We start from the raw sequence: 115,343 nt of genomic DNA on the forward strand, positions 1-115,343 counted from the left end.
GGAAATTCAATAAACGTAAAAAGGGCGAGGAGTTATTTCCTCTCCCTTTTTTAACATTTAAAGAGAAGTTGCATGTTCCATATATGAAATGGAAATGCTTAATTTATATAGAAACCAGGGGTGACATACTATTTATGACAAAGTGGTTTAACGTAGGGAAAATTGTAAATACTCATGGCGTAAGAGGAGAAATTCGTGTTATTTCTCGTACTGATTTCCCAGAAGAGCGATATAAAGTAGGAAACACATTATACATAAGTAATGAGAAAAGTACAGACTACCTTCCGGTGAAAGTAACTTCTCATCGTCAACATAAGACATTTGATTTATTAACATTTGAAGGATACAACAATGTAGATGAAGCAGAGAAGTTTAAAGGTTCTTTAATAAAAGTACCAGAAGAGCAGTTAGGCGAGCTAGCTGAAGGCGAATACTACTACCATGAAATTATTGGTTGCAGTGTTGTAACGGAAGAAGGAGAATCGTTAGGAACAATAAAAGAAATTTTATCTCCTGGTGCAAATGATGTTTGGGTAATTAAACGTCCAAAAGGTCAAGATCTATTAATTCCTTATATTGATGATGTTGTACTTCAAGTTAACATTGAGAATAAATTAGTAACCATTCATGTAATGGAAGGATTGCTATAATGAAAATTGACATTTTAACATTGTTTCCAGATATGTTTACGGGTGTGTTTGGATCTTCAATTTTAAAGAAAGCACAAGAAAAAGAAGCGGTAGAGCTTCGTGTTGTCAATTTCCGCGATTATACAACGAGTAAGCATAATAGCGTAGATGATTATCCGTATGGTGGTGGAGCTGGGATGGTATTGACCCCTCAGCCTATCTTTGATGCAGTGGAAGAGTTAACGAAGGAAACAGAACGTAAACCGAGAGTTGTTTTAATGTGTCCACAAGGAGAGCGTTTTACGCAGAAGAAGGCAGAAGAGCTTGCTGAAGAAGAGCATGTTATTTTTGTGTGTGGTCATTATGAAGGGTACGATGAACGAATTCGTGAGCATCTCGTAACAGATGAGATTTCTATTGGTGACTACGTATTAACCGGCGGAGAGTTAGCCTCTATGGTTATTACTGATAGTGTCGTGCGTCTTCTGCCAGGAGTGTTAGGAAATCATGCTTCACAAGTTGAGGATTCGTTTAGTACAGGTTTATTAGAGCATCCTCATTATACACGTCCAGCTGATTTTCGTGGTATGAAGGTACCGAATGTATTAATGTCAGGAAATCATAAAAATATTGATGAATGGCGACACAAAGAATCACTACGTCGTACGTACACGCGTAGACCGGATTTACTAGAAGAACGAGAATTATCTAAGCAAGAAGTGAAATGGCTAGAACAGATTAAAGAAGACAAGTAAGGGCTAGATATATTTTCTATTGCAACAGTCCTAGCAATATGCTATTATAACACTTGTGCTACTGAAATCAGTGGCCGTATTAACGATGTTCCGCTGTAATTTATTAAGACTTTATAAGAGCATCTGTTTAAAGGAGAGAATTTAATATGCAACAATTAATCGCAGAAATTACTCAAGGCCAATTAAAAACTGACCTTCCTTCATTCCGTCCTGGAGACACTTTACGTGTACACGTAAAAGTAGTTGAGGGAACTCGTGAAAGAATTCAGCTTTTCGAAGGTGTTGTAATTAAACGTCGTGGTGGCGGAATCAGTGAAACATTCACAGTTCGTAAGATTTCTTACGGTGTAGGTGTTGAGCGTACATTCCCAGTTCACACGCCAAGAATCGCGAAACTTGAAGTACTTCGTCGTGGTAAAGTACGTCGTGCTAAGTTATACTACTTACGTAACCTTCGCGGTAAAAAAGCACGTATTAAAGAAATTCGATAAGACATGTATGGGAGCTTGTAAATGCACAAGCTCCCTTTTTCCAATCTATATAAAATTTTGATATAATACGAGCAGCTTACATAATCGTGGAGGGGAAATGCATGAAGAAAGAAAAGAGTTCACTTTGGGAATGGATCAAGGCAATTTTGATTGCTGTTGTATTAGCGGGTGTTATTAGACAGTTTTTCTTTGCGCCAATTCTCGTAGATGGAGTGTCGATGGCGTCTACTTTACATGATCGCGATCGAATGATTGTCAATAAAATTGGTTATCACATAGGAGATCCGAAACGATTTGATATTATCGTATTCCGAGCAACGGAAGATAAGGATTATATTAAGCGTATTATCGGCCTGCCAGGCGATGAAATAGAGTATCGTAATGATAAACTATATGTTAACGGAAAGGCTTATGAGGAGCCGTATTTAGACAAGCAGAAAAAACAAATTGCTGACGGACCGCTTACATATGATTTTACTCTTGAAGAAATGACAGGGAAGAAAACTGTTCCAGAAGGTCAATTATTTGTTTTAGGCGATAATCGTCGTTTTAGTAAAGATAGTCGCTCGATTGGTACAATTTCAATGGACCAAGTGATTGGAAAAGCAAATATACTATATTGGCCGTTAAAAGATGCTCGTATTGTGAAATAAAAGAAAAAGAAGGTGGCAACATGGTAATTCAATGGTTCCCGGGACATATGGCAAAGGCTAGACGCCAAGTAACAGAAAAATTAAAGTTAATTGATGTTGTAATTGAGCTTGTAGATGCTCGATTACCTTTATCTTCTCGAAATCCAATGATCGATGAGATCATTACACATAAACCGAGGCTTGTTGTTTTAAATAAAGCAGATATGGCAGATGATCGTTTAACAAAGCAATGGATCGCATATTTTAAAGAAAAAGACCAAATGGCAATTTCAATTAACGCACAAGCTGGACAAGGTATGAAGGAAATTGCAGCGGCTTGTAAAGTGTTGGTGAAAGAAAAATTTGATAAAATGGCTGCAAAAGGTATTAGACCGAGAGCAATTCGTGCATTAATTGTAGGTATACCGAATGTTGGTAAATCTACGTTAATTAATAAGTTAGCGAAGAAAAATATTGCTAAAACAGGAGATCGCCCTGGTGTGACAACAGCTCAACAATGGATTAAAGTTGGGAAGGAAATGGAACTGTTAGATACACCTGGTATTTTATGGCCTAAATTTGAAGATCAACTAGTGGGTCTTCGTTTAGCGACAACAGGCGCAATTAAAGATTCAATTTTAAATTTACAAGATGTTGCTGTTTACGCACTACGTTTTATGGAGAAACATTATCCAGAACGTTTGAAAGAGCGATATAATTTAAATGAAATTCCAGAAGATATTGTAGAGTTATTCGATGCAATTGGAAAAAATAGAGGCTGTTTAATGGGCGGCGGAATGATTGATTATGATAAGACATCTGAGCTTGTACTTCGTGAGCTTCGTGGTGGAAAACTTGGAAAAATGACGTTTGAAACACCGGAAGAGTTTGCAGAGCAGACAGAAGATGTAGAAAAAATAGAAGAAGTATAAGACGTGCGTTAGTACGTCTTTTCTTTTTTGTATATAAAGGGAGTGGCATGAATGCAAAAAGTGACTATTCAAGAAGCGGAACGTTTACTGCATGAAATAATGAGTGAAGAAGATGATCGCTTTCAACTATTAATGAAAGACGAGCGAAAAGGGATACAAAAGCTCATTTTGAAGTGGCATAAACAAAAAGAATTAGCGCAGAAAGAAAAAGAAAAGTTTTTCGAAATGTCTAGGTACGAGATTGCATTACGTGAAAAAGGGCTTACACTTATCGCGGGTATAGATGAAGTAGGGCGTGGGCCACTAGCTGGGCCTGTCGTGACGGCAGCTGTTGTCCTTCCGGAAGGTTTTTATATTCCAGGATTAAATGACTCGAAAAAGCTGAGTGAGGCGAAGCGAGAGCGTTTTTATGATGAAATCAAAGCACAAGCAATTGCAATTGGAGTTGGAATTGTATCACCACAAATTATTGATGAAATAAATATTTATCAAGCGACGAAACAAGCGATGTTAGATGCTGTTGCGAATTTATCTTGTGCACCAGAGTATTTATTAATTGATGCGATGAAACTTCCTACACCAATTCCGCAAACATCCATTATTAAAGGTGATGCGAAAAGTATTTCTATTTCAGCTGCATCCATTATTGCGAAAGTAACGAGAGATCGTATGATGAAAGAACTTGGAGAAAAGTATCCTGCATATGGATTTGAACAACATATGGGATATGGTACAAAACAACATTTAGAAGCGATTGAAGCGCATGGAGTATTAGAAGAACATCGGAAATCGTTTGCACCAATTAAAGATATGATTCAAAAATAAGCTGCGAATATGCAGCTTATTTTTTTATTTTGGTATATGAACATTACTATTTTCAAAAAAGAATAAAGCGATTTCAGTTTTCTGACACTTTATTGTAGACAGCGTGCCAATCATCTTATACAATGGCAATGTAATGTTTTTTAAACATTAAAAAACTTTTCGAGTAAAACAGGAAAACAGGGGAGGATGGGACCATGAATATCCATGAGTACCAAGGTAAGGCAGTCCTTAGAAGCTATGGGGTTAGCGTTCCGAACGGGAAGGTTGCATTTACAGTAGAAGAAGCTGTAGAAGCAGCGAAAGAATTAGGAACGGATGTATGTGTAGTAAAAGCACAAATTCACGCTGGTGGACGCGGCAAAGCTGGCGGAGTAAAAGTTGCAAAAAATTTAGATGAAGTTCGTACATATGCAGAGAGCATTTTAGGAACTACACTTGTGACACATCAAACAGGTCCTGAAGGTAAGGAAGTAAAACGCTTACTTATCGAAGAAGGTTGCGATATTAAAAAAGAATATTATGTTGGTCTAGTTTTAGATCGTGCAACTTCTCAAGTTGTTTTAATGGCATCTGAAGAAGGTGGAACAGAAATTGAAGAAGTAGCAGAACAAACACCTGAAAAAATCTTTAAAGAATATATTGATCCAGCAGTAGGCTTACAAGGCTTCCAAGCGCGCCGAATCGCATTTAACATCAATATTCCAAAAGAGCTTGTAGGACAAGCTGTGAAGTTTATGATGGGCTTATACCGTGCGTTTATCGAAAAAGATTGCTCTATCGCGGAGATTAATCCACTTGTTACAACAGGTGACGGTAAAGTTATGGCATTAGATGCAAAATTAAACTTTGACTCTAATGCTTTATATCGCAATAAAGACATTTTAGAACTTCGTGATCTTGATGAAGAAGATTCGAAAGAAATTGAAGCTTCTAAATATGACTTAAACTACATTCCTTTAGATGGAAATATCGGTTGTATGGTTAATGGTGCAGGTTTAGCGATGGCTACAATGGATATCATTAAACATTACCATGGCGATCCAGCTAACTTCTTAGATGTTGGTGGCGGTGCAACAGCTGAAAAAGTTACAGAAGCATTCAAAATTATCCTTTCTGACAAAAATGTAAAAGGTATCTTCGTTAACATTTTTGGTGGCATTATGAAGTGTGATGTTATCGCAGAAGGTGTTATTGAAGCGACGAAACAAGTAGGTCTTGAATTGCCTTTAGTTGTACGTCTTGAAGGTACAAACGTAGAGTTAGGTAAGAAGATTTTAAATGAGTCTGGCTTAAATATTGTTGCAGCAGAATCTATGGCAGACGGTGCACAAAAAATTGTTTCACTAGTGGGCTAATAGAAAGCGGGGGAGAAAAATGAGCGTATTAGTTAATAAAGATACAAAAGTTATTGTTCAAGGTATTACAGGTTCTCAAGGATTATTCCACACAAAACAAATGATTGAATACGGTACGAAAATTGTCGGTGGTGTAACGCCAGGTAAAGGTGGCACTGATATTGAAGGTGTACCAGTATTTGATACTGTAGAAGATGCAGTGAAAGCAACAGGCGCAAATGCTTCAGTTGTATACGTTCCACCCGCTTTTGCGGCTGATGCAATTATGGAAGCAGTTGATGCAGAAATCGATTTAGTAGTATGTATTACTGAAGGAATTCCTGTATTAGATATGGTAAACGTAAAGAGATATATGGCAGGTAAACATACACGTTTACTTGGACCAAACTGTCCTGGTGTTATTACGCCTGATGAATGCAAAATTGGTATTATGCCAGGTTACATTCATAAAAAAGGTCATGTAGGTATCGTATCTCGCTCTGGTACATTAACGTATGAGGCTGTACATCAGTTAACACAAGAAGGTATTGGCCAATCTACTGCTGTAGGTATCGGTGGGGACCCAGTTAACGGTACGGACTTTATTGATGCGTTAAAAGCATTTAATGAGGATGAAGAAACGCATGCTGTAATTATGATTGGTGAAATCGGTGGTACAGCGGAAGAAGAGGCAGCTGAATGGGTGAAAGCTAATATGACAAAACCTGTTGTAGGCTTCATTGGTGGCCAAACAGCGCCTGCAGGCAAACGTATGGGCCATGCTGGTGCAATCATTTCTGGTGGTAAAGGAACTGCTGCTGAAAAGATTAAAACGATGGAAGCTTGTGGTATTAAAGTAGCAGAAACTCCAGCGGTTATGGGCGAAACGCTAATCTCTGTCTTAAAAGAAAAAGGTCTATTTGAGACTTGTAAAAACTACTAATCTGTTGAAAGACACCTTCTTGCTTGAAGGTGTCTTTTTACGTAATTCTTGTTTACATAATAAAAATTATGGGTAAGGAGGATTAAGATGAAGAGAGAACGATTATTACATCTTCATTATTTTTTAGCAGATCATTGGAAGGCGATGGAAAGACTACTATATGTCGATCCTGAATTGAAGGGAATATACACTTTTAATGCAACACAAATGGAATACTACACTGGAATATCCTCGAAAAAATCTTCAGAATTAGTACGTTTTCTTCAAAGTTCAAATCTCTTGCAATATATATCTTATTTAGAGAAAAATCGAATCTTTTATATGACTATCTGTGATGAAGATTATCCACAATTATTACGTGAAATACAAGATCCGCCCTTTGTGTTATATGGAAAAGGTGAGAAGGATTTTCTCAATAAGGCGAATAAATTAGCGGTTATTGGAACGAGAGAACCGACTTTATATGGACATGAGAGTTTACAATTTATTTTACACCCATTATTAGAAAGAGAATGGCTTATTGTCAGTGGGTTTGCAAGAGGGATAGATACAATGGCTCATGAAATTACAGTAAGACGGCATTGTCCGACTATTGCAATACTAGGACATGGATTATCGTATATGTATCCAAAAGAGAATAGACATTTATATGAAACATGGAATGAATATATATTGTTATTAACAGAGTATCCGCCGCACTATGCACCGAAAAAATGGTATTTTCCAAAAAGGAACCGAATCATTAGTGGTATAAGTAAGGGTGTTTTAGTTGTAGAAGCGAAATCAAGAAGTGGAACACTTATTACTGCGGACCTTGCTTTAGAGCAAAATAGAGAGGTATTTGCACTTCCTGGACCTATATTTATAGATAGTGCATCAGGAACGAATCATCTAATTCAACAAGGAGCAAAACTAGTAAGAAATGCAGAAGATATTTTGGAAGAGATTTTAAATTAACCTTATATTTTCATGTTTTTATTAAACAATTATTGACAAATGGTAGAAAGGCACTGTATGGTATATTCATTCTTGATTGACAAAAACAAGAGAAATCAATAAGATTGATGAAGACTTGAATCCACCTCTTAAGGAGGCACTAGCATGTCAGATTACCTCGTAATCGTGGAGTCGCCTTCTAAGGCGAAGACCATTGAGAAATATTTAGGGAAAAAATACAAAGTTGTCGCGTCTATGGGACACGTTCGCGATTTACCTAAAAGTCAAATGGGGATAGAAGTAAAGAACAACTTCACCCCGAAGTATATTACCATTCGTGGTAAAGGTCCCGTCTTAAAAGATTTAAAATCAGCGGCCAAAAAAGCAAAGAAAGTCTATCTCGCGGCCGATCCAGACCGCGAAGGGGAAGCGATTGCTTGGCATTTAGCCAATACGTTAAATGTGGACGTTGAATCAGATTGCCGAGTTGTGTTTAATGAGATTACAAAAGACGCAATAAAAGAATCATTTAAACATCCTCGTGCGATTAATATGGATTTAGTAGATGCACAACAAGCAAGACGTATACTAGATCGTCTTGTAGGTTACAATATTAGTCCTTTATTATGGAAGAAAGTAAAAAAAGGATTAAGTGCAGGACGCGTACAATCTGTAGCAGTTCGTTTAATTATCGAACGTGAAAAAGAAATTCAAATCTTTGAGCCTGAAGAATTCTGGACAATTAAGACAGAATTTGTGAAGGGGAAAGACACATTTGAAGCAAGCTTTTACGGTGTAGATGGTGAAAAAGTTCAATTAACGAATGAAACGCAAGTGAATGAAATAATTGAACAGATGAAAGATAATGCGTTTTCAGTTGAAAATGTAACGCGAAAAGAGCGAAAACGTAATCCTGCATTACCGTTTACAACATCTTCCTTACAACAAGAGGCAGCGCGTAAGTTAAACATGCGAGCAAAGAAAACAATGATGCTCGCGCAGCAATTGTATGAAGGGATAGATCTTGGAAAGCAAGGGACTGTAGGTCTTATTACGTATATGAGAACTGACTCAACACGTATCTCAGAAACAGCTCAAACAGAGGCACGTACTTACATTACTGAGGCGTTTGGTGCGGAATACATAGGAACAGAAAAGAAGAAAGAAACGAAAAAGTCGAACGCACAAGATGCGCATGAGGCAATTCGTCCTACTTCGGTAATGAGAAGGCCAGAGGAACTTAAGAGTTTCTTGAGTCGTGATCAACTTCGGTTGTATAAACTGATTTGGGAGCGATTTGTTGCAAGTCAAATGGCGTCTGCTATAATGGATACTGTGACAGCTAGACTCATTAATAACAATGTTCAGTTCCGTGCAAGTGGATCGGTTGTAAAGTTTCCAGGATTTATGAAAGTGTATGTAGAGTCGAAAGATGACGGGGCTGAAGAAAAGGATAAAATGTTGCCACCTTTAGAAGTAGGGGAAACGGTATTTTCGAAGGATTTAGAACCGAAGCAACACTTTACACAACCTCCGCCGCGATATACAGAGGCTCGTCTAGTAAGAACACTTGAAGAGCTTGGAATTGGAAGACCGTCGACTTACGTACCGACACTTGAAACGATTCAAAAACGTGGATACGTAGGTTTGGATAATAAACGCTTCGTTCCAACTGAACTTGGTGAAATAGTAATTGAACTTATTTTAGAGTTTTTCCCAGAAATTATTAACATTGAATTTACTGCTAATATGGAGCAAAGTCTTGATGAAGTAGAAGAAGGAAATGCGAATTGGGTAAAAATTGTTGATGATTTCTACGTAGGCTTTGAACCGCGTTTAGAAAAAGCGGAGAAAGAAATGCGTGAAGTGGAAATTAAAGATGAACCAGCTGGGGAAGACTGTGAATTGTGTGATCACCCAATGGTCTTTAAAATGGGTAAATACGGGAAATTTATGGCTTGTTCGAATTTCCCAGATTGTCGTAATACAAAACCGATTGTGAAAGAAATCGGTGTTACTTGTCCGAAGTGTGATAAAGGTCAAATTATTGAACGCCGTAGTAATAAAAAGAAACGTCTTTTCTATGGATGCGGTACGTATCCAGAGTGTGACTTTGTATCTTGGGATAAACCAATTGGTCGTAAATGTCCGAAGTGCGAAGGTATGCTTGTAGAGAAGAAGTTGAAAAAAGGCGTGCAAGTACAATGTATTTCGTGTGATTATGAAGAAGAACAACAAATGTGAGCGTAACTGCTCACATTTTTTTCGGGAAGAAAAGGAAAGGTGATTAATATGACAACACAAGTAGTAAACGTCATTGGCGCAGGTCTTGCAGGAAGTGAAGCAGCTTACCAAATTGCAAAACGTGGTGTCCAAGTAAAATTATATGAAATGAGACCAGTAAGGCAAACGCCAGCTCATCACACAGATAAATTTGCAGAGTTAGTATGCAGTAACTCGCTTCGCGCAAACACATTAACAAACGCTGTTGGTGTTATTAAAGAAGAAATGCGTCTAATGGACTCTGTTATTATTCGTGCAGCTGATGAGTGCTCTGTACCAGCAGGAGGGGCTTTAGCTGTAGATCGTCATGAATTTGCAGCAAAGGTAACGGAGTATGTGAAAAACCATCCGAACGTAACTGTGATGAATGAAGAAATTACTGAAATTCCAGAAGGGCCTACTGTTATCGCGACAGGTCCACTTACGTCTCCTGATCTTGCTGCACAATTAAAGGAATTAACAGGTGAAGATTATTTTTATTTCTATGATGCTGCAGCGCCGATTGTTGAGAAAGACAGCATTGATATGAATAAAGTATATTTAAAGTCTCGTTACGATAAAGGCGAAGCTGCATATTTAAACTGCCCAATGACGGAAGAGGAATTTGACCGTTTTTACGAGGCTTTAATTGCTGCTGAAACAGTACCTTTAAAAGAATTTGAAAAAGAAATTTTCTTTGAGGGTTGTATGCCAGTAGAAGTTATGGCAAGTAGAGGAAGACAGACGCTAGTATTTGGACCGATGAAACCTGTTGGATTAGAAGATCCGAAAACAGGGAAAACGCCTTATGCTGTTGTTCAATTACGTCAAGATGATGCAGCAGGAACGTTATACAATATCGTAGGTTTCCAAACGCATTTAAAGTGGGGACCACAAAAAGAAGTGTTACAGTTGATTCCAGGACTGGAAAACGCAGAGATTGTACGTTATGGTGTAATGCATCGTAATACGTTTATTAATTCACCTAACTTACTTCGTCCAACATATCAATATAAACAACGTGATGATTTATTCTTCGCTGGTCAAATGACTGGAGTAGAGGGATATGTTGAATCGGCAGCATCAGGATTACTAGCAGGTATTAACGCTGCTCGACTTGTGAAAGGTGAAGAGCCAGTTGTATTACCATCTGTAACTGCAATGGGAAGTATGGCGAATTATATTACTGCGACAAATGCAAAAAACTTCCAACCAATGAATGCAAACTTCGGTCTGTTTGCACCGTTAGAGAAGAAAATTAAGAAAAAAGCAGAACGAAATGAAGCCTATGCAACACGCGCTTTAGAAACAATTCAAAATTTTGTAAATATTTAGTTAAATTTCTTGCAAAGGCTACTAAGTTGTGATACGATTTAGTAGCCTTTATTGAGGTGAATTGTGTGAATGTGAAGAAATTGTTACAATTATTCGTTGGATATTTACAAATTGAAAGAAATTATTCAAAATATACAATTGCAAGTTATCAAAATGATTTAGAACATTTTGTGCAATTTATGGAGCGAGAAGGCATATCCTCTTTTTTAGATGTTACATACGCGGATGTTCGTTTGTACTTAACGACGTTGCACGATGAAAAGTTAGCCCGTAAATCTGTCGCAAGAAAAGTATCAAGTTTACGAAGTTTATATCGTTTTTTGATGCGTGAAGGTTATCGGAAAGATAATCCGTTTGCACTTGCGTCACTCCCCAAAAAAGAATTGTCAATCCCAAAGTTTTTATATGCTGAAGAATTAGAGGAATTATTTGAAGTTTCTGATACGGAAACACCGCTAGGTCAAAGGAATCAAGCTTTATTAGAATTGATGTATGCGACTGGAATCCGTGTGAGTGAATGTGTCAATTTACAACTTACCGATATTGACTTCGCGGTGGGAACAATTTTAGTAATGGGAAAAGGAAAAAAACAAAGGTATATTCCGTTCGGAAGCTATGCGCAAGATGCTTTAATTACTTATATAGAGAACGGGAGAAAACAGTTAGCTCACAAAACTGAAGAACACTCTCATATGGTATTTTTAAATGCGAAAGGCACGCCGCTAACAAGTCGAGGGGTACGCTATGTATTAAACGAACTCATTAAGAAAGCTTCGCTGACAATGCGGATAAGTCCCCATATGTTAAGGCATACATTTGCTACACACATGTTAGATGAAGGGGCAGATTTACGTACTGTACAGGAGCTACTCGGTCATGAGAATTTGTCGACGACACAAATTTATACGCATGTCTCTAAAGAAAGATTGCGTTCGGTCTACATGAAGCATCACCCACGGGCATAAATTGCTTTTAAAGCTATAAAAACATATAAAGGAGTTTTTTCTATGGGAAATTTCCACGCTACAACGATATTTGCAGTTCATCATAATGGAGAATGTGCAATGGCTGGAGATGGCCAGGTGACGATGGGAAATGCAGTTGTAATGAAACATACAGCTCGTAAAGTCCGTAAACTTTTCCAAGGGAAAGTTTTAGCTGGTTTTGCAGGTTCCGTTGCTGACGCATTTACTCTTTTTGAAATGTTTGAAGGGAAATTAGAAGAGTACAATGGGAACTTGCAGCGTGCTGCAGTTGAGATGGCAAAACAATGGCGTGGCGACAAAATGTTACGTCAACTAGAAGCGATGCTCATTGTCATGGATAAAACAACTATGCTTCTTGTTTCAGGTACAGGAGAAGTAATCGAACCGGATGATGGTATTTTAGCGATTGGATCTGGCGGGAATTATGCGCTTTCTGCAGGTCGTGCTTTAAAGCAATATGCAAGTGAACATTTAACAGCGAAGCAAATTGCGAAAGCGAGTTTAGACATTGCTGGCGATATTTGTGTTTATACAAACCACAATATAATTGTGGAAGAATTGTAGAATCGTAAGGGAGGCATTTTATATGCATTTACATTTTACTCCGCGTCAAATTGTGGAAAAATTAGATCAATACATTATCGGTCAAAAAGATGCGAAGAAAGCGGTTGCTGTAGCTTTAAGAAATCGATATCGTCGAAGTAAATTAGCTGAAAATCTACGTGATGAAATTGCGCCTAAAAATATTTTAATGATTGGACCAACGGGTGTTGGTAAAACAGAGGTAGCACGACGAATGGCGAAACTCGTTGGAGCACCTTTTATTAAGGTTGAAGCTACCAAATTTACAGAAGTTGGATATGTAGGTAGAGATGTAGAATCGATGGTACGTGACCTTGTGGAAACGTCAGTTCGTATCGTGAAAGAAGAAATGGTAATTAAAGTACAAGACAAAGCGGAAGAACAAGCGAACCAACGTCTTGTTGAAATTTTAGTGCCGAGTCCGGAGAAACAATCTGGATTTAAAAACCCATTAGAAATGCTATTTGGTGGTGCTCAAAATTCGAATCAAACATCTGATGCACAGGAAGATGTTGAAATCGAAAAGAAACGTCAAGATGTGGAAAGAAAGCTTGCTGCAGGACTTCTTGAAGATGAAATTGTATCGATTGAAGTGACTGAGCAACAGTCTTCCATGTTCGATATGTTACAAGGAACTGGCATGGAACAAATGGGGATGAATTTCCAAGATGCATTAGGAAGTTTTATGCCGAAAAAAACAAAAAAACGTAAACTTTCTGTAAAAGAAGCAAGAAAACTCTTGACAAATGAGGAAGCACAGCGCTTAATTGATATGGATGAAGTTACACAAGAGGCTGTTTATCGTGCTGAACAGCTCGGGATTATTTTTATCGATGAAATTGACAAAATTGCTGGTAAGCAGTCGAATAGCGTAGATGTATCACGTGAAGGTGTGCAACGTGACATTCTGCCGATTGTAGAAGGGTCGAATGTTGCGACAAAATACGGATCAGTAAAAACGGATTATATTTTATTCGTTGCAGCTGGAGCGTTTCATATGTCTAAACCGTCGGATTTAATTCCGGAACTGCAAGGGAGATTTCCGATTCGAGTAGAATTAACAAAATTATCGACAGATGATTTTGTTAAAATATTAATCGAGCCTGACAATGCGTTAATTAAACAATATATGGCTTTATTAGCGACTGAAGGTATAGAAATTGAATTTTCAGACGAAGCTATTCGTAAGATTGCTGAGATTGCTTATCAAGTTAATCAGGATACAGATAATATTGGAGCAAGAAGACTTCATACGATTATGGAGAAGCTCCTTGAAGATTTATCGTTTGAAGCATCTGAAATTACGTTAGAGAAAATAACGATAACACCTCAATACGTTGAGGAGAAATTAGCAACGATTGCTAAAAATAAAGATGTGAGCCAGTTTATTTTGTAATAGTGTCATCAGGTGACTCGCCCTAGTTTCCAAGTGATGAAAAAATATGTGAGTAACATGTAGGAGGAACTTTTGAAATGGAATTATTAGCAAAAACAAGAAAATTAAATGCGTTATTACAGAGCGCAGCAGGAAAGCCTGTAAACTTTAGAGAAATGTCTGATACAATGTGTGAAGTAATCGAAGCGAACGTATTCGTAGTAAGCCGTCGTGGTAAATTACTAGGTTATGCAATTCACCAACAAATTGAGAACGAGCGTATGAAACAAATGCTTGCTGAGCGTCAATTCCCGGAAGAATACACACAAAGCTTATTCAACATTACAGAAACATCTTCTAACTTAGATGTAAACAGTGCTTACACAGCATTCCCGGTAGAAAATAGAGAATTATTCGGTCAAGGTTTAACTACAATCGTACCAATCGTTGGTGGCGGTGAGCGTCTAGGTACATTAGTATTAGCTCGTCTTGGTCAAGAGTTCTTAGACGATGATTTAATCCTTGCTGAATACAGTTCAACTGTAGTAGGTATGGAAATCTTACGTGAAAAAGCAGAAGAAATCGAAGAGGAAGCACGTAGTAAAGCTGTTGTTCAAATGGCGATTAGCTCATTATCTTACAGTGAGTTAGAAGCAATCGAGCATATCTTCGAAGAATTAAATGGAACAGAAGGTTTACTTGTTGCAAGTAAAATTGCTGATCGCGTAGGAATTACTCGTTCTGTAATCGTAAATGCACTTCGTAAATTAGAGAGTGCTGGTGTTATTGAGTCTCGCTCTTTAGGTATGAAAGGAACATACATTAAAGTGCTAAACGACAAGTTTCTACAGGAACTTGCTAAATTAAAAACAAACTAATTTATAAAACTCTCCTCATTTTTTGAGGAGAGTTTTTTGTGTATAAAAGATTAATGTTGTTTGCAAATAGCGTCATAATCATATTTTTCGGAAAAGCTATGAATTGAATTTCATTTTTTTGCTTAAAAGAAATACAGGTTGGTAATACTAGAATTCGAGTGTGAACAAAGAAAGTTTTACATTGTTCGCATTTTCGACTTGATTGTAATATTTCAGTATGATATAGTAGGCAGTGGTGTCAGTACAAAGTACACACGTTTACTGATTTAAGTGTTGGTGCTACGTTTGTAGTTTCGCTTAGAGATGAAGTAAACGGAGGATATCAAAAACCATTTAGGAGGAACTATATTATGTCAGTAATTTCTATGAAGCAATTGCTTGAAGCTGGTGTTCATTTCGGACATCAAACTCGTCGTTGGAACCCAAAAATGAAGCGTTACATTTTCACAGAGCGTAACGGTATCTACATCATCGACTTACAAAAAACTGTGAAAAAAGTTGAGGAAGCTTACAGAACGATGCGCGACATCGCTGCTGAAGGTGGAGACATCTTATTCGTAGGTACTAAAAAACAAGCACAAGAAGCTATTAAAGAAGAAGCAACTCGTGCTGGTATGTACTTCGTTAACCAACGCTGGTTAGGTGGAACTTTAACAAACTTCCAAACAATCCAAAAACGTATCAAGCGTCTTAAAGACATCGAAAGAATGCAAGAAGATGGTACTTTCGAAGTACTTCCTAAGAAAGAAGTTGTTCAACTTAAAAAAGAGTTAGAGCGTCTTGAGAAATTCTTAGGCGGTATTAAAGATATGAAAGGTCTTCCAAGTGCATTATTCGTAGTAGACCCTCGTAAAGAGCGTATTGCAGTTGCTGAAGCACGCAAATTACACATTCCAATCATCGGTATCGTTGATACAAACTGTGATCCAGACGAAATCGATCACGTTATCCCAGCAAACGATGATGCAATTCGTGCTGTAAAACTTCTTACATCTAAAATGGCAGACGCGATCCTTGAAGCAAAACAAGGTGAAGAAACTGTTACTGCGTAACAAAGTTGGAAAGGTGATAAGGGGTTCGGCCTTTTATCACCTTTTTTAAGGTATAAACACCTTTATAAAAAGTATAAATACATATTTTAGGAGGATGAATAGTATGGCAATCACTGCACAAATGGTAAAAGAATTACGTGAAAAAACTGGCGCAGGTATGATGGACTGCAAAAAAGCTTTAACTGAAACTAATGGCGACATGGAGAAGGCAATTGACTTCTTACGTGAAAAAGGTATTGCGAAAGCTGCTAAAAAAGCAGACCGCATCGCTGCTGAAGGTTTAACTTTCATCGAAACAAACGGTAACGAAGGTTTAATCTTAGAATTAAACTCTGAAACTGATTTCGTTGCGAAAAACGAAGGTTTCCAAGCATTAATTAAAGAATTAGCTGCTCACTTATTAGCTAACAAACCAGCTAACATTGAAGAAGCTATGGCTCAAACAATCGAAGGCGGCAAAACAGTAGAAGAGCACATCAACGAAGCAATTGCTAAAATTGGTGAAAAACTTACACTTCGTCGTTTCGAAATCGTAACAAAAACTGATGCTGATGCATTCGGCGCTTACCTACACATGGGTGGACGTATTGGTGTATTAACAGTTCTTGAAGGTTCTACTGACGAAGCTGCTGCTAAAGATGTAGCAATGCACATCGCAGCAGTTAACCCTAAATACATCGACCGCGATGCTGTAACAGCTGAAGAAGTTGAGCATGAGCGTCAAGTATTAACACAACAAGCTTTAAACGAAGGCAAGCCTGAAAAAATCGTTGCAAAAATGGTTGAAGGCCGTCTTGGCAAATTCTTCGAAGAAATTTGCTTACTTGACCAAGCATTCGTTAAAAACCCTGATATGAAAGTTCGTCAGTTCGTTGAGTCTAAAGGCGGAACATTAAAAGGATTCGTTCGCTACGCTGTTGGTGAAGGTATCGAAAAACGCGAAGACAACTTTGCTGAAGAAGTAATGAACCAAGTAAAAGGTAGTAACTAATACAGATTAGGGAACACATTGTGTTCCCTTTTTTAAAATAAAGATGTAAGCAATTGGAGGTTCATTATGAGTAAACCGAAATATAATCGTGTCGTATTAAAGCTAAGCGGAGAAGCGTTAGCTGGCGAACAAGGATTTGGAATTAACCCATCTGTTATTAAATCAGTTGCGGAACAAGTAAAAGAAATTGCAGAACTTGATGTAGAAGTTGCTGTTGTTGTTGGTGGCGGAAACATTTGGCGTGGAAAAATCGGAAGTGAAATGGGAATGGATCGTGCTGGAGCGGATTACATGGGTATGTTAGCAACAGTTATGAACTCATTAGCTCTTCAAGATAGCCTGGAGAACATTGGAATTCAAACTCGTGTTCAAACTTCAATCGAAATGCGTCAAGTAGCAGAGCCTTACATTCGTCGTAAAGCAGTTCGTCATCTAGAGAAAAAACGTGTTGTGATCTTTGCAGCAGGTACAGGTAACCCATATTTCTCTACAGATACAACAGCAGCACTACGTGCAGCGGAAATCGAAGCAGACGTTATCTTAATGGCGAAAAACAATGTGGATGGCGTATATAATGCAGATCCATCTCTTGACCCAACAGCTACGAAATACGAAACACTTACTTACTTAGATGTATTAAAAGAAGGTTTAGGTGTAATGGATTCAACAGCTTCTTCTTTATGTATGGACAATGATATTCCATTAATTGTATTCTCTGTTATGGAAAAAGGTAACATTAAACGTGCCGTTTTAGGCGAAAATATCGGAACAGTTGTAAGGGGGAAATAAATATGGGACAACAAGTATTGAAGTCTTCAAATGAAAAAATGGAAAAAGCAGTTGCTGCTTACTCTCGTGAATTGGCAACAGTTCGCGCAGGTCGTGCAAGCTCGTCTGTATTAGATAAGGTACAAGTTGATTACTATGGTGCACCAACACCTGTTGTGCAATTAGCGAACATTACAGTTCCAGAAGCACGTTTACTTGTAATTCAACCTTATGATAAAACTTCTATCGGTGATATCGAAAAAGCAATTTTAAAAGCAGATTTAGGCTTAAACCCTTCTAATGATGGAACTGTAATTCGTATTGCATTCCCTGCATTAACAGAAGAGCGTCGTCGTGATCTTGTTAAAGTTGTGAAAAAATATGCTGAAGAAGCGAAAGTTGCTGTTCGTAACGTACGTCGTGACGGTAACGATGATCTTAAGAAGCTTGAAAAAGCTGGCGAGATTACAGAAGATGATTTAAGAGGATATACTGAAGATATCCAAAAAGAAACAGATAAATATATCGCAAAAGTTGATGAAATCGCAAAAAACAAAGAAAAAGAAATCATGGAAGTGTAATAGCGATATCTTCGCAAATATGACCCTCTTCTTAAGGGGGTCTTTTTACACTTTTAGGCATATGTCTGCTTGCTGGAGGGTATGAATGATGTTTAAAAATTTTCCTTTTTTTAAAAGTAAAAAGGACGCATCGTTTGATCATCTCGTTGAAGAAGTGAAAAAAGGATACATCCCAGAACATATTGCCATCATTATGGATGGTAATGGTAGATGGGCAAAGAGGAGAGCGATGCCTCGTATTGCGGGACATCATGAAGGCATGCAAGTTGTAAAGAAAATTACAAAATTTGCAAGCAAACTTAATGTTAAAGTATTAACTCTTTATGCTTTTTCGACTGAGAACTGGAAAAGACCGAAAAAGGAAGTTGACTATTTAATGAGGCTTCCAGAAGAATTTTTGGGTACATTTTTACCAGAATTGATTGAAGAGAACGTACAAGTCCGAGTAATAGGACAACAAGATCGTCTTCCTACGCATACACGCAGAGCGATGGAGAAGGCCATGGAAGATACGAAAGAGAATACGGGATTAATTCTTAATTTCGCGTTAAACTATGGAAGTCGAGATGAAATCGTTTCTGCTGTGCAACATATGGTGAAAGATAGTGAGGAAGGAAAAATTCGCGTTGAAGATGTAAGTGAAGAAATGCTTTCTTCCTATTTAATGACGAGTTCTTTACCTGACCCAGAGTTGTTAATCCGTACGAGCGGTGAGCTACGTATTAGTAATTTCATGTTATGGCAAATTGCATATTCGGAATTTTGGTTTACAGATGTGTATTGGCCAGATTTTACCGAGGAACATTTGCTAAATGCGATTACAGACTTTCAGCATAGAGGGCGCAGATTCGGAGGCGTGTAGAAAGAGAGGGTTTGGTAGTGAAACAGAGAATTATTACTGGAGTGGTTGCTGCCGCGCTATTCATTCCCATCGTAATTTACGGTGGCGTGCCTTTTACGGTTTTAGTGTATGCACTTGCTTCTATAGGTTTATATGAATTAATTCGTATGAATAAGCTTACGCTTATTTCAGTACCAACAGTTTTAGCGGCAGTATTATTATGGATTATTTTAATTCCAAGTAGTGCATCAGAACTGTTTACGCAGATTGGATTAGGTAAATTAGAAATCACATTTGTGATTGTTTTATTACTTTTATCATATACAGTCCTTTCTAAGAATACATTTACTTTTGACAATGCTTCATTTTTGCTAATGGCAACAGCATATGTTGGAATGGGATTCCTATATTTGAATGAAACGAGAATATTGGGAATTAAATATGTGTTTTGTGCATTATTTGTTATATGGGCTACTGATTCAGGCGCATATTTCGTAGGAAAAGCATTAGGAAAAAGAAAATTATGGCCAGAAATTAGTCCTAATAAAACGATTGAAGGTTCATTAGGTGGCATCGTTTGTGGAATTGTTGTGGCAGTTGTTTATAATATGTTCTTCCCAGTTGAGGCTAATGTAGGGATTTTAATTGTGTTGACAATTATCATTTCTATTTTTGGACAAATTGGCGATTTAGTACAATCTGCATTTAAACGTCATTATGGCGTAAAGGATTCAGGTACAATTTTACCTGGGCATGGCGGTATATTAGATCGAACAGATAGTTGGTTATTTGTTTTACCAATTCTCTACTTCTTATTACAATATAATTAATAAATGAACGAGGGGTTGGAGTCATGAAAAACATTAGTTTATTAGGTGCAAGCGGATCAATTGGTACACAAACTTTAGATGTATTACGCTCGCACCCAGACCAATTCCGTCTCGTTGCTTTTTCTGTAGGGAAAAATATTGACTACGCAGTAAAGGTAATTCAAGAATTTTCTCCGCAAATCGTCTCTGTGCAAAGAGAGGAAGATGTTTTAAAATTACAAGCTGTCTCTGGTAATACAAAAATTGTATATGGTAGTGAAGGGCTTTTAGAAGTAGCATTACATCCAGATGCGGAGATTGTAGTAAATGCTGTTGTAGGTAGCGTAGGGTTGTTACCAACACTTCGTGCAATTGAGGCGAAAAAAACAATTGGAATTGCAAATAAAGAAACATTAGTAACTGCAGGGCATCTTGTAATGGAAGCAGCGCGAAAACATAATGTTTCGTTACTTCCAGTAGATAGTGAACATTCAGCTATTTTTCAATGTTTGAATGGTGAAAATGAAAAAAGAATTTCTCGACTGGTTATTACTGCTTCTGGTGGAAGTTTCCGTGATAAAACGAGAGATGAATTGCATCATGTGACCGTAGAAGATGCGCTTCGACATCCAAACTGGTCAATGGGTTCGAAAATTACAATTGATTCTGCTACAATGATGAATAAGGGGCTAGAAGTAATTGAAGCACATTGGCTTTTTGGTATCCCTTATGAGCAAATCGATGTTGTTTTACATAAAGAAAGTATTATCCATTCTATGGTTGAATTTGAAGATCGTAGTGTAATGGCACAGCTTGGCTCACCTGATATGCGAGTACCAATTCAATACGCACTTACATATCCTGATCGATTGCCTCTTTCAGACACAAAACAGTTAAATTTATGGGAAATAGGAACGTTGCATTTTGAGGAAATGAACCAAGAACGATTCCGTTGCCTACGTTTTGCGTATGAAGCTGGAAAAGCAGGTGGAAGTATGCCAGCTGTAATGAATGCAGCGAATGAAGTAGCTGTTGAAGCTTTTTTACAAAAGAGAATTGGTTTCTTAACAGTGGAAGACCTCATTGAAAAAGCAATGAACCATCACAATGTCATTGCACGTCCGAGCTTAGAGGAAATTCTGGAAATTGATGCAGCCACAAGACGGTTTGTGATGGAACAAATTTAGCAAAGGTGGTTATGGAATTGAATACAGCGATTGCCTTTATATTAATTTTCGGTGCACTCGTATTTTTCCATGAGCTAGGGCATCTATATTTCGCAAAAAGAGCAGGTATTTTATGCCGTGAGTTTGCGATTGGTTTTGGTCCGAAAATATTCTCATTTGAAAAGAATGAAACGGTGTATACGATTCGATTACTGCCCCTTGGTGGCTATGTAAGAATGGCTGGCGAGGATGCAGACACAGTTGAGTTAAAGCCTGGGAAAAAGGTTGGCCTTGTATTAAATGAAAAAGACGAAGTTGCGAAATTAGTTTTTGATGGATATGAAAAGTACCCAAATGTTCGTGTCATTGAAGTCGAACAAGCTGATTTAGAGCATAATTTAACAATTTCGGGCTATGAAGAGTACGAGGAAGAGCTTCAAACATTCCGAGTGAATGAAAAGGCTCGTATCATTACTGCAGGTGAAGAAATTCAAATTGCTCCGTATAATAGGCAGTTCGGCTCTAAGAAATTGGGTCAACGTGCTTTAACAATCTTTGCAGGTCCTGCAATGAACTTCATTTTAGCATTTGTTATTTTTGTGATTCTTGGATTTGTACAAGGTGTTCCTGTTGACAAGCCAATGGTCGGAAAAGTGATGGAGAATAGTGCAGCACAGCAAGCTGGATTAAAAGAAAATGATACAATTCAAGCAATCGATGGGAAGAACACAAGTACATGGAAAGATGTTGTTTCTATTGTACGTGAAAACCCAAATAAAGAAATTACGTTACAAGTAAAGCGTGATAGTGAACAGTTTAATGTAAAAGTAACGCCAACGCTCGATAAAGAAGGTAAAGAAGAAGTTGGTAGAATTGGTGTTTACTCTCCAGTAGAGAAAACAGTAATGGGTTCTATTAAATCAGGTTTTGAACAAACTTACCAATGGACGAAACTAATTTTTGAGTCTCTTGTGAAATTAGTAACTGGTCAATTCTCTATTAATGAGTTGTCAGGTCCAGTAGGGATTTATAATCTAACAGATCAAGTTGTAGATTATGGATTTACACGTGTATTAAGTTTAGCAGCAGTTTTAAGTATTAACCTTGGTTTATTTAATTTACTACCAGTCCCTGCTTTAGACGGTGGACGTTTGTTCTTCTTCTTAATTGAAGGGTTACGAGGGAAACCAATTGACCGCCAAAAAGAAGGTATGGTTCACTTTATTGGTTTTGCATTATTAATGTTACTAATGTTAGTTGTAACTTGGAATGACATTCGTAAGTTTTTCTTGTAAAATAAAGTGAAACTTATAATGAAATAGAGATCGTAGAATAAAATCCCTCACCTAACTCGAGGTGAGGGGTTTTACTGCGTATAAGAGTAAAATGAAGAGGTGCGAATAAATGAAACAAAGTATGGTATTCAGTCCTACATTACGTGAAGTTCCAGCTGATGCGGAGATTAAGAGTCATCAGTTATTACTTCGTGCAGGTTTTATGCGTCAAAATGCTTCTGGTATTTATAGTTTTCTACCATTTGGTTTAAAAGTACTACACAAAGTAGAACGTATCGTTCGAGAAGAAATGGAGCGCGCAGGTGCTGTAGAATTATTAATGCCAGCAATGCAAGCTGCAGAATTATGGCAAGAATCAGGCCGTTGGTATTCTTACGGATCTGAATTAATGCGTATGAAGGATCGTAACGCTCGTGAATTCGCATTAGGAGCGACACACGAGGAAGTAATTACAGATCTTGTACGTGATGAAGTGAAGTCATATAAAAAATTACCGTTAACATTATACCAAATTCAAACAAAATTCCGTGATGAACAAAGACCTCGTTTCGGTTTATTACGTGGAAGAGAGTTCCTAATGAAAGATGCATACTCTTTCCATGCTACACAAGAGAGCTTAGATGAAGTGTATGATCGTTTATACAAAGCATACTCTAATATTTTTGCTCGTTGTGGCTTGAATTTCCGTGCGGTTATTGCTGACTCTGGGGCAATGGGCGGAAAAGATACACATGAATTTATGGTATTGTCTGATGTTGGTGAAGATACAATTGCATACTCTGATACATCGGATTATGCAGCGAACATCGAAATGGCTCCTGTTGTAGCTACGTATACGAAGAGTGACGAAGCAGAAAAGGCACTTGAAAAAGTAGCAACACCGGATCAAAAAGCAATTGAAGAAGTATCTGCATTCTTAAACATTGAAGCTGACAATTGTATTAAGTCTATGGTATTTAAAGTAGATGAGAAATTAGTAGTTGTACTTGTTCGTGGTGATCATGAAGTCAACGATGTAAAAGTGAAAAATGTATACGGTGCTTCAGTTGTTGAGCTTGCTTCTCATGAAGAAGTGAAAGAACTATTACATTGTGAAGTTGGTTCATTAGGACCGATTGGTGTAACAGGTGACATCGAAATTATCGCTGACCATGCTGTAGCATCAATTGTTAACGGATGTTCAGGAGCGAACGAAGAAGGATTCCATTATGTAAATGTAAATCCAGAACGTGACTTTAAAGTAAGTCAATATACAGATTTACGCTTCATTCAAGAAGGAGACCAATCTCCGGACGGAAACGGAACAATTCTTTTCGCACGCGGAATTGAAGTTGGTCATGTATTCAAATTAGGAACACGTTATAGTGAAGCAATGAACGCAACATTCCTAGATGAAAACGGAAAAACACAACCACTTATTATGGGTTGTTACGGTATCGGTGTATCTCGTACAGTGGCAGCAATCGCAGAGCAGTTTAATGATGAGAACGGTCTAGTTTGGCCAAAAGCTGTAGCACCATTCCATGTGCATGTAATTCCAGTAAATATGAAATCTGATGCACAACGTGAAATGGGTGAAAACATATACAACTCATTACAAGAACAAGGATATGAAGTGTTACTAGATGATCGTGCAGAACGTGCAGGTGTTAAATTTGCAGATGCAGATTTATTCGGCCTTCCAGTTCGCGTGACAGTTGGTAAAAAAGCAGACGAAGGTATTGTAGAAGTGAAAGTACGTGCTACAGGCGAGTCTGAAGAAGTGAAAGTAGAAGAACTTCAAACATATATTGCAAATATTTTAAAATAAGAAGGGGTACCTCGTAATGAGGTACCTTCTCTTTCTTTGTAAACGTATTTTGTAAAAGAAGAAGGGAGAAATCTTTCTTTGTAGTACGTTTCAATTTATAATAGCAAATGGAAGGAGAGTGCTTATGTCTTTAACAAATGAACAAAAAGAGCGATTTCAAATTTTGCTCCAGCAGTTGCAAATACCAGATGACCTTATAAATCAATATTTACAAGGCGGTGGTATTGAAAGGCTCGTTATTGATAAAGCGAATAAAAGTTGGCATTTTGATTTACAAGTGCCACGTATTTTGCCTACAGAATTATATGAATTGCTAGAAACAAAGCTTAAGCAATCATTTTCTCATATTGCAAGAACAACATTTGCATTAGAAACAGAGAATAAACAATTTACAGAAGAAGAAGTGAGGGCGTATTGGCCGCTTTGTACGGAACGAATTACATTTTCACCTATGTTTGCTTACTTAAAGAAGCAGCTTCCGCAGGTGAATGGAGTGAAGTTGCTAATAAATGTGAATAACGAGCTGGAATCTACTGCTTTAAAGAAAAACGTTGCGAAACCAGTAGGGGATCAATACGAAGCTTTTGGATTCCCGCGTTTTCAGTTAGACACACATATACAGCAAAATACAGAAGAAATGCAAAAGTTTCGTGAACAAACGCAGCAAGAAGACCGTGAACGTGTTATACAAGCTATGGAAGAAATGGCGAAGAAGCAAGCTGAAGAAAGTAGCGTTGTGCATGAAGGACCGGTTGTGCTTGGGTATCTTATTAAGCCAGACGAAGAGATTACACCGATGCGAGAAATTCAAGATGAAGAAAGAAGAAAAACAGTTCAAGGGTATGTCTTCCATGTAGAAACGAAAGAGCTTCGTAGTGGCCGTACGTTATTAACGCTAAAAATAACAGATTATACGGATTCAATTATGATCAAAATGTTCTCACGTGATAAAGAAGATATTCCTATGCTGCAATCCTTGAAAAAAGGAATGTGGGTGAAAGCGCGTGGTTCTGTTCAAAATGATACATTTGTTCGAGATTTAGTAATGATTGCAAATGATATTAATGAAATAACAGGACCGTCTCGTAAAGATAAAGCGCCAGAAGGTGAAAAACGTGTAGAGCTGCATCTTCACACACCGATGAGCCAAATGGACGCTGTTACGCCTGTTTCTCGACTTGTTGCCCAAGCAGGTAAATGGGGACATGAGGCAATTGCTGTTACAGACCATGCTGTTGCACAGTCTTTCCCAGAGGCATATTCTGCGGGTAAAAAGGCTGGGGTCAAAGTTATATATGGTGTAGAAGCGAATTTAGTTAATGATGGTGTACCGATTGCATATAACGAAGCGCATCGTTTACTTGCAGAGGAAACGTATGTTGTTTTCGACGTTGAGACGACAGGTTTATCAGCTGTATACGATACTGTTATCGAGTTAGCGGCTGTAAAAGTAAAAGGCGGCGAAATTATTGACCGCTTTGAATCTTTCGCAAATCCACATCAACCATTATCTGCGACGATTATTGAATTAACAGGTATTACAGATGATATGTTAACGGATGCACCAGAAGTGGACGAAGTGTTTAAAAAGTTTGAAGAATGGATGGGCGACCATACACTTGTTGCTCATAACGCAAGTTTTGATATGGGCTTTATTAACGTAGGTTTTAAAAAGGCTGGACTAGAAAAAACGAATAATCCTGTTATTGATACGTTAGAACTTGCAAGATTCTTATTCCCAGAAATGAAAAACCATCGATTAAATACGATGTGTAAAAAGCTTGATATTGAATTAACGCAACATCACCGTGCGATTTATGATACAGAAGCAACGGGATACTTACTTGTGAAAATGTTAAAAGATGTGATTGAAAAGGGATTTGAATATCACGATCAATTAAATGATAGCATGGGGCAAGGGGATGCGTATAAGCGTGGACGCCCAAGTCATATGACGTTACTTGCCACATCAGATGTAGGATTGAAAAATTTATATAAACTTGTTTCCTATTCTCACCTAAATTACTTTTACCGAGTACCACGAGTACCAAGGTCACTATTAAAAAAATATCGTGAAGGAATTTTAGTAGGAACGGCTTGTGATAAAGGTGAAGTGTTTGAGGCGATGATGCAAAAAGCTCCTGAAGAGGTAGAAGAAATTGCGCAGTTCTATGATTACATTGAAGTAATGCCTCCAGAGGTGTTACGTCATTTAGTAGAGCGTGAACTTGTTCGAGATGAGGGACAATTAAAAACAATCATTTCTAATTTAGTAAAACTTGGTGAGACGTTAGATAAACCAGTTGTTGCTACAGGAAACGTGCATTATTTAGATCCAGAGGATGGAATGTATCGCAAAATTTTAGTTAGTTCGCAGGGTGGAGCCAATCCGTTAAACCGACATTCATTACCGCCTGTACATTTCCGTACAACGGATGAAATGTTAGAGTGTTTTTCATTCTTAGGTGAAGACGTTGCGAAAGAAATTGTTGTAACGAATACACAAAAGGTTGCATCATTAATTGGTGATGTTCATCCAGTAAAAGATGATCTATATACACCGAAAATTGAGGGTGCAGATGATGAAACGCGTGATATGAGTTATAAAATGGCGCGTAGCATTTATGGTGAAGAGTTACCTGAAATTGTAGAAGCGCGTTTAGAAAAAGAATTAAAAAGTATTATTGGGCATGGATTCGCCGTAATTTATTTAATTTCACATAAGCTTGTGAAAAAATCGTTAGTAGACGGATATCTAGTAGGTTCGCGTGGATCGGTAGGTTCTTCATTCGTTGCAACGATGATGGAAATTACAGAAGTAAACCCATTACCACCACACTATGTATGTCCGAAGTGTAAGCAATCAGAATTCTTTAATGATGGTTCTGTAGGTTCTGGTTTTGACTTGCCGGATAAAGAATGTCCTGCATGTAATGTTCCATACGTGAAAGATGGACATGATATTCCGTTCGAAACGTTCCTTGGATTTAAAGGAGATAAGGTACCCGATATCGACTTGAACTTCTCCGGGGAATACCAACCACGTGCCCATAACTATACGAAAGTACTGTTCGGTGAAGATTATGTCTACCGTGCGGGTACAATAGGTACAGTTGCGGAAAAAACCGCTTATGGGTATGTAAAAGGTTATGCAAATGATCATAACTTAACGATTCGAAATGCAGAGATTGACCGCTTAGTATCAGGATGTACCGGTGTAAAACGTACGACTGGACAGCATCCAGGTGGTATTATCGTTGTGCCTGATTACATGGATATTTTTGATTTTTCACCAATCCAGTTCCCGGCAGATTCAATAGGTGCTGAGTGGAGAACGACACACTTTGATTTCCACTCGATTCATGATAATTTATTGAAACTTGATATACTAGGACACGATGATCCAACTGTTATTCGTATGTTACAAGATTTAAGTGGTATTGATCCGAAAACAATCCCAACAGACGATCCGGAAGTAATGAAAATTTTCTCAGGACCTGAATCGTTAGGTGTAACGGAAGAACAAATTAACTGTAAAACAGGTACACTTGGTATACCAGAGTTTGGTACGAAATTCGTAAGGCAGATGTTAGAAGAGACGAAGCCTACGACATTCTCTGAGTTAGTCCAAATTTCAGGACTATCGCATGGTACGGATGTATGGCTTGGTAATGCAAACGAGTTAATTTATAACGGTACATGTACGCTGAGTGAAGTTATCGGTTGTCGTGATGACATCATGGTATATTTAATCTATCAAGGTTTAGACCCATCATTAGCCTTCAAAATCATGGAGTCGGTTCGTAAAGGTAAAGGTGTACCAGAAGAATGGGAAGAGGACATGAAAAGTAATAATGTACCGGGTTGGTATATTGATTCATGTAAGAAGATCAAGTACATGTTCCCTAAAGCCCATGCGGCTGCTTACGTACTTATGGCTGTACGTATTGCATATTTTAAAGTGCATTTCGCGCTTCTATTCTATGCGGCATACTTTACAGTTCGTGCAGATGACTTTGACGTAGAGGCGATGGCGAAAGGCTCAGCATCTATACGTGTAAAAATTGATGAAATTGCACAAAAAGGTTTGGATGCAGCGCCGAAAGAGAAAAGTTTATTAACAGTACTAGAAATGACACTTGAAATGTGTGAGCGTGGATACTCATTCCAAAAGGTTGATTTATACCGTTCGCATGCAACAGAATTTATTATTGATGGGGATTCTTTAATTCCTCCATTTAATGCAGTGCCTGGACTGGGTACAAACGCCGCTTTAAGTATTGTAGAAGCACGTAAAAATGGAGATTTCTTATCAAAAGAAGATTTACAGCAGCGCAGTAAGGTTTCGAAAACAATTATTGAGTATTTAGATAGTCAAGGTTGCTTAGGCGATCTACCTGATCAAAACCAGTTATCACTGTTCTAGTAGGTAGGAAAAGTCTTTGCAAATCAACATTTGCTATGGTATACTATTAACCGAGATAACCATGTCATGTATATTGTGTAAAAAAAAGAGTGGGGAAACCCACTCTTTCGTGTTACTATCTACGTTTTATTGATGTGGAGAGGTAAGAAATTTCTGTCGTATATACATATTTTGTTACAAGTTTTACTTCTTAAATTTGGTAATACTAAGACAGATATTCCCTGCTTAACGGCAGGGGCTTTTGTTAGCTAACGAGAAAGAATAAGATAAACCGTTTTATGGACGGAGTCTTTTCTTGTAAATGGTACATGACGGCAGGAAGGAGGCTGTTTATGGATAAGAAAGTCACAGAAGTAGTAGAAGCATTTGCGCAGCCAATCGTTGAAGAGTTAAATCTTGAACTTGTAGATGTAGAGTATGTGCAAGAAGGACAAGACTGGTTCTTACGCGTATTCATCGATTCTGAAAAGGGAGTCGACATTGAAGAATGCGGTGCGGTAAGTGAACGTTTAAGCGAAGCTTTAGATAAAGAGGATCCAATTCCTCATCTTTACTTTTTGGATGTATCATCTCCTGGAGCGGAACGCCCATTAAAGAAAGAGAAAGACTTCCAGCAAGCGGTAGGAAAACAAGTGGCAATTAAAACATATGAGCCGATTGATGGTGAAAAAATGTTTGAAGGAAAACTACTTTCCTACGATGGTACTACAATTACACTATTATTAACAATTAAAACACGTAAAAAAGAAATCCAAATTTCAATGGACAAAGTTGCAAATGCGCGACTTGCTGTTACGTTTTAGTTAGAAGGGGGATCTTCATGAGCACTGAGTTGTTAGATGCCTTGCTCGTATTAGAGTCAGAAAAAGGAATTAGCAAAGATATTATTATTGATGCGATTGAAGCAGCGTTAATCTCTGCTTATAAACGCAATTTTAACCAAGCACAAAACGTTCGTGTGAGCTTTAACCCAGAAGTGGGCACAATTCAAGTATTAGCACGTAAAGACGTTGTTGATAATGTGTTTGATCCACGTCTTGAAATTTCTGTTGAAGAAGCAAGACAAATTAATCCAAACTATCAAGATGGTGACGTACTAGAAATTGAAGTAACACCAAAAGATTTCGGTCGTATTGCAGCACAAACTGCAAAACAGGTTGTAACACAACGAGTGCGTGAAGCAGAGCGTGGTGTTATTTACTCTGAGTTTAGTGACCGTGAAGAAGATATTATGGTGGGTATCGTACAACGTCAAGATGCTCGTTTCATCTATGTAAGCTTAGGGAAAGTAGAAGCTTTATTACCTGTAAGTGAGCAAATGCCAAACGAACAGTACAAACCACATGATCGTATTCGTGTATTCATTACGAAAGTAGAAAAAACAACAAAAGGACCACAAATTTACGTATCACGTACACATCCTGGTCTTTTAAAACGTTTATTCGAAATGGAAGTTCCTGAAATTTATGATGGAACTGTTGAAATTCGTTCTGTAGCACGTGAAGCAGGCGATCGTTCTAAAATTTCTGTACATGCAGAGAACATTGATGTTGATCCAGTAGGTTCTTGTGTAGGACCAAAAGGACAACGTGTACAACGCATTGTAGACGAACTAAAAGGCGAAAAGATTGACATCGTTCGCTGGTCAAATGATCCAGTAGAATATGTTGCAAATGCTTTAAGCCCATCACAAGTTGTTAAAGTACTTGTAGATGAAGAAGAAAAAGCAACAACTGTTGTTGTTCCAGACCACCAACTGTCATTAGCTATTGGTAAGCGTGGACAAAATGCACGTCTTGCAGCTAAATTAACAGGTTGGAAAATTGATATTAAGAGTGAGTCTGATGCGAAACAACTTGGTATTGTAACAGAAGAAGATAGCGTAATCGCATTCGGATTCGATTCAGTTGAAGACGAAATCGAATAGAGGTGATGAGTATGAGCAATCGAAAAGTTCCGTTACGAAAATGTGTTGCAACGCAAGAAATGAAATCAAAACGAGAGCTCGTTCGCATTGTTCGTTCCAAAGAGGGAGAAGTGTCCATTGATTTAACTGGAAAGAAATCAGGACGAGGTGCTTATTTATCAAAAGATAAAGATAGCATTCTTCAAGCCCAAAAGAAAAATATTTTGGAACATCATCTAAAAGCGAAAATCGACGGTTCTCTATACGAAGAGCTTCTTGAGCTTGTTGAGAAGGAGTCGAAATAAGTGTCCGATTGGAAATCGTTTTTAGGACTAGCAAACCGGGCTCGGAAAATTATTTCGGGTGAAGAACTTGTTTTAAAAGAAGTACGAAGTGGCAAAGCAAAGCTTGTATTGCTATCTGAAGATGCGTCAGCAAATACTACAAAACGCATCATGGATAAAACGACGTATTACAACGTACCAATGAGAAAGGTCGAAAATCGACAACAATTAGGGCATGCGATTGGGAGAGATGAGCGAGTCGTTGTAGCTGTGTTAGATGAAGGCTTTGCGAAAAAGCTGCGTAGCATGCTCGATACAAATTACCGGGGGTGAAGGTATGAGTAAAATTCGAGTGCATGAATATGCAAAACAACATAATATCTCAAGTAAAGATCTTATGACAAAACTAAAAGAAATGAATATCGAGGTTTCGAATCATATGACAATGTTAGAAGATGAAGTAGTAAATAAATTAGATAATGCGTATCAAACTGAAAAACCTTCTGTTGCAGATGAGTTTGAAGTAGAAGAAAAAGTTGTTCGTAGTAAAAAGAACAGCAATAAGAAAAAGAAAAAAGGCAAAGGAAATGAAGACAAACGTCAAGATAACTTTGCTGGAAGACAACAAACACAAACTGTAGAAACACCAGATAAAGTTACTTTCTCTGGAAGTCTTACAGTAGGTGAGCTTGCTAAAAAATTAAGCAAAGAGCCGTCTGAAATTATTAAGAAGCTCTTTATGCTTGGAATTATGGCAACAATTAACCAAGACTTAGATAAAGATACAATTGAGTTAATTGCTACTGATTATGGTATTGAAGTAGAAGAAGAAGTAGTTGTAAGTGAAACTGAATTTGAAACATTCATCGATGAGCAAGATGATGAAGAGAACTTAAAAGAGCGTCCAGCTGTAGTTACAATTATGGGGCACGTTGACCATGGTAAAACAACTTTACTTGACTCTATCCGTAATTCAAAAGTAACTGCAGGCGAAGCAGGTGGAATCACTCAGCATATTGGTGCATACCAAGTTGAAGTAAATGACAAGAAGATTACATTCTTAGATACGCCTGGTCACGCGGCATTTACAACGATGCGTGCTCGTGGTGCGCAAGTAACAGATATTACAATCCTTGTTGTTGCAGCTGATGACGGTGTTATGCCACAAACAGTTGAAGCGATTAGCCATGCGAAAGCAGCTGGAGTACCAATTATTGTAGCTGTGAATAAAATGGATAAACCAGCGGCAAATCCTGATCGTGTAATGCAAGAATTAACAGAATATGAATTAGTTCCAGAAGCTTGGGGCGGAGATACAATTTTCGTACCAATTTCTGCAATTCAAGGTGAAGGAATTGACAACTTACTAGAAATGATTCTTCTTGTAAGTGAAGTTGAAGAATATAAAGCAAATCCAAACCGCTATGCAACTGGTACTGTAATTGAAGCACAACTTGATAAAGGTAAAGGAACTATCGCGACATTACTTGTTCAAAACGGTACACTTCGAGTTGGAGATCCAATCGTTGTTGGTACTTCATTCGGACGTGTTCGTGCAATGGTAAGTGACATTGGTCGTCGTGTAAAAGTTGCTGGACCATCAACTCCTGTTGAAATTACAGGTTTAAACGAAGTACCACAAGCGGGAGATCGTTTCATGGCATTCGCTGATGAGAAGAAAGCTCGTCAAATCGGTGAATCACGTGCACAAGAAGCGTTACTTGCTCAACGTGGTGAGAAATCTAAATTAAGCCTTGAAGATTTATTCCAACAAATCCAAGAAGGCGATGTAAAAGAAATTAACTTAATTGTGAAAGCAGACGTACAAGGTTCTGTAGAAGCAATGGCAGCGTCACTTCGTAAAATTGATGTTGAAGGTGTTAAAGTTAAAATTATCCACACAGGCGTAGGTGCGATTACAGAATCTGATGTTATTTTAGCTTCTGCATCTAATGCAATTGTAATTGGATTTAACGTACGCCCTGATGTGAATGCGAAGCGTACAGCTGAATTAGAGAATGTTGATGTTCGTTTACACCGTATTATCTATAAAGTAATCGAAGAAATCGAATCAGCAATGCAAGGTATGTTGGATCCAGAATTCGAAGAAAAAGTAATCGGTCAAGCGGAAGTACGCCAAACATTCAAAGTAACAAAAGTTGGAACAATCGCAGGTTGTTACGTAATTGACGGTAAAATTACACGTGATAGTGGCGTGCGTATTATCCGTGATGGCGTAGTAATTTTCGAAGGACAACTTGATACGTTAAAACGTTTCAAAGACGACGTAAAAGAAGTTGCACAAAACTATGAGTGTGGTATTACAATTGAGAGATATAATGATCTTAAAGAAGGGGACATCATTGAAGCGTACATTATGGAAGAAGTGAAGCGATGATTATCGCTTCACTCTCATTCGAGTGTATGATTTACGATGTGCATTCTTTAAAAGAGAAACGAGCAATTTTGCAACGGGTGCTAACTCGTGTGAAGCAGCGTTATAATGTAGCTGTTTCAGAAGTAGGGCATCAAGATGTATGGCAACGTACAGAAATTGCAATTGTTTCTGTATCCTCTAATCGTGTTATTTGTGAAAAAGAAATGAATCGTGTACTCGAGTACATCGATTCATTTCCTGAAATTGAACGTACAATAACACAATTGGAATGGTATTGAATGAGGTGAAGAGTTATGAAATTACGTGCAAACCGTGTAGGCGAGCAAATGAAAAAAGAATTAGGCGACATCATCAGTCGTAAAATTAAAGATCCACGTGTTGGATTTGTTACAGTAACAGATGTACAAGTGAGTGGAGATTTACAAATTGCTACAGTATATATTTCTGTTTTAGGTGATGAAGAACAGAAAGAAAGTACATTAAAAGGTTTAGCGAAGGCAAAAGGCTTCATTCGTTCAGAAATTGGCCAACGTATTCGTCTTCGTAAAACACCGGAAATTTCCTTTGAGTTTGATGAGTCTATTGGATATGGTCATCGAATTGATACACTTTTACATCAAATTAATAAAGACGATAAACGTGAAGAATAATGGATAGACATTTGTCTATCCATTTTTTCAATGCAAAATAAATTTTGGATAATTACTATGAAAGAATTATGATGAGGTGAACATATATGGAAGGTGTAGTATTATTACATAAGCCAAAAGGCATGACATCACATGATTGTGTATTTAAATTAAGAAAGATATTGCGTGAGAAACGAATTGGTCATACAGGAACATTAGATCCAGATGTAACAGGAGTATTACCTATTTGTGTGGGACGAGCAACGAAGATTGCACAATTTTTAACAAGTGAGACGAAAACATATGAAGGTGAAGTAACACTTGGATTTTCAACCACAACTGAAGATGCTTCTGGTGAAGTTGTTGAAACGAAACATGTAAATCGCGTTATTACTCGTAAGGAAGTAGAAGGGGCTCTTGCTGCATTAACAGGTACGATTGAACAAATGCCTCCGATGTTTTCAGCTGTAAAAGTTAACGGAAAAAAATTATATGAATATGCAAGAGCAGGACAAGAAGTTGAACGTCCAGTTCGTACAATTACAATTCATGAATTTGTATTACTAGATGACCGTGAAGTGTTTGAGGGGGAAAATATTTCATTCCGTTTCCGTGTAACGTGTAGTAAAGGAACATATGTAAGAACGTTAGCAGTAATGATTGGTGAAAAACTTGGTTTTCCATCACATATGTCTCACCTTGTAAGAACAGCTTCTGGAGAATTTTTATTAGAAGATTGCATATCATTTGAAGAAATTGAAGAAAACGTGCAAAATGGAACAGTAGAGTCTATCTTCATTTCAATTGATGAAGCATTAAGTAAGTTCCCGAAAATTGTTGTAGATGAAAAGCAAGCAGAGAAAATAAAGAATGGTATGTTCTTAAAAAATGAATTGCAAATAACAGCACCATTTATAACAGTATTTGATAAAAATGATCGATGCCTTGCAATTTTTGAGCACCATCCCAAACACCCTGGTATGCTAAAGCCGATGAAAGTACTTGTGAATAATCAAGAACTAAAGCTATAATGAATTATTGGAAGGATTATTACAGAAAAAGGTGAATTCAAGCGTGAAACTTATTCATTTAACTCATCCACATGAACAAAATAAATTAGAATTACCACCGACTGTAATGGCATTAGGATTTTTTGATGGCATTCATTTAGGACATCAATGTGTAATTCGAACTGCGAAACAAATAGCGGATGAACGGGGATATAAAAGTGCAGTTATGACATTTTATCCGCACCCATCTGTTGTTTTAGGGAAAAAGGAAGCCCATGCGGAGTATATTACACCAATGTGTGATAAAGAAAAAATAGTCGAAAACTTAGGGATCGATATATTATATGTTATTAAATTTGATGAATCGTTTGCAGGCTTATTGCCACAACAATTTGTAGATGATTATATTATTGGTTTAAATGTAAAGCATGTAGTAGCAGGGTTTGATTATTCATATGGACGTTTAGGAAAAGGAAAGATGGAGACTTTACCATTTCATGCAAGAGGGGAGTTTACACAGACTGTGATTGAAAAAGTTGAATTTCAAGAAGAGAAAGTAAGTTCTACAGCATTACGAAAGTTAATTCGAAATGGCGAAATGGAACAAATTCCATCTATTTTAGGTAGAGCATATACAGTAGGGGGAACGGTTGTACACGGTGATAAACGTGGACGTCAAATTGGTTTTCCTACAGCAAATGTAGCTTTAAGTGATGAGTATCTATTACCACCTGTAGGTGTTTATGCAGTGAGATTAAAGGTTCACGATGAATGGTACGATGGTGTATGTAATATTGGATATAAACCAACTTTTAAAGAAGATGAGCGTCAATTATCTATTGAAGTGCACTTATTTGAATTTAACAAAGACATATATGATCAAAATGTTACAGTAGAGTGGCATATGCGTATAAGAGAAGAAAAGAAATTCAATGGCATCGATGAGTTAGTTGAACAAATCGCAAAAGATAAGAAAACAGCACAAGAATATTTTGCGAACGAAAAGAATATACTTGCTTTTTCAAATGAAAAGTAGTATTCTATGTTATGTACTTTATGACAACCATTGCTTGGCATTGCGACTCACCGACGCTTGCTAGGTAATTGGGGGTTTAATTAATAGGAGGTGAAATAGGATGGCTTTAACACAAGAGCGTAAAAATGAAATCATTGCACAATTTAGAACTCATGAGACTGATACTGGTTCTCCAGAGGTTCAAATTGCTGTCCTAACGGAGCAAATTAACACTCTAAACGAGCACTTACGTACTCACAAGAAAGATCATCATTCACGTCGTGGTCTATTAAAGATGGTTGGTAAACGTCGTAACTTACTAACTTACCTTCGTAATAGCGATATCACACGTTACCGTGAATTAATCACAAAGCTTGGCTTACGTCGATAGTCAAAGAAGCGGGAATATTCCCGCTTTTTTGTTAGGTAAAAATATATCTTCTACCCTTTATAGCTTACTTCATTTTCGGTAATACTAGAGGTAGAATATTGTGATATACTATCCATTTACATAGAAGAATTGAATACTTTAAATTGAGAGGGGTACTTAAATGAGTCAAGAAAAGCAAGTCTTCTCGATAGATTTAGCTGGTCGTCAGCTAACAGTTGAAACAAGTCAGCTTGCGAAGCAAGCGAACGGAGCAGTATTAGTAAGATATGGCGATACAGCGGTTCTATCTACAGCAACTGCATCAAAAGAACCAAAAAATGTAGATTTCTTCCCACTTACAGTAAACTATGAAGAGCGTTTATATGCAGTCGGAAAAATTCCTGGCGGTTTCATTAAACGTGAAGGTCGTCCAAGTGAAAAAGCAATTTTGGCAAGTCGTTTAATCGACCGTCCAATTCGTCCACTTTTCGCAGATGGTTTCCGTAACGAAGTACAAGTTGTCAGCATTGTAATGAGTGTTGATCAAGATTGTTCTTCTGAAATGGCAGCTATGCTTGGTTCTTCATTAGCGTTATCGATTTCAGATATTCCATTTGAAGGTCCAATCGCGGGTGCAACAGTTGGTCGTATTAATGGCGAATTCGTTATTAATCCAACAGTAGAACAGCAAGAGCAAAGTGATATTCACCTTGTTGTAGCTGGTACGAAAGATGCAATTAACATGGTTGAAGCAGGAGCAGATCAAGTGCCTGAAGAAACGATGTTAGAAGCAATTATGTTTGGACATGACGAAATTAAACGTCTAATTGCATTCCAAGAAGAGATTGTACAAGCTGTAGGTAAAGAGAAATCAGAAGTGAAACTTTATGAAGTTGACGCTGATCTTAATCAAGCTGTACGTGAAATGTCTGAGAAGGATATGCATTCTGCAATTCAAGTACATGAGAAACATGCACGTGAAGATGCAATTAACGAAGTGAAAAAGCGTGTAATTGAGCATTACGAAGCGCAGGAAGCTGACGCTGATACATTAGGACAAGTAAATGAGATTTTATATAAAATTGTAAAAGAAGAAGTACGTCGTCTTATTACAGTTGAAAAAATCCGCCCAGATGGCCGTAAAGGTGACGAAATCCGTCCATTAGCATCAGAAGTTGGCATTTTATCTCGTACACACGGTTCTGGTTTGTTCACACGTGGACAAACACAAGCATTAAGTATTTGTACATTAGGTGCATTAGGCGATGTGCAAATCTTAGATGGTCTTGGTGTAGAAGAATCAAAACGCTTTATGCACCATTACAATTTCCCATCATTTAGTGTTGGTGAAACAAGACCGATGCGTGGACCAGGTCGTCGTGAAATTGGTCACGGTGCACTAGGAGAACGTGCTCTTGAGCCTGTAATTCCATCTGAAAAAGACTTCCCATATACAGTACGTCTTGTATCTGAAGTTTTAGAATCAAATGGTTCTACTTCACAAGCAAGTATTTGTGGTAGTACTTTAGCAATGATGGATGCTGGTGTTCCACTTAAAGCTCCAGTTGCAGGTATTGCAATGGGTCTAGTTAAAACTGGTGAGCATTACACAATTTTATCTGATATTCAAGGTATGGAAGATCATTTAGGTGATATGGACTTTAAAGTAGCAGGTACAGCAAAAGGTGTTACTGCACTACAAATGGACATTAAAATTGATGGTCTATCTCGTGAAATTTTAGAAGAGGCATTACAACAAGCGAAAGTTGGTCGTGTGCACATTCTAAATCATATGTTATCTGTTATTGCAGAGCCACGTACTGAATTATCAGCTTACGCTCCAAAGATTATTACAATGACAATTAACCCAGATAAAATCCGTGACGTTATTGGGCCGAGCGGTAAACAAATCAATAAAATTATTGAAGAAACTGGCGTTAAAATTGACATCGAGCAAGATGGTACAGTATTCATTTCTTCAATAAATCAAGAAATGAATGACAAAGCTAAGAAAATTATCGAAGATATCGTTCGCGAAGTACAAGTAGGTGAAATCTACGAAGGAAAAGTGAAACGTGTTGAGAAATTCGGTGCTTTCGTTGAACTATTCAGCGGTAAAGATGGATTAGTTCACATTTCTGAACTTGCACTTGAGCGTGTAGGTAAAGTAGAAGACGTTGTGAAGATCGGTGATGTAATTACAGTTAAAGTTATCGAGATTGACAAGCAAGGTCGTGTGAATCTATCTAGAAAAGTATTGCTAAAAGAAGAGCAAGAAAAAGAAGCTGCTAAAGAAGAAAACAAACAAGAGCAGCAATAAGTAAAAGCCAGTTGAACTGGCTTTTTTTGTTATGTAAAAAATATGATTTATATATATTTTTATGTCAGTATAGGTATAGTTTTCATTATAACGCTCAAATTAACAAAGATAAGAAGAAAAAGGTATTTATATAGTTAATGGGAGGGTTTATATGAAAGCTCGTATATTGGCATACATATGTATATTCTTTTTATATGTCAGTGTAGGCTCTTATTCCGTTTTTGCACAGGATAACTTGTATGAAGAAATTCAAAAACATGCAAAACAATATGAGATTGCACCTCAAAATGCGATGATTGATAAAATATGGAAAGCAACACCGGGATATAATGGAAGACAAGTTGATATCGAAGCATCCTATAATAATATGAAGAAGCTGAAGAAATTTGATCAAAAAAATCTTGAATTCAAGGAAGTATCACCGAGTGTTCACTTAAAAGATTTATCACCAGCTCCAATTTATAGGGGACATCCCAATAAAAAGATGGTGGGATTAACAATAAATGTGGCATGGGGAAACGAGTATTTGCCGCGTATATTAGAGATATTGAAAAAACATGATGTGAAGGCAACTTTCTTTTTAGAAGGACGCTGGGTGAAAGAAAATTTGCGATTTGCAAAAATGATTGTCGATGCAAATCAAGAAGTTGGAAATCATTCTTACACACACCCTAATATGAAAACGCTATCGTCTGATGAAATACGAGATCAGTTACAAAAAACAAATCGAATGATTGAAGCTGCTACGAATCAAAAGGTGAGATGGTTTGCACCGCCGAGTGGAAGTTTTCGGGATGAAGTCGTTAAAATCGCTGATGATTTCCAAATGGGAACGATCATGTGGACTGTCGATACAATTGATTGGAAACGACCTGATCCAGATGTACTATTGCAGAGAGTAATGAGAAAAATACATCCAGGTGCTATCGTATTAATGCATCCAACTTCATCTACAGCAGAAGCATTAGATACAATGATTACAAAATTGAAGGAACAAGGATATAAAGTAGGGAATATAACAGAATTACTGGATGAAAAACGTGTGGATTAAATACATTTGCATGACATTCATCCTTAAACTTGTTATCATTAAATAATAGCAATTATTTAGAGAAACTGGCAGTAGGAGGAAAGTTTTTGATTAAAAAATATACTTGTAAAAATGGTGTAAGAATCGTTATGGAGAATATACCAACCGTAAGATCGGTTGCGATTGGTATTTGGATCCATGCGGGATCAAGAAATGAAAATGAAAAAAATAACGGGGTTTCCCACTTTTTAGAGCATATGTTCTTTAAAGGGACGGAAACACGTAGTGCACGCGAAATTGCAGAATCATTTGATAGCATTGGTGGGCAAGTGAATGCTTTTACTTCAAAAGAATACACTTGTTACTATGCAAAAGTGCTAGATGAGCATGCTAAATATGCTTTAGATGTATTAGCAGATATGTTCTTTAATTCAACATTTGATGAGGAAGAACTGAAAAAAGAGAAGAATGTCGTATGTGAAGAAATTAAAATGTACGAAGATGCTCCAGATGATATTGTACATGATATGTTAACGAAAGCGACATATGAAACGCATCCGCTTGGATATCCTATTTTAGGAACAGAAGAAACGCTTGATACGTTTACAGGTGATACGCTACGCCAATATATCAAGGATCATTACACACCTGAAAATGTCGTTGTTTCAGTTGCAGGAAATATTGATGAAGCCTTCTTACAAACGGTAGAGCAATATTTCGGTAGTTATGAAGGAACAACAAACCGTGAACAAGTACATAGCCCAATTTTCCATTTTAATAAAGTAGCACGTAAAAAGGAAACAGAACAAGCTCATTTATGTTTAGGATATAAAGGCTTACAAATGGGACACGAAGATATTTATAACTTAATCGTATTAAATAACATTTTAGGCGGTAGTATGAGTAGCCGTTTATTCCAAGAAGTACGTGAGCAACGTGGGTTAGCTTACTCAGTATTTTCTTACCATTCTTCTTATGAAGATACAGGTATGTTAACGCTGTATGGAGGAACAGGTAGCCAACAATTAGATACACTGTATGACACAATGCAGGAAACGTTAGAAACATTGAAAAATACAGGTATTACAGAAAAAGAGCTTATTAATAGTAAAGAGCAATTAAAAGGAAACTTAATGTTAAGTTTAGAAAGTACGAATAGTCGTATGAGCCGCAATGGTAAAAATGAATTACTACTTCGTAAGCATCGTTCACTTGATGAGATTATTGAAAGTGTAAACACTGTAACGAAATCAAATGTTGATGAGTTAATTCGTAACATGTTTACAGATGAATTCTCTGCAGCATTAATTAGTCCAGATGGAAAACTTCCAAAAGGAATAAAACTATAATTGCTTTATATGAAGTATGTAAAAATAACCGTATCTCTTTTAAATGAGATACGGTTATTTTTTTTGGATATACAGAATAGGTACTAATTATGGATAACTTACATTCATAATTTCGGTAGGGGGAGAGCGTATGCGATTAAGTGAATTAAGCGGTAAAGAGATCGTAAATTTAGAAAGAGCAGAAAAAATGGGGGTTTTAGGCCATGTGGATTTAGAGATTGATGAGAAGGATGGCCAAATACAAGCTCTGATCATACCAGCTGGAAAATGGGGAGGCTTTAAAAAGGAACCCCAAGAAGTAAGAGTAACGTGGAGTCAAATTAAGAAAGTGGGGCATGATATAATCCTTTGTGATATTACAGATCGTTCAAATTCGGAGTGAAAGATGGCCATTTTGGTCATCTTTTTTTGTTCATTCTCCACTGAGTAAAAGCTCACATGAATCGAGCTTTTACCGGAAATCAATTTCTCGTATAATGTCCTCTCATATGCCAAATGTTGAGGTGAGGACTAACTGTGTATAAATAGCGGGATAAATCATACGTGCTTTTGGTTTTTCAATCACCTAAAACTCGTACATTACATATGATGTGGAGGAAAAAGAAAAAGTAGGCACTTTTCTTATAAATGACAGAAAAAGAAGGTGAATTAGGGAATGTTGACTGAGATGCATATTGCTGTCATAGGAGGAGATGCAAGACAGCTAGAAGTAATTCGCAAGCTAGTTGAATTGGATGCGAAACTTTCATTGATAGGGTTTGATCAGTTGGATCATGGCTTCACAGGGGCAGCAAAAGAAAGTATACAAAATTTAGATTTCACTTCTGTAGATGCAATTATTTTGCCAGTTGCAGGTACAAATGCCAAGGGAGAAGTAGATACTATTTTTTCAAACGAAAAAGTTTCTATAACGAAAGAACAAATTGAAAATACACCAGAACACTTTACTATATATTCAGGTATTGGTACGCCTTACTTGGAAAATCTCGTATCTACTACAAACCGCAAACTTGTTAAATTATTTGATCGTGATGATGTGGCGATCTACAATTCTATTCCAACTGTAGAAGGTACATTAATGATGGTAATTCAACATACCGACTATACAATTCATGGTTCCAATGTAATGGTTTTAGGATTTGGTAGAACAGGGATGAGTGTTGCCAGAGCATTTCAATCATTAGGCGCCCATGTCAAAGTTGGAGCAAGACGATCCGAACATATTGCACGTATTACAGAAATGATGTTTTCTCCTTTTCATATGCAAAACATTGAGAAAGAAGTAGGCAATATCGATATTGTCATTAATACAATTCCGCATCTCGTTGTGACAGCGAATGTCATTTCAAAAATGCCGGCCCATACGTTAGTAATTGATTTAGCTTCTAAACCAGGTGGTACCGACTTTAGATATGCGGAAAAAAGAGGAGTCAAAGCGCTGTTAGCACCTGGATTACCAGGTATTGTTGCTCCGAAAACAGCAGGGCAAATTTTAGCGAATGTTCTTTCTCAGTTACTGGCAGAAGACGTAATCGCAAGGAAGGAGAATGGGGAATGAATTTAAAAGGGAAAAGAATCGGGTTTGGTTTTACTGGCTCACATTGTACGTACGAAGAAGTAATGCCTCATTTAGAAAAGTTAATTGCTGAGGGCGCAGAAGTACGTCCCGTTGTTTCTTACACTGTTCAATCAACAAATACGAGATTTGGAGAAGGGGCAGAGTGGATTAAAAAGATTGAAGAAGTAACAGGCTTTAAAGCAATTAATTCCATCGTTGGCGCAGAACCACTAGGACCCAAAATTCCACTAGATTGCATGGTAATTGCACCACTAACCGGAAATTCTATGAGTAAATTTGCAAATGCAATGACAGACTCTCCAGTATTAATGGCAGCGAAAGCGACGCTAAGAAATGGCAAGCCTGTCGTATTGGCTGTTTCGACGAATGATGCTTTAGGGCTTAATGGGGTAAATCTAATTACACCAACAAGGTGACGACATAGCGCGAACGCTTATATGTCGCCATCTTGAGGAAGCTTAGGATAAAGCACAAGTTCGAAATCATCGAGCCTTTGCCACTTTTCTTTTTTATAAACAGCCTTTTCTAAAACTGACTTTAGGAGGCTGTTTTTCTTTTTGGGATCATCTGTTTTAAAGTACAGGTCAAGAACATGCTCCACTTGAGGTATTGTATCTTTCTTCACTTTTTCCTTTTTAATTTCTGTTTTAATTTCTTTCTTTAAGTTTTCCATCGTGGAAGTAATTTCATTAATACGGTCAGAAACGGCTTTCGAACGTTCTAAAAACATATCGACAGTATAAACGCCGCGCTCTAATAAATCGTGTAAATTATTTTTTTGTTTTTGGACATCCACTAATTCTTTCTCAAGTTTTCGTAATGCAGCTTCATTCATTTGAATAACTTGTGTTTCTCTTAACTTGTTACCTTGCTTATGTTTTTCGAAATCAGCTTTATAATTGATGTACCATTCTTTTAATGCCTCGAGTAAACGCTTCTCAATTAACTCCGTATAGCTTGATTTGTTTTCACAACCGCGGTGTTTACAATCCATCGTTTCTTTTCGATTCTTCGGATAACGCTGGACCATACTATAACCACATTTACTACATTTAATAATGCCAGCCAAAGGATTTTTAATTCCGTTCGTATTGTAAGGGACGTGATATCTCGAATTTAATTTATCTTGTACTTGTTCAAATAAACTTTCCGGTATGAGTGGCTCATGTTTGCCATCAGCAATAATCCAATCTGATTTATCTTGGCGTGCACAACTTCTTTTTACAGCATCAGGCCGCTTTACTTCTTTTCGCTTTTGCCATGTTACTTTTCCGATGTACACATTGTTTTTTAATATATCTAAGATGCTATAGGGGTTCCAATCATTACCTAGCTTACTTTTGTATCCAAGATCATTTAGCTTGCTTCTAATGGCACTCGCTCCTATATCTTCATTTGCATACCAATCAAATATCATTCTTACGACAGAAGCTTCTTCAGGATTAATCGTTAACGTACGCTCTCGCTTATTTAAACGGTGGATATCATATCCGAATGGTGCATGTGTACCAAGGTAATTCCCAGCCTCTACACTAGCAACACGACCACGTTGCATACGTCTTGTAATAATCTTTAATTCCTTACGTGCCATAAACGCTTCAAATTCACTGTATTCTTCGTCCCACTCATCATTAAGGTCATAAGTCTTCCTAGGCGTCATAATCTTCGTATTCGAGCGTTTAAACGTCTCTAAAATGATTCCTTGCTCTTTCATACCACCACGACCTAGGCGGTCCATATCCATGCAAAGAACAACATCATATTTATTATCTTCAATTTCTTCAAGAAGTGCTAACATCTCAGGACGTTTCACTAAGCTCTCACCAGAAACAATTTCCTCACGGACAGCTAAAACATTTAAGTTCATTTCCTTGGCAATTTTCAGCAGGGTAGTGCGGTGCTTTGCTAAAGTTTCACCTTCGCCGCGTGCTTCGGCTTCAAGATCGGCACGGGATTTTCTTAGGTAGATTGCGGTTTTCATAAATAGACCTCCTTATAGTTAATTCATATACGTGAGATGTATATATAAGAAGTAGAAACGGCTATTTGATGTAGCGAAAGTAATGACATGTTTGATTTGAGAAAGCATTTAAGATTCTTCGTCGTTTTCCAATACTTTAATATTTTGATGATTGCTCTGTTTTGAAATGGTTAGCAACTAATATGGCAGTACTAACAAATCAGCAGCATACAAATATAGAAAGCACTTCAAGAGGTGACACCATGAGCCAACAAGAAAAATATGCCGCGTCTTATAAATTTGGAAAAACGAAAGTTTATATTGTGGCCCCAGAGCCGAAAACAAAAAAGGATATTGATAAGATCCTTCGAGCATATTACAAGGCTAGTTGGGCCATCATCGATGAATTGCAGACAAAAGAAAATATTGAGGAGTAATTCCTCTTTTTTGTAGAGAAAATAGACAGGTTATGTTTGTAAGGGGAATTTTAATTGTTTAATAAAATGATATAAAAATTTATGAAAAAGAAAGGGAGTAAAAATAGAAGAAAAACAAACTGAAAAAATAAAGACACATATAAAAATATCAATTCCTATAGGTAACAATGAATCTATAAAAGAAGAGATTCAAAAATGTCTTGAGTTTGAAATTGAACTTCACAAAAAATTATGTAAGTTATTTACGATAACTTAGAGGAAATGTTTGATTATAGATTGGACGACATTCTATAACGTATTAGTGGTTTCATCAAAGTGAGACTACTTAACATTTGTATGAGCTAAATCTAGAGAATATCTAAAATTAATAGTGTGGCATTCTTCAAACAAATTATTATTAGAGTCCTTGTATGTCATTTTTACGTCAACTATACCATCCATTATGGACGGTGTGACAGTCATGAATTTTTGGTTGGGTAGAAAAGATAGATTCGAAATAACGGGTTACAGCAACTAAAATGATTTTCACTAATACAAAAGAAAGTGATGCGAAATTAACCATTACGGTTAATACGATAGACATTATGAAAAATTATATAGTAAAGGCAGGCGAAACGAGGTTTCTTGACACTTCTGTGGTATTAGATCCTAATGATGCTTTTTCTGTACAACAAGAAACAGAAAATGCGATTAATGTAAGTATTAGTGGCATTTTAGAGTAAGTACCTGTAACCTATTAAAAGTCGGACCAAATACCGACTTTTAACTTTTTATTAATAAAGAGGTGATATACATGGTACTAAATTTAAAGCGATGGAAAAATATAGAACAAGATAGACACTTTCGAAATGAAACAAATGATAATTGGGATCAAATTGAAGGTACTTATAATAGTATTGAAAAGATAAGCGATGAAGCAAAAAATGATGCGGAATCTGCAAAGAAATATTCGGAAGAAGCAAATCGAGTATCCGAAAATGTGCAAATGCAATTGCACACATTGGTGCTGAATGGTGATTCATCAGTCGAGGCAGCACAGGCCAGAGTAGATTTTCATGGAGAAGCACACCCTACTTTAAAAGCACGACTTGATACAGAGTACACTCAAGTACATTCGCAGTTATTAGAAACGAATTCACGATTTAAAAACATTTGGATTGATATGAAAGCAGAATACGGATTGATTGGTGACGGGACTACAGATGAAACTTCAAAAGTATTAGAGGCAATTGCTTATGTAAAGACTATAGGCGGGGGCGTACTATATTTTCCGAATGGTACTTACAGAATAAAGAAGCAGTTGAGAATTGATTTTTCGAATGTAATTATTATGGGGCAAAATAAGGAAAAGACAATACTTAAGTTTACAGATACCTATTCTTTAGAATGTATCAAACTTGAAGGAACACCATTGAAACCACTTGAAAATGTTCATATTCAACATATTCAAATTGACTACACAAAACAACTTCATAAGGGTGGATTAGAAAAAACACCTTTTGATACACATCCAGCACCTTATTATGATGGTGGTTGTGGTATAAGGGGCTTATACTTAGCGAATGGGAGCATTACACATTGTAAGTTAAATGATATATATGGTGATGGAATTAAAGTGACTGGTGCCGCATATTTCGATGTTTCTAATAATATCTTACTAGATTGTGGTGGTTCGAATATTGTAAAGAATGGTATGGGTCCATATGACAATTACGGAGACTCGATTATTTTTTATGAAAGTATGGCCGTATCGATTCGTTATAATACAGTCATTAACAAAAGGACATTTAAAGTCCATTACGATCATAATTTTTCACGAGATGTATATGGCCTTCCAGCAGCAAGAACAGGCATTGAATATGAATATCCATTAGATGTAGATGGCAAGACGCCAATTAAGTATGCAAATGATATGAATACGAAAGATGGATATGGACTTACGATTGAAAATAACTATGTGTACGGCTTTACGAAATGTATTCATTTAGAATCAACTATGCGTGTAAGTGTTATACATAATACATTTTTGAACTATCATATTGGAATCATGTATACGGGTGGTAAGGTCGGTTTTATTAATACACCAACTTCCAAAGGTGACGATACAAGTACATTTGGGTTTAATTATTTTGATGATAATGGACTAGGAAAAGCACCACAAGGTGGGTACGATGTTTATTATGGTGGGATTGCAGTTTCGGAGTATGGTACTACTACGACCGTACAGATAGTTGGTAATACGATTTATGGAGCTGGAAAAGGTATTATCCTTGGTAGAAGTGGTGCTCATATTCATAATAACAATATTAAAACATTAGATTTCGGTATTTATAATGTTGTTGATGTTTTAAAAGATATTATGATTAGTGGCAATGCTTTTGAACAAACAAATGCAATTCGTTTTTCAAATTGTATATATATTAAGGTAAGTAATAACTCATTTATAGGTGCGGTATTGGATTTAAATGGTTCGGATGTTCTTCTGACTGGAAATAACTTCGTGAATTCATATATTAGATCTGGTGGAGAAATTAGATGTTTACGCGTTACTGATAATAGTTTCCTTTTAGATCGGCCAGATGTTGAATATGTTTTCTCACTAGATTATATTGTAGGCAAACTTAATATACTCGGTAATAATTTCACCCTTTCCGGAGATACTGGAATTGCTAAAATTGGTGGGGATGCGAACGACATAGACTTTTCTAAGAATCGAATTGTACCCACTGGACAACCTACAAGAAGCTTGTTTACATTTGCCGCAGCATGTCGTTTCCTTGTAGCTCAATATAATAGTTTCCTTAATCCAGTAAAAACGTTATTCGAATTCAATTGGGTTTTTTCTAATCTATTCATCGAGGGAAATGTGTTACGCGGAGGAGATATTATTACAATTAATAGTGGATATCATGAGGGTGGATATTTACAGGTTGAAAATAACAGTGGTGGAACATTACCAGCAGCGATGTTAATAAGTGGTCCGCCAGCTCAAGGGAAATGGCTAAGAGGAGACAGAATATACTCTAAGACACCAAGTCCGGGAAGCTTTATTGGTTGGGTTTGTATAGAATCAGGAGAGCCTGGGAGATGGAGAGGCTTCGGGCGTATTGAGGAGTAAAATGGTTATCGAATAAAATACGGCTTTTATAGATTAAGAGGGTCACATAATGTGATCCTCTTTTTATTTTGAAAGGAGATGGAAATAGTGGAAGATGCAATTTTTAATTCAGTTATTCAGCAGGGAGCATTTGCAACGTTATTTGTGTGGATGCTTTTTACTACACAAAAAAAGAATGAACAGCGGGAAGAAAAGTACCAACAAGTAATCGATAGAAATCAACAAGTTATTGAAGAGCAGGCAAAAGCTTTTGGATCTATTTCTAAAGATGTAACAGAAATTAAACAAAAATTATTTGAAGGAGATGTTGAGTAATGGGACAAATCGTAGACATTTCAAAATGGAATGGTAATATTAACTGGCCAGTTGCAAAACAGTATTTGGATTTTGTGATTGCTAGAGTGCAGGATGGCTCAAATTATGTGGATCCATTATATAAAGGATATGTACAAAGCATGAAACAGCATAACGTTCCTTTTGGCAATTATGCGTTCTGTAGGTTTGTATCGATTAATGATGCGAAGAAAGAGGCACAAGATTTCTGGAGTCGAGGTGACAAGAGCGCTACGATTTGGGTGGCTGATGTGGAAGTAAAAACAATGAACGATATGAGAGCCGGTACACAAGCCTTTATTGATGAGTTATACCGATTAGGAGCTAATAAAGTGGGGTTATATGTCGGCCATCATATGTACGAACCTTTTGGAATGGCGAATGTGAAATGTGACTTTGTATGGATTCCGCGATATGGCGGTAATAAACCAGCATATCCTTGTGATATTTGGCAGTATACTGAGACAGGTAATGTACCTGGTATCGGTAAATGTGATCTTAATTCGCTTATAGGAAATAAATCACTGCCCTGGTTTACTGAAGTAGCGCAGGAGCGAGTGAAAGCACAAGCGACTAAACAAAACATCATCCAATCAGGTGCATTTGGTCGAGAGCATGTCTCTGATGTAATGGGAGCATTAACGTCTCTAAAAATGACAGCTGATTTTATCTTAAAATCGGATGGGTTAACATATTTCATTTCCAAACCAACATCAGATGCTCAACTAAAAGGCATGAAGGAGTATCTAAATCGTAAAGGTTGGTGGTATGAGGATAAATAAAAAAAGGGCCGACTCTTAATTGAGTCGGCTTTTTTTACATTATTTCGATTGAAGAGTTTCTTGTAATTTGTCATCCAAAGCTGTTAAGTTATTTTCAGTGCTTTCTACCTTTTTGTAATATATCTAGTTTGATGCTTAGTTTATTTCTTCTGCCATTTTATAAAGCGCCTGTAAATACCCTATTTTAGCAGTACTCATTTGTAATCGGCCATCAAGAAAATCCATATCTTTTGGGTCTATTTTTTTAAGTTGTATGTTTATACCTTCTCGATACTTTTCCATAGACTTAATTATATCTTTATGTAGTTCTTTAAACTCGTTCTCAGGCTTTAAATCTGCAATTTCTATAGCTATGCTCTCTAAGTCATACAGTGCGTCTCTGTACTCTTTTTTATGTAATGCCAAATCGTCAGATTCGACAAGGTAGTTTAGTACATCTTCAGAATCACTTAAAGCATCACCTAAAGTATCCAGTTCTTCATCATAACTAGAGTTTTTAGCCTCCAGTTCTTCCATGACTTCTTTACCTCTGTTAGATTTAGAATAGTCTTTTTCTGCTCCACAACCTACCCCGAATAGCATGATGGGAAGTGCTAAACATATTAGTTTCTTTGCTTTCATTATATATACTCCTTTTTAAAACTTTGCAATCAATATATTGTAATTAATATATTATAATTAACATATTGTACCATAACATAAATTGAATAAATAAGATATGAAGTTTTCTAATCCTTAAGATGAATTTTGAGTATTTAACAAAATGAAAGTTTGTATTCCGGTTGTAGAGAATCTCGCTCGGTATGCTTTTTTGAAAATACCCTTTTATTCGCTTCGTAACATTGGAGAACTTTTTTATGCTTCCATAAACTCACTATCGAAATAGAACTTGCCCACAAAATTAATACATTACCGTTGAATTCGTGTATTGTATTAATTAAGGATATGATATACATGCTTAGAAATAATATAATAGAAGAAAAAAGAAATATTTATATTGTTATCACCCTGTTGGCGTCAACCTCATGCGCCTAATGGCAACAAAAAACATCTATTTCGTCCCATTCGGTCAAGATGCACCAGAGAAAAAACCTAACTCAATGGTAGCTCGCATGGAGCTGCTGGAAGATACAGTATTAGAAGCGCTGCAAGGGAAGCAATTGCAACCGGTTGTCGTAGAAAAATTCAGATATATGAATTAAAAAACGAAAAAAAACGGACAATTTTTGATGAAACCATCATTCTTACTGTAGAATATGATAAAATTAACGTTATTAAGATTAGAAGGGGTATTGTATACTCCTTCTGATTCTAAGTTATAGAAGGATTGGTATCTAGAAAGGGGCATAGTGATGGAAAAGCAAAAAACTTTTCATGTCGCTGTAGTTGGAGCAACCGGCGCAGTTGGTGAACAAATGTTAAATACTTTAGAGAAACGAGAATTTCCAATCGGGAAGTTAACGTTACTTTCATCTAAACGATCTGCAGGTAAGAAACTTGTATTTAAAGGCGAAGAATTTACAGTTCAAGAGGCAACTCCTGAAAGTTTTGAAGGAGTAGATATCGCACTATTTAGTGCTGGTGGATCTGTATCAAAACAATTAGCGCCAGAAGCAGCAAAGCGCGGTGCGATTGTTGTTGATAATACAAGTGCATTCCGTATGACAGAAAACGTGCCACTTGTTGTACCTGAAGTAAATGAAAATGACTTAAAAGAACATAATGGTATTATTGCAAATCCAAACTGTTCTACAATTCAAATGGTAGTAGCTCTTGAGCCAGTTCGTCAGCAATATGGTTTAAAACGAGTAATCGTTTCCACATATCAAGCTGTATCAGGTGCTGGTGCGGCAGCGATTGAAGAACTTCATGAACAATCACAAGCAATCTTAAATGGCGAAGAAGTGAAGGCAAATGTTTTACCTGTATCAGGTGATAAAAAACATTTCCAAATTGCTTTCAACGCGATTCCACAGATTGATAAATTCCAAGATAATGGATTTACGTTTGAAGAAATGAAAATGATTAATGAAACGAAAAAAATTATGCATATGCCAGAGCTAGAAGTAGCGGCAACATGTGTACGTTTACCAGTTGTATCAGGTCACTCTGAGTCTGTTTACATCGAAGTAGAAAAAGAAGGTGTAACAGTAGAAGAATTCAAGAATTTACTTGCAAATGCAGAAGGTATCGTTCTACAAGATAACCCAGAAGAGCAGTTATATCCAATGCCAGCTACTGCAGTAGGTAAAAACGAAGTATTCGTTGGAAGAATCCGTAAAGATTTAAATAACGATAAAGGATTCCATCTTTGGGTCGTATCTGATAACTTATTAAAAGGCGCTGCATGGAATTCTGTTCAAATTGCAGAGCGCTTAGTAAAATTACAATTAGTGTAAACGGCTAAGAGAAGGTGCAAAATATGAAAATTATTGTTCAAAAATTTGGTGGCACATCTGTACGTGATGAAAATGGACGTAAGCATGCGCTTCATCATATAAAAAAATCGCTAGATGCGGGTTATAAGGTAGTTACTGTCGTATCTGCTATGGGCCGTAAAGGTGAACCATATGCAACTGATACTTTGTTAAGTCTTGTAAATCAAGAGGAATCTCACATTTCTAATCGTGAGCAAGATTTATTATTATCATGCGGAGAATTAATCTCAGCAATCGTTTTCTCAAACATGCTAAATGAGAGCGGTATAAAAGCAGCGGCATTAAATGGTGCACAAGCTGGTTTTGTAACAAATGATGATTTTACAAATGCTAAGATTATCGAAATGAACTGTGATCGTATACATGAAGAGCTAGAAAATGTAGATGTAATCGTCGTTACAGGATTCCAAGGACAAACGAAAAAAGGTGATACGACAACACTTGGACGCGGAGGTAGCGATACTTCAGCTTCTGCATTAGGTGTTGCGCTTCATGCTGAATTTATTGATATCTTTACAGATGTAGAAGGTGTTATGACTGCGGATCCTCGCATCGTAAAAGATGCACGTCATCTTCAAACGGTAACATACAATGAAATTTGTAACATGGCATATCAAGGTGCAAAAGTCGTTCATCCACGTGCAGTTGAAATTGCAATGCATGCCAAAGTACCACTTCGTGTACGTTCTACGTATTCTGATAGTGAAGGTACGCTTATTTCAGCATCGGACGGTGCGACAAAAGGCCGTGATGTAGAAGAACGTCCTGTTACAGGTATCGCTCATGTATCAAATGTGACGCAAATTAAAGTGCTGGCAAAAGAAACAGCATATGATTTACAACAGCACGTGTTTAAAGAAATGGCGAATGAAGGAATCAGTGTCGATTTAATTAACATTTCACCTACTGGGGTAGCTTATACGGTGAGTGATAGTGTATCAAGTCGTGCGGTTGAATTATTAAAAAACCTTGGATATGAGCCAATTGTGACAGAGCATTGTGCAAAAGTATCTATTGTAGGAGCTGGAATGGCAGGGTACCCAGGGGTTACTGCGAAAATCGTTACAGCTTTAGCGGAAAAAGGTATTCAAATTCTGCAATCGGCAGATAGCCATACGACAATTTGGGTTCTTGTAAAAGAAACTGATTTAGTGGAGGCTGTAAATGCATTACATAGTGCGTTTGAGCTTTCAAAAGAAAAGCAACTGGAACAATAAGGAGTGAGACCATGATAGATTTTGGGACAATTGCAACCGCGATGGTAACTCCGTTTGATAAAAACGGAAATATCGATTTTGCAAAGACAACGAAATTGGTAAATTATTTAATAGATAACGGTACAACAGCAATCGTGGTAGGAGGAACGACAGGCGAATCTCCTACATTAACTTCAGAAGAAAAAGTAGCGTTATATCGCCATGTCGTATCTGTTGTCGATAAAAGGGTGCCCGTAATCGCTGGAACAGGTAGCAATAATACGCATGCTTCTATTGACTTAACTAAAAAGGCAACAGAAGTTGGTGTTGATGCAGTAATGCTAGTAGCACCGTATTATAACAAACCGAGTCAAGAAGGAATGTATCAGCACTTTAAAGCAATTGCTGAAAGCACGCCGCTTCCGGTTATGCTATACAACGTTCCAGGACGATCTATTGTACAAATCTCCGTTGATACAGTTGTTCGTTTATCAGAAATAGAAAACATTGTTGCGATTAAAGATGCAGGCGGCGATGTGTTAACAATGACAGAAATCATTGAAAAAACAGCGGACGACTTTGCAGTATACAGCGGTGATGACGGTTTAACGTTACCAGCTATGGCAGTTGGAGCGAAAGGTATCGTTTCTGTAGCATCTCATGTGATTGGAAATGAAATGCAAGAAATGATTGCAGCATTCCAAGCAGGTGAATTTAAGAAGGCGCAAAAATTACATCAATTACTTGTAAGAGTAACGGATTCATTATTTATGGCGCCAAGCCCAACGCCAGTAAAAACAGCGTTACAAATGGTTGGATTAGATGTAGGTTCTGTACGTTTACCACTTCTTCCGTTAACAGAAGAAGAAAGAGTAACGTTACAATCTGTTATGCAATCTATCCCTCGTTAATAAAAAATGACCTAGTGTAGAACTAGGTCATTTTTTATTGGTAAGAAAATCTTTGCCGCTCTTTTCTTACTTACATGAATACTTATAAGATTATTAATCGCTTTTTCATTATGTATTGCAATGTGTATAAGAAAATAATTGTACCCCTTTAAAAGGATCAAAAAATCATAGTTATTATAGAATAAACATAATAAACCACCGCTTCTGTTTTTTAGAGAAATCCCCTCAAAGGTGACGTAATTCATAAAAAAACTCCATTTTTTAAGTGTTTTTGTTCAATTCTAGAAAAATAAGTATTGAAAATCCATATTATGAAATGAATTTAGCGTATGTATGGCTATTTCTTCAAAATAATATGGAGTATAAAATCGAAGTAAATATAAAGGAAATACGTTCGATACTTTTGTTATAATTCCGTTCTTTTACCTATTCTTTCGCACGATTTAACTTGTGTTCTATTTCTTGTATCAGGTATAATATGGCTAAGTAGCTTAGTACGGGTATGCTTAGCAAAATTGGTAAAAATTATAATTTGATTACATTTTCATATCATATCGAATAAGATATTTGATTTATATAATGAAAGAGAGGTGAAACCTGGTTTAAAAAATAAACAAGGACATGATATCGCATAACGGTAAGGACATTCGTCTTGGACGGTGAATATATGGTGGTTGTAGAGTTTCCCCTGGTGTCTCTGCAATTTTAGTGAAATCAGTGTTTGAAAGATTTTTAAACCAGGCAACAACATGAAGAGAAAAGAGAATGAGTCTGTTAAAGTATTTGCTCTTGGTGGAGTAGGTGAAATCGGGAAAAACATGTACTGTGTTGAAATTGATTCTGAAATCTTTATTGTAGATGCAGGGTTAATGTTCCCAGGAGATGAAATGTTTGGAATTGATATCGTTATTCCTGATATTACATATTTAGTGGAAAACCAAGAGCGAGTAAAAGGTTTATTTATTACTCACGGTCATGAAGATCATATCGGTGGTATTGTTTACGTACTTCGTAAATTATCCATTCCAGTGTATGCAACGAAATTAACAGTAGGACTTATACAAGAAAAACTTGGCGAAGCGGGTATGTTAGGCCGTGTAGACTTAAAAACAATCGATTCAAATTCAACAGTGGAGTTTAATACTACAACGGTGTCATTCTTTGGAACGACACATAGTATTCCAGATTCTGTTGGTGTTTGTTTCCATACATCAAAAGGTGCGATTGTATATACAGGAGACTTTAAATTCGATCAAACTCCAATTGGAAATAGTGGAGCAGATCTTGGGAAAATGGCACAAATCGGAAATGAAGGCGTACTGTGCTTATTATCTGATAGTACAAATGCTGAGCGTCCAGGCTATACAGGTTCTGAAAAAGAAGTTGGAGTAGAAATTTCTAAAGTGTTCTACGGCGCAGAAGGACGTATTATCGTTGCTTCATTTGCATCGAATGTACATCGTATTCAACAAGTATTTGATGCAGCTGCTGAAACAGGACGAAAAGTAGCGGTTGTAGGACGTAGTATGGTGAAAGTGGTAGATATTGCAAGACGTCTTGGTTATTTAGATGTTCCAGAAGGTATGGTTATTTCACTACAAGAAGTAGACAATTTCCCAGAGAAAAAGGTAGCTATTTTAACGACAGGTAGCCAAGGGGAACCAATGGCGGCCCTTTCTAGAATGGCGAAGCAAGCTCATAAACAAATTTCAATTCGTAAAGGTGATACGGTTATTATTGCGGCTTCTCCAATTCCGGGTAATGAAATATCTGTATCGAAAATTATTGATTTGTTATTTAGAGCGGGAGCTGAAGTTGTTTATTACGGTGAAAGAAAAGTTCACGTTTCAGGTCATGGTAGCCAAGAAGAATTAAAATTAATGTTAAATTTAATGAAACCGAAATATTTTGTACCCGTACATGGTGAGTTTCGTATGCAAAAAGCACATGCATATTTAGCTGAAGATGTAGGTATTGCAAGAGAAAATATCTTTATCGTAGAAAAAGGCGATGTAATCGGTTTTGGTGACGATGAAGCGAACTTAGTTGGTAAAGTGCAAGCGGGCAATGTATTAATTGATGGATTAGGTGTAGGTGACGTTGGTAATATCGTTCTTCGAGATAGAAAAATGTTATCTCAAGATGGAATATTAGTAGTTGTTGTAACACTTGGTAAGGATGAAAAGAAAATTGTTTCTGGTCCAGAAATCATTTCACGTGGTTTTGTGTATGTACGTGAATCAGAAGCGTTAATTGACCGCTCTACAGAGATTGTACGTATGATTGTTGAGCAATCAATTAAAGAATATTCAATTGAATGGTCTATGTTAAAACAAAATATTCGTGAATTATTAGGACAGTTCTTGTACGAAGAGACAAAGAGAAAACCTATGATTTTACCGATTATTATGGAAGTATAAAAAAGATCACCTTTACGGGTGATCTTTTTTCTTTTTTAACTCTATCGAATGAAATTTATAACTTAAGAAATAATAGTTATATACGAGTGAAAGGGGATGCGATATGACAGAACGTGATCGTTATACAAATGAAGGGAAAGAGGCTGAGCCGAAAGAAATTGGAAAAGAAGCTTCAATAGTGGAAAAAATTCAACAGCTTGGACAAACAAATGTACCACAAATGAATGAATCGCGTATTCATTGTTTAACAATCATTGGACAGGTGGAAGGTCATGTTCAGTTGCCGCCGCAAAATAAAACAACAAAATATGAGCATATTATTCCGCAAATTGTTGCGATAGAACAAAATCCGAAAATTGAAGGCTTACTTTTAATATTAAACACGGTTGGTGGTGATGTTGAAGCAGGGCTAGCAATTTCTGAGATGGTAGCTTCGCTTTCAAAGCCAACAGTCTCTCTTGTTCTAGGCGGAGGACATTCTATCGGTGTACCGATTGCTGTCTCCACGGATTATTCATTTATTGCGGAAACTGCGACAATGACAATTCATCCTATTCGTCTAACAGGTCTTGTTATAGGTGTGCCGCAAACATTTGAGTATTTAGATAAAATGCAAGAAAGAGTTATTCGATTTGTGACGAAGCATTCGAAAGTAACGGAAGATCGTTTTAAAGAGCTTATGTTCGCGAAAGGGAATTTAACGCGAGATATTGGTACGAATGTAATTGGTGGAGATGCAGTGAAGTATGGTCTTATAGATGATGTCGGTGGTATCGGAAATGCGATTCGAAAATTGAACGAATTAATAGATGCACGTGGGGATGATCGTGCAGAAGGGACAATGTTACAATGATTTTATATACAATTATGCCAGAGCAACTTGTCTATCCAGCCGATTATTCGCAATGTGAAAGCCAAAAAGTTGTAAATATAAACGGTGTTGAGTTAATGGTTTCTGAAGAAGAACATGGATATTATTCTATTGTACGTGTGCTAAGTACGGATCCGCTTCACTACTTAGAGTTTGAGCCTGGTCAGAAAATAACCTTTTAGCAAAAAGAAGGATTTTGTTTAGAAGCTATGGTATAATATAAAAAACAAGACGGTTGAGCAGCCATGAGAGGGCTGCTTTCTTCTGTTTATTTAACAATTTACAAGAAGTGTAAAAATAGAAGATGTAAGACCTGAAAAAATAGAGAAAACAGACATATAAGTAGAGCTTTTTTCAGGAAGCTCTATTTATATGTAGAACACGAGGTGAAGAAATGGCAAAACAAAAGCAAAGAGGGACGAAGGCAAAAGCAAGACGCACGATAAAGCCAACTTTGTATTATGAAATCGTCGGTTTAACTCTTTTTGCACTTTCAATCATTACGATTTTACAGCTAGGCGTTGTAGGAAAATCGTTTGTGTTATTTTTTCGCTTCTTCTTTGGTGAGTGGTACATAATTGGTGTGTTAGGTGTAATAGCTTTATCGGTTTCGTTTGTTATCAAACGTGGATGGCCGAACCTTTTAAATAAACGGTTAATCGGTTTTTATTTAATAGTATTGGCGATATTAATGTTTAGTCATATTACATTATTTAACCTACTTACGAAAGATGGAGCAGTGCAAAATACTTCTGTTATTGTGAGTACGAAAGATAACTTCTTTCTTGAAATGAAAAAGGGTCCAGATAGCGTTCATTTAGGCGGTGGTATGTTTGGCGCGCTTATGTTCGCGACATGTTACTTCTTATTTGATGAAGTAGGAGCCTATATTATTGGAATTATTTTAGTGATTCTAGGCATACTTTGTATAACAAATAAGCATATTGGGGAAGTACTTGCCCCTGTAGGAAGAATCCTTAGAAGTCAATTTGAAGTAATGCAAGGGGATTATAAAGATTGGAGATCCAAAAGAACGGCTGAACAAACAGAAAAGAAAAAAACAACGAGAAGCACAAGGAGCAAACGTGCTGCAGAACAAGAAGAAATTATTGAGCCGATGGAAGAAATCTCAATTGATCCTCCCATTATTTCGAATTTCACTGAGAATTATCCAGTAAATGAAGAAGAGGATAAACGAATTGGCGAAATACAGGAAGTAGAGTTGATAACTTCACCGTCTATTGAAGAGGCTCCGCCTGTTGAAGAATCTAAGAAAAAGCGTGGAGAAAAAATCGTTGAATCGCTAGAGAGTGAAACACAAGCACCTCCTATGCAATTTTCAAATGTAGAAAATAAAGATTACAAGCTTCCTGCACTTGATATATTGAAATTTCCTAAGAACAAGCAAGTTACAAATGAAAATGCAGAAATTTATGAGAATGCTCGTAAATTAGAACGTACATTCCAAAGCTTTGGAGTGAAAGCGAAAGTAACAAAAGTACATAGAGGTCCTGCAGTCACAAAATATGAAGTATATCCTGATATGGGAGTAAAGGTAAGCAAAATCGTTAGTTTAAGTGATGATTTAGCACTTGCTTTAGCTGCGAAAGACATTCGTATTGAGGCACCAATTCCCGGGAAATCAGCTGTAGGGATTGAAGTTCCGAACTCAGAAGTTTCTATGGTAACACTTAGAGAAGTCCTTGATTCTAAGGCTAATAATCATCCAGAAGAGAAGTTGTTAATTGGTCTTGGACGAGATATTACAGGTGAAGCTGTATTAGCCCGTTTAAATAAAATGCCCCATTTACTAGTAGCTGGTGCGACGGGTAGCGGGAAAAGTGTATGTATTAACGGTATTATTGTTAGTATTTTAATGCGTGCAAAACCACATGAAGTAAAATTAATGATGATTGATCCGAAAATGGTAGAGTTAAATGTATATAACGGTGTTCCGCACTTATTAACACCAGTTGTAACTGATCCGAAAAAAGCATCACAAGCTTTGAAAAAAGTTGTGAGCGAGATGGAGCGTCGTTATGAGTTATTTGCTCATAGTGGCACGCGTAATATTGAAGGGTACAATGACTATATAAAAGAACATAATAGTCAATCAGAAGCGAAACAACCGGAATTACCTTATATTGTAGTTATTGTGGACGAGTTAGCAGATTTAATGATGGTTGCTTCATCGGATGTAGAGGATGCGATTATGCGTCTAGCGCAAATGGCTCGTGCGGCTGGTATTCATTTAATTATTGCAACACAACGTCCTTCAGTTGATGTTATTACGGGAGTTATTAAAGCGAATATTCCATCACGTATTGCATTCGCTGTATCTTCTCAAACAGATTCTCGTACAATTCTTGACGGTGGTGGTGCAGAGAAACTACTAGGTCGTGGAGATATGCTGTTTATACCAATTGGTGCATCGAAGCCTGTACGTGTACAAGGTGCATTTTTATCAGATGATGAAGTTGAGAGAGTTGTAGAATATGTTATTGGTCAGCAGAAAGCGCAATATCAAGAAGATATGATTCCGCAAGATGTTCCTGATACGAAGCAGGAAGTAGAAGATGAATTATATGATGAAGCAGTTCAGCTCGTAGTGGAAATGCAAACAGCATCTGTTTCTATGTTGCAACGTAGGTTTAGGGTAGGTTATACGCGAGCTGCCCGTTTAATTGATGCAATGGAAATGAATGGTGTAGTAGGTCCGTATGAAGGTAGTAAACCACGAGAAGTGCTCATTAATGATGTGCAAGAAAAAAGTTCGTAAAAAAAGCCTAATTGTTTTTACAATTAGGCTTTTTTATATACTGGTTTTGTTATATACTATATTCAGTAATTAAGAAAGGGCTTACATTCAGAGAGGTTCTTTAGAATACGAATGCTTTGAATATGTTTTTAATGAATGTTCGATATTTAATGTAGAAAAATGTTAAATTTTGTTGACACGTATGGGAGCAAGTGGTAAGATTACTTCGAAAAGAATCACTGCCTCATATAATCTTGGAGATAAGGTCCATAAGTTTCTACCTGGCAACCATGAATTGCTGGACTATGAGGGGAAAAGTGTGTAACAAAGGATGTAAGAGATCTTTGTGCCGAACTTTTTCTCGAAATGAGGAATGTTTATGGTGCAAAGTTTTTTTTATGCAGTAAAGAGTGAAAATTTCATTTTAAAAAATTATTAATATTTATTCGACAATTAAGCTTATTTTTAGTATTTAGCAATTTTTATTATGTTGTAAGTTGAAAAAAGAGAAAAGAAGTCTTACATCAGAGGTCGAATAATTGAAATGCGGGGGAGTCTTATGTCAGTAAAATCCGATAGTCGTCACCTATATTTACGGGTGATTGATCACATCAAAGAAAAAATTAAAGATGGAGCTTACAAAGAAAGACAGAAGTTACCATCAGAGTTTGATTTAGCGAAAGAACTTGGTGTAAGTAGGGCGACTTTAAGGGAAGCGCTGCGTATTTTAGAAGAAGAAAATGTTGTCATTCGTAGACACGGTGTAGGGACATTTGTAAATGCAAAGCCGTTATTTTCTTCTGGGATTGAACAACTTTCTAGCATTACAGATATGATTTCTAGTGTGGGGAAAACACCAGGAACTATCTTTCTATCATCATCTACAACAAGTTTAACAGAAGAAGAAAAAGAGAAGTTTAATAGTGACGATGGTTTTAATGCAGTAATGATTGAGCGTGTGCGTACAGCAGATGGGGAACCTGTTGTATATTGTATCGATAAACTTGCAAAAGAAATCTTGCCGGATTTATCGGGATACAACGAAGAATCATTGCTTACAGTGATACATAACAATACGCATAAACGTATCACATACGCGGTTGCACACATTGAGCCAATTGGCTATCATCCGAAAATCTCACCGATTTTAGAATGTGAACCAGAAACAGCACTGCTAGTTTTAAAACAAATGCACTATGATCAAAATGATGAGCCAATCTTATATTCTATCAATTACTTTAGAGCTGACAAGTTTAGCTTCCACGTATTAAGAAAACGTATGTAGGTAAGTTCCATTTTAGGGAGGTGACAGCAAGAAGTTAGGGACAGCAGCGTAAGAATAAAGATATATATATAATTTCAGGAGGGGTTTCTAGTATGAAGAAAAAAACAGGTCTTTTATTATCATTAACATTAGCAGCAAGCACGGTTTTAGGTGCATGTGGTAACTCGGATAAGTCGAGCAGTGACAAGAAAGAAGATAAAGAATTCAAAGTTGGTATGGTAACAGATGTTGGGGGCGTTGATGATAAATCATTCAACCAATCTTCTTGGGAAGGTTTGAAAAAGTTTGGTAAAGATAATGGATTAAAGGAAAAAACAAATTATCGTTACCTACAGTCTGAAAAAGAAGCAGATTATATTCCGAACTTAAAGAAATTCTCAAAAGATAAGTATGATTTATCTTTCGGAATCGGTTATAAATTAGAAGGTGCAATTAAAGAAGTTGCAAAAGAATCTCCAAAACAACAATTCGCAATCGTTGATACTGTTGTAGATGCACCAAACGTAACAAGTATTACATTTAAAGATCATGAAGGATCATTCCTTGTGGGTGCGGTAGCAGCTATGTCAACAAAATCGAATAAAGTAGGATTTGTTGGTGGAATGAAGAGTGATTTAATTAGTAAATTCGAAAATGGATTTAAAGCTGGTGCAAAGGCAGTAAATCCAAATATTGAAATCGTATCTGAATATGCGGAAGCATTTGATAAACCTGAAAAAGGTACAGTTCTTGCATCAGCAATGTATGGTCAAGGTGTAGATGTAATTTATCATGCTGCTGGTGGTACAGGTAATGGCGTGTTCACTGAAGCGAAAAACCGTAAGAAAAAAGGTGAAAATGTTTGGGTAATCGGTGTTGACCGTGACCAAAACCAAGAAGGTATGCCTGAAAACGTAACATTAACTTCAATGGTAAAACGTGTAGATATCGCTGTTGAAAAAGTAGCACAAGAAGCGAAAGATGGTAAATTAAAAGGCGGTAAAGTAGAAGCGTTTGGCTTAAAAGATGACGGTGTTGGTATAGCAAAAACAACTGACAACGTGAAAAAAGTTAACCCTGAAATTTTAACAAAAGTAGAAGAGCTTGAAAAGAAAATTACAGATGGTGAAATTAAAGTACCAGCTACAGATAAAGAGTATAAAGAATATGAAGCTTCTCTAAAAAAATAAATAGAGAAATAGCAAAGGTTAGTTCATAGAACTAACCTTTGTATGTATAAAACTTCCAAATTGCTTAATAAGTTAATAGTGTAATAGGGGAATGTTCCCTGTTAAAAGGAGGAACACAATGGAATACGTAATTGAGATGAATAACATTACGAAAGTATTCCCAGGCATTGTAGCGAATGATGACATTACGCTGCAAGTAAAGCAGGGAGAAATACATGCTTTACTTGGAGAAAATGGTGCAGGGAAATCCACATTGATGAATGTACTATTTGGTTTGTATCAACCGGAACAAGGTGAAATTAAAATTAAAGGAAAGTCTGTAAACATTACCAATCCAAATGTGGCAAATGACCTTGGTATTGGAATGGTTCATCAGCACTTTATGCTTGTTCATAATTTTACAGTTACAGAGAATATTATTCTCGGAAATGAACCGAAGAAAAAAGGGAAAATTGCTGTTGAGGAAGCTGCTAAAGAAATTCAAAAACTGTCTGAACAATACGGATTAGCTGTAGATCCATATGCGAAAATACAGGATATTTCAGTTGGTATGCAGCAGCGTGTAGAGATTTTAAAAACACTTTACCGTGGTGCAGAAATTTTAATATTTGATGAACCGACAGCTGTATTAACACCGCAAGAAATTCATGAGCTAATTCAAATTATGAAGAAGCTTGTACAAGAAGGAAAATCTATTGTTCTTATTACACATAAGTTGAAAGAAATTATGGAAGTTTGCGATCGTTGTACGATTATTCGTAAAGGAAAAGGAATTGGAACGGTTGACGTTGCAAATACGGATGAAAATAAACTTGCAGAATTAATGGTCGGACGTCAAGTGAATTTTAAAACAGAAAAAATAGACGCGAAGCCAAAAGAAGAGGTACTTTCAATTGCAAATCTTGTTGTTCACGATGCACGTCAACTACCTGCTGTAAAAGGCCTTGACTTAACTGTTCGTGCGGGGGAAATTGTTGGAATTGCAGGGATTGATGGAAACGGACAAAGTGAATTGATAGAAGCAATTACTGGTTTACGAAAAGTTGAGTCAGGTTCTATTGCAATTAAAGGAAAAGAAATAACAAATTGGCCTGTTAGAAGGATAACGGAAGAAGGAATTGGTCATATTCCAGAAGATCGTCATAAACACGGCCTTGTTCTTGATTTTTCTGTTAGAGATAATATAGTGCTGCAAACGTACTATAAAAATCCGTTTTCAAAGAAAGGGATTTTAAATTTTAGTAAAATTACAGAAAAAGCAAAGGCACTTATTGAACAGTTTGATGTACGTACACCTAGTGAGCAAACGTTAGCGCGCGCTTTATCTGGGGGGAATCAACAAAAAGCGATTATTGCACGTGAAGTAGACCGTGATCCAGATTTATTAATCGCGGCACAGCCAACACGTGGTTTAGATGTAGGAGCAATTGAATTTATTCATAAGAGATTAATAGAGCAGAGGGATAAAGGAAAAGGTGTATTACTTTTATCTTTAGAGTTAGATGAAATCTTAAATGTTAGTGACCGAATTGCTGTTATTTATGAAGGGAAAATTGTAGCAATTGTTGATGCGAAAGAAACGAATGAACAACAGCTTGGATTGTTAATGGCTGGAGGAACAAAGAAGGAGCAGGTGGGTACAAATGGCTAAAAAACTTTTAACAGAACGAACGATAAATATTTTAGTCCCAGTACTATCCGTTATTTTCGGCTTACTTGTCGGAGCAATTGTAATGCTAGTTAGTGGCTATGATCCGATTGTTGGTTATAGTGCACTTTGGACAGGAATGTTCGGTAGCCCAAGTGCAATAGGTGAAACGCTTCGTACAATGATTCCACTTATTCTTGCCGGCTTATCAGTGGCGTTTGCATTTCGTACAGGTTTATTTAATATCGGGGTAGAGGGTCAATTACTAGTTGGTTGGCTTGCAGCTGTTTGGTTCGGTTATGCAGTTTCGCTACCAGCTGTTCTTCACATTCCGTTATCTATTTTATTTGCAGCATTGGTAGGTGGGATTTGGGGTTTCATCCCTGGATATTTAAAGGGGAAATTTCAAGTTAATGAAGTTATTGTAACAATTATGATGAACTATATTGCGTTATACGTAACATATGACATTATTAAGCGTTTCTTGCACGAGGGTAATGATAAAACGTACGACATCAAAGCGAGCGCGTCATTATCTTCAGACTGGCTTGCTGCCATCACTGATGGTTCGCGCCTTCACTGGGGAATTGTTGTAGCAATTTTAATCGCTATTTTAATGTGGTTCTTATTAGATCGAACAACTTTAGGGTATGAATTAAAGTCGGTAGGATTTAATCAACATGCTTCCCAATATGCCGGTATGAAAGTTTCTCGCAATGTAGTATTCTCTATGACAATTGCTGGTGCATTTGCGGGGATTGGTGGTGCGATGGAAGGGTTAGGAACATTCCAAAGTATGACAGCAATGTCTTCGTTTACAGGAGTAGGATTTGACGGAATTGCCGTAGCCTTACTTGGGGGGAATAATCCGTTTGGTATTATCCTTTCAGCTTTATTATTTGGTGGTTTGAAAAGTGCTTCCCCTCAAATGAACTTTGAGGCAGATGTACCATCAGAGCTTATTAATGTGATTATTGCATGTATCATCTTCTTTGTTGCATGTAGTTATGTGTTAAGATGGGCGCTTACACGCATGAGCAAGGAGGGGAAATAAATGAGCTTTTTAGATATATTAGCCATTCTTGTGACGGGTACATTATATACATCAGCACCTATAATTTTTACAGCACTAGGTGGTGTATTTAGTGAACGATCAGGTGTTGTAAATATCGGATTAGAAGGACTAATGCTATTTGGTGCATTTATTGGAGTTGTTACAAACTTATTAATGGGTGATACATGGGGAACGATGACTCCGTGGATTGCGTTATTATTTGCGGCAATTGGTAGTGGATTATTTGCATTACTTCATGCGGTAGCATCTATTACATTCCGAGCGGATCAAGTTGTAAGTGGTGTAGCGATTAACTTCTTATCTCTTGGATTAACGGTATTTGCAATTAAGAAGATTTTTGATAAAGGACAGACTGACTTTATTCAGTACCGTATTGAAAAGATTGATATTCCAGGCCTTTCGGATATTCCGGTTTTAGGGAAGATATTCTTCTCGAACGTACCGATAACGTCGTATATTGCTATTATTTTAGCATTCGTTGTTTGGTATGTTATTTATAAAACACCGTTCGGTCTTCGTCTTCGTGCGGTTGGTGAGCATCCAATGGCAGCTGATACGATGGGGATTAACGTATATAAAATGCGCTATATTGGTGTTTGTATATCAGGTGTGTTTGCTGGAATTGGTGGAGCAATTTTTGCAATGTCAATTTCTAATAACTTCTCAGGGGCAACTATTACTGGACAAGGTTTCTTAGCGTTAGCTGCTATGATCTTTGGAAAGTGGAATCCACTAGGTGCATTAGGTGCAGCGCTATTCTTTGGTTTTGCACAATCGTTAAGTGTAACAGGTGGAACAATTCCTGTATTAGATCAAATTCCGAGTGTTTTATTAACGATATTACCGTATGTATTTACAATATTAGCACTTGTTGGTTTTGTAGGTCGTTCTGAAGCTCCGAAAGCATTAGGAACACCTTATGAAAAAGGAAAACGATAAGTATAAAAAAAAGCTCGCACATTAGTGCGGGCTTTTTTACATAGACTATATTTAATACGGAATTTTACGATGTTCCTTACAAATGAAAGTTTTTAGAAAGAGCCTAATGTAAGTATAGTGAGGAAGAAAAGTTGATTTTTCATTTCTAAAAACTGTATATTGAAGAGGAATATTCCTACATACGTAAAGGAGGGCTATAAATGAAACTAATGGAACAACAGCTACATGAGTTAGGTGGTTTACGAGTACATATTATTCCAACAGATAAATATAAAACAAATACTTTTGTATTTCGTTTGAAAGCACCTTTAAATGAGGAGACGGTGACAGAGCGTGCCCTATTGCCATACGTATTACAAAGTGCGACAGAAAAGCTTCCTTCTGTAATTCGTCTTCGTCAATATTTAGAAGAATTATACGGATCTTCTTTGGCAGTAGATGTAAGTAAAAAAGGTGAAGACCATATTATCTCTATTTATGTGGACATTGCAAATGAAGTATATTTACATGATGCGCCACCGTTATTTGAAAAAGCACTTTCTATGTTATCGGATATAGTTTTACATCCAGCGACAGAGGGGAACGGTTTTCTACCTTCTATCGTAGAAAGTGAAAAACGCGCGCTCTTGCAACGAATTGAAGCTACGTATGATGATAAAATGCGCTATGCAAACGAGCGTTTAATTGAAGAAATGTGTAAAGTAGAACCATATCGTTTAAGTGCAAATGGGAAAAAAGAGAGTGTTTCTTCTATTACAAATGAAAGTTTGTATCAATATTATCAAAAAGTGTTAGCGGAAGATGAAATGGATCTATACATTATTGGTGATATTTCAGAAAATGCAGTGGATCTTGTAAGTAAGTATTTTTCTATTTCAGCGCGTTCTGCGAGAGAAAGAAATGTACTTCTTCATAAGAGAAATAATGAAGAAAAAGAAGTTGTAGAAAAACAAGAATTAAAACAAAGTAAATTACACATCGGTTATCGTACGTTTATTACGTATAAAGACGAAGATTATTTTGCACTGCAATTGTTCAATGGGCTGTTTGGAGGATTTTCTCATTCGAAGTTATTCGTTAACGTCCGTGAAAAAAATAGTTTAGCGTACTATGCAGCATCCCGCTTTGAAAGTCATAAAGGCTTATTATTTGTCATGTCAGGAATTGAAGCGAAAAATTATGAAAAAGCTGTTGAGATTATTAAAGAACAAATGTTAGCGATGCAAAATGGTGATTTTTCTGAAGAAGAGATGCACCAAACGAAAAGTGTCATTCAAAATCAAATATTAGAGGCGATTGATACACCGCGTGGATTTGTGGAAATGCTGTATCATGGTATTATTTCAGAGCGTACGCGTCCGGTTGAAGAATGGCTTACAGGCATTGAAAGTGTGACGAAAGAAGAGATAGTGAAAGTTGCTAAAAATATTGAACTAGATACAATTTACTTTTTACAAGGAACGGAGGGAGAATAAATGGAGAAAATTGTTTATGAGCAATTAAAAGAGACACTCTATTATGAAAAACTTCCTAATGGATTAGATGTATATATTTTACCGAAGCAAGGATTTAATAAAACATTTGCAACGTTTACGACAAAATATGGTTCTATGGATAATACATTCGTACCATTAGGTAAAGAAGAAATGATTCGTGTACCTGATGGAATTGCTCATTTTCTTGAGCATAAATTATTTGAAAAAGAAGATCATGATGCTTTCCAATTGTTTAGTAAGCAAGGAGCATCGGCAAATGCTTTCACATCTTTCACAAGAACAGCTTACCTTTTTTCATGTACATCAAATGTAGAACAAAATTTAAATACATTGTTAAACTTCGTACAAGAACCTTACTTTTCTGAAAAAACAGTTGAGAAAGAGAAGGGGATTATCGGGCAAGAAATTCAAATGTATCAAGATAATCCGGATTGGCGCTTATACTTTGGATTAATTGATAGCTTGTTTGTAAAACACCCAATTAAAATTGATATTGCAGGGACAATCGAGTCTATTAGTAAAATTACGAAAGACCTATTATATGAATGTTATGAAACGTTTTATCATCCGAGCAATATGTTACTATTTGTTGTGGGGGCAATTGATCCAGAGAAAACAATGGATTTAGTACGTGAAAATCAAGCGAAAAAAGATTATAAAAATCAGCCGGAAATTGTACGTTCATTTGAAGAAGAACCAGATACGGTAAATGAAAAGAAGAAAATTATTTCAATGCCTGTACAAACACCGAAGTGTTTAGTCGGTATTAAAGCGACGAATTTAAAAGAAAAAGGGAACGCTCTTTTAAAACAAGAAATTGCGCTTACGTTACTTTTAGATTATTTATTTGGAAAAAGCTCCGTTCATTACGAATCTTTATATAATGAAGGACTAATTGATGATTCGTTCTCGTATGATTATACAGAAGAGAATAACTTCGGTTTTGCAATGGTAGGCGGCGATACGAAGCAACCTGATGAGCTAGAAGAGCGTTTGAAAGGTATTTTATTAAATACCAATTATGATCAATTAGATGAGTCGGCATTAGAACGAGTAAAGAAAAAGAAAATAGGTGGCTTTTTACGCTCCTTGAATTCACCGGAATATATTGCAAATCAGTTTACACGATATGCATTTAATGAATCAAGTTTGTTTGAAGCATTAACGGTATTAGAAGGGTTAACTGTTCAAGATTTACAAGAAGTAGCGAAAACATTATTATCAGAAGAAAGAATGAGCGTTTGTCAGGTTTTACCGAAGAAATAAAAGGTTTTATAAAAATACCCTCATCTTATCATAGAGAAATGATAAGATGAGGGTATTATTTAGTTGTATGAAAATGAGTTTGTAAAGATAAGAGAGGGAATTTATGAAAAAATATGCATTAGTAACTGGAGGCAGCGGAGGGATTGGCTCTGCTATTTCAAAACAATTAATTCAAGATGGATATACAGTATATGTTCATTATAATAACGGTGAAGAGAAAGTGAATGAGTTGCAGAAAGAATGGGGTGAAGTGATTCCTGTTCAAGCCAATTTAGCTTCTGCTGATGGAGCAGAGCAATTGTGGGAACAAATTGAACAGCCTCTTGATGTTATCGTATATGCAGCTGGGAAGAGTATATTTGGACTCGTAACAGATGTGACGAACGATGAATTGAATAATATGGTAGAACTTCAAGTGAAGAGCATCTATAAACTATTATCAATGGCATTGCCATCTATGATTCAGCGGAGAAGCGGCAATATTGTACTTATTTCGTCTATATGGGGCCAAATTGGTGCATCATGTGAAGTGCTTTACTCGATGGTAAAAGGTGCACAAAATTCATATGTGAAAGCTTTAGCAAAAGAAGTTTCATTAAGTGGATTAAGGGTTAACGCGGTGGCACCAGGTGCGATTGAAACGGAAATGTTATATGTATTTTCAGAAGAGGATAAGAATGGAATTGCTGAAGAGATTCCGTTAGGCAGGTTAGGATTACCAGAAGAAGTAGCGAAAACAGTGTCATTCCTCGTATCGCCAGGTGCATCTTACATAACGGGACAAATTATCGGAGTAAATGGCGGTTGGCATTGCTAAAAAATTGTTACATAAAAAATAAAAAACTGTACAAATTAAGTATGATTCTATTACTAAGTAGTGAGGTGCTTATACATGTCAGTTTTAGATAATTTTGATCAATGGAAGAGCTTTTTAGGAGAACGATTAGAACAGGCATCAGGAAAAGGTCTTGATGGCGGTGCTGTATCAGATATGGCATTTCGTGTTGGAGATTATTTAGCAAATGAAGTAGAAGCGCGTAACGATCAAGAGAAATTATTGTCTGAGCTTTGGAAAGTTGCTGATGAACAAGAGCAACATACAATCGCAAACTTGATGGTGAAGTTTGTACAACATAAGTAAAAAATAGAGAGGAGATTCTCCTCTCTATTTTTTTTGTATAATAATAACGCGGGTTAGATTATACATTTAGCTTCCCTATTAAGGTGAAATCATATAATATAGTACGTAGGTGTAAAGTAAGCAAGGGGAGTGATCTTGGATGATTGAATGGTATTTTGAATATGAAATACATAAAAACCGACCTGGCTTGCTTGGTGACGTTTCTTCGTTAATCGGTATGCTCGGCATTAATATTGTCACAATTAATGGTGTAGATAATGCACGACGTGGATTACTCCTTATGTGTGATAATCAAGAGCAAATCTCTAGACTTGAATCAATTTTAAATACGATGGATAACATAACGGTAACGAAATATCGTCCGCCAAAGCTAAGAGATAAGCTAGCGGTTAGACATGGTAGGTACATACAACGAGATGCGGATGATAAGAAGACATTTCGATTTGTACGTGATGAATTAGGGTTACTTGTAGACTTTATGGCTGAAATCATGAAAAAAGAAGGTCATAAACTAATCGGGATACGAGGAATGCCTCGTGTCGGAAAAACGGAATCCATTGTTGCCGCAAGTGTTTGTGCAAATAAAAGATGGTTATTTGTATCATCTACTCTTATTAAGCAAACTGTTCGTAGTCAATTGATTGAAGATGAGTATAGCGACGACAATATTTTCATCTTAGATGGGATCGTGTCAACAAAGCGTGCTAACGAAAGGCATTGGCAGCTTGTTCGTGAAATTATGAGATTACCTGCAACGAAAGTTGTGGAACATCCTGACGTATTTGTGAGTCAGTCAGAATACACATTGGATGATTTTGATTATATTATCGAGTTGCGTAACGATTATGATGAAGAAATTCAATATAATTTAGTAGATGAAATTGAGCAAGGTACGCAAAATAATTTCTCTATGTTTGACTTTTAAAGAAATATTGAGGTGTTAGTAGTGACAGAATTAGGACAAAAGCTGAAAGAAGCAAGAGGAACGAAAGGCTTGTCTATTGATCAGCTGCATGAGATTACAAAAATTCAAAAGCGCCATTTAGTAGCGATTGAGGAAGGCAATTATGATGTATTGCCAGGAGCTTTTTATGCGCGTGCATTCATTAAACAATACGCAGATGCGGTTGGATTAAGTGGAGAGGAACTGCTTGTAGAATATCAGAGTACGATACCACAATCTGAAAAACGCGATGTTCCACAAGTATCAACAGGACAAAAAACACAAGAAACAATGCAAAAATCTTCATCATGGCCAATTGCAGATCATATGCCGAAAATTTTAGTTGCGTTGTTAGTAATCGCATTTGGAGTGGTAATTTGGTTTGTTTTCCAAGCGTTAACTGGAAAAGGTGATGAGAAAGTTCCGAACGCTCAAAGTGAAAAAATTGAGGTTAAAAAAGCAGAAAACTCTCCGTTAGATACAAAGAAAGATGAAGTGAAAGCGGAAGAGCCTAAAAAAGAGGAACCAAAGAAAGAAGAGCCAAAGAAAGAGGAACAACCAGCACAGCCAACTGGTCAACAAGAAGTGAAAGTAGTTGGGACAACTGGTAAAGTATCTACTTTGGAAATTCATAATAATAAAACATTAGAACTGGAAATATCGGGTAAAGGTGCGAGTTATGTAGATGTTAAAGATGATGCGGGGAAGGTAATTCTAAACACTACAGTACAAGAGGGTCAAATAGAAAAACATGATGTATCAACATTAAAAGAAGTGCGACTTAATATTGGAAATGCAACGAATATTGAAGTTAAACTGAATGGCCAAGTGGTCGCTTATCCATTGGATCCAGAAAAAGAACTTCACCAAAGATTGGTGATAAAAAACCAAGGGATAGAGCAACCTGCACAATAACAGTCATCGCTTCGATGACTTTTTTCAATGAACAAATGTTTTTGATATGATGGAGGAATAGCTGTGAATTTACCAAATAAAATTACAATATCTAGAATCTTCTTAATTCCAATTTTTATGGTAATTATGTTAGCGCCCTTTGATTGGGGTTCATACACAATTGGTGATGTTGATTTACCAATTCAACATTTAGTAGGGGCACTTATCTTTATTATTGCTTCGGCTACAGATTGGATTGATGGATATTACGCAAGAAAGTATAATCTTGTAACGAATTTAGGGAAGTTCCTTGATCCGTTAGCTGATAAATTACTTGTTTCAGCAGCACTTATCACGTTAGTGGAGATGCAATACGTACCTGCTTGGATCGTTATTGTAATTATAAGCCGTGAGTTTGCAGTAACAGGTTTACGCCTTGTACTTGCTGGAACAGGAGAAGTAGTGGCAGCAAATCAGTTAGGAAAAATTAAGACGTGGACACAAATTATTGCGATTGCAGCGTATTTATTACACGATGTACCTTTAAATTTAATCCATATCCCAGTTGCTGATATCTTTATATGGATTGCATTATTCTTTACTGTTATTTCAGGGTGGGATTATTTCTGGAAAAATAGAGCTGCTTTTGTAAACTCAAAATAGAAGTTTATGGGGGGATTAGGATGAATGCTGAAATTATTGCGGTTGGAACTGAATTATTACTTGGACAAATTGCAAATACAAATGCCCAGTTTTTATCTGAAAAGTTAGCTTCAATTGGAATTAATGTGTACTACCATACTGTAGTTGGAGATAATAACAAGCGATTACAGCAGGCGATTGAAGTTGCGGAAGAACGTGCTGACATGCTTATTTTCACAGGTGGGTTAGGCCCGACAAAAGATGATTTGACGAAAGAAACGATATCTTCTAGTTTGGGTGGAGAGCTAGTGTATGATGAACTGGCATTAGCATCGATAAGCGAGTACTTTAAGCGTACAGGTCGCGAGTTCACAGAGAATAATAAAAAGCAGGCGCTCGTTTTGAATGGATCAACTGTATTTGCGAATGATCACGGCATGGCACCTGGTATGGGGTTAAATAAGAACGGGAAAGTTTATATTTTATTACCAGGACCACCGAAAGAGATGAAGCCGATGTATATAAGTTATGTAGAGCCTTTTTTACGTAACTTTACAACAGGAGAAAACATTTATTCTCGTGTGCTTCGCTTCTTCGGGATTGGGGAATCTCAATTAGAAGTGAAAGTTCAAGATTTAATTGATGGACAAACGAATCCGACAATTGCCCCCCTTGCGAATGATGGAGAAGTGACACTACGTTTAACTGCCAAACATCAAAATGCTGATGAAGCGGCGAAACTCATTCAGCATATGGAAGATTTGATTTTAGAAAGAGTAGGAGAATTTTTCTACGGGTATGATCAAGAGTTTCTGCATGATAAGGCGATAGAGTTATTGAAGAAAAAAGAATTAACTTTAGCGTGTGCAGAAAGTTTAACCGGTGGACTCTTCGGGAATCAAGTAACAGAAAGTGCTGGTGTGTCTTCAGTATTTAAAGGCGGTGTCATTTGTTATCATAATGATGTGAAGCAATATGTTTTACATGTACCTGAGGGAGTGTTATCTACTGATGGTGCAGTAAGTAAAGAATGTGCTCGTTATCTTGCTGAAAATGTTAAGGGTCTATTAAAAGCAGATATCGGAATTAGTTTCACTGGGGTAGCAGGACCGGATGCTTCAGAACATAAAGAGCCGGGAACAGTATTCGTTGGATTGGCGATGAAGGATGAACCAACTGTAGTCTTTCCTCTTAATTTAAGTGGAAGTCGTCAACAAATTAGGGAACGTTCGGTGAAATATGGATTTTATCATTTATATAAAAAGCTAGAAGAGATATGATTCTCTTCTAGCTTTTTTTAATGCTTAAATGCAGTTTTATTTAATGGAAAATAAAAAAATCGAATAAATGTTCGATTTTTGTTGGCAAATTGAATTGAAAATAGGTATAATGAGATTAGCAATTCAGTTAAGGAGGAATTTTGAATGAGTGATCGTCAAGCGGCATTAGATATGGCGTTAAAACAAATAGAGAAGCAATTTGGTAAAGGTTCAATTATGAAATTAGGAGAACAAGCGGAGCGTAGAGTTTCTACAATTTCAAGTGGTTCTTTAGCACTTGATGTGGCACTAGGGGTAGGCGGATACCCACGTGGCCGTATTATTGAAATTTACGGACCTGAAAGTTCAGGTAAAACAACAGTTTCATTACACGCAATCGCTGAAGTACAGCGTCAAGGTGGACAAGCAGCGTTCATTGATGCGGAGCATGCGATGGATCCTGTATATGCACAAAAATTAGGCGTTAACATAGATGAATTACTATTATCACAACCTGATACAGGGGAGCAAGGACTAGAAATCGCAGAAGCACTTGTACGAAGCGGTGCGGTTGATATTATCGTAATTGACTCTGTAGCAGCTCTTGTACCGAAAGCTGAGATTGAAGGAGACATGGGAGACTCACACGTAGGTTTACAAGCTCGTTTAATGTCTCAAGCACTTCGTAAACTTTCAGGTGCAATCAATAAATCAAAAACAATCGCAATCTTTATTAACCAAATTCGTGAAAAAGTTGGGGTTATGTTCGGGAACCCAGAAACAACTCCAGGTGGTCGTGCGTTGAAATTCTATTCAACAGTTCGTCTTGAAGTACGTCGTGCGGAGCAATTAAAGCAAGGTAACGACATCGTTGGTAATAAAACGAAAGTAAAAGTAGTTAAGAATAAAGTAGCACCACCATTCCGTGTTGCTGAAGTTGATATTATGTATGGAGAAGGTATTTCAAGAGAAGGTGAAATCTTAGATATGGCTTCTGAACTTGATATCGTTCAAAAAAGTGGTGCTTGGTACTCTTATAATGAAGAGCGTTTAGGACAAGGTCGTGAAAATTCGAAGCAATTCTTAAAAGAGAATACGGATTTAAGAGAAGAAATTGCATTCTTTGTTCGTGATCATCACGGAATTGGTGAAGACTCTGGTGTGGAAGACACGGAAGATTCAAATCTTCAAGATTAAAAAATAAAAGACACGGTCCCGTGTCTTTTATTTTTAATTATTATGAAAGCGTTGTATATCGTTGGCGGAAAAATATTTAATCTGCTTAAAAGGCTATGTATAAAGAGGAATATATGCATGTTTTATATGAATAAACTGGAATTTACTAAGGTTTTCCAGGATAATATGCTGTCTGCTTTTTAAATTCATATATGAATTAGGGCTGAAGGTAAAGAAAGTAAAAGTAGACAACGCTTGACAATGAAAATTGCGATAGATACAATGAGAATGTATATTTTTTCTTATATACGAAACACTCTTCTCAAGAAGAGAAGTAATATTCGGAGTAAGACTTAAATCTTGCCGAAATAATAATATGACATTTTAATTGTGAAATGAAGAAAGTCCCTTAAAAAAGTGGGGCGACGGTCTTTGCTGTATGTTGGTATTCAATGTACATGCCGACAGTCTTTTTTCATTCATAGCAAGGGGAGGTGAAATCATGAGTAGTACTACAGTTTGGATACTCATCTCCATTTTGCTTGCAACAGTCGGTGCAGTTGTTGGCTTTTTTGTTCGAAAGTCTATTGCTGAAGCGAAGATTAATGGTGCAGCTAATGAAGCGAAACGTATTATAGACGAAGCGAATCGTGAGGCTGAAGCACTTAAGAAAGAAGCGCTTTTAGAAGCAAAGGATGAAATTCATACACTTCGTACAGAAGCTGAATTAGAAATTCGTGACCGTAGAAGCGAATTACAAAAACAAGAAAATCGTTTAATGCAAAAAGAAGAGAACCTTGATCGTAAAGACGAAACGCTCGATAAACGCGAGCTACAGTTAGAAAAGAAAGAGGATTCTCTTGTAGCGAGACAACAACAGATTGAAGAGTTGGAAAGCAAAGTGGGAGAGTTAGTTCAAAAGCAACAAACAGAATTAGAGCGCATTTCCAATCTGACACGCGAACAAGCGAAAGCAATTATTCTTGGTAAAGTAGAAAGTGAAGTTTCTCATGAAATTGCCGTAATGGTAAAAGAAAGTGAAGTTCGTGCGAAAGAAGAAGCGGATAAGAAAGCAAAAGAAATCTTATCTCTTGCAATGCAAAGATGTGCAGCTGATCATGTTGCTGAAACAACCGTTTCGGTTGTAAATCTTCCAAATGACGAAATGAAGGGACGTATTATCGGACGTGAAGGTCGAAATATTCGTACGTTAGAGACGTTAACAGGTATTGACCTAATTATCGATGATACACCAGAAGCGGTTATCCTTTCTGGATTTGATCCAATTCGTCGTGAAACAGCTCGTATCGCTCTTGATAAACTAGTACAGGACGGACGTATTCACCCAGCACGTATTGAAGAAATGGTCGAAAAATCAAGACGTGAAGTGGACGAGTATATTCGCGAAGTCGGAGAGCAAACAACGTTTGAAGTGGGTGTTCACGGTTTACATCCAGATTTAATTAAGATTTTAGGTCGTTTAAAATACCGTACAAGTTACGGACAAAACGTCTTAAAACACTCTATGGAAGTTGCATATTTAACTGGACTTATGGCAGCAGAGCTTGGTGAGGATGAAAAACTAGCAAGACGTGCTGGTCTATTACATGATATCGGTAAAGCGATTGACCATGAAGTAGAAGGTAGCCACGTTGAAATTGGTGTCGAACTCGCAACGAAGTATAAAGAGCATCCTGTAGTTATAAACAGTATTGCATCTCACCATGGGGACACAGAACCAACTTCTATCATTGCAGTTTTAGTTGCAGCAGCAGATGCATTATCAGCTGCAAGACCTGGAGCTCGTAGTGAAACGCTTGAGAACTATATTCGTCGTCTTGAAAAGTTAGAAGAAATTTCAGAGTCTTATGAAGGCGTAGAAAAATCTTTCGCAATTCAAGCAGGACGAGAAGTTCGTATTCTGGTAAAACCAGATACAATTGATGATTTAGAAGCTCATCGTTTAGCTCGTGATATTCGAAAACGTATTGAAAATGAACTGGATTACCCAGGACATATTAAAGTAACTGTTATTCGTGAAACACGTGCAGTGGAATACGCAAAATAAAGTGGTGAAACGCCACTTTATTTTTTTGTGTTGGAATTGGTTAAAATAAAGGAAATTAGTATACAAGTGAAACAAACTTATCATACATATATTGTAAGGGGATCACTTGAAGCTATAGTAATAAAAAATGTAGTACATAGGAAGGGTAAGACATATGAGAATATTATTTGTTGGGGATGTAGTAGGATCTCCTGGTAGAGGTATGATTCAACAATACGTACCGGCATTAAAGAAAAAATATACACCTACAGTAACCATTATTAATGGAGAAAATGCAGCAGGTGGACGTGGAATTACGGAAAAAATATATCGAAACTTTTTAGAATGCGGGGCACAAGCGGTTACACTTGGAAACCACGCTTGGGATAACCGTGAAGTATTTGAATTTATTGATGATGCAAAATATCTTGCGAGACCAGCTAACTTCCCAGAAGGAACTCCAGGAAAAGGACTTATCTTTGTGAACTGTAATGGAACAGAGGTTGCAGTTATTAACTTACAAGGACGTACATTCCTTCCTCCAATTGATTGCCCATTCCGTAAAGTGGATGAATTAATAAACATTGCAAAAAAACGTACGAATATTATCTTTATTGATTTCCATGCGGAAACTACAAGTGAAAAACAAGCGTTAGGTTGGTATGTAGATGGTCGTGCTACAGCAGTAGTAGGTACACATACACATGTTCCTACAGCAGATAATCGTATTTTACCAAGCGGAACGGCATATATCACAGATGTTGGTATGACAGGTCCTTACGATGGGATTTTAGGTATGGATCGTGAAGCAGTATTGAAGAAGTTTTTAACAAACTTACCAGTACGATTTGAAGTGACAAGTGGTAGAACACAATTAAGTGCAGTGCTAGTTGATGTGGATCCTAATACAGGAAAAGCTAAGAAAATTCAGCGTATCTTAATTAATGATGATCAACCATTTTTTGAGTAATTCCTGGGCATAATTTAGAAAAGTTATTATTTTTTAATTTTTTAGAAAAATTACAGAAATTTAGCAGGAATACGCGTCATTCCTCGTGAATATAAGTTAAAGTGAAATAATTGCTAATACTTTTTATAGAAACGAGGAGGAAACGCGGAATGGAAATATTAAAAGTTAAAGCAACGTCGGTCCCTAATTCTGTAGCTGGTGCACTTGCAGGTGTTATTCGCGAACGCGGAACAGCAGAAATTCAAGCCATTGGTGCAGGTGCATTGAACCAAGCGGTAAAGGCAGTAGCAATTGCAAGAGGATTTGTAGCGCCTAGTGGTTTGGACCTGATTTGTATCCCAGCGTTCACAGATATTATGATTGATGGGGAAGAGCGTACAGCAATAAAATTAATTGTAGAACCTCGTTAAGTTTAAACAACCTGTTTGCAGTATGCAAACAGGTTGTTTTTATAATGGAGGAATGGAAATGAAAATCTTTGATGCTCATTGTGATGTACTCTTTCAGTTATGGAGTGCACAAGGGAAAAAGGATTTTAAAAACAATCCGCAATTACATATTACATTTGAACAATTAAAGAAAAGAAAAGGGAGTATACAATGTTTTGCTATATATGTGCCAGAAACGGTGCTATATGAAAAACGCTTTGAAGTGGCATTACAAATGGTCGATATTTTTTATAATGAAATTCTATCATTACCGGGTGTGAAGTTTATTCAGACAAAAGATGATATTAACATGTTAAAACAGGACGAGATTGGAGCGATATTAACACTAGAAGGATGCGAAGCAATTGGAAAAGATGCAATGAAATTACGGTTGTTTTATCGTCTAGGAGTACGTTCTTTTGGACTAACATGGAATTATGCCAATTTATTAGCTGATGGTGCGCTAGAGACACGTGGGGCGGGTTTAACGACCTTTGGTAAACATGTTGTACAAGAACTTAATACGTTACATGTATGGACTGATGTGTCTCATCTGAATGAAAGAAGCTTTTGGGATGTGATAGAAATTGCAAAAAATCCTATTGCCTCCCATTCAAATTGTATGAAACTTTGTCAGCACCCGCGTAATTTAAACGATGAACAACTTAGAGCTCTTATAAAGCGAAATAGCATGATTGGTGTTACTTTTGTACCACAGTTTCTAACAAGTGAAAAACAAGCGAATATAGCGGATATAGTAAACCATATCGAATATATTTGTTCATTAGGTGGAGAGAACAATATAGGATTTGGTTCGGATTTTGATGGAATTTTAGAAACAGTTGTACATGTATCAGCGTATAGAGAATACGAAAATGTAATGAATGAGCTTTGTAAACACTATGCAGCATCTACTGTAGAGCGATTTTTATATGATAATTTTGTGGAACATATAAGCTTTTAAGATTTTGGTTTTAAAAATCCAGAAAAATTAGAATTAATTCATTTGATATTATTGCTTTTTTTAAGACCTAATACTAGAATGAAAAACAAAATAGCTTTATACTAAAGATTCAGGGAAATCAGAAGAGGCATAATTTGCGTCCGTTGTAGTTTATTTGTATAAAAAATGCTAAACTATTACTGTAAAAAAATACACTACAATGAATGCAGCCAAAAGGGGTGTAGGAGATGATTAGTCAACTTTCGTGGAAAGTTGGAGGCCAACAAGGTGAAGGAATTGAAAGTACAGGAGAAATCTTCTGTATTGCATTAAACCGATTAGGGTATTACCTATACGGTTACCGCCACTTCTCATCACGTATTAAAGGCGGCCATACAAATAATAAAATTCGTGTAAGTACAACAGAAGTACGCGCGATCTCAGATGATTTAGATATTTTAATTGCTTTTGATCAAGAAACTATTGATTTTAACTTCCACGAACTACGTCCAGGTGGAATTGTAGTTGCGGATGCGAAATTTAATCCGACAATACCTGATAATACAGATGTAAATCTATATGTGATACCGTTTACAGATATTGCTTCAGAATTAGGCACATCATTAATGAAAAACATGGTTGCTGTTGGGGCATCAAGTGCGGTATTAGGATTAGATGAAACAGCTTATCTAGATGTTGTTGAAGAGATCTTTGGTCGTAAAGGAGAGCAAGTTGTTCAAAAGAATATGGACGCAATTAAGCGCGGCTCTCAATATATGAAAGAATTGCTAGGTGAAAAAGTAAACATGATGCAGCTTGAAAAAGCTGATGGTAAGAAACGTATGTTTATGATTGGAAACGATGCAATCGCATTTGGTGCGGTAGCTGGTGGTGCTCGCTTTATGTCTGCATATCCAATTACACCCGCATCTGAAATTATGGAATACTTAATTAAAAAATTGCCAAAAGTTGGCGGGACAGTAATCCAAACTGAGGATGAAATCGCAGCTTGTACAATGGCAATCGGTGCAAACTATGCTGGTGTTCGTACATTAACTGCATCTGCTGGTCCGGGTCTATCTTTAATGATGGAAGCGATTGGTTTAGCGGGTATTACAGAAACACCATTAGTAATTGTTGATACACAACGTGGTGGTCCAAGTACAGGATTACCAACGAAACAAGAGCAGTCTGATTTAATGGCGATGATTTACGGTACGCACGGTGAGATTCCAAAAATCGTAATGGCGCCAAGTACAGTGGAAGAAGCGTTCTATGATATTGTAGAAGCATTTAACCTAGCTGAAGAATATCAAGTTCCTGTTATTTTCTTAACGGATTTACAGCTTTCTTTAGGAAAACAAACGGTAGAACCGCTTACGTTAGATAAAGTGGAAATTCGTCGCGGTAAGCTTGATTTAGAAGCGGAATTACCAGAACGTGAAAATAAAGCATACTTCAAGCGTTATGAAGTAACAGAAGATGGCGTTTCACCACGTGTTTTACCTGGTATGAAAAATGGTGTCCACCATGTTACAGGTGTAGAACATGATGAAACTGGTAAACCATCTGAATCAGCAATAAACCGTAAAGATCAAATGGACAAACGTTTCCGTAAAATGGAGAACTTGAAGTTTAATACCCCTGTTTATAAAAATGTTAAGCATGAAGAAGCAGACGTATTGCTTGTTGGATTTAACTCAACTCGTGGTGCGATCGAAGAAGCAATGGAGCGCTTAGAACAAGAGGGTATGAAAGTAAACCATGCTCATGTGCGTTTAATTCACCCGTTCCCAACAGCTGAAATCGATCCACTTGTGAAAAGTGCGAAGCGTGTTGTAGTGGTAGAAAACAACGCAACAGGTCAGCTTGCTAACATTATGAAAATGAATCTTGGTAACGGTGAGAAAATTTCTAGTCTTTTAAAATATGATGGGAACCCATTCTTGCCGAAAGAGATTTACAACGAATGCAAAAAAGGGGTTGTATTAAATGGCAACATTTAAGGACTTTCGTAACAGTGTAAAACCAAACTGGTGCCCAGGTTGCGGAGACTTCTCGGTGCAAGCTGCAATTCAACGTGCGGCAGCTAACGTTGGCTTAAATCCAGATGAACTTGCTGTTATTTCTGGTATCGGCTGTTCAGGTCGTATTTCAGGTTATATTAATTCATATGGTGTGCATAGTATTCATGGTCGTGCCCTTCCAATTGCACAAGGTGTAAAAATGGCAAATCGTGATTTAACAGTTATCGCATCAGGTGGCGATGGTGATGGTTTTGCGATTGGTATGGGACATACAATCCATTCTATTCGTCGTAATATCGACATTACGTATATCGTAATGGATAACCAAATTTACGGATTAACAAAAGGGCAAACTTCACCACGTAGTGAAGCTGGATTTAAAACGAAGAGCACACCACAAGGTTCAATTGAGCCATCATTAAATGTTATGGAAATGGCTTTAACAGCTGGTGCGACGTTTGTGGCGCAAAGCTTTTCAAGTGATTTAAAAGAATTAACACAAATTATTGAAGCTGGTATTAACCATAAAGGTTTTTCATTAATTAACGTATACAGCCCATGTGTTACTTACAATAAAGTAAATACTTACGATTGGTTTAAAGAGAATTTAACAAAACTAAGTACAGTAGAGGGATATGATCCGTCTAATCGCATGATGGCTATGCAAACATTAATGGAAAATAACGGATTAGTAACAGGTTTAATTTATCAAAATACAGCGCAACCTTCATACCAAGAACTTGTAAAAGGCTATAGTGAGAAGCCTTTAGTGCAAGCTGATTTAAATATGGATCAGAAAATGTTTGATGAACTTGTTGCTGAATTTATGTAATATAAGAAGAGGAGGTTGCCATGTGGCAACCTTTTTTATGAGAAAATATAGGATAGTCTTATTTACTTAGAAAATTCAGAATGGTAAAATAATATGTAAATCGTTGTATGAAAATGGTGAGTTCATTGCTTATAAAATGTAAGATCCAAACAGAGCATCTTTCTTGTTAAAATTGGCGAAACGCTTCATACTATGGTAATGTTTATAAAGATAAAGCAATATGCTTTTGGGTAGGACAAAAAGAAATGTTAAAAGGGAATGTCTATTTGTGTGTGGGGAAGACTTCATTCTTATGAATGATTAGATTGATTACTCAAGTTTCAAAGGACAAGTTATCTCTCAAGCTATCTAACCATTTTTGAGGTGAGTCAAAGCGCATTAAAATGGACTATAGAATGTGTATAGTTAAGGGTGAAAGGAGATTACCGATGAACGAGCAACAACGATTAGCAAGTCAACAAGCAAATTCCTCTACGAAAAAAGAAGAGAAAGATTATAGTAAATACTTTGAAAGTGTATACCAACCACCTTCCTTAAAAGACGCGAAAAAACGAGGGAAAGAAGAAGTTAAAATTGAACGGGATTTTGGCTTACCTGAAGAGTTTCGCAATTTTGGTACAGGAAGAAAGTTCTATATTCGTACATATGGTTGTCAAATGAATGAGCATGATACGGAAGTAATGGCAGGTATTTTCACTGCACTTGGATATGAACCAACCTTTTCAACTGAAGATGCAGATGTAGTGTTATTAAATACTTGTGCCATTCGTGAAAATGCTGAAAATAAAGTGTTCGGTGAACTAGGTCATTTAAAGTCATTAAAAAGAAGAAATCCGGACCTTTTAATTGGTGTATGTGGTTGTATGTCGCAAGAAGAATCTGTTGTAAATAAAATTATGCAAAAAAATCAGCATGTAGATATGGTGTTTGGAACGCATAATATTCATAGATTACCGTACATTCTAAAGGATGCAATGTTCTCGAAGGAGACGGTAGTTGAAGTTTGGTCAAAAGAAGGGGATGTAATTGAAAACCTTCCGAAAGTACGCCGTGGCGATATTAAAGCTTGGGTAAATATTATGTATGGCTGTGATAAGTTCTGTACATATTGTATTGTGCCGTATACACGTGGAAAAGAGCGAAGCAGACGTCCAGAAGACATTATCCAAGAAATCCGCCATTTAGCTGCGAATGGTTATAAAGAAATTACATTACTTGGACAGAACGTAAATGCATATGGTAAAGACTTTGAAGATTTTGAATACGGACTTGGCGATTTAATGGACGAACTTCGTAAAGTTGATATTGCCCGTATTCGTTTTACAACGAGTCATCCACGCGATTTCGATGATCACTTAATTGAAGTGCTTGGAAAAGGTGGGAACTTAGTAGAACATATTCACTTACCGGTTCAATCTGGAAGCACAGATATGCTAAAAATTATGGCGCGTAAATATTCACGTGAGCATTATTTAGAGCTTGTAAGAAAAATTAAAGAAGCAATTCCAAACGCGGTATTAACGACTGATATTATCGTCGGTTTCCCAAATGAAACAGATGAGCAATTTGAAGAAACGATGTCGTTATATCGTGAAGTAGGATTTGATACTGCCTTTACCTTTATTTATTCTCCGCGCGAAGGTACACCAGCTGCAAAAATGAAAGATAATGTACCGATGGAAGTGAAGAAAGAACGTCTGCAACGCTTAAATACATTAGTAAATAAATTGGCAATTGAAAAGAATGATCGTTATAAAGGTCAGATTGTAGAAGTGTTAGTTGATGGGGAAAGTAAAAATAACGCGGAAGTACTTGCAGGTTATACTCGTACGAATAAACTTGTAAACTTCGTTGCGTCAAAATCTTTAATTGGTCAGCTTGTGAAAGTAAAAGTAACGGATGCGAAAACTTGGTCTCTTAACGGAGAATTAGTTGAAGAGCCGATTGAGGTGGAATAATAGATGAAAGTATATACGAAAGATGATATTGTTGAGCAAGCGAAAGAATTAGCAAAAATGATTTCTGAAACAGAAGAAGTTGATTTCTTTAAGAAAGCAGAGGCGCAAATTCATAAAAATGAAAATGTAAAGCGCGCAATTGATGAAATTAAAGCACTGCAAAAGCAAGCAGTAAACTTGCAGCATTACGGGAAATGGGAAGCTTTGAAAAAAGTAGAAGCTGAAATTGATGCATTGCAGGATAAGTTGGATAGTATCCCAGTTGTACAAGAATTTAAATCTTCACAAACATATGTAAATGACTTACTACAGCTAGTTGCCAGTACGATTTCTAACAACGTAACAGATGAAATATTAATTTCAACGAATGGCGATGTATTGAAGGGTGAAACGGGCGCAGAGGTAGAAAGTAAAAAAGGAAATTGTGGTTGTTAAAGAGATGTCGAATTGACATCTCTTTTTTTAGTGGGTTAAACGTAAGTTCTTCTCGAAAAAAGAATGACACATTCCGCTATTGTCACGCATATGATTAAGTGAATAGTGATTGAGGAGGGTTACGAATGTCCGAATTTAGAGAGATTATTACAAAAGCAGTGGTTGGAAAAGGACGTAAGTATACAAAGTCAACGCATACATGTGAATCGAATAATGAGCCAACAAGTATTTTAGGGTGCTGGGTAATTAACCACTCGTACGAAGCAAGAAAGAATGGAAAGCATGTGGAAATTGAAGGTTTCTATGATGTGAACACTTGGTATTCGTTTGATGGTAATACAAAGACAGAAGTTGTAACAGAACGTGTGAACTACACTGATGAAGTGAGTATTGGGTATCGTGATAAAAACTTTTCTGGTGATGATTTAGAAATTATTGCTCGTGTCATTCAGCCACCAAATTGTTTAGAAGCTCTTGTATCACCAAATGGTAATAAAATTGTTGTGACTGTAGAACGTGAATTTGTAACAGAAGTAGTTGGAGAAACGAAAATTTGTGTAAGTGTAAATCCTGAAGGTTGTGTAGAATCAGACGAAGATTTCCAAATCGATGATGATGAGTTTGAAGAATTAGATCCGAACTTTATCGTTGATGCAGAAGAAGAGTAATAGAAAGCTAGGGAGAAGTTCTTCCTAGCTTTTTACTTTACATAAGTAGTGCTTGAATGACCATGATTCCTTATGAAATGTGCTATAATGAAGAAAGACTCCTGAAATAGGAGATATGGATGTCCGTGAAATGTGACATATATGAATATAGATTATTATGTAAGAATTATGGAGGATAAGTATGACGCAATATACGCCTATGATACAGCAATATTTAAAGGTTAAGGCAGACTATCAAGATGCCTTTTTATTTTTCCGATTAGGTGATTTTTATGAAATGTTCTTTGAAGATGCGGTTAAAGCAGCTCATGAACTTGAAATTACATTAACGAGCCGAGATGGTGGTAGTAGTGATCGTATACCGATGTGCGGTGTACCGCATCATGCGGCTAAAAATTATATTGAACAACTTGTTGAAAAAGGCTATAAAGTAGCGGTTTGTGAGCAAGTGGAAGATCCAAAAACAGCTAAAGGTGTAGTGCGCCGTGAAGTCGTACAACTCATTACGCCAGGAACGATGATGGAAGGGCGTACGATTGATGAGAAAGAAAATAACTTCTTAGCAGCATTAACACATTTTGAAGATGGATCGTATGCGTTAGCTTGTAATGATTTAACGACTGGACAAAATACAGTAACGTTGTTAACAGGTTCAGTAGAAGATATTTTATTAGAAGTGTATGCAACTGGTTCAAAAGAAATTGTTGTAGATTCTACATTTTCGAAAGATGAATTAAATAAATTAACTGAAACATTAAAAATGACGATTTCGTATGAAGATGCAACAACGATTCCAGAGGGATTAGAACATCTTGTGAAAAATGTTTCACAAGCAAAGTTAATTAAAGCAATTGGTCGCTTACTTAACTATGTAATAAGAACGCAAAAACGTTCGTTAGACCATTTACAACCAGTGGAAATTTATTATACAAACCAGTTTATGAAAATTGATGTGCATTCAAAGCGAAATTTAGAACTGACAGAAACACTTCGAACGAAAGAAAAAACAGGATCATTATTATGGCTATTAGATAAAACGAAAACAGCTATGGGTGGTCGTATGTTAAAACAGTGGATGGAACGTCCACTTATTCAGAAAGAAAAAGTGGAAGAGCGTTTAGAAATGGTTGAAACATTTGTAAATGATTACTTCTTACGTGAAGATTTAAAAGAAAAATTAAAAGAAGTATATGATTTAGAACGTCTAGCAGGGAAAGTTGCATTTGGTAATGTGAATGCACGGGACTTATTACAGTTAAGACGATCTTTACTTCAAGTACCAGCTATTTTAGAAGCGATTAGTTTGTTAGATAATGCGTATGCAGCAAGGTTAATTCAAGGTGCAGATCCATGTGAGAGCTTAACTGAATTACTAGGAAGAAGTATTCAAGAAAACCCACCGCTTTCTATTAAAGATGGAGATATTATTAAAGACGGCTATAATGACAAGCTGGATCAATATCGTTACGTTAGTAAAAACGGAAAAACGTGGATCGCCGAGCTTGAAAAACGAGAGCGTGATATTACAGGAGTTAAATCGTTAAAAATCGGGTACAATCGTATTTTCGGTTATTACATTGAAGTAACGAAAGCGAACCTTGCAGCATTACCAGAAGGCCGCTATGAGCGTAAACAAACGCTTGCTAATGCTGAACGTTTCATAACAGATGAGCTGAAAGAAAAAGAAACGTTAATCTTAGAAGCAGAAGAAAAAATTGTACAATTGGAATACGATTTATTTACAGCGCTTCGCGAAGAAGTCAAAGTATTCATTCCGAAATTACAGCATTTAGCGAAAGTAATTAGTGAACTAGACGTACTGCAAAGTTTTGCGACAGTTAGTGAAGAAGAACAGTTTGTAAAACCTGTTTTAACAACTAAGCGCGAAATCTTTATTAAAGATGGTCGTCATCCTGTCGTTGAAAAAGTATTGAACGGGAAATTGTATGTACCGAATGATTGTATTATGCCGGAGAAGATGGATGTCTTTTTAATTACAGGACCGAACATGTCTGGTAAAAGTACGTATATGAGACAATTAGCACTTGTAACTGTTATGTCACAAATTGGTTGTTTCGTACCAGCAACAGAAGCAGTATTACCTGTATTCGATCAAATCTTTACGAGAATTGGTGCAGCGGATGATTTAATTTCAGGTCAAAGTACATTTATGGTTGAAATGTTAGAAGCGAAAAATGCAATTGCAAATGCATCAGAAAGAAGTTTAATTTTATTTGATGAAATTGGACGAGGTACATCTACGTATGATGGTATGGCACTTGCACAAGCAATCATTGAACATATTCATGACCAAATCGGGGCAAAAACGTTATTCTCTACGCATTATCATGAATTGACGGTGCTAGAAGAAAGTTTAGATCAACTGAAGAATGTACACGTTTCAGCTATTGAAGAGAACGGAAAAGTAGTATTCCTTCATAAAATTCAAGATGGAGCAGCAGATAAAAGTTACGGAATTCACGTTGCGCAACTTGCGGAGCTCCCAGATAGCTTAATCGCTCGTGCGAAAGAAGTGTTAGCACAACTAGAAGGACAAGAAGAAATTATTATTCCAAAGCGTGTAGAAGTGAAAGCGCAAGAGCAAGAAGTAATTCCAGAGCCTGTAGTTGTAAAAGAAGAACCAGTAGAAATCGAAGAAACGAAGGTAGAGACTGAAGAAGAATCGCAACTATCATTCTTTGGTGGAGAACAGTCTTCGAAAAAACAAGACAAGCCAGTTTTAGATGCAAAAGAAACGGCAGTACTTACGCAAATTAAAAAAATTGATTTACTTGATATGACACCTTTAGAAGCGATGAACGAACTGTATCGCTTGCAGAAAAAGTTAAAGAAAGGATGAGTAAGTAGATGGGGAAAATTCGCAAACTCGATGACCAACTCTCTAACTTAATTGCGGCAGGGGAAGTAGTAGAGCGCCCTGCCTCAGTCGTAAAAGAACTTGTGGAAAATTCTATCGATGCGAATAGTACATCTATTGAAATCCACTTAGAAGAAGCCGGTTTATCAAAAATTCGCATCATTGATAATGGGGATGGCATTGCAGAAGAAGATTGTATTGTAGCTTTTGAACGACATGCAACGAGCAAAATTAAAGATGAGAACGATCTGTTTCGCATTAGAACACTCGGTTTCCGTGGTGAGGCATTGCCGAGTATTGCCTCAGTTAGTGAATTAGAATTAATCACTAGTACAGGTGATGCGCCTGGTACGCATCTTATTATTAAAGGTGGAGACATTATAAAGCAGGAGAAAACAGCGAGCCGAAAAGGAACAGATATTACAGTACAAAACTTATTCTTTAATACACCAGCGCGTCTTAAATATATGAAAACCATTCATACAGAGCTTGGGAATATTACAGATATTGTGTATCGTATCGCAATGTCACATCCAGAAGTATCGTTAAAGCTATTTCATAATGAAAAGAAATTGCTTCACACATCAGGAAACAGTGATGTAAGGCAAGTACTTGCATCGATTTACAGCATTCAAGTTGCGAAGAAGCTTATTCCAATTGAAGCTGAATCTTTAGATTTCACAATTAAAGGTTATGTAACATTACCAGAAGTAACGAGAGCATCTCGAAATTATATGTCAACGATCGTAAATGGTCGCTATGTTCGAAATTTCGTATTAATGAAAGCTATTCAGCAAGGATACCATACATTATTGCCAGTCGGGCGATATCCAATCGGCTTCTTATCGATTGAAATGGATCCAATGCTTGTTGACGTTAACGTACATCCTGCGAAATTAGAAGTTCGTTTTAGTAAAGAACAAGAATTGCTAAAACTTATCGAAGAAACATTGCAAGCAGCATTTAAAAAAATACAGCTTATCCCAGATGCAGGTGTAACAACGAAGAAAAAAGAAAAAGATGAAAGTGTGCAAGGACAGTTCCAGTTTGAGCATGCGAAGCCGAAAGAGCCATCTATGCCGGACATCATTTTACCGACGGGCATGGATGAAAAACGAGAAGAACCACTGGCAGTGAAACAGCCAGCACAACTGTGGCAACCGCCGAAGAAAGAATGGCAACCACCACAGTCGCTCGTAAGAGAAGAACAAAGTTGGCAGCCATCTACTAAACCGATAATGGAAGAACCAATTCGAGAAGAGAAATCGTGGAACAGTAACGATGAAGACTTTGAATTAGAGGAATTGGAAGAGGAAGTTCAGGAAATAGAAGAGATTGAAATGAACGGTAATGACTTACCACCGCTTTATCCAATTGGACAAATGCATGGAACATATATTTTCGCTCAAAATGATAAAGGCTTATATATGATTGACCAACATGCTGCGCAGGAACGTATTAATTATGAATACTTCCGTGATAAAGTAGGAAGAGTAGCGCAAGAAGTACAAGAGCTACTTGTACCATACCGTATCGATTTATCTCTTACTGAATTTTTACGTGTCGAAGAGCAACTAGAAGAACTGAAAAAAGTTGGACTGTTCTTAGAGCAATTCGGTCATCAATCCTTTATCGTCCGTTCACATCCAACGTGGTTCCCAAAAGGACAAGAGACAGAAATTATCGACGAAATGATGGAACAAGTCGTCAAACTAAAAAAAGTTGATATTAAAAAATTACGTGAAGAAGCAGCCATCATGATGAGCTGTAAAGCGTCCATTAAAGCAAATCAATACTTAACGAACGATCAAATATTTGCTTTACTGGAAGAACTACGTACAACAACAAACCCATACACATGCCCGCACGGAAGACCAATTCTTGTGCATCATTCTACTTATGAGCTGGAGAAGATGTTTAAGAGGGTTATGTAGGGATATTGTCATAGAGAAAAAATGATTCTTGGTTATTTTAATAAAATATAGAGAGAAATAAAAAGGAGCGATAGTAACAAGTCGCTCCTTTTTAATATGATTCTTTTGCAACTATATATAATTCATTTATCAACTAGAGATAACCTCAACCTATTTGCAATTTATATGTGCTTTCTCAATTTTTTTGTAAAGAAAGAGGTTTTTAATTTACAGATTTATCAGAATTATGTAAAGTGTAGATAAAACCATAAAATGGGGTGTTCTTTATGTGTACTAGTTTGACATTACAGACAAAAAACGGTCAGCACCTTTTTGCAAGAACGATGGACTTCACATTAGATATGAATCAAGAAGTAATAATCATTCCTCGACATTACCAGTGGAATAATATAACTGGTGAAATCATTAATACGAAACATGCTACGGTCGGAATGGGTATTAATCATCAAGGAAGAATCATTATGGCGGACGGAGTAAATGAAGCAGGTATGACATGTGCAACACTCTATTTTCCAGGATTCGCTACTTATAGTCAAAGCATAGATGACAACAATACAAATTTGGCTCCATTTGATTTTGTGACTTGGAGTCTCACGCAATTCAATTCTGTCAAAGAGTTAAAGGAATCTGTAGATAGCCTTACCTTTTTGGATATACCATTACCGGATTTAGGACTTACACCACCACTACATTGGATTTTAGCAGATAAATGGGGAGATTGTATTGTACTGGAGCCGACAAATGAAGGTTTAAAAATGTATGATAACCCACTAGGAGTGATGACGAATAGTCCGGAGTTTAATTGGCATTTGCAAAATTTAAGACAATATATTGGCCTTAAATCGCAACCATTCGCGCCAACTGAGTGGAGTAACTTACCATTAAGTGCTTTTGGTCAGGGCTCAGGCTCAATGGGACTTCCAGGGGATTTCACCCCGCCATCAAGGTTTGTACGAGCAGCATATGGTAAACAAAACATTCAAGGTATAGATGGTGAAGAAGAGGGAGTATCGGCCCTATTTCATATTTTATCAAATTGCGAGGTTCCTAAAGGCGGAGTAATAACAGAAGAGGGTGCATTAGATAATACCATTTATACAAGCGTAATGTGTATGGAGTCTGGAACATATTATTATCATACCTACGATTGTAGACAAATTATAGCCATTCATTTATTTCATGAAAATTTAGATACAGATGAGATTAAATCCTATCCATTCCAGCGGAAACAAAAAATATTTTATGAAAACTAAGTTGCTTTGAAACAACGTTTAGTAAATTTTTAAATATATATAATAGAGCAATAATGACTATATAATTCTTGGGTACTTCTTTAACTTTGTGATTCACGATAGATCTACTCCTTTCTTCAATGACTCCAACGAGTAAAACTTTGCTGGTAGAAGCATTGGCTAAGGCGCAGTGATAGTGGAATTTATTGCCTAATGTATTCGAATAGTATTATCTTGAATATCTCTGAAGACGCTAAGAAACTTATTTTTCATTAAACTAGCTTTTATTTCTTCTAGAAGGCTCATCATAGTGCTATTAGGTAAAATAAACATGGACGTACTTTATTTATAAATAGTAAAGAACAAAAAAAGGTGTGGAAAATATCCATATCTTTTTTGTTCTTCTATTATCTATGTATAAAAAAGCGCTGTATATCAGCACTTTTTAAAAGTACATGAATTGTATAAGAAAGATTTATATATTATCTATAACTATGCAAGGTCTAATATAGATTCTTATTTGATTAATTGTTATAAGGCTATTTGTTTTTATTATTATTAATTTTTTCCGTATATAACACCTGTTCTTTATAGTGTTTTTTTATTGGGAAAGTATGTGTACCAGAGCCGTTTTTGTATGTTTTATTGATGGGATTTTTTAGCGGGATTGTTGTAGTTTCAGTAAATTCATATGGGTAGTTTATTTTAGATTTATCTTCAAACATGAAAATGCCTCCTTTTAGGATTTCCTGAATTCTTTACTATAACATGATATGCATATAGATTTTTTTTGGACTAGTTATTTATAGAGGTTAATGGAATTTAATTCCGTACTTACTGAAATATTTCACATTGTTAGTGAAGGGGATATTGCATATATATTCGTTATAGATTGTTTTTATAATATGGATTATATAGGTTTTTCTTGATAATATAATGCGGGAGATTATAGTGTTATTAGGTTATTAGGAACATTTAATGCTGTTTCAAAACTGAAAGGGAATTGAAAAAAAACTGAAACTTTTCTCATAAAAATTCAATCTTACTCGAAAAATGAAAGGAAAATGAAATTTTCCAAAAGATATTCTTTGTTAAGATAAAAAGCATACATACAAAAAGTATTGACATATCTTAAAAGTGTATTTTCAAGATATAGTGGGGGAAAAGATGAGAGTAGAAAAACAATTAATAAAAAAGATGTATTATGAAACATTCCTAATGGAGAATGAAACAAAGCCACCTCTTGACGTACTTGGGGAAGTTTATGTAAACGAAGAAAGAAATGAGATTTCTGATGGATCTTATATTCGTTTTGCACAAGGTGAGTTTTATTATCGCCATCAAGATTTTGAAGCTGCTATTTTTAAATGGGAAAAAGTTAGTAATGAATTAGCACCGTGGGCACAAAAAAATATTGCGGATGCTTATTTTGAACTGAATCAATTAGCAGTTGCTGAAAATGTGTATACTTCTATTACTACTGATAATAAAATATTGATGACCGAAATTGGATTACAATTACTTTCTCTTTACATAGAGCAAAATAATTTTGATTCCGCTTTCTCTGTTATTAAAGAAGCGGTTTCTTTAAATCCCGATTACCCGAACGTCACAAAAATTGCCCGTTCTTTTTATGAGGAGCAGCAAGATTTTGATAGTGCAGTAGAGCTTGCAGTGAATGAGTTAATTCGAACAGAATCTTATCCGTGGTTTGAGGTTTTAAAAGGATATATTGATAAAGGATTCACTAAACATATTTCACCAGATTATTTCTATGAAGTATTAGTTACGTTAAATACTGTAGATCAAGTACAATTTACGCAAATGGTTTCATCACTTTGGAATAGTTATAAAAATGAACAAAATTACTTAGTATGGCTTAATACAATAAATGAATTTTTCTTACATATTGAAATACATTCGTCCGATATATGGAAAAAAATTTCTTCTCTTTACGAAGAAACGTACTTTGAATTAATTCAAGGTCAATATATGCTTACACAATTGCACGACATCATTCCAAACTTGTTAACAAATTGGTTAAAGGTAGTCAATCCATCTTACGCTGTATTTCCATCAGCAGCTGTATTGGCATGGGATGAGATTTTTCCTTCTAAAATAGATTCAGCAAATATAAAACATGCGGAAAACCTGTTGTCATATTCTATTAATCATGTGGATGGCTTAGAGTATAGTTTGCATCTTTTTGAATCTATTACAGAGTGGGCACAAGAGCATAATATAGAAATGGGTCACCGATTTAGATGGTTAGTTGGCGAACTCGCAGATTTAAGCACAAACCGCATTTTAGTAACAGGAACTTCAGGGAACGGAAAAACTACATTTATTAACTCTATAGTAGGAGAAAATATAGTAGAAAAATCAATTTCAAATGTAGTAGTTTTAAAAAATGATGCTCATACAGAAATTAATGCTATAACAGACTCTGCAATTACAACAACGGATGATGTCTTTGATTACCATAATATGATGTCTCAACATCATCAAACATATAGAGATAGAGCATGTGTGGAATTTAAATTACCATGCAGATTTTTAAGTGAAAATAAACTTACATTTGTAGTTACACCTGGCTTTAATAGAAATAACGATACTAGGGATGAGATATTCGAATATTTAAATTCTGTAGACGAATTACTATTCGTATTAAATGCGGATTCACCTTTTACTGACAAAGAACGTGACATTCTATTAAGCATTCAAGAACATACACCAAATTTACAAATTCATTTCTTATTAAATAAAATCGATAACATATACAGTGAAGCAGAAGTGAAAAGAGTATTATATGATACGCAAGCGAGAATAAACACATATTTCCCGCATGCGAGAATTTTCCCTTACTCTTCGCTATATACAAGTAGTCAACAATTAAATGAGTTAACGGAGTTTATTCATTTTAACTGTAATCATAAAAATATCGATGTAGAACGTACTGAAAAGCTATTGTTTTTCATTCGAAAAACAATTACATATCTTTTGGATAAACGCGTTGAGAAAGAAAGTAATTTAGTGGATGCGATTAATTGGAATGAAGATATGCTAGTGAAACTAAATGGTAGTATTAATAATCTTACTGCTTTTGAGAAGGAAAAAATTCATTTTATTACACAATCATATCGTACAATGAAAACTGAAATTACGAATGATCTTACTGAAAATATTCCGAAGATATTACAAGGGTGTTCGGATTTAATTAGTGAAGAAAGTAATTTCGGGCACATGGATACGGAACTAAATAAGGCAATGAATGAAAGAGTGCATAAATACCTAGAACAAACGGTATTACCTAACCTTGCTCTTTCTATGCAAAATTGGATTGCAACTTCTAATAATGAGCTCCTTCAGAGTCAATCGTACCTAGAAGAACTTAGTGAAGGACTCAATTCTTTATTTGGAGAAAATCGAATACAGTTAGCATGTGATTTTAAAGTGCTTGATGATTGGCGTAGAGATACGGACAGAATGACGACTAGAATACAAATGGAGGAAGTAAATATTTTACGTCGATTTACGCCAGCACAATTTTTACTGAAAAGTGCCGGTAAATTATTTGGAGTTCTTCCTAAAAACAAAACTATGCTATATAACAAATACAAACAGTATGTAGAAAATGAAGATTATACCGAGGTAACGGCTTCTATTATGAAGAAGTTTTTCTTGCAATTTGAGTTATTTGAAAACACGCAAGAGAGGGATATTCATATATTCTTTAGGAATCCATTTAACTCCTTGAAACAAGCTGTAGAAAACACTCATTTAGAAATACAAGAAAAACAAGAGATGTTACATAAAATGAAATCAAATCCTGAAGTCTACCATGATTCTATCAAGCTCTTTGAATTGAGATTACGTCAATGTGAAGTAATTTTAAATATAGGTGAGGATCATACTTATACAGATGTAACTTTGGAAACAAGCGTAGAATAAAAGTTCTTATATGACATTGCATCATATGTTATAAGAAAGTAAAAGGGAGCAACTGTAATGAGTTGCTCCCTTTTCATATTTAAATTATTTTTCAGTTTCTTTAATTTTTGTTTGTACTTCGCCAGTTTTAATTTTATTACTTTCTGAGAAACGTAATAAATCACCTTCAATGATTTTGTCAGACATTCGTAATTCATTTTGTGCACGGTTAATGAGCGCTTGTGCTTCTTTTTTTGGTAAATCTACAATTTCACCTGTTATGCGGTCGTAGAATGTGTTGTTTGTGTATGCATACTTGTCTGTAATAAAGCTTCCATCACGTAAAACAACAAATCCGGTATATTCATCTGAAAACATATCATGGCCAAAACGAATATCGTTCGTAGTATCAATCCCTAGTAAATTTAGAATAGTAGGTTTCATATCGATTTGTCCCGTAGGTTTTGAAATGGTTTGACCTTCTGTTTGGCCAGGCATATGAATATATAAAGGTGTGCGTTGTAAATTTAAAGTATCAAATTCTGTTATTTGATCTTTTTCTAAAAACTGTGCCATTGCGCGATTATGTTTTTCAGAAATACCATAATGATCACCATACAATACAATAATAGAATCATCATACATTCCCTCGGCTTTTAAACGCTCAATAAATTTTTTGATGGATTCGTCTAAGTAACGTGCTGTTACGATATAACGATCAAATACGCCATTACCAGAGTTGTATGGTTCAATGAATTTTGTATCTTCATCATACGTAAATGGATAATGGTTCGTTAACGTAAGGAAACGAGCGTAAAATGGTTGATCAACAGTTTTTAATATATCTACAGATTGATCAAAGTATTCGATATCTTTTAATCCCCAATTTAAATTTGTTTCGGGCGTAATTTTGTAATCAAGTTCGTTATAGTAACGATCATAACCAAGAGCAGAGTACATAATGTTACGATTCCAAAATGTTGCGTTATTCGCATGGAATATAGAAGTGTAATAACCTTGTTGACGTAAAATTTCTGGAGTCGCAGTATAATCATTGTTACCGTGTGTGAAAAATACAGCTCCTCGATTTAATGGATACAATGAAGTATCAATTAGAAATTCAGAATCGGATGTTTTTCCTTGCCCAGTTTGGTGGAAAAAGTTATCGAAGTAATAGCTTTCGTTTATGAATTGATTCAAGAATGGTGTGACTTCTTGACCGTTAACTGATGCGCCTATTAAGAAGGTTTGTAGGGATTCAAGAGTAACGATAATTACATTTTTTCCTTTCGCTGCACCAAACATGTTAGGATTTGGTTCACTTTGGTTTGCCTTTACGTAGTTTTCTGTTTCTTGTAATTTACTGCTATCAGCAAGTGCTTTTTGTGACCCTGCTTTTACTTGCAGTGTTAAATCATATATTTGATGAGTGTATAGTCCTAAATTTTTAACAAGCATAACTCGGTCAAATGATCTCGTTAATAGTTCAGGTCGCTCTTTTTCTGCAAGATGTAAATTCGCAAAAAATACACCAATCGTTAAAAGAAAATATAGCAAGCGTACCGGATGAGTTACACGTCCTGTTTGGAAGACAATTGATTTCTTCTTCAATAAAATAAAGAAGAAAATAATGTCTACGAATGCGAGTATAATTTTGTAGTTCAATATTTCTATAATACTGCCGCCTAATTGGCCAAAGTTTGATGTTTGTCCAAGTACTGGTAACGTAACGAAATCGCTATAAAAATCATAGAACATGACATTCCCAACCAGTACGATTGTTAATAAGAAATTAATACATAGCGCGATATAATTTCTCTTTTCACCGGTTGCAAATAATGCTAATCCGACAAATGCTAATGATGCAGCGAGAGGGCTAATAAACAAAATAAGCTCTTGTGTAGAAGACTCAATTTTTAAATCAAAACTGAATCTTGTAATAAGATATGTTTTTAACCATACTGCTAAAGCAATTATTAAAACAAAGCTTATATTTTTCATTTGTAAATTGATTTTATTTTTCATTTTTACACCTTCTTTATACAATTTATTTAACTTGTGTTATATATTATGTTTTTATAACTATTAGAGTGTAATGAACCATTTAGCTTATGTTTTCTAAAGGTAATAATATGAAGTATTCATATACGTACAATGAGGAATTTTAAAGCATAAATCTATTTTTTAGAAACAGAGAAGAAAAAGTCATAGTTGTATGGAAAATGACTTATAGACATCCTAACATATTAAACACTATGATGATGTTACAAAATATCGAACAAATGAAAGCGGAAATGAATAGAGGCTTTTAAAACTATTGACATTCAATTTGTTAGAATCGAATGTCAATAGTGGTACATACATGGTTATGTTAAATATGTATCTCGTAAAATCCAGATTCCTTGCGGGAGAATCTTTAGTAAGCTATTACTATGGAAGTTAACATATTTGATTGCTATTTTAATGAAAGAAATTAAATATCAGATAAATATTTTCCAACATACAACCCACTTGCAGCAGCTTGAGATAATGAATGAGTGACGCCTGAACAATCTCCAACTAAAAATAACCCATGCACACTTGTTTCAAAGTGTTTATTGATTTTTATCGTAGGAGCATAGAATTTTCCGTCAATTCCGTATAATAAAGTATCTGTATCGATCGGTTCTTGGATGAATTGTTCTAAGCGTAATAAAAATTCTTTAAGTCCTTCAATATATAATGGAGGAATTTCTGTATTTAAATCTCCATAATCTCCTTGTAGTGTAGGTTGTATACGGTTATGTTTCATGTGGTTATCCGTTGTAGGTTGTTTATTTAGTAAATCCTCTAAGCGCTGAATAACAATCCGATCTCGTCCTTGGTTAATGTTTTTAATAACTGAACTTGCGTATACATTTGCTTCTTTGAGAGTTGAAAAATAGCGCGGGATAAATAAAGTGAAATTTAAGTTAGGTGTGCCAGTTCCTTTCTCTCGAAAATTTTGACCGTCAGGCATAACTAAACCTTCTTCGTACTTTCTAATGATGCGTCCTTTTGGATTCATACAGTACGTAGTTGCTGTGAAGCGTTCATGCTCATAAGAAAGTTTAGTCTCAAATGTATCTTTTAATATAGAACGTAATTGGTGTTCCTTCATCTCTACTCGAATACCTAAGTCTACACGAGTTTGTTCCTGAGAAATATTGAGAGAAGTGCACATTTCTTTTAACCAATCTGCTCCAGAACGTCCAGTTGCAAATACTAGTTGCTTCGATTGAACTGTTCCTTCATTTGTCACTATTGTAAAATGACCTTTCTGTTTCATAATATGTTGCACATCTATATGAAATTGTATATTTATCTTCGTAAGTAAAAATTCATAGAGTTGCTGAAAAATCTCACTTGAAAGGGTAGTGCCAAGATGCCTTACTTCTGTTGTTAGCATTTGTAAACCACACGATTCAGCTCTCTTATTGAGGGGGGGATTTTCTGTAGAATATTTCGAAACAGAACTTCCTCCGAACTGACATAGAATTTTATCTACTTCAGTCATAAGTTGTATAAAGCCCTCTTTACCGACTTTTTGCTCAAGTTCGCCGCCAAATCCGTTTGTATAATTAAATTTCCCTTCAGATTTTCCTAAACCGCCAAACCCAAAATATTTATCACATGTAGTACAAGTACATGCTTTTCCTTCGTCTAAAGGACAATGACGATCTTCTAGCGCTTTACCTTTATCCAGAATTAAAACCTTTTTGTTACTTTTCGCTAGTGAATAAGCCATAAAAATGCTACTTACTCCAGCGCCGATAATTGTAACATCATACATATTCTTTCACCTGCTAACGAATAGTTTGTTTTTATTTTTCTAGTGTATAACAATTTTATGAAGTTAAGAAATAGCTTTTATTAATAAAGAGGGAGTTTTTAAACTTGATGTTTTTTTATTTCTCCGAGTGGTGGAGTAAATACAAATGTTTTTAATTGAAAGAAGAAATAGTTTTAAATGATCACTATGTCATATGAAGAATAAAATCTAATATATAAAAAAACAGACCTTTTAAGTGAAGAGGTCTGTTAATGGTTTTAAATCTTATTTAGCAAACACATGGTTACCAATTACTGCTACTGTTTGACGTGTCGTAATCCATTTGTCTGTTGATGTTTTTGGATTGTAAAAATAAAGCCAATCAGAATGTATTCCATTTGTGGAGATAGCTTCTTCTACTGCCATTTTTGCTTCTGGGCTTGCAGGCTGATTAATTCTTCCATCTGTAACAGGAGTAAAGGCATATCCGTATTTAATAGGTTCATAAATAACGCCTGTTATTGTATTTGGAAAACCTTTTGCATTTACACGATTTAGAATAACTTTTGCTACAGCTACTTTACCTTTATAGGATTCACCACCTGCTTCAGCGGTAACTAAGCGTGCCATTAAGTCTTTTTCTTTTTCTGAAATGCTTGAGTTAATTTTTAGATGTTGTCCTGTATAAAGCTTGTTTCCGACTGTATTGTTAATTTGTTTTATAGATTGAACGGTAACATTGTAACGCTTTGCTATCATTTCTAATGAATCTCCCTGTTGTACTTGATAAATAATTTGTCCAGAAATGTTCGCAGGTTTGGCGTTTTGACGAACGGTGATTTCATTTGAGTACGTGGACCCTGGAATATGTAACTGTTCACCAATAAAAGTTTGATCGTTTCCTTTATTATTAGCCTGTTTAATGGATTGTATGGAAGCTCCATATTGTTTACTAATGCCCCAAAGTGTATCATTCTTTTTTACTGTATGAATGGTAGATGCTTCAGCTGTGCCTTGATTACATACGAATGTAATTGCAGCTGCAGATAAAGGGATTATATGCTTTATTTTTAATAATTTCATTGTAAATCCTCCTAGCAAAAATAAGGTGAAACTGTTAAGTAATATAGTTCAGAATTTTTATACGTAATATTTTAATACAAGTATATTAGCACATATAAAATAAATAATCATTATAAGTTTCTTATTTATGTAGTGTAGAGTCCGAATATGAAATATTGCATATGAAAATACATTGAAGTTCATATTGCTGATTACTATAATCTATTTAGTAGAAAGGGAATATGTTATATAAACAAAATCATTATAGATTAATATAATGATTAAATATTATTAATAGGAGGAGTGATGTAATGAATATATTTAAAAGAATATCTGTTTCAGCTGTAATTATTTCAACATTTTTAGGAATAGGGGACACTGTCAATATTGTAAATGCTGATTCTGTAGAACAGCAGAGTAAATTAGGGATAGAACAAGAAACAGATAAGCAAATCATTGTAAAATTCAGAGCGGATTTGAAATTGCCATATGAAGATGGTATTGAAAAACAAATACAATCTCAAACGAACGATAAAGTACTAGAAGATTTTTTTGCAGAATATCCAGATGTAACATTTAATCGTTTATTTACATCTGTAAGCCCGGAACAAATACAAAACCTTGAAGTGAAAGCACCTAATAATGTATCTACAAGTTTATTAAACTACTATATTCTTCAAACTCAAAATGGTGAGCAGGAAGAAGAACTGGTAGATAAGTTAAAGACATCTTCTTTAATAGAAGATGTGTATGTGAAGAAACAAGAAAAAATAACGCCACCGGAAGTACAACCATTAAGTGTATCTTTTAATCCTAATAACAATCCTAGATATAAAAAACAAGGTTACCTTGATGCGGCACCATACGGTATTAATGCGCCTTTTGCCTGGGGAGTCCAAGGTGGTAATGGAAGTGATATAACTTTTGTTGATATGGAATATGGATGGCTATTAAATCATGAGGATTTAGTACATCAAAATATTGAATTAATGTCTGGAAGAAATATAGATCAGCATGTTGGACATGGAACGTCTGTACTAGGGATTGTATCCTCTGAGGATAATGAGGTTGGGAATATTGGGATTGCGCCAAAAGCGAAAGCGAAAGTGATTTCTCAAATAAGAGATAACGGACAGTATAATACAGCTGATGCAATATTAAGTGCTGTAAATCAGTTAGAAGCTGGGAATGTTTTATTATTAGAGGCACAAGCTTCCTTTGATGGATATGGTGATAAATATTTACCTGTTGAAATACAACCAGATATCTTTGATGCGATTCGTGCTGGTACAGATAAAGGTGTTGTCATTATAGAAGCTGGAGCAAATGGGTGGAATGATTTAGATCAATTTAAAGATAGAAATGGTAAACAAGTCTTAAATCGTAATAGTAAAGATTTTAAAGATTCAGGTGCAATTATGGTAGGCGCGGGTTCTTCATCTTTCCCTCATGAGCGTATGTGGTTTTCAAATTATGGAAGTCGGATTGATGTGTACGGGTGGGGAGAAAATGTAGATACAACTACAGCCGAGCAAAGTCGAAGTGCTGTAAATCTTTATACTTCAAGCTTTAGTGGAACATCTAGTGCTTCACCCATTATCGCAGGAGCAGCGACTTTAGTACAAAGTATTGCTAAAGAAAATTTAGGACAACCATATAGACCAAGTGAATTAAGAACGATATTAAGTAACCGTAACACTGGAACGAGATCTAAAGATCCATCTTCAGATAAAATTGGTGTTTTACCAGATTTGAAGTCTATACTAGTAGATTTAGGGTATGAACGAAGAGAACCGAACGGTGGGAATGAGTTACAAGTAACAGAAAATGAACCAAATAATGAACGTAGACAGGCAAATAAAGTCTCCTTTCATACACCAATGAAAGGAAAACTAGATAATCGTGATAAGGTAGATGTATTTACTTTCCAAATTGACTCACCCGAAAATATTAAAATTTCTCTACTAAATGAACAAAACATTGGAATGACATGGGTACTTCATCATGAATCAGATTTAAACAACTATGTAGCATATGGTGAAAATGAAGGGAATGTAGTTAAAGGAACTTATAATGCAAAGCCAGGTAAATATTATTTATATGTCTATAAGTATGAGAATAAAGATGGTTCATATGTATTGAACATAAAATAAACAAAAGGGACTTCAGATGAAGTTCCTTTAAATTTTTCTAATTCAGTATATGTGAATGATTTTTTAACTTTACTTCTATGCAATATTTCATATTGATAAAATGTTATTTATTTTTTATGAACTAGCTTATATTATATTCAATAAGTTTAATATAAAACGGAAAAAGGAGGAATAATAGTGAGCAATAAGAAGTTTACTTTGAAATTATTCATATGTAGTATGATATTTATCACATTTGTATTCGCTTTACATGATAAGCGGGTCGTTGCAGCTAGCTCTGTTAATGAGTTTGAAAATTGGTCAAAATGGATGCAACCTATACCTGATAACATCTCATTAGCACGAATTTCAATTCCAGGAACACATGATAGTGGTACGTTCAAATTACAAAATCCAATTAAGCAAGTATGGGGAATGACGCAAGAATATGATTTTCGTTACCAAATGGATCATGGAGCTCGTATTTTTGATATAAGAGGACGTTTAACAGATGATAATACGATAGTTCTTCATCATGGTCCATTATATCTTTATGTAACATTGCATGAATTCATAAGCGAAGCGAAACAATTTTTAAAAGATAACCCAAGTGAAACGATTATTATGTCTTTAAAAAAAGAGTATGAGGATATGAAAGGGGCAGAAGGTTCCTTTAGTAATACGTTTGAAAAAAATTATTTTGTTGATCCTATCTTTTTAAAAACAGAAGGAAATATAAAACTTGGAGATGCTCGTGGGAAAATTGTACTATTAAAAAGATATAGTGGTAGTAATGAATCTGGAGGATATAATAATTTTTATTGGCCAGATAATGAGACATTTACGACAACTGTAAATCAAAATGTAAATGTAACAGTACAAGATAAATATAAAGTGAGTTATGATGAGAAAGTAAAATCTATTAAAGATACGATTAATGAAACGATGAATAATAGTGAGGATTTAAATCACCTATATGTTAATTTTACAAGCTTGTCTTCAGGTGGTACAGCATGGAATAGTCCATATTACTATGCCTCTTATATAAATCCTGAAATTGCAAACTATATAAAACAAAAGAGTCCTACAAGAGTAGGTTGGATAATTCAAGACTACATAAATGAAAAGTGGTCACCATTGCTGTATCAAGAAGTTATAAGAACAAATAAGTCATTAATAAAAGAATAAAGATGATGAGAGTAAGAAGCGATAAAATACGTCGATTCTTATTGAAAATACAGTGTATCTTGTAAACGAACAATTATCGAGTTATTTCAATTGATGTTTCATTATGAAAAGACTAAACTTTTAAATCGGATTAGTTTTAAATGAAAATCAATATAAATAATCCTGTAAAAAAGCAACTGACCATAAGTGATCAGTTGCTTTTTATTTTTAAAGTGGATGAGCAAAAAAACACAAAAGTGGTTGGTCCGTTTTTTGCAAACATCCATTATGATAAGAGAAGAAAGGTAGTATGTTATTAACGTTTTAAAGAGAAAGTTCTTTATTAAAATAGATTGTCTGTAGAGAGGTGAAAATACAATGAGTTTTGCAATTTCACTAGTCGTTATTATTGTAATTGGATCGCTGTTCGGCACCGTGCTAGTAGCACGAAATGTGGAGGAGAATTACGGCAAGTCTACAAAGAGAAATGTGAAGAACTTATCAACTATTTATATTCTCCTTCTTTTCGTCCTACTTGTAGGGGTAACATGGTATGCGGTAGTGATTTAATAATTTTGAAAGAAAAGGTTTGTATATGATGGAGGAGTATGATTTTGATAAAAAATGAACGTCACGTTTTAATTGTTTTTCCGCATCCAGATGATGAGTCGTATTGCGTGGCAGGTACAATTTTAGCTTATGCGCAGCGAAATGTTCCGCTTACTTATGTTTGCTTAACGTTAGGTGAAATGGGGAGAGCGATGGGAAATCCTCCTTTTGCAACACGTGAATCATTATATGCGATAAGAGAGAAGGAACTAAAGAAGGCTACAAATATTTTAGGGATTAAAGATTTACGTATGATGGGATACCGTGATAAAACCCTTGAATTTGAAACTCCTGGAGAGTTAAGACGTGTCATACAAAACTGTGTGGAAGAATTGAATCCGTCATTGGTCATTTCTTTTTATCCGGGATATGCAGTTCATCCAGATCATGATGCAACAGGAGAAGCGGTAGCCGGGGCGTTAGCTAATATTCCGGAAAATAAAAGACCAACATTTTATGCGGTAGCTTTTTCAAATAGTCATGAAGCGGAAATAGGCCCTCCGCATTTTAAAAATGAAGTGAAAGAATATGTTCCCAAAAAGTTCGAGGTATTGCAAGCGCATGCATCACAATTTGCGACGAAAGTAACGGAACTAAAAAAAGAGTATGAAGAAGGTGCACCGGAAACAGTAGAGTGGTTAGAAAAGGAACCATTTTGGATATATTCATTCAAAGATAAGAATAAGTGATGTTATAGCTGAATGTGATGTATATGTATTTTGAATATAAGAATCGAAAAATTTCTTACAATATAGAAGGATCAGGTCCTGTTATATTGTTATTACACGGTCTTGGTGGAAACGCAAATAATTGGCTATATCAAAGGCAATATTTCAAAGAGAATTGGAAAGTGATTTCTCTTGATTTACCAGGACATGGGAAATCTGAAGGGCTGGAAATCCCTTTTAAAGAATATGCAAATGTTTTGTATGAGTTATGTAATTACTTAAAGCTACAAAAAGTAGTCATTTGTGGTCTTTCAAAAGGAGCTAGGGTCGGTATCGATTTCGCTATTCAATATCCAGACTTTGTTTCTAGCTTAATTGTTGTAAATGCATTTCCCTATTTGGAACCGGAAGATCGAAAAGAACGAATTGAAGTATATGATTTACTTAGCTTGCATGATAACGGAAAAACATGGGCGGATACATTATTGAAGGCGATGGGAGTCACGGATAATGAAGTAATTGTCAGGGGATTTTATCAATCTTTACATGCTATTAATTCGGTGCATATTCAAAGATTATTTGCTGAATTAGTGGACTATGATCAAAGACCGTTTCTTTCACATATTTCATGTCCTACTTTAATTATAAGAGGGGAAAATGATGATTTTGTCCCTGAGAAATATGTAAGAGAGTTTGAACGACATTTGAAAAATACAATTTTCATTGAGTTGAAAAATAGTGGACACTTACCTTATTTAGAACAGCCGACTAGCTTTAATATGACGGTAAAAATGTTTTTAAATCATGCGCTTAATTAATACTATTATTACAGTTAATACTGTTATTAGCGAATCAAGGATAGTTCGTTTTGAAAGGGGGCAACAGGATGGAATGGAAACCAAATCGTACAGATAAGACGCCTGTATATAAACAAATAGCTGATTATATTGAAAGGGGCATCTCTTCAGGTGAGTTTCCTTCTGACAGCAAGTTACCTTCTGAGCGTATGTTAGCAAAAGAATTGCAGGTGAACCGGAGTACAATAGTAGCTGCGTATGAAGAATTAAAATCACTTGGAGTAGTAGAACGGCAAAAAGGAAGCGGAACACGGGTGAATACAGACATATGGGGTGTTTCACATAAACGAATACCGAACTGGGGTAGGTACGTTGAGGATGGATCGTTCTTACCTAATGTGCCACTCGTTCAACAAATTCGAACGGAAACACAAAAAGATGACTTAATTAATTTAGCAAGTGGTGAATTGTCACCAGAGTTAATTCCAAGTGATAGATTCCGAACGATTTTGTCGGAGAAAACATTTATGGAAAACCTAGGTTATGACCATCCACTTGGAAATGAAATGTTGAGAAAAACAATTGCAGCACATGTTCAGCAATATAAACAAATTGAAGCAGATTCGAATTCTATCCTTATTACATCTGGCGCACAACAGGCACTGAATCTTATCGTGCAATGCTTATTAAAACCTGGCGATGCGATTGCAATTGAAGATCCGTCGTATTGTTTTTCATTGCCGATGTTTAAATCCGCAGGCTTAAAAATATTCCATCTACCTGTTGATCAGCATGGAATGAATCCAGATGACCTAATTGATTTGCATAAAAAACATCGTATTCGCATGGTATTTTTGAATCCAGATTATCAAAATCCAACGGGAACAGTACTTTCATTAGCAAGACGTAAAAAGATTTTAGAACTGTCTTCTGAATTTGGTATACCGATTGTAGAAGATGATCCGTATAGCTTAACGTCATTTAATGGAGAAGTGAATCCAACATTAAAATCAATGGATCAAAACGGGAATGTTCTTTATATAAGTTCATTATCAAAAATTGTTGCATCAGGATTACGTATTGGTTGGGTAATTGGCCCTACACGTGTAATTGAACGTTTAGCGGATGCGAAGCAGCAAGTTGATTTTGGCCATAGCGTATTTACGCAGTGGGTGGCAAATCAATTTTTAGAATCAGAAGATTTTCATGCACATATTACAATGCTTCGTGAACAATTGAAAGAAAGAAGAGATGTGTTAATTAGAAAGCTTGAAGAAATATTGGGGGACCAGGTTGAATTTTTTGTTCCAGAGGGTGGAATACATTTATGGTGCAAAGTGCAAGGAACGTTTGATGAATATCATTTATTAGGCGAATCTATACGAAATGGTGTAGCGTTTGTCCCGGGTAGTGTTTTAGGTACTAAAAGTGAATATATTCGTTTTACTTTTGGGAGAGTAAATGCCGAACAAATTCAGCTGGGAATGACAAGGTTTGCTAAAACGTTAAATGAGATTTCATAATAGAGATGCGTAATATTGAAATGAGGGAAAGAAATGAAGTACGTGACGCTTTTACTTCAAGTAGGCGTGCTATATGTATTTAGTTTAGTTGGTACGTGGATTCAGGGAGAATTCCATCTATCAATGCCAGGAAGTTTAATTGGGATGTTAATGCTATTTCTACTCCTTTCTACTCGTATTTTACCATTAAAGTGGTTTGAGGAAGGGGCGGAAAAATTAATTGTCTTTTTACCGTTATTTCTAATTCCTTCGACAACAGGGCTGATGGAATATGGGTCTTTTCTTTTCAGTAAAGGGAGCGTTATATTTCTTTTAGTAGTTGTAAGCACGGTAGTAACTTTGATTATTTCAGGGTATATAAGTCAATTATTAGTAACATCAAAAAAATAAAATCGACAAGGTGCAAAATGCAAATGGTCTTAATTATTATTACTGTAGTAATGTATGTATTCGCGACAAAGTTATATAAAAAAATTCCGTTTCCATTTACGTTACCGGTGCTAACAGTTACAGCAAGTATGATTTGCTTATTTTTGATTTTTGGTATTTCTCATCAAGAGTATAGAGAAAATGGGGGGAATATTCTTTCCGGTTTATTGAGTCCTGCAATTGTAGCGTTAGCGATACCATTATTTAAAGAGCGAAACATACTTATGAAAAACTTTTTGTCGATACTTATCGGCGTAGCAGTAGGTATAGTGGCTTTAACGAGTATGAATGTAGTGATTGGCGGGATGTTAAATATAGATAAGGAACTCATATTAACGACACTGCCACAATTAGCGACGATGCCTATCGCCATATCATTAGCGGATCAAATTGGCGGCATTCCATCTATGACTTCTAGTTTTGTAGTTGTTGCAGGAATAACAGGTGCTATTATCGGACCAACAGTACTGAAGTTTTTCCGAATAACAAGTACGATTGGAAAAGGAGTGGGGATGGGCTGCGCATCACATATTATCGGTGTGAGCCGTCTCGTGAAGGAAGGCGAGAAAGAGGCGACGATCGGTTCAGTGACGATGATTGTAACCGGAATACTCATTAGTATATTTATACCGTATGGAACGAAATTTTTATTTTAAAAGGTAATGGAGATGATGAAAATGACAACATGGTTTATAGTTACATTATTTATTTTTGGCGCTCTTAAAGTACTAGTTTCTAGTATGCCAACTTCTGTTGTAGAATCAATTATTAGTAGATTTGAATTGCATCAAAAACTTGAGGAAGAGAATACCTCTATATCGATAGATGGAAAAAATATAAAGGGAGAAATGAAACTACAAGTTATTCATGAATTTAATGAAGCTTTATTTTTAGATAAACATTATTTCCCACCGCACGGGGAAGGAACACCGATCGTTATTAACACGAAGAAAGGGAATAAAGAGATTAGGTTTTCTCTATATAGCCATGAGGAACATGTTGATGTAATCAAGCAATATAAGAAGAAAATCGTTGCCTACCGCTTACGTTCAAAAAGTCTTCAAAATCCCGCATCATTAGCAATAACTGAAGATTATGCTTAAGAAGAGATCTATAATGGTCTCTTTATTTTTGTATGAAATGATATACTTTCCAAAGAAAAGAAAAGAAAATCATATAGCCAAATAAAGAATATGTATGATTCCAATCCACACTATGAATAAAGAAACCGAATCTTTCAGCAACCTGCTCAAAAATACTAGCACAAATACCTATTGAAACAATAAATAGTATTCTAGAAACTACAGTTAATGTTTTGGAAATTTGTATGAAAATCATTGTTAAAATCGGTAGTACAAACAAAGTAAAGCCAATGTTAACTGAAAATATGGATGAGAATGGTCTAACTGGAAAGGAATAAATTTGTTTCGCAACAAAGAAAGCATCTAAGCAAGTTCCGATAATACAAGAGAGTAAGATTGTAACTGCTAATGCTAAAAAATCATTCTTCTTCTCGAAGGAGGACGTTTTTCTTTGCAAGAATGGCAAGTTCAATTTTTTCGAGTGTTTTACAGTAGTCTTCTGTAATTTGCCCATTTATATTTTCCTCCTTATCTACTAAATAATTTACAACTTGCCAGTCCGTAAACCAATCTTCACTGTCAACTTCTTCATGCTTCATATCTCGCCATGCATAGATGAGTGCAGGACTGTATATACGATGAGCGCCACTACGCAACTGGCATTTCTTTATTCGACGCTTATAAAATTCACGGGAAAAAGATTCATTTACACTTGAAAATAAATGAGGCCAGTAATCTTTCCTGGATCCTGTATGCGGATGGTGCTGGGCCCAGCTTATTATTTGAGATAAAACATGTGTGTCTCGAAATAATAATGAATACAACCTTTTTCCAATTAAGATTCGTTCGTGTAAGGAAGTGAAATGTTTCATTGTATCACCAAATAGTAATACTTTGTGTTTCTTATCATTTTCGTAGAATGGGAAAAGGATATGATTAAACTGAAAGAAATCAAAGAGTTTAAATCCAATACTATTAAGTACAGTCTTTTGAAATTGTATATTTTGTATCACTCTTTTTTCTAAGTAGTTTTGTTCATTAATAATAGTTGCAATGGCTAATGTTTTTTTGTTACCCGTTTTCCAAAAATCGGTCCACATCGTTTCCATAAATGTAGAAACATTTAGGTGAGGGAGAAGGTGAAATAGTTTTTGTGCTCTTTTTAAACTTTGTTCATAAAGCAGAAATTGAGGATATACATCTTGGAAAATAAGCCAATTCCCTCTTTCTAAAAAAGAAAAAAATGTGATTTGCTCTTTCTCTGATAAAATTTTCGTATATAAATCGCCCTTCAAATCAGTCATATTCCAACCGCCGTTACGTGATACCATATGCCCAAGTAGTGCCCAATGTATTTCTGGATATTGAATGTAAAATTGGTAGTATGCGCGTGTCCTTGTAACATTATTTTTATTTAGCTGTTCTGTTTGTATTTTTATGTTGTTGAGGATGAATTGCTCTTCTTGCGTTAATTTATACATCGTGCCAGAATGAATAAGTTTGCTTTTTTGTTTCAATTCATTCTTCACATCAAATAGGGAGAGAGGCAATGCTTTGGAAAGTCCGTTATATGTATGATTTGAATTGCTTCGGTACATTCCATTACCTCCCTTTTTCATAAAATTAAACATGATTATTGGCTATGAATCATTCTATTTATTTTATTACGAGTATAAGAAATAAATGAGCGGTGTTTTTTACAAGAATTTAGTTATCATACAAAAAGCATAAAAAATCTTACTGTTGTGAGGTGAAATGAAAAACAGAAACTATGTTTAATAGTTTCTGTTTTTTTATTTTGTCAATTAAATGTAACAAACGACGATTATGATTTAAATCAATTGAAAATAATTCAATGAATTTTATAAATACAATTTTAATTGAAATGTGTAGTAGGAGGAAAAGAAATGCTAAATAAAATAATTTTAATTACTGGTGGTACAGGTTCGTGGGGACATGAACTTATAAAACAACTATTAGAAAAATCACCGAAAGAAATTAGGATTTTTTCAAGAAATGAAACGGTTCAGTTTGAAATGCAGCAACAGTTTATAAATGATGATAGATTAAAATTTATTATTGGAGATATTCGTGATAAAGATCAACTAGCCTATGCTTGCCAAGGTGTACATTATGTATTCCATCTTGCAGCTTTAAAACATGTTCCAGTATGTGAGTATTATCCTTATGAAGCTATAAAAACCAATATACATGGTACACAAAATGTAATTGAAGCATCTATACAGATGCAAGTTGAGAAAGTTATATATGTTTCAACGGATAAAGCGGCCGATCCATCAAATACGTATGGGATGACAAAAGCAATTGGTGAGAAATTAATGGTTCATGCGAATATACAAACGAAGAAAACAAAATTCATTTGTGTTCGTGGTGGAAATGTTTTAGGGACGAGCGGAAGTGTGGTACCACTTTTTAAAAAACAAATTAAAAAATCTTCACAAATAGGGATTACCGATGCAAATATGACTAGATTTTTCTTAACGATTGAAGATGCTGTCGGATTGTTATTTAAAGCCGTATATCAAGGTAGAGGTGGAGAAATCTTTGTTATGAAAATGCCGGCATGCAAAATAACAGATTTAGCAGAAGTGTTAATTGAAGATTCAAAAAAGGAAAACGTGAAGGTAAAAGAGGTAGGGATAAGACCGGGTGAAAAATTAAGTGAAATGCTTTTATCTGAGGTAGAGAGTAAAACAAGTATAAGCTTTGATCAAAATTATTTTGTGGTACTACCGACTATTCCTATAGAAGGGCTGCAGGAATATTATGCTAGTTATCGGTTAGTGGATGTAAAGAGTTTTAGTTCTCAACAAGACTTACTTACAAAACATGAGGTGAAACAAATGCTAGAAAAAGGAGGGTTTTTACGATGAAAAAAAATGCGAGCCTCTTAATAACTGGTGCAAATGGCTTCACAGGACGCCATGCTTGCCAATATTTTTTAGAGCAGGGATTTCATGTAATTCCCATGTTTCAAAATCGTGCACATAGAGAAATAATTGGGAATGGTATTACTTGTAATTTAACTAATAAGAGCGAAGTAATGAAGGTAATGAAACGAATAAAGCCAGATTATGTATTGCATTTAGCAGGAAAGAATTCGGTCATAGAGTCTTGGACAGCCGCTCTTGAATATGTAGAGATTAATGTAATAGGGACATTATATTTATTAGAAGCAATTAATCAAGAAGCACCTCACTGTAGAACGTTGGTTATAGGATCTGCTTTGCAAGCAGATAGTATGAACGAAATAAAAATTTCAAATCCATATAGTTTAAGTAAAACGATGCAAGTCATTATTGCAGAGGCGTGGAGTGAATTAATGAATTCAAATATTATCATTGCAAAGCCCTCGAATTTAATTGGTCCAGGAGTATCGAATGGTATTTGTTCTATTCTTGCAGAAAAAATGATAATGATAGAGTCGAATAAAAGTGAAGCAATTATTGAAGTGAACAGTTTGAAAGATAGTAGGGATTTTTTAGATGTACGTGATGCGGTTAAAGCGTATCATGTGTTATTACGCGATGGAACAAATGGAAAACAATATAATATTGGATCAGGGGTAAAACGATCTTTATTAGATGTAATAGAACAATACAAAGAATTAACAAAGCTGAATTTTTCCATAAAAGAAACAGAGCATAGTGGGAGCGAATCAAATGAGAGTTTAGTAATAGAGGATATAAAAAGGTTAGGTTGGGTCCCAGAAATTCAATTTCATCAATCATTAAAAGATGTACTCGAGTATGCGAAGTGTAGTGAAATCTGCATTCAATGAAAAATAAAAAGGGTGTAAGAAATATATGAATGGCTATAAAACAATAGATAATCAAAATACGCTACTTCTTTTAATTGTTGATACGCTGGACTGGAAAGATGAGGAAGCGCATGTTTTGTGTATCTATGAGGCAATCAATAAATGTCGAGCTTATGTGGAAGGTAAAAAGGGTGATAGGAAAAGCCCAGTAATAGGTACAGGAACTAGGGCGGTAATTCAAGTCTTTGCTCAGTATGAATGTAGTGAGTGTGGAAATGATTTTTATGATCTCGTTAAAGATTTTTTGCAAGATATAGGATTTGAGTTAAAGGTTTATATAAATAATAGTAAGTTTACTTACATTTAATAGATAAGTATAAAACAAGATTTTTAATGATAAAGGTGGATATAAATTATGAATAAAAAGATTCTCTTTACTGGGGGCGGTACAGCCGGACACGTAATGATTAATATGGTATTGATTCCTAAATTTATGGAAAAAGGATGGGGAGTTGAGTATATTGGATCTCAAAATGGAATTGAAAAACTATTAGTTCAAAATGTGAAATACAATAGTATTTCAACGGGAAAGCTTAGGAGATATTGGGATTGGGAGAACTTTAAAGATCCTTTTAAAATAATAAAAGGTTGTATACAAAGTTATAAATTGATGAAACGAATAAAACCAGATGTTATTTTTTCGGCAGGAGGGTTTGTGTCCGTCCCTGTAGTAATAGGAGCGTGGATGAATAAAGTACCCGTAATAATACGTGAACCAGATAGTACGTTAGGATTAGCAAATAAAATAGCATTACCTTTTACTACAAAACTATGCACAACATTTCCTCAGACAGGAGAAAATGTAAGTAATGAGAAGAAGGTTTATGTAGGACCAATTGTAAGGGAAGAAATTGAGAGGGGCAACGTATTGCGGGGAAGAAGCTATTGTAAATTTCAGCAAGATAAACCAGTATTGTTAATTATGGGTGGGAGTCAAGGTGCTCAATGGATAAATGATATGGTAAGGGAAAGTTTGGAAACATTACTATTAAATTTTAATATTGTTCATATGTGCGGTAAAGGGAAGGTGGATTCATCTATTGGTATGGAAGGTTATATACAATTTGAATATATAGGGGAAGAATTGCCACATATACTAAACATGGCGAGTGTTGTAGTTTCCAGAGCGGGTTCTACTGCTATTTCTGAATTGTTATTTTTGAAGAAACCGATGTTGCTTGTTCCGTTAACTAACAGTTCCAGTAGGGGAGATCAAGTTTTAAATGCTGAATATTTTTCTCGACAAGGATATGCGGAAGTTATACTTCAAGACAGGGTAAATACGAATATATTTATACATGCAGTAAATAAGTTGTATACAAATAAGGAGAGATATATTCAAAACATGAATGGATATAAGAAAACCAATAATGAGGGGATTCATCAATTAATAGATATAATAAATGAAGTGGTGGAGTAATAGATATTTAAATAAAAAAAGGAAAGAAGCTATCTTCTTTCCTTTTTACTATAGTTGTTCAAATTCATTATTACTTATCCTGATTAGCTATGTATTATGGGTGAATCCCACTTTCTAATAGCTCAGTAAATGCATTAGTATGAATAGGTTTACTGTAATAGTAACCTTGAATAAACTGACATTTATTTTTTTGAAGGAAATTCACATGTTCTTTCGTTTCTACCCCTTCAGCAATGACAGACATTCCTAATGTATTTGCTAATGTGATGATTGTTTTAATAATTTCCATTCCATCGTCACATGTTTCAGACATTGTAATAAATTCTCTTGGGATTTTTAACGTATCGATTGGATATAAAGGTAAGTAAGCTAGCGAAGAATAGCCTGTACCAAAGTCGTCGATTGAAATGTGAATCCCTAAACTTTTTAGTGTGCGCAATTTTATCAATGTTTCTCGCTCATCCATCATTGCAATTCGCTCTGTTAACTCAAGATCGAGAGAACTTGCTGGTAAACCTGTATTTGCTAAAGTAGAAGAAATAGACTTTACAAAATCCTCTTGTTCAAATTCTTTAGCAGATAAATTTACACCTATTTTTAAATGTGAATATCCGAGTGCATGCCAACGTTTCATTTGCTCGCAAGCTTGCTCTAATGTCCATTTTCCTATTGGAATAATTTGTAGTGTTTCTTCTGCAATCGGAATAAACTCGTATGGAGAAATAACGCCTAATTCAGGATGATTCCACCTGATTAAAGCCTCTGCACCAATAATTTTATTAGATTCACTATCAACTTGAGGTTGGTATAAAAGGAATAATTCTTCATTTTGTATTGCGTTTGGTAAATCTTTTTCTAATCGTAATCGTCTTTCAATTTTTTTAGCGATTACATCGTCATAAATAGAGACAGAGTTAAGCTCTTTTGCCTTTGCATCATACATTGCAACATTAGCGTTTTTTAGAAGTGTAGCGGTATCGATTCCGGAATGTGGATAAATTGCGATACCGATACTTAGTGATAAAGTTAATGTATGCTCATGTATGACAAACGGCTTTTCCATGCATTCAAATAACTGGTTACATAATTGGAATAAGGAATCTTCGTCCGTATAGTTTTCAATTAAGATTGTAAATTCATCGCCACCGATTCTTGACAGATGAGTATGTGATGGAAGACAGGATTGGAATCGCTTTGCTACTTCTTCTAATATGTAATCTCCTGACGAATGTCCCAGTGTATCGTTAATTGCTTTAAAGCGATCTAAATCTAAATATAATAATGCGAACTCACTGTCTGTTGTTCTAGCATTTTTTATAACTCTTTTTAATTTCTTATGGAAAAAGGCACGGTTCCCAATTTTCGTTACAGTATCATGGAATGCTAAATATTTTATTTCTTCTTGCTGTTTTTTTAGTGCAGTAATATCTTTCACCATAATATAACTTCCTGAAATTTGTCCGTCTATCATAATAGGGACAATGGTAACGTATAAAAAATAAGTAAAGCCATCTTTATATTGAGAACTAAGTTGTAAGGATGCCGATTCTTGTTGTTTCACTTTTTCTAATGCAGATGCTAGTTTATGTTTATCTTCTTCTAAAATAATCGAAAAACAAGTTTCACCGAGTAACTCATTCGTTGGTGCTCCCAGTAACATACTTCCAGCTTTATTTACATTTAAGAAGATTCCATTTAAATCAATCGTAAAAATAGGGTCAGGATGATATTCATATAGTGATTTGAATTTTTGCTGTTTCTGAGATAGAGCCTCTGATTTATAAACTAAATCAGAAGTTCGTAAAGTAACTTTTTCTTCTAGTTGAGCATTAAATGCCTGTAAACGTTTTGTTAGGGAAT

At 36.0% G+C, this 115,343-nt stretch carries 101 protein-coding genes, 3 pseudogenes and 1 riboswitch (1 of these 105 running past the window's edge); of the genes and pseudogenes, 95 read left to right on the forward strand and 9 right to left on the reverse strand.

Annotation, left to right across the window (positions count from 1 at the left end):
* Positions 1-134: 134 nt before the first annotated feature.
* The 41 genes and pseudogenes from rimM to dpaB all read left to right on the forward strand — a co-directional run.
* The gene (gene rimM, locus MR113_RS00985) at positions 135-650 is read left to right on the forward strand and encodes a ribosome maturation factor RimM (protein ID WP_242250662.1); all 516 of its coding nucleotides are present in this window, start codon (positions 135-137) and stop codon (positions 648-650) included.
* Positions 650-1,384, forward strand: a complete 735-nt coding sequence (gene trmD, locus MR113_RS00990; RefSeq protein ID WP_242250664.1) for a tRNA (guanosine(37)-N1)-methyltransferase TrmD — start codon at positions 650-652, stop codon at positions 1,382-1,384. Before rimM ends, trmD begins: the two co-directional genes overlap by 1 nt.
* Positions 1,385-1,530: 146 nt before the next feature.
* Positions 1,531-1,875 (forward strand): 50S ribosomal protein L19, encoded by a 345-nt coding sequence (rplS, locus tag MR113_RS00995; protein ID WP_001186518.1) that lies wholly within the window; start codon positions 1,531-1,533, stop codon positions 1,873-1,875.
* Positions 1,876-1,976: 101 nt separating this feature from the next.
* The gene (lepB, locus tag MR113_RS01000) at positions 1,977-2,528 is read left to right on the forward strand and encodes a signal peptidase I (RefSeq protein WP_000711857.1); all 552 of its coding nucleotides are present in this window, start codon (positions 1,977-1,979) and stop codon (positions 2,526-2,528) included.
* Between the two features lie 20 nt (positions 2,529-2,548).
* Entirely contained in the window at positions 2,549-3,439 is an 891-nt protein-coding gene (ylqF, locus tag MR113_RS01005) for a ribosome biogenesis GTPase YlqF (protein ID WP_000236692.1), read from the forward strand.
* A gap of 51 nt (positions 3,440-3,490) precedes the next feature.
* Positions 3,491-4,264 (forward strand): ribonuclease HII, encoded by a 774-nt coding sequence (locus tag MR113_RS01010; RefSeq protein WP_242250665.1) that lies wholly within the window; start codon positions 3,491-3,493, stop codon positions 4,262-4,264.
* Positions 4,265-4,458: 194 nt separating this feature from the next.
* A complete protein-coding gene (gene sucC / locus MR113_RS01015) occupies positions 4,459-5,619 on the forward strand; it encodes an ADP-forming succinate--CoA ligase subunit beta (protein ID WP_001020792.1) in 1,161 nt (386 codons plus the stop codon).
* Positions 5,620-5,638: 19 nt separating this feature from the next.
* Positions 5,639-6,541: a succinate--CoA ligase subunit alpha gene (gene sucD / locus MR113_RS01020; RefSeq protein WP_000115178.1), complete on the forward strand. Its 903-nt coding sequence runs from the start codon at positions 5,639-5,641 to the stop codon at positions 6,539-6,541.
* Positions 6,542-6,628: 87 nt separating this feature from the next.
* A complete protein-coding gene (gene dprA / locus MR113_RS01025; protein WP_242250667.1) occupies positions 6,629-7,498 on the forward strand; it encodes a DNA-processing protein DprA in 870 nt (289 codons plus the stop codon).
* A gap of 144 nt (positions 7,499-7,642) precedes the next feature.
* Positions 7,643-9,721 (forward strand): type I DNA topoisomerase, encoded by a 2,079-nt coding sequence (gene topA / locus MR113_RS01030; protein WP_001286953.1) that lies wholly within the window; start codon positions 7,643-7,645, stop codon positions 9,719-9,721.
* Between the two features lie 48 nt (positions 9,722-9,769).
* A complete protein-coding gene (gene trmFO, locus MR113_RS01035; RefSeq protein WP_000211998.1) occupies positions 9,770-11,074 on the forward strand; it encodes an FADH(2)-oxidizing methylenetetrahydrofolate--tRNA-(uracil(54)-C(5))-methyltransferase TrmFO in 1,305 nt (434 codons plus the stop codon).
* 65 nt (positions 11,075-11,139) lie between these two features.
* Positions 11,140-12,039 (forward strand): tyrosine recombinase XerC, encoded by a 900-nt coding sequence (gene xerC / locus MR113_RS01040; protein WP_001101238.1) that lies wholly within the window; start codon positions 11,140-11,142, stop codon positions 12,037-12,039.
* A 42-nt stretch (positions 12,040-12,081) separates the two neighbouring features.
* Complete coding sequence (hslV, locus tag MR113_RS01045) at positions 12,082-12,624, forward strand: ATP-dependent protease proteolytic subunit HslV (protein ID WP_000526271.1); 543 nt, start codon at positions 12,082-12,084, stop codon at positions 12,622-12,624.
* A gap of 22 nt (positions 12,625-12,646) precedes the next feature.
* Positions 12,647-14,038, forward strand: coding sequence for an ATP-dependent protease ATPase subunit HslU (gene hslU, locus MR113_RS01050; RefSeq protein ID WP_000550070.1), 1,392 nt, complete (start codon positions 12,647-12,649; stop codon positions 14,036-14,038).
* A 77-nt stretch (positions 14,039-14,115) separates the two neighbouring features.
* Positions 14,116-14,895, forward strand: a complete 780-nt coding sequence (gene codY / locus MR113_RS01055) for a GTP-sensing pleiotropic transcriptional regulator CodY (protein WP_000421290.1) — start codon at positions 14,116-14,118, stop codon at positions 14,893-14,895.
* A gap of 350 nt (positions 14,896-15,245) precedes the next feature.
* Positions 15,246-15,947, forward strand: coding sequence for a 30S ribosomal protein S2 (gene rpsB, locus MR113_RS01060; protein WP_000111485.1), 702 nt, complete (start codon positions 15,246-15,248; stop codon positions 15,945-15,947).
* 103 nt (positions 15,948-16,050) lie between these two features.
* Positions 16,051-16,938: a translation elongation factor Ts gene (gene tsf / locus MR113_RS01065; RefSeq protein WP_001018585.1), complete on the forward strand. Its 888-nt coding sequence runs from the start codon at positions 16,051-16,053 to the stop codon at positions 16,936-16,938.
* Positions 16,939-17,004: 66 nt separating this feature from the next.
* On the forward strand, positions 17,005-17,727 hold the full coding sequence (gene pyrH, locus MR113_RS01070; protein ID WP_000042667.1) for a UMP kinase: 723 nt from the start codon (positions 17,005-17,007) through the stop codon (positions 17,725-17,727).
* Positions 17,728-17,729: 2 nt separating this feature from the next.
* Positions 17,730-18,287 (forward strand): ribosome recycling factor, encoded by a 558-nt coding sequence (gene frr / locus MR113_RS01075; RefSeq protein WP_000531505.1) that lies wholly within the window; start codon positions 17,730-17,732, stop codon positions 18,285-18,287.
* An 85-nt stretch (positions 18,288-18,372) separates the two neighbouring features.
* Positions 18,373-19,149, forward strand: coding sequence for an isoprenyl transferase (gene uppS, locus MR113_RS01080; protein WP_073516081.1), 777 nt, complete (start codon positions 18,373-18,375; stop codon positions 19,147-19,149).
* A 17-nt stretch (positions 19,150-19,166) separates the two neighbouring features.
* Positions 19,167-19,958: a phosphatidate cytidylyltransferase gene (gene cdsA, locus MR113_RS01085; protein ID WP_000813582.1), complete on the forward strand. Its 792-nt coding sequence runs from the start codon at positions 19,167-19,169 to the stop codon at positions 19,956-19,958.
* 23 nt (positions 19,959-19,981) lie between these two features.
* Positions 19,982-21,124 carry a 1-deoxy-D-xylulose-5-phosphate reductoisomerase gene (gene dxr, locus MR113_RS01090; protein ID WP_242250671.1) on the forward strand — a complete coding sequence of 381 codons (1,143 nt, stop codon included), beginning with the start codon at positions 19,982-19,984 and terminating at the stop codon, positions 21,122-21,124.
* Positions 21,125-21,141: 17 nt separating this feature from the next.
* Positions 21,142-22,398, forward strand: a complete 1,257-nt coding sequence (rseP, locus tag MR113_RS01095; RefSeq protein ID WP_242250677.1) for an RIP metalloprotease RseP — start codon at positions 21,142-21,144, stop codon at positions 22,396-22,398.
* 109 nt (positions 22,399-22,507) lie between these two features.
* Positions 22,508-24,208, forward strand: a complete 1,701-nt coding sequence (locus MR113_RS01100) for a proline--tRNA ligase (RefSeq protein WP_242250678.1) — start codon at positions 22,508-22,510, stop codon at positions 24,206-24,208.
* Positions 24,209-24,332: 124 nt separating this feature from the next.
* On the forward strand, positions 24,333-28,634 hold the full coding sequence (locus MR113_RS01105) for a PolC-type DNA polymerase III (RefSeq protein ID WP_242250685.1): 4,302 nt from the start codon (positions 24,333-24,335) through the stop codon (positions 28,632-28,634).
* 332 nt (positions 28,635-28,966) lie between these two features.
* Positions 28,967-29,437, forward strand: a complete 471-nt coding sequence (gene rimP / locus MR113_RS01110; RefSeq protein ID WP_000359099.1) for a ribosome maturation factor RimP — start codon at positions 28,967-28,969, stop codon at positions 29,435-29,437.
* Positions 29,438-29,454: 17 nt separating this feature from the next.
* Positions 29,455-30,561, forward strand: coding sequence for a transcription termination factor NusA (nusA, locus tag MR113_RS01115; protein ID WP_000102596.1), 1,107 nt, complete (start codon positions 29,455-29,457; stop codon positions 30,559-30,561).
* 11 nt (positions 30,562-30,572) lie between these two features.
* On the forward strand, positions 30,573-30,845 hold the full coding sequence (rnpM, locus tag MR113_RS01120; protein WP_242250687.1) for an RNase P modulator RnpM: 273 nt from the start codon (positions 30,573-30,575) through the stop codon (positions 30,843-30,845).
* A complete protein-coding gene (locus MR113_RS01125; RefSeq protein WP_001286520.1) occupies positions 30,846-31,157 on the forward strand; it encodes a YlxQ family RNA-binding protein in 312 nt (103 codons plus the stop codon).
* 4 nt (positions 31,158-31,161) lie between these two features.
* Positions 31,162-33,222: a translation initiation factor IF-2 gene (gene infB, locus MR113_RS01130; protein WP_000036353.1), complete on the forward strand. Its 2,061-nt coding sequence runs from the start codon at positions 31,162-31,164 to the stop codon at positions 33,220-33,222.
* Positions 33,219-33,500 carry a DUF503 domain-containing protein gene (locus MR113_RS01135; RefSeq protein ID WP_000582364.1) on the forward strand — a complete coding sequence of 94 codons (282 nt, stop codon included), beginning with the start codon at positions 33,219-33,221 and terminating at the stop codon, positions 33,498-33,500. The genes infB and MR113_RS01135 overlap by 4 nt, the downstream gene beginning before the upstream one ends.
* 15 nt (positions 33,501-33,515) lie before the next feature.
* Positions 33,516-33,872 carry a 30S ribosome-binding factor RbfA gene (rbfA, locus tag MR113_RS01140; RefSeq protein ID WP_000776444.1) on the forward strand — a complete coding sequence of 119 codons (357 nt, stop codon included), beginning with the start codon at positions 33,516-33,518 and terminating at the stop codon, positions 33,870-33,872.
* Positions 33,873-33,958: 86 nt separating this feature from the next.
* Positions 33,959-34,882 (forward strand): tRNA pseudouridine(55) synthase TruB, encoded by a 924-nt coding sequence (gene truB, locus MR113_RS01145; RefSeq protein ID WP_061678195.1) that lies wholly within the window; start codon positions 33,959-33,961, stop codon positions 34,880-34,882.
* Between the two features lie 43 nt (positions 34,883-34,925).
* Positions 34,926-35,897, forward strand: a complete 972-nt coding sequence (gene ribF / locus MR113_RS01150) for a bifunctional riboflavin kinase/FAD synthetase (RefSeq protein ID WP_061678194.1) — start codon at positions 34,926-34,928, stop codon at positions 35,895-35,897.
* Positions 35,898-35,997: 100 nt separating this feature from the next.
* Positions 35,998-36,267 carry a 30S ribosomal protein S15 gene (gene rpsO, locus MR113_RS01155; protein ID WP_001229392.1) on the forward strand — a complete coding sequence of 90 codons (270 nt, stop codon included), beginning with the start codon at positions 35,998-36,000 and terminating at the stop codon, positions 36,265-36,267.
* A gap of 160 nt (positions 36,268-36,427) precedes the next feature.
* A complete protein-coding gene (pnp, locus tag MR113_RS01160; RefSeq protein ID WP_097816845.1) occupies positions 36,428-38,566 on the forward strand; it encodes a polyribonucleotide nucleotidyltransferase in 2,139 nt (712 codons plus the stop codon).
* Positions 38,567-38,717: 151 nt separating this feature from the next.
* On the forward strand, positions 38,718-39,617 hold the full coding sequence (locus MR113_RS01165; RefSeq protein WP_242250690.1) for a polysaccharide deacetylase family protein: 900 nt from the start codon (positions 38,718-38,720) through the stop codon (positions 39,615-39,617).
* Between the two features lie 86 nt (positions 39,618-39,703).
* A complete protein-coding gene (locus MR113_RS01170) occupies positions 39,704-40,945 on the forward strand; it encodes a M16 family metallopeptidase (protein ID WP_242250691.1) in 1,242 nt (413 codons plus the stop codon).
* Positions 40,946-41,075: 130 nt separating this feature from the next.
* Positions 41,076-41,327 (forward strand): YlmC/YmxH family sporulation protein, encoded by a 252-nt coding sequence (locus tag MR113_RS01175; protein ID WP_242250694.1) that lies wholly within the window; start codon positions 41,076-41,078, stop codon positions 41,325-41,327.
* A gap of 273 nt (positions 41,328-41,600) precedes the next feature.
* Positions 41,601-42,503 (forward strand): dipicolinic acid synthetase subunit A, encoded by a 903-nt coding sequence (dpaA, locus tag MR113_RS01180; RefSeq protein ID WP_000954740.1) that lies wholly within the window; start codon positions 41,601-41,603, stop codon positions 42,501-42,503.
* Positions 42,500-42,925 (forward strand): annotated as a pseudogene (dpaB, locus tag MR113_RS01185) (dipicolinate synthase subunit B); the annotation flags it as partial. The gene dpaA and the pseudogene dpaB, both read left to right, overlap by 4 nt.
* A gap of 32 nt (positions 42,926-42,957) precedes the next feature.
* On the opposite strand, the gene MR113_RS01190 reads toward dpaB, so the two are convergent.
* The gene (locus tag MR113_RS01190) at positions 42,958-44,505 is read right to left on the reverse strand and encodes a recombinase family protein (RefSeq protein ID WP_242250695.1); all 1,548 of its coding nucleotides are present in this window, start codon (positions 44,503-44,505) and stop codon (positions 42,958-42,960) included.
* A gap of 182 nt (positions 44,506-44,687) precedes the next feature.
* Here MR113_RS01190 and MR113_RS01195 point away from each other — a divergent pair, with 182 nt between their 5' ends.
* The 5 genes from MR113_RS01195 to MR113_RS01215 all read left to right on the forward strand — a co-directional run bounded on the left by MR113_RS01195 (position 44,688) and on the right by MR113_RS01215 (position 49,154).
* Complete coding sequence (locus tag MR113_RS01195; protein WP_071742778.1) at positions 44,688-44,921, forward strand: hypothetical protein; 234 nt, start codon at positions 44,688-44,690, stop codon at positions 44,919-44,921.
* A 518-nt stretch (positions 44,922-45,439) separates the two neighbouring features.
* Positions 45,440-45,643 (forward strand): hypothetical protein, encoded by a 204-nt coding sequence (locus MR113_RS01200; RefSeq protein WP_242250696.1) that lies wholly within the window; start codon positions 45,440-45,442, stop codon positions 45,641-45,643.
* A 71-nt stretch (positions 45,644-45,714) separates the two neighbouring features.
* Entirely contained in the window at positions 45,715-48,039 is a 2,325-nt protein-coding gene (locus tag MR113_RS01205; protein WP_242250697.1) for a glycosyl hydrolase family 28-related protein, read from the forward strand.
* A gap of 87 nt (positions 48,040-48,126) precedes the next feature.
* On the forward strand, positions 48,127-48,354 hold the full coding sequence (locus MR113_RS01210; RefSeq protein WP_242250698.1) for a BhlA/UviB family holin-like peptide: 228 nt from the start codon (positions 48,127-48,129) through the stop codon (positions 48,352-48,354).
* Positions 48,354-49,154, forward strand: a complete 801-nt coding sequence (locus tag MR113_RS01215; protein ID WP_242250699.1) for a GH25 family lysozyme — start codon at positions 48,354-48,356, stop codon at positions 49,152-49,154. Before MR113_RS01210 ends, MR113_RS01215 begins: the two co-directional genes overlap by 1 nt.
* Before the next feature lie 135 nt (positions 49,155-49,289).
* On the opposite strand, the gene MR113_RS01220 is transcribed toward MR113_RS01215, so the two are convergent.
* Positions 49,290-49,775 carry a hypothetical protein gene (locus MR113_RS01220; RefSeq protein ID WP_242250700.1) on the reverse strand — a complete coding sequence of 162 codons (486 nt, stop codon included), beginning with the start codon at positions 49,773-49,775 and terminating at the stop codon, positions 49,290-49,292.
* 392 nt (positions 49,776-50,167) lie between these two features.
* Between MR113_RS01220 and spoVFB the strand changes: the two are divergent.
* From spoVFB to MR113_RS01390, 34 genes and pseudogenes are all read left to right on the forward strand, one after another.
* Positions 50,168-50,356: pseudogene (gene spoVFB, locus MR113_RS01225) on the forward strand (dipicolinate synthase subunit B); the annotation flags it as partial.
* 150 nt (positions 50,357-50,506) lie between these two features.
* On the forward strand, positions 50,507-51,553 hold the full coding sequence (asd, locus tag MR113_RS01230) for an aspartate-semialdehyde dehydrogenase (RefSeq protein ID WP_061678191.1): 1,047 nt from the start codon (positions 50,507-50,509) through the stop codon (positions 51,551-51,553).
* Positions 51,554-51,576: 23 nt separating this feature from the next.
* Positions 51,577-52,809, forward strand: coding sequence for an aspartate kinase (gene dapG / locus MR113_RS01235; protein WP_063260407.1), 1,233 nt, complete (start codon positions 51,577-51,579; stop codon positions 52,807-52,809).
* An 11-nt stretch (positions 52,810-52,820) separates the two neighbouring features.
* Complete coding sequence (gene dapA / locus MR113_RS01240; protein WP_000564777.1) at positions 52,821-53,699, forward strand: 4-hydroxy-tetrahydrodipicolinate synthase; 879 nt, start codon at positions 52,821-52,823, stop codon at positions 53,697-53,699.
* A gap of 749 nt (positions 53,700-54,448) precedes the next feature.
* A complete protein-coding gene (locus MR113_RS01245; protein ID WP_000823086.1) occupies positions 54,449-56,119 on the forward strand; it encodes a ribonuclease J in 1,671 nt (556 codons plus the stop codon).
* 103 nt (positions 56,120-56,222) lie between these two features.
* Positions 56,223-56,972, forward strand: a complete 750-nt coding sequence (gene tepA, locus MR113_RS01250; RefSeq protein ID WP_242250701.1) for a translocation-enhancing protein TepA — start codon at positions 56,223-56,225, stop codon at positions 56,970-56,972.
* Positions 56,969-57,172, forward strand: a complete 204-nt coding sequence (locus MR113_RS01255) for a YlzJ-like family protein (RefSeq protein WP_000605027.1) — start codon at positions 56,969-56,971, stop codon at positions 57,170-57,172. Before tepA ends, MR113_RS01255 begins: the two co-directional genes overlap by 4 nt.
* 212 nt (positions 57,173-57,384) lie before the next feature.
* A complete protein-coding gene (locus MR113_RS01260) occupies positions 57,385-59,769 on the forward strand; it encodes a DNA translocase FtsK (protein WP_242250702.1) in 2,385 nt (794 codons plus the stop codon).
* A gap of 203 nt (positions 59,770-59,972) precedes the next feature.
* A riboswitch (purine riboswitch) is annotated at positions 59,973-60,074 on the forward strand.
* A gap of 233 nt (positions 60,075-60,307) precedes the next feature.
* Complete coding sequence (locus MR113_RS01265) at positions 60,308-61,033, forward strand: GntR family transcriptional regulator (RefSeq protein WP_061678186.1); 726 nt, start codon at positions 60,308-60,310, stop codon at positions 61,031-61,033.
* A 92-nt stretch (positions 61,034-61,125) separates the two neighbouring features.
* On the forward strand, positions 61,126-62,202 hold the full coding sequence (locus tag MR113_RS01270) for a BMP family lipoprotein (RefSeq protein ID WP_242250703.1): 1,077 nt from the start codon (positions 61,126-61,128) through the stop codon (positions 62,200-62,202).
* Positions 62,203-62,320: 118 nt separating this feature from the next.
* Positions 62,321-63,853: an ABC transporter ATP-binding protein gene (locus MR113_RS01275; protein WP_000456925.1), complete on the forward strand. Its 1,533-nt coding sequence runs from the start codon at positions 62,321-62,323 to the stop codon at positions 63,851-63,853.
* Complete coding sequence (locus MR113_RS01280) at positions 63,846-64,904, forward strand: ABC transporter permease (protein WP_001085261.1); 1,059 nt, start codon at positions 63,846-63,848, stop codon at positions 64,902-64,904. The genes MR113_RS01275 and MR113_RS01280 overlap by 8 nt, the downstream gene beginning before the upstream one ends.
* Entirely contained in the window at positions 64,905-65,864 is a 960-nt protein-coding gene (locus MR113_RS01285) for an ABC transporter permease (RefSeq protein WP_000008857.1), read from the forward strand. It begins immediately after the preceding gene.
* A 200-nt stretch (positions 65,865-66,064) separates the two neighbouring features.
* Positions 66,065-67,339 carry an EF-P 5-aminopentanol modification-associated protein YfmF gene (yfmF, locus tag MR113_RS01290; protein ID WP_242250704.1) on the forward strand — a complete coding sequence of 425 codons (1,275 nt, stop codon included), beginning with the start codon at positions 66,065-66,067 and terminating at the stop codon, positions 67,337-67,339.
* Positions 67,340-68,626, forward strand: coding sequence for an EF-P 5-aminopentanol modification-associated protein YfmH (yfmH, locus tag MR113_RS01295; RefSeq protein WP_242250705.1), 1,287 nt, complete (start codon positions 67,340-67,342; stop codon positions 68,624-68,626). It begins immediately after the preceding gene.
* Positions 68,627-68,729: 103 nt separating this feature from the next.
* Positions 68,730-69,443, forward strand: coding sequence for an elongation factor P 5-aminopentanone reductase (ymfI, locus tag MR113_RS01300; RefSeq protein ID WP_242250706.1), 714 nt, complete (start codon positions 68,730-68,732; stop codon positions 69,441-69,443).
* A 75-nt stretch (positions 69,444-69,518) separates the two neighbouring features.
* A complete protein-coding gene (locus MR113_RS01305) occupies positions 69,519-69,767 on the forward strand; it encodes a DUF3243 domain-containing protein (protein ID WP_000114455.1) in 249 nt (82 codons plus the stop codon).
* A 139-nt stretch (positions 69,768-69,906) separates the two neighbouring features.
* Entirely contained in the window at positions 69,907-70,692 is a 786-nt protein-coding gene (locus MR113_RS01310) for a DUF3388 domain-containing protein (RefSeq protein WP_000574107.1), read from the forward strand.
* A 21-nt stretch (positions 70,693-70,713) separates the two neighbouring features.
* A complete protein-coding gene (locus MR113_RS01315) occupies positions 70,714-71,625 on the forward strand; it encodes a helix-turn-helix domain-containing protein (RefSeq protein ID WP_242250707.1) in 912 nt (303 codons plus the stop codon).
* 63 nt (positions 71,626-71,688) lie between these two features.
* On the forward strand, positions 71,689-72,267 hold the full coding sequence (gene pgsA / locus MR113_RS01320; RefSeq protein ID WP_001052972.1) for a CDP-diacylglycerol--glycerol-3-phosphate 3-phosphatidyltransferase: 579 nt from the start codon (positions 71,689-71,691) through the stop codon (positions 72,265-72,267).
* 20 nt (positions 72,268-72,287) lie between these two features.
* Positions 72,288-73,526, forward strand: a complete 1,239-nt coding sequence (gene cinA, locus MR113_RS01325) for a competence/damage-inducible protein CinA (protein WP_242250708.1) — start codon at positions 72,288-72,290, stop codon at positions 73,524-73,526.
* Between the two features lie 144 nt (positions 73,527-73,670).
* Complete coding sequence (recA, locus tag MR113_RS01330; protein ID WP_063260397.1) at positions 73,671-74,702, forward strand: recombinase RecA; 1,032 nt, start codon at positions 73,671-73,673, stop codon at positions 74,700-74,702.
* Positions 74,703-75,183: 481 nt separating this feature from the next.
* On the forward strand, positions 75,184-76,749 hold the full coding sequence (gene rny, locus MR113_RS01335; protein WP_016086643.1) for a ribonuclease Y: 1,566 nt from the start codon (positions 75,184-75,186) through the stop codon (positions 76,747-76,749).
* A 154-nt stretch (positions 76,750-76,903) separates the two neighbouring features.
* Positions 76,904-77,698: a TIGR00282 family metallophosphoesterase gene (locus tag MR113_RS01340; RefSeq protein WP_001221093.1), complete on the forward strand. Its 795-nt coding sequence runs from the start codon at positions 76,904-76,906 to the stop codon at positions 77,696-77,698.
* A 149-nt stretch (positions 77,699-77,847) separates the two neighbouring features.
* Positions 77,848-78,108, forward strand: a complete 261-nt coding sequence (spoVS, locus tag MR113_RS01345; protein ID WP_000404341.1) for a stage V sporulation protein SpoVS — start codon at positions 77,848-77,850, stop codon at positions 78,106-78,108.
* A gap of 58 nt (positions 78,109-78,166) precedes the next feature.
* Entirely contained in the window at positions 78,167-79,090 is a 924-nt protein-coding gene (locus MR113_RS01350; RefSeq protein ID WP_242250709.1) for a dipeptidase, read from the forward strand.
* A gap of 227 nt (positions 79,091-79,317) precedes the next feature.
* On the forward strand, positions 79,318-81,075 hold the full coding sequence (locus MR113_RS01355; RefSeq protein ID WP_242250710.1) for a 2-oxoacid:acceptor oxidoreductase subunit alpha: 1,758 nt from the start codon (positions 79,318-79,320) through the stop codon (positions 81,073-81,075).
* Positions 81,062-81,928: a 2-oxoacid:ferredoxin oxidoreductase subunit beta gene (locus MR113_RS01360; RefSeq protein ID WP_000190158.1), complete on the forward strand. Its 867-nt coding sequence runs from the start codon at positions 81,062-81,064 to the stop codon at positions 81,926-81,928. The genes MR113_RS01355 and MR113_RS01360 overlap by 14 nt, the downstream gene beginning before the upstream one ends.
* A gap of 428 nt (positions 81,929-82,356) precedes the next feature.
* Positions 82,357-83,886: a tRNA (N6-isopentenyl adenosine(37)-C2)-methylthiotransferase MiaB gene (gene miaB, locus MR113_RS01365; RefSeq protein ID WP_242250711.1), complete on the forward strand. Its 1,530-nt coding sequence runs from the start codon at positions 82,357-82,359 to the stop codon at positions 83,884-83,886.
* A gap of 3 nt (positions 83,887-83,889) precedes the next feature.
* Entirely contained in the window at positions 83,890-84,321 is a 432-nt protein-coding gene (locus tag MR113_RS01370; protein ID WP_000870464.1) for a YlbF/YmcA family competence regulator, read from the forward strand.
* A 125-nt stretch (positions 84,322-84,446) separates the two neighbouring features.
* Entirely contained in the window at positions 84,447-84,989 is a 543-nt protein-coding gene (gene cotE / locus MR113_RS01375; RefSeq protein WP_001288800.1) for an outer spore coat protein CotE, read from the forward strand.
* Between the two features lie 181 nt (positions 84,990-85,170).
* On the forward strand, positions 85,171-87,849 hold the full coding sequence (gene mutS / locus MR113_RS01380; RefSeq protein WP_242250712.1) for a DNA mismatch repair protein MutS: 2,679 nt from the start codon (positions 85,171-85,173) through the stop codon (positions 87,847-87,849).
* 8 nt (positions 87,850-87,857) lie between these two features.
* On the forward strand, positions 87,858-89,801 hold the full coding sequence (mutL, locus tag MR113_RS01385; protein ID WP_242250713.1) for a DNA mismatch repair endonuclease MutL: 1,944 nt from the start codon (positions 87,858-87,860) through the stop codon (positions 89,799-89,801).
* Positions 89,802-90,067: 266 nt separating this feature from the next.
* A complete protein-coding gene (locus MR113_RS01390) occupies positions 90,068-91,054 on the forward strand; it encodes a choloylglycine hydrolase family protein (RefSeq protein WP_242250714.1) in 987 nt (328 codons plus the stop codon).
* Between the two features lie 518 nt (positions 91,055-91,572).
* Here MR113_RS01390 and MR113_RS01395 read toward each other — a convergent pair.
* Positions 91,573-91,758, reverse strand: a complete 186-nt coding sequence (locus tag MR113_RS01395) for a hypothetical protein (RefSeq protein ID WP_000461131.1) — start codon at positions 91,756-91,758, stop codon at positions 91,573-91,575.
* A 442-nt stretch (positions 91,759-92,200) separates the two neighbouring features.
* On the opposite strand from MR113_RS01395, the gene MR113_RS01400 reads away from it, so the two are divergent.
* Positions 92,201-94,984, forward strand: a complete 2,784-nt coding sequence (locus tag MR113_RS01400) for a dynamin family protein (RefSeq protein ID WP_242250715.1) — start codon at positions 92,201-92,203, stop codon at positions 94,982-94,984.
* 84 nt (positions 94,985-95,068) lie between these two features.
* Here the strand turns inward: MR113_RS01400 and MR113_RS01405 are convergent, their stop codons facing one another.
* The 3 genes from MR113_RS01405 to MR113_RS01415 all read right to left on the reverse strand — a co-directional run bounded on the left by MR113_RS01405 (position 95,069) and on the right by MR113_RS01415 (position 99,836).
* The gene (locus MR113_RS01405; RefSeq protein ID WP_242250716.1) at positions 95,069-96,988 is read right to left on the reverse strand and encodes an LTA synthase family protein; all 1,920 of its coding nucleotides are present in this window, start codon (positions 96,986-96,988) and stop codon (positions 95,069-95,071) included.
* Positions 96,989-97,436: 448 nt separating this feature from the next.
* Positions 97,437-98,774, reverse strand: coding sequence for an NAD(P)/FAD-dependent oxidoreductase (locus MR113_RS01410; RefSeq protein WP_242250717.1), 1,338 nt, complete (start codon positions 98,772-98,774; stop codon positions 97,437-97,439).
* Between the two features lie 264 nt (positions 98,775-99,038).
* Positions 99,039-99,836, reverse strand: coding sequence for a cell wall hydrolase (locus MR113_RS01415; protein WP_242250718.1), 798 nt, complete (start codon positions 99,834-99,836; stop codon positions 99,039-99,041).
* Positions 99,837-100,126: 290 nt separating this feature from the next.
* On the opposite strand from MR113_RS01415, the gene MR113_RS01420 reads away from it, so the two are divergent.
* The 10 genes and pseudogenes from MR113_RS01420 (at position 100,127) to MR113_RS01465 (ending at position 108,243) form a co-directional block, all read left to right on the forward strand.
* Complete coding sequence (locus MR113_RS01420; RefSeq protein ID WP_242250719.1) at positions 100,127-101,968, forward strand: S8 family peptidase; 1,842 nt, start codon at positions 100,127-100,129, stop codon at positions 101,966-101,968.
* 177 nt (positions 101,969-102,145) lie between these two features.
* Positions 102,146-103,135: a phosphatidylinositol diacylglycerol-lyase gene (gene plcA / locus MR113_RS01425; RefSeq protein ID WP_163094876.1), complete on the forward strand. Its 990-nt coding sequence runs from the start codon at positions 102,146-102,148 to the stop codon at positions 103,133-103,135.
* Between the two features lie 31 nt (positions 103,136-103,166).
* Positions 103,167-103,279, forward strand: a pseudogene (locus MR113_RS01430) (GntR family transcriptional regulator); the annotation flags it as partial.
* Positions 103,280-103,492: 213 nt separating this feature from the next.
* Positions 103,493-103,684 carry a hypothetical protein gene (locus MR113_RS01435; protein WP_061678165.1) on the forward strand — a complete coding sequence of 64 codons (192 nt, stop codon included), beginning with the start codon at positions 103,493-103,495 and terminating at the stop codon, positions 103,682-103,684.
* A 47-nt stretch (positions 103,685-103,731) separates the two neighbouring features.
* Positions 103,732-104,412 carry a bacillithiol biosynthesis deacetylase BshB2 gene (bshB2, locus tag MR113_RS01440; protein WP_242250754.1) on the forward strand — a complete coding sequence of 227 codons (681 nt, stop codon included), beginning with the start codon at positions 103,732-103,734 and terminating at the stop codon, positions 104,410-104,412.
* A gap of 23 nt (positions 104,413-104,435) precedes the next feature.
* Positions 104,436-105,209, forward strand: coding sequence for an alpha/beta fold hydrolase (locus MR113_RS01445; protein WP_242250720.1), 774 nt, complete (start codon positions 104,436-104,438; stop codon positions 105,207-105,209).
* A 68-nt stretch (positions 105,210-105,277) separates the two neighbouring features.
* Complete coding sequence (gene pdxR / locus MR113_RS01450) at positions 105,278-106,711, forward strand: MocR-like pyridoxine biosynthesis transcription factor PdxR (RefSeq protein ID WP_242250721.1); 1,434 nt, start codon at positions 105,278-105,280, stop codon at positions 106,709-106,711.
* A 33-nt stretch (positions 106,712-106,744) separates the two neighbouring features.
* A complete protein-coding gene (locus MR113_RS01455) occupies positions 106,745-107,101 on the forward strand; it encodes a CidA/LrgA family holin-like protein (RefSeq protein WP_163094872.1) in 357 nt (118 codons plus the stop codon).
* 23 nt (positions 107,102-107,124) lie between these two features.
* Positions 107,125-107,796, forward strand: coding sequence for an LrgB family protein (locus tag MR113_RS01460; protein ID WP_097816819.1), 672 nt, complete (start codon positions 107,125-107,127; stop codon positions 107,794-107,796).
* Positions 107,797-107,817: 21 nt separating this feature from the next.
* The gene (locus tag MR113_RS01465) at positions 107,818-108,243 is read left to right on the forward strand and encodes a YfmQ family protein (RefSeq protein WP_242250722.1); all 426 of its coding nucleotides are present in this window, start codon (positions 107,818-107,820) and stop codon (positions 108,241-108,243) included.
* 22 nt (positions 108,244-108,265) lie between these two features.
* On the opposite strand, the gene MR113_RS01470 is transcribed toward MR113_RS01465, so the two are convergent.
* Complete coding sequence (locus MR113_RS01470) at positions 108,266-108,736, reverse strand: CBO0543 family protein (protein ID WP_242250723.1); 471 nt, start codon at positions 108,734-108,736, stop codon at positions 108,266-108,268.
* Positions 108,642-109,820, reverse strand: a complete 1,179-nt coding sequence (locus MR113_RS01475; protein ID WP_242250724.1) for a DUF2515 domain-containing protein — start codon at positions 109,818-109,820, stop codon at positions 108,642-108,644. The genes MR113_RS01470 and MR113_RS01475 overlap by 95 nt, the downstream gene beginning before the upstream one ends.
* A gap of 309 nt (positions 109,821-110,129) precedes the next feature.
* On the opposite strand from MR113_RS01475, the gene MR113_RS01480 reads away from it, so the two are divergent.
* From MR113_RS01480 to MR113_RS01495, 4 genes are read left to right on the forward strand one after another with little or no spacing between them, the layout of a single operon-like run.
* Entirely contained in the window at positions 110,130-111,116 is a 987-nt protein-coding gene (locus MR113_RS01480) for a UDP-N-acetylglucosamine 4,6-dehydratase family protein (protein WP_242250725.1), read from the forward strand.
* A complete protein-coding gene (locus tag MR113_RS01485) occupies positions 111,113-112,024 on the forward strand; it encodes an SDR family oxidoreductase (protein ID WP_242250726.1) in 912 nt (303 codons plus the stop codon). Before MR113_RS01480 ends, MR113_RS01485 begins: the two co-directional genes overlap by 4 nt.
* 25 nt (positions 112,025-112,049) lie before the next feature.
* Positions 112,050-112,370 (forward strand): DUF6572 domain-containing protein, encoded by a 321-nt coding sequence (locus MR113_RS01490; protein ID WP_242250727.1) that lies wholly within the window; start codon positions 112,050-112,052, stop codon positions 112,368-112,370.
* Between the two features lie 48 nt (positions 112,371-112,418).
* Complete coding sequence (locus MR113_RS01495; RefSeq protein ID WP_242250728.1) at positions 112,419-113,483, forward strand: undecaprenyldiphospho-muramoylpentapeptide beta-N-acetylglucosaminyltransferase; 1,065 nt, start codon at positions 112,419-112,421, stop codon at positions 113,481-113,483.
* A gap of 94 nt (positions 113,484-113,577) precedes the next feature.
* Here the strand turns inward: MR113_RS01495 and MR113_RS01500 are convergent, their stop codons facing one another.
* Positions 113,578-115,343 carry the 3' portion of a sensor domain-containing phosphodiesterase gene (locus MR113_RS01500; RefSeq protein ID WP_242250729.1) on the reverse strand. The gene runs 955 nt beyond the window's last position, so the window shows 1,766 of its 2,721 coding nt (coding positions 956-2,721); the start codon falls outside the window, past its right edge; its stop codon occupies positions 113,578-113,580.

This window comes from Bacillus cereus group sp. BfR-BA-01379, assembly GCF_022663605.1.
In the GTDB taxonomy this organism is placed as follows: domain Bacteria; phylum Bacillota; class Bacilli; order Bacillales; family Bacillaceae_G; genus Bacillus_A; species Bacillus_A mobilis.

Bases quoted from the DNA above. Each gene is read 5' to 3' on its own strand.
- recA (WP_063260397.1), top strand. From the start codon at position 73,671: ATGAGTGATCGTCAAGCGGCATTAGATATGGCGTTAAAACAAATAGAG.
- trmD (WP_242250664.1), top strand. From the start codon at position 650: ATGAAAATTGACATTTTAACATTGTTTCCAGATATGTTTACGGGTGTG.
- MR113_RS01275 (WP_000456925.1), top strand. From the start codon at position 62,321: ATGGAATACGTAATTGAGATGAATAACATTACGAAAGTATTCCCAGGC.
- mutL (WP_242250713.1), top strand. From the start codon at position 87,858: ATGGGGAAAATTCGCAAACTCGATGACCAACTCTCTAACTTAATTGCG.
- frr (WP_000531505.1), top strand. From the start codon at position 17,730: ATGGGACAACAAGTATTGAAGTCTTCAAATGAAAAAATGGAAAAAGCA.
- MR113_RS01215 (WP_242250699.1), top strand. From the start codon at position 48,354: ATGGGACAAATCGTAGACATTTCAAAATGGAATGGTAATATTAACTGG.
- MR113_RS01245 (WP_000823086.1), top strand. From the start codon at position 54,449: ATGAAGAGAAAAGAGAATGAGTCTGTTAAAGTATTTGCTCTTGGTGGA.
- rplS (WP_001186518.1), top strand. From the start codon at position 1,531: ATGCAACAATTAATCGCAGAAATTACTCAAGGCCAATTAAAAACTGAC.
- yfmH (WP_242250705.1), top strand. From the start codon at position 67,340: ATGGAGAAAATTGTTTATGAGCAATTAAAAGAGACACTCTATTATGAA.
- ylqF (WP_000236692.1), top strand. From the start codon at position 2,549: ATGGTAATTCAATGGTTCCCGGGACATATGGCAAAGGCTAGACGCCAA.
- MR113_RS01340 (WP_001221093.1), top strand. From the start codon at position 76,904: ATGAGAATATTATTTGTTGGGGATGTAGTAGGATCTCCTGGTAGAGGT.
- MR113_RS01395 (WP_000461131.1), bottom strand. From the start codon at position 91,758: ATGTTTGAAGATAAATCTAAAATAAACTACCCATATGAATTTACTGAA.
- tepA (WP_242250701.1), top strand. From the start codon at position 56,223: ATGACAGAACGTGATCGTTATACAAATGAAGGGAAAGAGGCTGAGCCG.
- rbfA (WP_000776444.1), top strand. From the start codon at position 33,516: ATGAAATTACGTGCAAACCGTGTAGGCGAGCAAATGAAAAAAGAATTA.
- MR113_RS01175 (WP_242250694.1), top strand. From the start codon at position 41,076: ATGCGATTAAGTGAATTAAGCGGTAAAGAGATCGTAAATTTAGAAAGA.
- uppS (WP_073516081.1), top strand. From the start codon at position 18,373: ATGATGTTTAAAAATTTTCCTTTTTTTAAAAGTAAAAAGGACGCATCG.
- miaB (WP_242250711.1), top strand. From the start codon at position 82,357: ATGAACGAGCAACAACGATTAGCAAGTCAACAAGCAAATTCCTCTACG.
- tsf (WP_001018585.1), top strand. From the start codon at position 16,051: ATGGCAATCACTGCACAAATGGTAAAAGAATTACGTGAAAAAACTGGC.
- trmFO (WP_000211998.1), top strand. From the start codon at position 9,770: ATGACAACACAAGTAGTAAACGTCATTGGCGCAGGTCTTGCAGGAAGT.
- MR113_RS01305 (WP_000114455.1), top strand. From the start codon at position 69,519: ATGTCAGTTTTAGATAATTTTGATCAATGGAAGAGCTTTTTAGGAGAA.
- MR113_RS01350 (WP_242250709.1), top strand. From the start codon at position 78,167: ATGAAAATCTTTGATGCTCATTGTGATGTACTCTTTCAGTTATGGAGT.
- rimP (WP_000359099.1), top strand. From the start codon at position 28,967: ATGGATAAGAAAGTCACAGAAGTAGTAGAAGCATTTGCGCAGCCAATC.
- dxr (WP_242250671.1), top strand. From the start codon at position 19,982: ATGAAAAACATTAGTTTATTAGGTGCAAGCGGATCAATTGGTACACAA.
- MR113_RS01490 (WP_242250727.1), top strand. From the start codon at position 112,050: ATGAATGGCTATAAAACAATAGATAATCAAAATACGCTACTTCTTTTA.
- cinA (WP_242250708.1), top strand. From the start codon at position 72,288: ATGAATGCTGAAATTATTGCGGTTGGAACTGAATTATTACTTGGACAA.
- MR113_RS01480 (WP_242250725.1), top strand. From the start codon at position 110,130: ATGCTAAATAAAATAATTTTAATTACTGGTGGTACAGGTTCGTGGGGA.
- MR113_RS01370 (WP_000870464.1), top strand. From the start codon at position 83,890: ATGAAAGTATATACGAAAGATGATATTGTTGAGCAAGCGAAAGAATTA.
- spoVS (WP_000404341.1), top strand. From the start codon at position 77,848: ATGGAAATATTAAAAGTTAAAGCAACGTCGGTCCCTAATTCTGTAGCT.
- MR113_RS01420 (WP_242250719.1), top strand. From the start codon at position 100,127: ATGAATATATTTAAAAGAATATCTGTTTCAGCTGTAATTATTTCAACA.
- MR113_RS01485 (WP_242250726.1), top strand. From the start codon at position 111,113: ATGAAAAAAAATGCGAGCCTCTTAATAACTGGTGCAAATGGCTTCACA.
- nusA (WP_000102596.1), top strand. From the start codon at position 29,455: ATGAGCACTGAGTTGTTAGATGCCTTGCTCGTATTAGAGTCAGAAAAA.
- MR113_RS01135 (WP_000582364.1), top strand. From the start codon at position 33,219: ATGATTATCGCTTCACTCTCATTCGAGTGTATGATTTACGATGTGCAT.
- rimM (WP_242250662.1), top strand. From the start codon at position 135: ATGACAAAGTGGTTTAACGTAGGGAAAATTGTAAATACTCATGGCGTA.
- MR113_RS01445 (WP_242250720.1), top strand. From the start codon at position 104,436: ATGTATTTTGAATATAAGAATCGAAAAATTTCTTACAATATAGAAGGA.
- MR113_RS01265 (WP_061678186.1), top strand. From the start codon at position 60,308: ATGTCAGTAAAATCCGATAGTCGTCACCTATATTTACGGGTGATTGAT.
- rnpM (WP_242250687.1), top strand. From the start codon at position 30,573: ATGAGCAATCGAAAAGTTCCGTTACGAAAATGTGTTGCAACGCAAGAA.
- MR113_RS01190 (WP_242250695.1), bottom strand. From the start codon at position 44,505: ATGAAAACCGCAATCTACCTAAGAAAATCCCGTGCCGATCTTGAAGCC.
- mutS (WP_242250712.1), top strand. From the start codon at position 85,171: ATGACGCAATATACGCCTATGATACAGCAATATTTAAAGGTTAAGGCA.
- cotE (WP_001288800.1), top strand. From the start codon at position 84,447: ATGTCCGAATTTAGAGAGATTATTACAAAAGCAGTGGTTGGAAAAGGA.
- pdxR (WP_242250721.1), top strand. From the start codon at position 105,278: ATGGAATGGAAACCAAATCGTACAGATAAGACGCCTGTATATAAACAA.
- asd (WP_061678191.1), top strand. From the start codon at position 50,507: ATGGAAAAGCAAAAAACTTTTCATGTCGCTGTAGTTGGAGCAACCGGC.
- infB (WP_000036353.1), top strand. From the start codon at position 31,162: ATGAGTAAAATTCGAGTGCATGAATATGCAAAACAACATAATATCTCA.
- rpsB (WP_000111485.1), top strand. From the start codon at position 15,246: ATGTCAGTAATTTCTATGAAGCAATTGCTTGAAGCTGGTGTTCATTTC.
- codY (WP_000421290.1), top strand. From the start codon at position 14,116: ATGGAATTATTAGCAAAAACAAGAAAATTAAATGCGTTATTACAGAGC.
- MR113_RS01455 (WP_163094872.1), top strand. From the start codon at position 106,745: ATGAAGTACGTGACGCTTTTACTTCAAGTAGGCGTGCTATATGTATTT.
- ymfI (WP_242250706.1), top strand. From the start codon at position 68,730: ATGAAAAAATATGCATTAGTAACTGGAGGCAGCGGAGGGATTGGCTCT.
- MR113_RS01390 (WP_242250714.1), top strand. From the start codon at position 90,068: ATGTGTACTAGTTTGACATTACAGACAAAAAACGGTCAGCACCTTTTT.
- MR113_RS01285 (WP_000008857.1), top strand. From the start codon at position 64,905: ATGAGCTTTTTAGATATATTAGCCATTCTTGTGACGGGTACATTATAT.
- rpsO (WP_001229392.1), top strand. From the start codon at position 35,998: ATGGCTTTAACACAAGAGCGTAAAAATGAAATCATTGCACAATTTAGA.
- MR113_RS01465 (WP_242250722.1), top strand. From the start codon at position 107,818: ATGACAACATGGTTTATAGTTACATTATTTATTTTTGGCGCTCTTAAA.
- MR113_RS01200 (WP_242250696.1), top strand. From the start codon at position 45,440: ATGATTTTCACTAATACAAAAGAAAGTGATGCGAAATTAACCATTACG.
- MR113_RS01270 (WP_242250703.1), top strand. From the start codon at position 61,126: ATGAAGAAAAAAACAGGTCTTTTATTATCATTAACATTAGCAGCAAGC.
- MR113_RS01220 (WP_242250700.1), bottom strand. From the start codon at position 49,775: ATGAAAGCAAAGAAACTAATATGTTTAGCACTTCCCATCATGCTATTC.
- yfmF (WP_242250704.1), top strand. From the start codon at position 66,065: ATGAAACTAATGGAACAACAGCTACATGAGTTAGGTGGTTTACGAGTA.
- sucC (WP_001020792.1), top strand. From the start codon at position 4,459: ATGAATATCCATGAGTACCAAGGTAAGGCAGTCCTTAGAAGCTATGGG.
- dapG (WP_063260407.1), top strand. From the start codon at position 51,577: ATGAAAATTATTGTTCAAAAATTTGGTGGCACATCTGTACGTGATGAA.
- MR113_RS01105 (WP_242250685.1), top strand. From the start codon at position 24,333: ATGTCTTTAACAAATGAACAAAAAGAGCGATTTCAAATTTTGCTCCAG.
- pyrH (WP_000042667.1), top strand. From the start codon at position 17,005: ATGAGTAAACCGAAATATAATCGTGTCGTATTAAAGCTAAGCGGAGAA.
- dapA (WP_000564777.1), top strand. From the start codon at position 52,821: ATGATAGATTTTGGGACAATTGCAACCGCGATGGTAACTCCGTTTGAT.
- MR113_RS01475 (WP_242250724.1), bottom strand. From the start codon at position 109,820: ATGTACCGAAGCAATTCAAATCATACATATAACGGACTTTCCAAAGCA.
- MR113_RS01195 (WP_071742778.1), top strand. From the start codon at position 44,688: ATGGCAGTACTAACAAATCAGCAGCATACAAATATAGAAAGCACTTCA.
- MR113_RS01405 (WP_242250716.1), bottom strand. From the start codon at position 96,988: ATGAAAAATAAAATCAATTTACAAATGAAAAATATAAGCTTTGTTTTA.
- MR113_RS01360 (WP_000190158.1), top strand. From the start codon at position 81,062: ATGGCAACATTTAAGGACTTTCGTAACAGTGTAAAACCAAACTGGTGC.
- hslU (WP_000550070.1), top strand. From the start codon at position 12,647: ATGCATTTACATTTTACTCCGCGTCAAATTGTGGAAAAATTAGATCAA.
- MR113_RS01255 (WP_000605027.1), top strand. From the start codon at position 56,969: ATGATTTTATATACAATTATGCCAGAGCAACTTGTCTATCCAGCCGAT.
- truB (WP_061678195.1), top strand. From the start codon at position 33,959: ATGGAAGGTGTAGTATTATTACATAAGCCAAAAGGCATGACATCACAT.
- MR113_RS01470 (WP_242250723.1), bottom strand. From the start codon at position 108,736: ATGGGCAAATTACAGAAGACTACTGTAAAACACTCGAAAAAATTGAAC.
- MR113_RS01460 (WP_097816819.1), top strand. From the start codon at position 107,125: ATGGTCTTAATTATTATTACTGTAGTAATGTATGTATTCGCGACAAAG.
- MR113_RS01260 (WP_242250702.1), top strand. From the start codon at position 57,385: ATGGCAAAACAAAAGCAAAGAGGGACGAAGGCAAAAGCAAGACGCACG.
- MR113_RS01400 (WP_242250715.1), top strand. From the start codon at position 92,201: ATGAGAGTAGAAAAACAATTAATAAAAAAGATGTATTATGAAACATTC.
- MR113_RS01205 (WP_242250697.1), top strand. From the start codon at position 45,715: ATGGTACTAAATTTAAAGCGATGGAAAAATATAGAACAAGATAGACAC.
- MR113_RS01310 (WP_000574107.1), top strand. From the start codon at position 69,907: ATGATTGAATGGTATTTTGAATATGAAATACATAAAAACCGACCTGGC.
- MR113_RS01010 (WP_242250665.1), top strand. From the start codon at position 3,491: ATGCAAAAAGTGACTATTCAAGAAGCGGAACGTTTACTGCATGAAATA.
- topA (WP_001286953.1), top strand. From the start codon at position 7,643: ATGTCAGATTACCTCGTAATCGTGGAGTCGCCTTCTAAGGCGAAGACC.
- dprA (WP_242250667.1), top strand. From the start codon at position 6,629: ATGAAGAGAGAACGATTATTACATCTTCATTATTTTTTAGCAGATCAT.
- hslV (WP_000526271.1), top strand. From the start codon at position 12,082: ATGGGAAATTTCCACGCTACAACGATATTTGCAGTTCATCATAATGGA.
- sucD (WP_000115178.1), top strand. From the start codon at position 5,639: ATGAGCGTATTAGTTAATAAAGATACAAAAGTTATTGTTCAAGGTATT.
- MR113_RS01280 (WP_001085261.1), top strand. From the start codon at position 63,846: ATGGCTAAAAAACTTTTAACAGAACGAACGATAAATATTTTAGTCCCA.
- MR113_RS01435 (WP_061678165.1), top strand. From the start codon at position 103,493: ATGAGTTTTGCAATTTCACTAGTCGTTATTATTGTAATTGGATCGCTG.
- MR113_RS01415 (WP_242250718.1), bottom strand. From the start codon at position 99,836: ATGAAATTATTAAAAATAAAGCATATAATCCCTTTATCTGCAGCTGCA.
- dpaA (WP_000954740.1), top strand. From the start codon at position 41,601: ATGTTGACTGAGATGCATATTGCTGTCATAGGAGGAGATGCAAGACAG.
- MR113_RS01100 (WP_242250678.1), top strand. From the start codon at position 22,508: ATGAAACAAAGTATGGTATTCAGTCCTACATTACGTGAAGTTCCAGCT.
- pnp (WP_097816845.1), top strand. From the start codon at position 36,428: ATGAGTCAAGAAAAGCAAGTCTTCTCGATAGATTTAGCTGGTCGTCAG.
- MR113_RS01495 (WP_242250728.1), top strand. From the start codon at position 112,419: ATGAATAAAAAGATTCTCTTTACTGGGGGCGGTACAGCCGGACACGTA.
- rny (WP_016086643.1), top strand. From the start codon at position 75,184: ATGAGTAGTACTACAGTTTGGATACTCATCTCCATTTTGCTTGCAACA.
- MR113_RS01410 (WP_242250717.1), bottom strand. From the start codon at position 98,774: ATGTATGATGTTACAATTATCGGCGCTGGAGTAAGTAGCATTTTTATG.
- MR113_RS01165 (WP_242250690.1), top strand. From the start codon at position 38,718: ATGAAAGCTCGTATATTGGCATACATATGTATATTCTTTTTATATGTC.
- MR113_RS01355 (WP_242250710.1), top strand. From the start codon at position 79,318: ATGATTAGTCAACTTTCGTGGAAAGTTGGAGGCCAACAAGGTGAAGGA.
- lepB (WP_000711857.1), top strand. From the start codon at position 1,977: ATGAAGAAAGAAAAGAGTTCACTTTGGGAATGGATCAAGGCAATTTTG.